This window comes from Pseudomonas sp. A39 (genome assembly GCF_058145955.1).
In genome coordinates this window covers 1-115,343 of record NZ_JBYVMD010000007.1, presented here as the reverse complement: position 1 = coordinate 115,343, position 115,343 = coordinate 1, and the positions used below count along the sequence as shown (strand labels likewise).

General features: G+C 61.0%; 98 protein-coding genes and 1 other RNA gene (1 of these 99 running past the window's edge). 53 read left to right on the top strand and 46 right to left on the bottom strand.

Annotated elements, in window-relative coordinates:
• The 3 genes from AC3ZU9_RS07640 to hrpA all read right to left on the bottom strand — a co-directional run.
• A protein-coding gene (locus tag AC3ZU9_RS07640; RefSeq protein ID WP_015885284.1) for an RNA polymerase sigma factor crosses the window boundary here: on the bottom strand, positions 1-334 show its 5' portion. Its footprint begins 281 nt before the window's first position; only the first 334 of its 615 coding nucleotides appear in the window; its start codon is at positions 332-334; the stop codon falls past the left edge of the window.
• Between the two features lie 144 nt (positions 335-478).
• Complete coding sequence (locus AC3ZU9_RS07635; RefSeq protein WP_064052685.1) at positions 479-1,600, bottom strand: beta-ketoacyl-ACP synthase III; 1,122 nt, start codon at positions 1,598-1,600, stop codon at positions 479-481.
• A gap of 308 nt (positions 1,601-1,908) precedes the next feature.
• Entirely contained in the window at positions 1,909-5,820 is a 3,912-nt protein-coding gene (hrpA, locus tag AC3ZU9_RS07630) for an ATP-dependent RNA helicase HrpA (RefSeq protein ID WP_490090512.1), read from the bottom strand.
• Positions 5,821-6,214: 394 nt separating this feature from the next.
• Between hrpA and AC3ZU9_RS07625 the strand changes: the two genes are divergently transcribed.
• The 3 genes from AC3ZU9_RS07625 to AC3ZU9_RS07615 all read left to right on the top strand — a co-directional run bounded on the left by AC3ZU9_RS07625 (position 6,215) and on the right by AC3ZU9_RS07615 (position 9,178).
• On the top strand, positions 6,215-6,841 hold the full coding sequence (locus tag AC3ZU9_RS07625; RefSeq protein ID WP_490090511.1) for a hypothetical protein: 627 nt from the start codon (positions 6,215-6,217) through the stop codon (positions 6,839-6,841).
• 23 nt (positions 6,842-6,864) lie between these two features.
• A complete protein-coding gene (locus AC3ZU9_RS07620; protein ID WP_490090510.1) occupies positions 6,865-8,103 on the top strand; it encodes a hypothetical protein in 1,239 nt (412 codons plus the stop codon).
• Between the two features lie 499 nt (positions 8,104-8,602).
• Entirely contained in the window at positions 8,603-9,178 is a 576-nt protein-coding gene (locus AC3ZU9_RS07615) for a hypothetical protein (protein ID WP_102062023.1), read from the top strand.
• An 87-nt stretch (positions 9,179-9,265) separates the two neighbouring features.
• Here the strand turns inward: AC3ZU9_RS07615 and aceK are convergent, their stop codons facing one another.
• Positions 9,266-10,996 (bottom strand): bifunctional isocitrate dehydrogenase kinase/phosphatase, encoded by a 1,731-nt coding sequence (aceK, locus tag AC3ZU9_RS07610; RefSeq protein WP_046036083.1) that lies wholly within the window; start codon positions 10,994-10,996, stop codon positions 9,266-9,268.
• A gap of 389 nt (positions 10,997-11,385) precedes the next feature.
• On the opposite strand from aceK, the gene AC3ZU9_RS07605 reads away from it, so the two are divergent.
• From AC3ZU9_RS07605 to AC3ZU9_RS07590, 4 genes are all read left to right on the top strand, one after another.
• On the top strand, positions 11,386-13,011 hold the full coding sequence (locus AC3ZU9_RS07605) for a methyl-accepting chemotaxis protein (protein WP_490090509.1): 1,626 nt from the start codon (positions 11,386-11,388) through the stop codon (positions 13,009-13,011).
• 52 nt (positions 13,012-13,063) lie between these two features.
• Positions 13,064-13,963: a DMT family transporter gene (locus AC3ZU9_RS07600; RefSeq protein ID WP_046035985.1), complete on the top strand. Its 900-nt coding sequence runs from the start codon at positions 13,064-13,066 to the stop codon at positions 13,961-13,963.
• A gap of 78 nt (positions 13,964-14,041) precedes the next feature.
• Positions 14,042-14,833: a CPBP family intramembrane glutamic endopeptidase gene (locus AC3ZU9_RS07595; protein ID WP_064052678.1), complete on the top strand. Its 792-nt coding sequence runs from the start codon at positions 14,042-14,044 to the stop codon at positions 14,831-14,833.
• A gap of 73 nt (positions 14,834-14,906) precedes the next feature.
• Complete coding sequence (locus AC3ZU9_RS07590) at positions 14,907-16,472, top strand: methyl-accepting chemotaxis protein (RefSeq protein WP_046035983.1); 1,566 nt, start codon at positions 14,907-14,909, stop codon at positions 16,470-16,472.
• A 40-nt stretch (positions 16,473-16,512) separates the two neighbouring features.
• Here the strand turns inward: AC3ZU9_RS07590 and AC3ZU9_RS07585 are convergent, their stop codons facing one another.
• The gene (locus AC3ZU9_RS07585) at positions 16,513-17,208 is read right to left on the bottom strand and encodes an alpha/beta family hydrolase (RefSeq protein ID WP_015885296.1); all 696 of its coding nucleotides are present in this window, start codon (positions 17,206-17,208) and stop codon (positions 16,513-16,515) included.
• A 79-nt stretch (positions 17,209-17,287) separates the two neighbouring features.
• Here AC3ZU9_RS07585 and ccoN (AC3ZU9_RS07580) point away from each other — a divergent pair, with 79 nt between their 5' ends.
• The 16 genes from ccoN (AC3ZU9_RS07580) (at position 17,288) to hemN (ending at position 32,153) form a co-directional block, all read left to right on the top strand.
• Positions 17,288-18,712: a cytochrome-c oxidase, cbb3-type subunit I gene (gene ccoN / locus AC3ZU9_RS07580; protein WP_015885297.1), complete on the top strand. Its 1,425-nt coding sequence runs from the start codon at positions 17,288-17,290 to the stop codon at positions 18,710-18,712.
• A 10-nt stretch (positions 18,713-18,722) separates the two neighbouring features.
• Positions 18,723-19,331: a cytochrome-c oxidase, cbb3-type subunit II gene (gene ccoO, locus AC3ZU9_RS07575; protein ID WP_017735321.1), complete on the top strand. Its 609-nt coding sequence runs from the start codon at positions 18,723-18,725 to the stop codon at positions 19,329-19,331.
• Between the two features lie 3 nt (positions 19,332-19,334).
• On the top strand, positions 19,335-19,535 hold the full coding sequence (locus AC3ZU9_RS07570) for a cbb3-type cytochrome oxidase subunit 3 (protein WP_010208563.1): 201 nt from the start codon (positions 19,335-19,337) through the stop codon (positions 19,533-19,535).
• On the top strand, positions 19,532-20,479 hold the full coding sequence (ccoP, locus tag AC3ZU9_RS07565) for a cytochrome-c oxidase, cbb3-type subunit III (protein ID WP_046035981.1): 948 nt from the start codon (positions 19,532-19,534) through the stop codon (positions 20,477-20,479). The genes AC3ZU9_RS07570 and ccoP (AC3ZU9_RS07565) overlap by 4 nt, the downstream gene beginning before the upstream one ends.
• Positions 20,480-20,947: 468 nt before the next feature.
• Positions 20,948-22,390, top strand: coding sequence for a cytochrome-c oxidase, cbb3-type subunit I (gene ccoN / locus AC3ZU9_RS07560; RefSeq protein ID WP_015885300.1), 1,443 nt, complete (start codon positions 20,948-20,950; stop codon positions 22,388-22,390).
• Positions 22,390-22,998, top strand: a complete 609-nt coding sequence (ccoO, locus tag AC3ZU9_RS07555; protein ID WP_003193167.1) for a cytochrome-c oxidase, cbb3-type subunit II — start codon at positions 22,390-22,392, stop codon at positions 22,996-22,998. Before ccoN (AC3ZU9_RS07560) ends, ccoO (AC3ZU9_RS07555) begins: the two co-directional genes overlap by 1 nt.
• A 6-nt stretch (positions 22,999-23,004) precedes the next feature.
• Complete coding sequence (locus AC3ZU9_RS07550; protein ID WP_003175465.1) at positions 23,005-23,190, top strand: CcoQ/FixQ family Cbb3-type cytochrome c oxidase assembly chaperone; 186 nt, start codon at positions 23,005-23,007, stop codon at positions 23,188-23,190.
• Positions 23,187-24,164, top strand: coding sequence for a cytochrome-c oxidase, cbb3-type subunit III (ccoP, locus tag AC3ZU9_RS07545; RefSeq protein WP_015885301.1), 978 nt, complete (start codon positions 23,187-23,189; stop codon positions 24,162-24,164). The genes AC3ZU9_RS07550 and ccoP (AC3ZU9_RS07545) overlap by 4 nt, the downstream gene beginning before the upstream one ends.
• Positions 24,165-24,335: 171 nt before the next feature.
• Positions 24,336-24,590 (top strand): type II toxin-antitoxin system Phd/YefM family antitoxin, encoded by a 255-nt coding sequence (locus tag AC3ZU9_RS07540; protein WP_010208555.1) that lies wholly within the window; start codon positions 24,336-24,338, stop codon positions 24,588-24,590.
• Positions 24,590-25,000, top strand: a complete 411-nt coding sequence (locus AC3ZU9_RS07535; RefSeq protein WP_490090508.1) for a type II toxin-antitoxin system VapC family toxin — start codon at positions 24,590-24,592, stop codon at positions 24,998-25,000. The genes AC3ZU9_RS07540 and AC3ZU9_RS07535 overlap by 1 nt, the downstream gene beginning before the upstream one ends.
• 207 nt (positions 25,001-25,207) lie before the next feature.
• Positions 25,208-26,635, top strand: coding sequence for a cytochrome c oxidase accessory protein CcoG (ccoG, locus tag AC3ZU9_RS07530; protein ID WP_102062025.1), 1,428 nt, complete (start codon positions 25,208-25,210; stop codon positions 26,633-26,635).
• 21 nt (positions 26,636-26,656) lie between these two features.
• Positions 26,657-27,196, top strand: a complete 540-nt coding sequence (locus AC3ZU9_RS07525; RefSeq protein ID WP_015885303.1) for a FixH family protein — start codon at positions 26,657-26,659, stop codon at positions 27,194-27,196.
• Positions 27,197-27,307: 111 nt separating this feature from the next.
• Complete coding sequence (locus AC3ZU9_RS07520) at positions 27,308-29,752, top strand: heavy metal translocating P-type ATPase (RefSeq protein WP_490090507.1); 2,445 nt, start codon at positions 27,308-27,310, stop codon at positions 29,750-29,752.
• 22 nt (positions 29,753-29,774) lie between these two features.
• Positions 29,775-29,993 (top strand): cbb3-type cytochrome oxidase assembly protein CcoS, encoded by a 219-nt coding sequence (gene ccoS / locus AC3ZU9_RS07515; RefSeq protein WP_046035979.1) that lies wholly within the window; start codon positions 29,775-29,777, stop codon positions 29,991-29,993.
• Positions 29,986-30,669, top strand: coding sequence for a sulfite exporter TauE/SafE family protein (locus AC3ZU9_RS07510; protein ID WP_122810137.1), 684 nt, complete (start codon positions 29,986-29,988; stop codon positions 30,667-30,669). Before ccoS ends, AC3ZU9_RS07510 begins: the two co-directional genes overlap by 8 nt.
• A 101-nt stretch (positions 30,670-30,770) precedes the next feature.
• On the top strand, positions 30,771-32,153 hold the full coding sequence (gene hemN / locus AC3ZU9_RS07505; protein ID WP_046035977.1) for an oxygen-independent coproporphyrinogen III oxidase: 1,383 nt from the start codon (positions 30,771-30,773) through the stop codon (positions 32,151-32,153).
• Here the strand turns inward: hemN and AC3ZU9_RS07500 are convergent, their stop codons facing one another.
• On the bottom strand, positions 32,154-32,648 hold the full coding sequence (locus tag AC3ZU9_RS07500) for a hypothetical protein (RefSeq protein ID WP_490090506.1): 495 nt from the start codon (positions 32,646-32,648) through the stop codon (positions 32,154-32,156).
• 156 nt (positions 32,649-32,804) lie between these two features.
• On the opposite strand from AC3ZU9_RS07500, the gene fnr reads away from it, so the two are divergent.
• A complete protein-coding gene (gene fnr / locus AC3ZU9_RS07495) occupies positions 32,805-33,539 on the top strand; it encodes a fumarate/nitrate reduction transcriptional regulator Fnr (RefSeq protein ID WP_015885309.1) in 735 nt (244 codons plus the stop codon).
• 106 nt (positions 33,540-33,645) lie between these two features.
• Entirely contained in the window at positions 33,646-34,194 is a 549-nt protein-coding gene (locus AC3ZU9_RS07490) for an adenine phosphoribosyltransferase (protein ID WP_015885310.1), read from the top strand.
• Positions 34,195-34,327: 133 nt separating this feature from the next.
• On the opposite strand, the gene AC3ZU9_RS07485 is transcribed toward AC3ZU9_RS07490, so the two are convergent.
• The 5 genes from AC3ZU9_RS07485 to dnaX form a co-directional block, all read right to left on the bottom strand.
• The gene (locus AC3ZU9_RS07485) at positions 34,328-35,476 is read right to left on the bottom strand and encodes an acyl-CoA dehydrogenase family protein (protein WP_490090505.1); all 1,149 of its coding nucleotides are present in this window, start codon (positions 35,474-35,476) and stop codon (positions 34,328-34,330) included.
• Positions 35,477-35,698: 222 nt separating this feature from the next.
• A complete protein-coding gene (gene recR, locus AC3ZU9_RS07480; protein ID WP_015885312.1) occupies positions 35,699-36,301 on the bottom strand; it encodes a recombination mediator RecR in 603 nt (200 codons plus the stop codon).
• Between the two features lie 65 nt (positions 36,302-36,366).
• Positions 36,367-37,401 (bottom strand): NADP-dependent oxidoreductase, encoded by a 1,035-nt coding sequence (locus tag AC3ZU9_RS07475; protein WP_046036433.1) that lies wholly within the window; start codon positions 37,399-37,401, stop codon positions 36,367-36,369.
• A 133-nt stretch (positions 37,402-37,534) separates the two neighbouring features.
• Complete coding sequence (locus tag AC3ZU9_RS07470; RefSeq protein WP_003175481.1) at positions 37,535-37,873, bottom strand: YbaB/EbfC family nucleoid-associated protein; 339 nt, start codon at positions 37,871-37,873, stop codon at positions 37,535-37,537.
• A gap of 42 nt (positions 37,874-37,915) precedes the next feature.
• On the bottom strand, positions 37,916-39,976 hold the full coding sequence (gene dnaX, locus AC3ZU9_RS07465; RefSeq protein ID WP_102062032.1) for a DNA polymerase III subunit gamma/tau: 2,061 nt from the start codon (positions 39,974-39,976) through the stop codon (positions 37,916-37,918).
• Positions 39,977-40,109: 133 nt separating this feature from the next.
• Between dnaX and AC3ZU9_RS07460 the strand changes: the two genes are divergently transcribed.
• Positions 40,110-40,859, top strand: a complete 750-nt coding sequence (locus AC3ZU9_RS07460) for a substrate-binding periplasmic protein (protein WP_102062033.1) — start codon at positions 40,110-40,112, stop codon at positions 40,857-40,859.
• Positions 40,860-40,912: 53 nt separating this feature from the next.
• Positions 40,913-41,284 carry a VOC family protein gene (locus AC3ZU9_RS07455; protein WP_093543461.1) on the top strand — a complete coding sequence of 124 codons (372 nt, stop codon included), beginning with the start codon at positions 40,913-40,915 and terminating at the stop codon, positions 41,282-41,284.
• Here AC3ZU9_RS07455 and AC3ZU9_RS07450 read toward each other — a convergent pair.
• Positions 41,198-42,157: a DMT family transporter gene (locus tag AC3ZU9_RS07450; RefSeq protein ID WP_490090504.1), complete on the bottom strand. Its 960-nt coding sequence runs from the start codon at positions 42,155-42,157 to the stop codon at positions 41,198-41,200. The genes AC3ZU9_RS07455 and AC3ZU9_RS07450 overlap by 87 nt on opposite strands.
• Positions 42,158-42,260: 103 nt before the next feature.
• Between AC3ZU9_RS07450 and AC3ZU9_RS07445 the strand changes: the two genes are divergently transcribed.
• Complete coding sequence (locus AC3ZU9_RS07445; protein WP_490090503.1) at positions 42,261-43,127, top strand: LysR family transcriptional regulator; 867 nt, start codon at positions 42,261-42,263, stop codon at positions 43,125-43,127.
• A gap of 214 nt (positions 43,128-43,341) precedes the next feature.
• Here the strand turns inward: AC3ZU9_RS07445 and AC3ZU9_RS07440 are convergent, their stop codons facing one another.
• The 10 genes from AC3ZU9_RS07440 to AC3ZU9_RS07395 form a co-directional block, all read right to left on the bottom strand.
• The gene (locus AC3ZU9_RS07440; RefSeq protein ID WP_046036427.1) at positions 43,342-43,932 is read right to left on the bottom strand and encodes a hypothetical protein; all 591 of its coding nucleotides are present in this window, start codon (positions 43,930-43,932) and stop codon (positions 43,342-43,344) included.
• 1 nt (position 43,933) lies between these two features.
• Complete coding sequence (locus tag AC3ZU9_RS07435) at positions 43,934-44,980, bottom strand: N-acetylmuramidase family protein (protein ID WP_015885320.1); 1,047 nt, start codon at positions 44,978-44,980, stop codon at positions 43,934-43,936.
• 157 nt (positions 44,981-45,137) lie between these two features.
• The gene (locus AC3ZU9_RS07430) at positions 45,138-47,099 is read right to left on the bottom strand and encodes a hypothetical protein (protein WP_490090502.1); all 1,962 of its coding nucleotides are present in this window, start codon (positions 47,097-47,099) and stop codon (positions 45,138-45,140) included.
• A 20-nt stretch (positions 47,100-47,119) separates the two neighbouring features.
• On the bottom strand, positions 47,120-47,551 hold the full coding sequence (locus tag AC3ZU9_RS07425; RefSeq protein ID WP_490090501.1) for a hypothetical protein: 432 nt from the start codon (positions 47,549-47,551) through the stop codon (positions 47,120-47,122).
• 125 nt (positions 47,552-47,676) lie between these two features.
• Positions 47,677-47,773: signal recognition particle sRNA small type (gene ffs, locus AC3ZU9_RS07420), an RNA gene on the bottom strand.
• 175 nt (positions 47,774-47,948) lie between these two features.
• A complete protein-coding gene (locus AC3ZU9_RS07415; RefSeq protein ID WP_093545598.1) occupies positions 47,949-49,115 on the bottom strand; it encodes a zinc-binding metallopeptidase family protein in 1,167 nt (388 codons plus the stop codon).
• A 243-nt stretch (positions 49,116-49,358) separates the two neighbouring features.
• Positions 49,359-51,716, bottom strand: a complete 2,358-nt coding sequence (gene ligA, locus AC3ZU9_RS07410; protein ID WP_093545595.1) for an NAD-dependent DNA ligase LigA — start codon at positions 51,714-51,716, stop codon at positions 49,359-49,361.
• A gap of 87 nt (positions 51,717-51,803) precedes the next feature.
• Positions 51,804-52,667, bottom strand: coding sequence for a cell division protein ZipA (gene zipA, locus AC3ZU9_RS07405; RefSeq protein ID WP_015885325.1), 864 nt, complete (start codon positions 52,665-52,667; stop codon positions 51,804-51,806).
• Between the two features lie 259 nt (positions 52,668-52,926).
• Positions 52,927-56,415 carry a chromosome segregation protein SMC gene (gene smc / locus AC3ZU9_RS07400; protein WP_064052658.1) on the bottom strand — a complete coding sequence of 1,163 codons (3,489 nt, stop codon included), beginning with the start codon at positions 56,413-56,415 and terminating at the stop codon, positions 52,927-52,929.
• Between the two features lie 2 nt (positions 56,416-56,417).
• The gene (locus AC3ZU9_RS07395; RefSeq protein WP_015885327.1) at positions 56,418-57,077 is read right to left on the bottom strand and encodes a GntR family transcriptional regulator; all 660 of its coding nucleotides are present in this window, start codon (positions 57,075-57,077) and stop codon (positions 56,418-56,420) included.
• A gap of 280 nt (positions 57,078-57,357) precedes the next feature.
• On the opposite strand from AC3ZU9_RS07395, the gene xdhA reads away from it, so the two are divergent.
• The 4 genes from xdhA (at position 57,358) to guaD (ending at position 63,485) form a co-directional block, all read left to right on the top strand.
• Positions 57,358-58,806, top strand: a complete 1,449-nt coding sequence (xdhA, locus tag AC3ZU9_RS07390; RefSeq protein ID WP_320399704.1) for a xanthine dehydrogenase small subunit — start codon at positions 57,358-57,360, stop codon at positions 58,804-58,806.
• On the top strand, positions 58,799-61,198 hold the full coding sequence (gene xdhB / locus AC3ZU9_RS07385) for a xanthine dehydrogenase molybdopterin binding subunit (RefSeq protein ID WP_490090500.1): 2,400 nt from the start codon (positions 58,799-58,801) through the stop codon (positions 61,196-61,198). The genes xdhA and xdhB overlap by 8 nt, the downstream gene beginning before the upstream one ends.
• A gap of 117 nt (positions 61,199-61,315) precedes the next feature.
• The gene (gene xdhC / locus AC3ZU9_RS07380; RefSeq protein ID WP_490090499.1) at positions 61,316-62,173 is read left to right on the top strand and encodes a xanthine dehydrogenase accessory protein XdhC; all 858 of its coding nucleotides are present in this window, start codon (positions 61,316-61,318) and stop codon (positions 62,171-62,173) included.
• A gap of 7 nt (positions 62,174-62,180) precedes the next feature.
• Positions 62,181-63,485 carry a guanine deaminase gene (gene guaD, locus AC3ZU9_RS07375; protein WP_490090498.1) on the top strand — a complete coding sequence of 435 codons (1,305 nt, stop codon included), beginning with the start codon at positions 62,181-62,183 and terminating at the stop codon, positions 63,483-63,485.
• 126 nt (positions 63,486-63,611) lie between these two features.
• Here the strand turns inward: guaD and AC3ZU9_RS07370 are convergent, their stop codons facing one another.
• Complete coding sequence (locus AC3ZU9_RS07370; RefSeq protein WP_015885332.1) at positions 63,612-64,376, bottom strand: GntR family transcriptional regulator; 765 nt, start codon at positions 64,374-64,376, stop codon at positions 63,612-63,614.
• A gap of 226 nt (positions 64,377-64,602) precedes the next feature.
• On the opposite strand from AC3ZU9_RS07370, the gene AC3ZU9_RS07365 reads away from it, so the two are divergent.
• A complete protein-coding gene (locus AC3ZU9_RS07365; protein ID WP_490090497.1) occupies positions 64,603-65,793 on the top strand; it encodes a benzoate/H(+) symporter BenE family transporter in 1,191 nt (396 codons plus the stop codon).
• Positions 65,794-65,829: 36 nt separating this feature from the next.
• On the opposite strand, the gene AC3ZU9_RS07360 is transcribed toward AC3ZU9_RS07365, so the two are convergent.
• Positions 65,830-66,174, bottom strand: a complete 345-nt coding sequence (locus AC3ZU9_RS07360; protein WP_015885334.1) for a YggL family protein — start codon at positions 66,172-66,174, stop codon at positions 65,830-65,832.
• Positions 66,175-66,411: 237 nt separating this feature from the next.
• Between AC3ZU9_RS07360 and dacB the strand changes: the two genes are divergently transcribed.
• Complete coding sequence (gene dacB, locus AC3ZU9_RS07355; RefSeq protein ID WP_015885335.1) at positions 66,412-67,872, top strand: D-alanyl-D-alanine carboxypeptidase/D-alanyl-D-alanine endopeptidase; 1,461 nt, start codon at positions 66,412-66,414, stop codon at positions 67,870-67,872.
• Positions 67,873-67,976: 104 nt separating this feature from the next.
• On the opposite strand, the gene AC3ZU9_RS07350 is transcribed toward dacB, so the two are convergent.
• The gene (locus tag AC3ZU9_RS07350; protein WP_046036417.1) at positions 67,977-70,373 is read right to left on the bottom strand and encodes a sensor domain-containing diguanylate cyclase; all 2,397 of its coding nucleotides are present in this window, start codon (positions 70,371-70,373) and stop codon (positions 67,977-67,979) included.
• Positions 70,374-70,513: 140 nt separating this feature from the next.
• Entirely contained in the window at positions 70,514-72,778 is a 2,265-nt protein-coding gene (gene rlmKL, locus AC3ZU9_RS07345) for a bifunctional 23S rRNA (guanine(2069)-N(7))-methyltransferase RlmK/23S rRNA (guanine(2445)-N(2))-methyltransferase RlmL (protein ID WP_046036416.1), read from the bottom strand.
• 532 nt (positions 72,779-73,310) lie between these two features.
• On the opposite strand from rlmKL, the gene rmf reads away from it, so the two are divergent.
• Entirely contained in the window at positions 73,311-73,526 is a 216-nt protein-coding gene (rmf, locus tag AC3ZU9_RS07340) for a ribosome modulation factor (protein ID WP_002553055.1), read from the top strand.
• 132 nt (positions 73,527-73,658) lie between these two features.
• Here rmf and AC3ZU9_RS07335 read toward each other — a convergent pair whose 3' ends face one another.
• The 4 genes from AC3ZU9_RS07335 to sctC form a co-directional block, all read right to left on the bottom strand.
• A complete protein-coding gene (locus AC3ZU9_RS07335; protein ID WP_046036415.1) occupies positions 73,659-74,684 on the bottom strand; it encodes a quinone-dependent dihydroorotate dehydrogenase in 1,026 nt (341 codons plus the stop codon).
• Positions 74,685-74,770: 86 nt separating this feature from the next.
• Entirely contained in the window at positions 74,771-75,193 is a 423-nt protein-coding gene (locus tag AC3ZU9_RS07330) for a transglycosylase SLT domain-containing protein (RefSeq protein WP_490090549.1), read from the bottom strand.
• Positions 75,194-75,224: 31 nt separating this feature from the next.
• Positions 75,225-75,644 carry a winged helix-turn-helix domain-containing protein gene (locus tag AC3ZU9_RS07325; protein WP_490090496.1) on the bottom strand — a complete coding sequence of 140 codons (420 nt, stop codon included), beginning with the start codon at positions 75,642-75,644 and terminating at the stop codon, positions 75,225-75,227.
• 156 nt (positions 75,645-75,800) lie between these two features.
• Complete coding sequence (gene sctC, locus AC3ZU9_RS07320; RefSeq protein WP_490090548.1) at positions 75,801-77,246, bottom strand: type III secretion system outer membrane ring subunit SctC; 1,446 nt, start codon at positions 77,244-77,246, stop codon at positions 75,801-75,803.
• A 275-nt stretch (positions 77,247-77,521) separates the two neighbouring features.
• Here sctC and AC3ZU9_RS07315 point away from each other — a divergent pair, with 275 nt between their 5' ends.
• The 5 genes from AC3ZU9_RS07315 to cobA all read left to right on the top strand — a co-directional run bounded on the left by AC3ZU9_RS07315 (position 77,522) and on the right by cobA (position 83,198).
• Positions 77,522-78,748 carry a CmpA/NrtA family ABC transporter substrate-binding protein gene (locus tag AC3ZU9_RS07315; RefSeq protein WP_490090495.1) on the top strand — a complete coding sequence of 409 codons (1,227 nt, stop codon included), beginning with the start codon at positions 77,522-77,524 and terminating at the stop codon, positions 78,746-78,748.
• Positions 78,749-78,761: 13 nt separating this feature from the next.
• The gene (locus AC3ZU9_RS07310; protein WP_015885342.1) at positions 78,762-79,337 is read left to right on the top strand and encodes an ANTAR domain-containing response regulator; all 576 of its coding nucleotides are present in this window, start codon (positions 78,762-78,764) and stop codon (positions 79,335-79,337) included.
• A gap of 209 nt (positions 79,338-79,546) precedes the next feature.
• Positions 79,547-80,758, top strand: a complete 1,212-nt coding sequence (locus tag AC3ZU9_RS07305; protein ID WP_043205751.1) for a nitrate/nitrite transporter — start codon at positions 79,547-79,549, stop codon at positions 80,756-80,758.
• Positions 80,758-82,428, top strand: coding sequence for a bifunctional protein-serine/threonine kinase/phosphatase (locus tag AC3ZU9_RS07300; RefSeq protein ID WP_015885344.1), 1,671 nt, complete (start codon positions 80,758-80,760; stop codon positions 82,426-82,428). Before AC3ZU9_RS07305 ends, AC3ZU9_RS07300 begins: the two co-directional genes overlap by 1 nt.
• Positions 82,429-82,454: 26 nt before the next feature.
• Complete coding sequence (cobA, locus tag AC3ZU9_RS07295) at positions 82,455-83,198, top strand: uroporphyrinogen-III C-methyltransferase (protein ID WP_015885345.1); 744 nt, start codon at positions 82,455-82,457, stop codon at positions 83,196-83,198.
• 60 nt (positions 83,199-83,258) lie between these two features.
• Here cobA and AC3ZU9_RS07290 read toward each other — a convergent pair whose 3' ends face one another.
• From AC3ZU9_RS07290 to ppsA, 8 genes are all read right to left on the bottom strand, one after another.
• Complete coding sequence (locus AC3ZU9_RS07290; protein WP_015885346.1) at positions 83,259-84,239, bottom strand: OmpA family protein; 981 nt, start codon at positions 84,237-84,239, stop codon at positions 83,259-83,261.
• 107 nt (positions 84,240-84,346) lie between these two features.
• The gene (gene sigX / locus AC3ZU9_RS07285; protein ID WP_003175518.1) at positions 84,347-84,937 is read right to left on the bottom strand and encodes an RNA polymerase sigma factor SigX; all 591 of its coding nucleotides are present in this window, start codon (positions 84,935-84,937) and stop codon (positions 84,347-84,349) included.
• An 87-nt stretch (positions 84,938-85,024) separates the two neighbouring features.
• Positions 85,025-85,849 carry a mechanosensitive ion channel family protein gene (locus AC3ZU9_RS07280; protein WP_003175519.1) on the bottom strand — a complete coding sequence of 275 codons (825 nt, stop codon included), beginning with the start codon at positions 85,847-85,849 and terminating at the stop codon, positions 85,025-85,027.
• Between the two features lie 2 nt (positions 85,850-85,851).
• Positions 85,852-86,097 (bottom strand): hypothetical protein, encoded by a 246-nt coding sequence (locus AC3ZU9_RS07275; RefSeq protein WP_015885347.1) that lies wholly within the window; start codon positions 86,095-86,097, stop codon positions 85,852-85,854.
• A gap of 86 nt (positions 86,098-86,183) precedes the next feature.
• On the bottom strand, positions 86,184-87,179 hold the full coding sequence (locus tag AC3ZU9_RS07270) for a zinc transporter ZntB (protein WP_015885348.1): 996 nt from the start codon (positions 87,177-87,179) through the stop codon (positions 86,184-86,186).
• A 24-nt stretch (positions 87,180-87,203) separates the two neighbouring features.
• The gene (gene rraA / locus AC3ZU9_RS07265) at positions 87,204-87,695 is read right to left on the bottom strand and encodes a ribonuclease E activity regulator RraA (RefSeq protein ID WP_064052646.1); all 492 of its coding nucleotides are present in this window, start codon (positions 87,693-87,695) and stop codon (positions 87,204-87,206) included.
• A gap of 188 nt (positions 87,696-87,883) precedes the next feature.
• A complete protein-coding gene (locus AC3ZU9_RS07260; RefSeq protein WP_490090494.1) occupies positions 87,884-88,873 on the bottom strand; it encodes an alpha/beta fold hydrolase in 990 nt (329 codons plus the stop codon).
• Between the two features lie 106 nt (positions 88,874-88,979).
• Positions 88,980-91,355, bottom strand: a complete 2,376-nt coding sequence (gene ppsA / locus AC3ZU9_RS07255; RefSeq protein WP_490090493.1) for a phosphoenolpyruvate synthase — start codon at positions 91,353-91,355, stop codon at positions 88,980-88,982.
• A gap of 178 nt (positions 91,356-91,533) precedes the next feature.
• Between ppsA and ppsR the strand changes: the two genes are divergently transcribed.
• Positions 91,534-92,352: a posphoenolpyruvate synthetase regulatory kinase/phosphorylase PpsR gene (gene ppsR, locus AC3ZU9_RS07250; RefSeq protein ID WP_003193298.1), complete on the top strand. Its 819-nt coding sequence runs from the start codon at positions 91,534-91,536 to the stop codon at positions 92,350-92,352.
• Positions 92,353-92,435: 83 nt separating this feature from the next.
• On the opposite strand, the gene AC3ZU9_RS07245 is transcribed toward ppsR, so the two are convergent.
• Positions 92,436-93,860 carry an aminotransferase-like domain-containing protein gene (locus AC3ZU9_RS07245; RefSeq protein WP_046036409.1) on the bottom strand — a complete coding sequence of 475 codons (1,425 nt, stop codon included), beginning with the start codon at positions 93,858-93,860 and terminating at the stop codon, positions 92,436-92,438.
• A 160-nt stretch (positions 93,861-94,020) separates the two neighbouring features.
• On the opposite strand from AC3ZU9_RS07245, the gene AC3ZU9_RS07240 reads away from it, so the two are divergent.
• Genes AC3ZU9_RS07240 through AC3ZU9_RS07220 form a run of 5 tightly spaced genes read left to right on the top strand, consistent with a single transcriptional unit; the run spans position 94,021 to position 99,509 of the window.
• The gene (locus tag AC3ZU9_RS07240) at positions 94,021-94,914 is read left to right on the top strand and encodes a DMT family transporter (RefSeq protein ID WP_162471081.1); all 894 of its coding nucleotides are present in this window, start codon (positions 94,021-94,023) and stop codon (positions 94,912-94,914) included.
• A 41-nt stretch (positions 94,915-94,955) separates the two neighbouring features.
• On the top strand, positions 94,956-96,818 hold the full coding sequence (gene moeB, locus AC3ZU9_RS07235) for a molybdopterin-synthase adenylyltransferase MoeB (protein WP_490090492.1): 1,863 nt from the start codon (positions 94,956-94,958) through the stop codon (positions 96,816-96,818).
• Positions 96,819-96,833: 15 nt separating this feature from the next.
• Complete coding sequence (locus tag AC3ZU9_RS07230; RefSeq protein WP_043206318.1) at positions 96,834-97,748, top strand: PLP-dependent cysteine synthase family protein; 915 nt, start codon at positions 96,834-96,836, stop codon at positions 97,746-97,748.
• Positions 97,749-97,785: 37 nt separating this feature from the next.
• Entirely contained in the window at positions 97,786-98,778 is a 993-nt protein-coding gene (locus AC3ZU9_RS07225) for a serine O-acetyltransferase (protein ID WP_015885356.1), read from the top strand.
• Positions 98,779-98,780: 2 nt separating this feature from the next.
• Complete coding sequence (locus AC3ZU9_RS07220; RefSeq protein ID WP_490090491.1) at positions 98,781-99,509, top strand: alanyl-tRNA editing protein; 729 nt, start codon at positions 98,781-98,783, stop codon at positions 99,507-99,509.
• 75 nt (positions 99,510-99,584) lie between these two features.
• Here the strand turns inward: AC3ZU9_RS07220 and prpD are convergent, their stop codons facing one another.
• The 6 genes from prpD to AC3ZU9_RS07190 form a co-directional block, all read right to left on the bottom strand.
• Positions 99,585-101,069 (bottom strand): 2-methylcitrate dehydratase, encoded by a 1,485-nt coding sequence (prpD, locus tag AC3ZU9_RS07215; RefSeq protein ID WP_490090490.1) that lies wholly within the window; start codon positions 101,067-101,069, stop codon positions 99,585-99,587.
• Positions 101,070-101,211: 142 nt separating this feature from the next.
• The gene (gene prpF / locus AC3ZU9_RS07210; RefSeq protein WP_490090489.1) at positions 101,212-102,402 is read right to left on the bottom strand and encodes a 2-methylaconitate cis-trans isomerase PrpF; all 1,191 of its coding nucleotides are present in this window, start codon (positions 102,400-102,402) and stop codon (positions 101,212-101,214) included.
• Positions 102,403-102,411: 9 nt separating this feature from the next.
• A complete protein-coding gene (gene acnD, locus AC3ZU9_RS07205; RefSeq protein WP_490090488.1) occupies positions 102,412-105,006 on the bottom strand; it encodes a Fe/S-dependent 2-methylisocitrate dehydratase AcnD in 2,595 nt (864 codons plus the stop codon).
• A 188-nt stretch (positions 105,007-105,194) separates the two neighbouring features.
• On the bottom strand, positions 105,195-106,322 hold the full coding sequence (prpC, locus tag AC3ZU9_RS07200; RefSeq protein WP_046036403.1) for a bifunctional 2-methylcitrate synthase/citrate synthase: 1,128 nt from the start codon (positions 106,320-106,322) through the stop codon (positions 105,195-105,197).
• Positions 106,323-106,364: 42 nt separating this feature from the next.
• Positions 106,365-107,258, bottom strand: a complete 894-nt coding sequence (gene prpB / locus AC3ZU9_RS07195; RefSeq protein WP_015885362.1) for a methylisocitrate lyase — start codon at positions 107,256-107,258, stop codon at positions 106,365-106,367.
• A complete protein-coding gene (locus tag AC3ZU9_RS07190) occupies positions 107,255-107,968 on the bottom strand; it encodes a GntR family transcriptional regulator (RefSeq protein ID WP_015885363.1) in 714 nt (237 codons plus the stop codon). The genes prpB and AC3ZU9_RS07190 overlap by 4 nt, the downstream gene beginning before the upstream one ends.
• 272 nt (positions 107,969-108,240) lie before the next feature.
• Here AC3ZU9_RS07190 and rloA point away from each other — a divergent pair, with 272 nt between their 5' ends.
• The 6 genes from rloA to AC3ZU9_RS07160 all read left to right on the top strand — a co-directional run bounded on the left by rloA (position 108,241) and on the right by AC3ZU9_RS07160 (position 113,613).
• Positions 108,241-108,774, top strand: a complete 534-nt coding sequence (gene rloA, locus AC3ZU9_RS07185; RefSeq protein WP_046036401.1) for a retropepsin-like aspartic peptidase RloA — start codon at positions 108,241-108,243, stop codon at positions 108,772-108,774.
• A gap of 5 nt (positions 108,775-108,779) precedes the next feature.
• Positions 108,780-110,312: an osmotic stress tolerance membrane protein RloB gene (gene rloB / locus AC3ZU9_RS07180; protein ID WP_015885365.1), complete on the top strand. Its 1,533-nt coding sequence runs from the start codon at positions 108,780-108,782 to the stop codon at positions 110,310-110,312.
• Positions 110,312-111,298: an alpha-L-glutamate ligase-like protein gene (locus tag AC3ZU9_RS07175; protein WP_046036400.1), complete on the top strand. Its 987-nt coding sequence runs from the start codon at positions 110,312-110,314 to the stop codon at positions 111,296-111,298. The genes rloB and AC3ZU9_RS07175 overlap by 1 nt, the downstream gene beginning before the upstream one ends.
• 84 nt (positions 111,299-111,382) lie before the next feature.
• Positions 111,383-112,729, top strand: coding sequence for an aminodeoxychorismate synthase component I (pabB, locus tag AC3ZU9_RS07170; RefSeq protein ID WP_490090487.1), 1,347 nt, complete (start codon positions 111,383-111,385; stop codon positions 112,727-112,729).
• Between the two features lie 225 nt (positions 112,730-112,954).
• The gene (locus AC3ZU9_RS07165; protein ID WP_064052635.1) at positions 112,955-113,257 is read left to right on the top strand and encodes a type II toxin-antitoxin system HigB family toxin; all 303 of its coding nucleotides are present in this window, start codon (positions 112,955-112,957) and stop codon (positions 113,255-113,257) included.
• Positions 113,257-113,613: a helix-turn-helix domain-containing protein gene (locus tag AC3ZU9_RS07160; protein ID WP_043205753.1), complete on the top strand. Its 357-nt coding sequence runs from the start codon at positions 113,257-113,259 to the stop codon at positions 113,611-113,613. The genes AC3ZU9_RS07165 and AC3ZU9_RS07160 overlap by 1 nt, the downstream gene beginning before the upstream one ends.
• A 132-nt stretch (positions 113,614-113,745) precedes the next feature.
• Here AC3ZU9_RS07160 and thrH read toward each other — a convergent pair whose 3' ends face one another.
• Positions 113,746-114,363, bottom strand: coding sequence for a bifunctional phosphoserine phosphatase/homoserine phosphotransferase ThrH (gene thrH / locus AC3ZU9_RS07155; protein ID WP_015885369.1), 618 nt, complete (start codon positions 114,361-114,363; stop codon positions 113,746-113,748).
• A 151-nt stretch (positions 114,364-114,514) separates the two neighbouring features.
• On the opposite strand from thrH, the gene AC3ZU9_RS07150 reads away from it, so the two are divergent.
• Positions 114,515-115,249 (top strand): phosphoadenylyl-sulfate reductase, encoded by a 735-nt coding sequence (locus AC3ZU9_RS07150; RefSeq protein WP_490090486.1) that lies wholly within the window; start codon positions 114,515-114,517, stop codon positions 115,247-115,249.
• Positions 115,250-115,343 lie beyond the last annotated feature (94 nt).

Here is a 115,343-nt window from a genome sequence, read left to right as displayed (position 1 = left end):
CCGGGGAAAAGCGCTCGTCACCGATGGTGCCATGGGGCGAAGGCAAATCGTCGAGCAACACCTCACGACGGTTCTGCTTGTAGCGGCCCTTGGCGGCGTTGGCGGTGATGGTCAGCAGCCACGTCTTGAGGCTGGAGCGCCCTTCGAACTTGGCCAGGTTGCGTACCACCGACAGCCAGGCGTCCTGCACGACTTCGTCGGCGTGGCGCTGGCCGACAATGGCATAGGCCACCGCCCGCATGGCGCTCTGGTAGGTGGTGACCAATTCCTTGTAGGCCCGCTGCTCACCCTTGAGCAGGCGTTCAAGCAGGTGCGCGTCGTCCGCTGCTGCCATGTCTACCTCGATTCCACCGTGGAAACCCGATTCCTGTGGGAGCTGGCTTGCCTGCGATGCGGACACCTTGGTGTATCAGTCACACCGCAGTGATGCTATCGCAGGCAAGCCTGCTCCCACATTTGACCGAGTCCGACCGACCAATCAGCGCTTGCGCAGGATCACGCTGCCGATCGAATAGCCCGCACCAAACGAACTGAGCACTGCCACGGAGCCCTTGGGCAAATCATCCTGGTAGGTGTGAAACGCAATCACCGAACCCGCCGAGCTGGTATTGGCGTAGGTATCGAGGATCACCGGCGCTTCTTCCACCGAGGCTTCGCGGCCCAGCAGTTTTTTCACGATCAGGTGGTTCATGCTCAGGTTGGCCTGGTGCAGCCAGAAGCGCTTCACATCGGCCACGTTCAACTGGTTCTCTTCCAAGTGCACGCCGATCAATTCCGCCACCATCGGGCATACGTCACGGAACACCTTGCGGCCTTCCTGCACGAACAGCTTGTCCGGCGCGCCGACGCCCTCTTCCGCGGCGCGGTTGAGAAAGCCGAAGTTGTTGCGGATGTTATTGGAGAACTTGGTCAGCAACTTGGTGCTCACCACGTCGAACTGATGCTCGGAGGTCGCCAGGTCGGCGCGCTCCAGCACCACGGCAGTGGCCGCATCACCAAAGATGAAGTGGCTGTCACGGTCGCGGAAGTTCAGATGCCCGGTGCAGACTTCCGGGTTGACCATCAGGATCGCCCGCGCCTGGCCCAATTGGATGCTATTGGCGGCGTTCTGGATGCCGAAGGTGGCCGAAGAACAGGCCACGTTCATGTCAAAGCCAAACCCTTCGATGCCCAAGGCTTCCTGGACTTCAATGGCGATGGCAGGGTAAGCGCGTTGCAGGTTGGAGCAGGCGACGATTACACCGTCGATGTCGGCGGCAGTCTTACCGGCGCGTTGCAGGGCTTGCTCGGCGGCGCCGACGGCCATCTGGCAGAGCACCGACCATTCGTCGTTGCTGCGCTCGGGCAGGCGCGGGGCCATGCGCTGCGGGTCGAGAATGCCGTCTTTGTCCATCACGAAGCGACTCTTGATGCCCGAGGCTTTCTCGATGAAGGCCGCGCTGGATTCGGTCAGCGGCTGCACGTCACCGCGCTCGATAGCGGCGGCGTTATCGCTGTTGAACTGATGCACGTAAGCATTGAAAGACTGCACCAGCTCTTCGTTGGAGATGCTGTTGGCCGGGGTGTACAGGCCAGTGCCGCTGATGACGACGTTATGCACGGTCGTTCCTCTAAATCTGTCAGGCAGAAGATATTGGTACCGTCGTACCAAACTGTAAGTAGTCCAATGCCGCGCAGCGGACATCAAACTGGCGTCGCTTTATTCCATCGCGCCGCAGCCCTTCACGACGATCCCGGCATTTATAACCGCGAAGTTTGCCACAAACGTCGAAATTTGGCGCTATCTGTGGGAGGGGGCTTGCCCCCGATAGCGGTGGGCCAGTCAACACATCCTTTACTGACAGACCGCAATCGGGGGCAAGCCCCCTCCCACACTGGACCTGTATTGCCCTGGAAACCGTGTAAATATCAGGCCTCTACCAGGCTCCATTGCTTGCTTAGACGCTTATCGGAAATCGGCACCTTGGTGCCCAACTGCTGGCCAAACAACGAGACCCGGTATTCCTCCAACCACCAGCGGTAAAGCTCAAGCTGGGGATCGCGCTTGCCTTCCTGGGCGTGTTTTTTCAGGCGGTTTTCATACTGCGTCCACAGCCCGCCCAGCTCGCTGCTCCATACCCGGTCTTTCTGCACCTGGCTCGGCAGTTTCTCCAGGCGCAATTCGATGGCCTTGAGGTAACGCGGCAACTCCTTGAACCACTGCGCCGGGGTTTCCCGCACAAAACCGGGATACACCAGGTTGCTCAGTTGCTGCTTGATATCGTTCAGGGCCACGGCCTGGGCCAGGTCGATCTTGCCTTTGAAGCGTTTTTGCAGGCCGTGCCAGAGTTTCAGCACCTCCAGGGTCAGGCGCGCCAAACGCTCGGCGTGCTCGGTCCAGCTGCCGCGCTTACGCTCGGCCAAGGCCGCCAAACCGGCGCCATCACGCGGCAGGCTGGCTTCGCCTTCGAGTACGCAGGTGTCGAGGCTGGCCAACAGGATGTCTTCCACCAGCGCATCGATGCGCCCCAGTTCGCGGTACATCAGCCCCAATTCGGTCAGACCCGGTAATTTGCCACGCAGGAACTTCGCCGGTTCCGCCAGTTGCTGCATCAGTAAGCGTTGTAAGGCGCGGCGATGCTGGAATTCAGCCTCGGCGGCGGTGGAGAAGCGCCCTTCCTTGACCGTGCCGTTGTCTTCCACCAGTGCTGGGTACACCGTCATCGACAGCCCGGCGATCTTCTGCTGAGTCTTTTCCGCCACCGCCGCAAACACTTTGGCCTCGACCGGCTGCTGGCTTTTCGCGGTTTGCGGCACGGCCAACGCGGCCTGGCTGGCCTCGGCGAAGCGCGCCGTCAGTTCAGCCAGGTCGCGGCCTTCGCCGAGGAACTTGCCCTCGCCGTCGACCACTTCCAGGTTCATCTTCAAGTGGCTTTCGACCTGCTGCGCGGCTTCGGCCCAGGCTTCATCGCTGACCCGCGCCCCCGTCATGCGCAGCAATTCACGGCCCAGCGCCTGGGGCAACGAGCCCTGGCCGAACTCGATCCGTTGCAGGGCGGCCTTGACGAAGTCCGGCACCGGCACGAAATTCTTGCGCAGCGCCTTGGGCAGGTTGCGCACCAGGGCGATGCATTTGGCTTCGATCACCCCCGGCACCAGCCACTCCAGGCGCTCCGGCGGCAGGGCCGGCAGCAACGGAGCCGGTACGCGCAGGGTCACGCCGTCACGCGGGTGGTTGGGTTCGAAGTGGTAACTCAAGGCCAGTTCCAGGTCGCCCAGGTGCAGGGTGTCCGGGTAATGCGCGGCGGTGACTTCACTGGCTTCGCGCGCCAGCACATCTTCCTCGCGCATGATCAGCAGTTGCGGGTCTTTCTGGCTGTTGACCTTGTACCAACTGTCGAAGGTCGCGGTCTGGTGAATCTCTGCCGGCAAGCGCGCATCGTAGAAGGCGAACAGGGTTTCTTCATCCGCCAGGATGTCGCGACGACGCGCCTTGGCTTCGAGTTCGTCGAGCTGTTCCAGCAACTGCTGGTTGGCCGTGAGGCATTTGGCTCGCGACTGGATCTCGCCACGCACCAGGCCTTCGCGGATAAACAGCTCGCGCGACACCACCGGGTCAATCGGCCCGTAATGCACCGGCCGGCGGCCGACCACAATCAGGCCGAACAGGGTGATCTGCTCAAAGGCCACGACTTGGCCGCGCTTCTTCTCCCAGTGGGGTTCGAAGTGGTTTTTCTTGATCAGGTGCCCGGCCAGCGGCTCGATCCAGTCCGCGTCGATCTTGGCGACCATGCGCGCATACAGCTTGGTGGTTTCCACCAGTTCGGCAGTCATCAACCATTGCGGGCGCTTTTTGCCGATGCCCGAGGACGGGTGAATCCAGAAACGCCGCTGACGTGCGCCGAGGTAATCGCCGTCTTCGGTCTTCTGGCCGATCTGGCTGAGCAGGCCGGACAGCACCGCCTTGTGCAGTTTCGGGAAGTCGGCCGGCTCTTTGTTGACGGTCAGCTGCATGTCGCGGCAAATCAGGCTCAACTGGCGATGGGAGTCGCGCCACTCGCGCAGGCGCAGGTAGTTGAGGAAATTCTTGCGACACCAGTTACGCAACGGGCTGGCGGTCAGTTCCTGGCGTTGCTCTTCAAAGCCGCGCCACAGATTGACCAGACCGGCGAAGTCCGAATCCGGGTCTTTCCACTGTGCGTGGGCCTGGTCGGCGGCCTGTTGACGCTCCGGCGGCCGCTCGCGCGGGTCCTGGATCGACATGGCGCTGGCGACGATCAGCACTTCCTGCAAACTGCCGAGCTTGGCGGCTTCGAGCAACATGCGGCCCATGCGCGGGTCGACCGGCAGGCGCGCCAGCTGGCGGCCCAACGGGGTGAGCTGGCTGTTACGGTCCACTGCCGAAAGCTCTTGCAGCAGGTTGAAACCGTCACTGATGGCCTTGCCGTCCGGCGGTTCGATAAACGGGAAATCGGTGATTTCGCCGAGGCGCAGGTGCAGCATCTGCAGGATCACGGCGGCGAGGTTGGTGCGCAGGATCTCAGGGTCGGTAAATTCCGGACGGCCGATAAAGTCTTCTTCGCTGTACAAGCGAATGCAGATGCCGGGCTCGACCCGACCGCAACGGCCTTTACGCTGGTTGGCGCTGGCCTGGGAAATCGCTTCGATCGGCAGGCGCTGCACCTTGGCGCGGTAACTGTAGCGGCTGATGCGTGCGGTACCGCTGTCGATCACATAACGAATGCCCGGCACGGTCAGCGAGGTTTCCGCGACGTTGGTCGCCAGCACCACGCGCCGGCCCGGATGAGACTGGAAGATGCGCTGCTGTTCGGCCGGCGACAGGCGCGCGTACAACGGCAGGATTTCGGTGTGCTTGAGCTGGGCCTTGCGCAACATGTCGGCAGCGTCGCGAATCTCGCGCTCCCCCGGCAGGAACACCAGCACATCGCCGGGGCTGCGCCGCTCGCTGCGCTCATAAGCGGCGATTTCGTCGAGGGTCGCGAGGATCGCCTGATCGACCGTCAAGTCGTCTTCGACACGGTTGCCCTCCTCGTCCTGTTCCAGGGTCAGCGGGCGATACCAGGTGTCCACCGGGAAGGTGCGGCCCGACACCTCGACAATCGGCGCATCGTCGAAGTGCTTGGAAAAACGCTCCAGGTCGATGGTCGCCGAGGTGATGATGACCTTCAGGTCCGGGCGGCGCGGCAGCAGGGTCTTCAGGTAACCCAGCAGGAAGTCGATGTTCAGGCTGCGTTCGTGGGCTTCGTCGACGATGATCGTGTCGTAGCGTTCGAGGTAACGGTCGTTCTGGGTTTCCGCCAGCAGGATGCCGTCGGTCATCAGCTTGATCAGGGTATTGGAATCACTTTGGTCTTCAAACCGGACTTGATAGCCGACCAGCGCGCCAAGCGGCGTGGCGAGTTCTTCAGCGACGCGGCTGGCGACACTGCGCGCGGCGATCCGGCGCGGCTGGGTGTGGCCGATCAAACCGAACTGGCCACGACCGATCTCCAGGCAGATCTTCGGCAGCTGGGTGGTTTTACCCGAACCGGTTTCACCGGCAATGATCAGCACCTGATGCTTGAGCAGCGCGTCCTTGATTTCATCGCGCTTGGCCGCAATCGGCAGGCTGTCGTCATAGCGGATCACCGGCAGGCTGGCGCGCCGCGCCGTGACCTGCGCGCAGGACGCCTGCATGCGCGCCACCCACTGCGCCAGCTTTTCCTCGTCGGGTTTCTTGCGCAGCTCAAGCAACTGCCGGCGCAAGCGGTGGCGGTCGGCGAGCATGGCGTGGTCGAGGGTTTTGAGCAGTTGGTCGATAGTGGGTGCTTGGTCAGTCATCAGGTACGCAAAGGTCTTCTAGTGAGGCAGGTGAGCCTGCGGTGACGTGATCGTGGGTGGCAATTGTCGCAGATTTCAGTCGCTGTGAACGAGGCAAGCCATTTCAAAGCCGCAAAACCACCGCTTCATACAAGGGTGGCAGGCTGTTTGAGCCTGACGGGAACGTCCCAACCCACACCCTTACATGACTTTTCGCACGCAACCATCAGGGTTTTCTATATGGCTTGCCCATGATTCGGCGCGCTCTACTGCGGCACGCAAAAAACGCCTCCTTCATGCCCAACGCTGCCCGCACCGGAAAAACGTCATGCCAAGCCCAACAGACAATTTGCCCCCCCTCTCAACGACGTGGACCTCGCACGCGGCCCCCACTTACACGGAGCAGGATCCTGCCTTGGAACCGCGCGCACGTGCTGCCCAGACCTACGTCGATACGTTGGGCATGTACGCCGAAGATACGCATCCGGATTCGGTCAGGCAGCTCGAATCACGACGGCCATCGTCTCTTGCGCCGACTTACTGGCAAGCCATGGGCAGGGACAGCCCCCTGCCTGAACAGGTGGGAAACACAACCTCCATCGACGAGGATCCAGTGAGTTTTTCACCCAGCCTATCAGGCAGGGCGCTGGCGCAGGCGGTGAAGCATGTGGACCGCCTCAACCCTGTGCTCGAACAGGCCGAGCAATTAGGCACGCTATTGCTGGAGCGTGATCAGCAGGGCGGAACGTCCATCGACTTACAAACCGTGGTGACGCTTTGTCGCAAGTTGGATCAGCTCAGGTCTGCCTGGGCCGCTGGCGCATTTGCGGGGTCATCACGGATAGGCACGCAATTGGCCAGTCATTGCGCTCCCGTCCCGCGAACACTGCAGGAGGACGCTTTGAAAGCATTGATAAACAACCTGTGGGATGTTGCGAAAACGGAGTACCGGGATAAGTACCTGACCGACCCACTGAACGCAGACCACATCCTGGTAGACGTCTACAGGTTGGTTGAAGGCCTGAAAAATTCTCGAATCTGAAGCCATCACCCGGAGAAGCCCCTGTGATCAGACCCACACCGTTTTCACCCCCCGAGTCCGGCGCCACCCTGGGCCGACTGGTACAACAAACCCACTTTATCCAGGGCGCCGTGGTTAAAAGCCTGGTCGACCAAGGGCACAGTCACCTGCTCGGGAACACCCGCAACCTCGAACACGCATTGCTTCGCCCCATCAGTCGAATGCCGGAAAGTGCGCCACAGGAAAAAGGGCATCAACTTCAAGCCTGGATGCACGTTTCAAGGCTCGACGCGGCGCTTGAGGCCTTCGACCAGGAAAGCCGCAAACGCTTTGCCCTGCAACCGGATGCAAACACACGCCTGCAAGCACTTATGCAACGCAATGAGCAACTGGCAACCCGCATGGAAGCACGCAACGCCCTGCTGGATCGACGCGCCGCATGGGCGGCCGCCACCCCTCCAGCGTCCAGTGAGTTGGACCCGATCACCCTCCACGTCCTGCTACCTGCACCGCTGAACAGCAGGTTGACCGCGCAAGACCTTAAACAGGCCGTCAAACACGTCAACGCCCTGGATAAGGAGACGGGCCTGCTGGATGCTCACATCAAGCAACAACCGCACCCGTTGTCTCAAGTCGAGGAAGAGATCTTTATCAAGCAACGTAACGCCCTGACCGAATACCGCAACGCCTGGGCAACGGGACGCCTGAAAGGCAGCAGTCAATTCACCACCACCGTTGGCCTCACCCCGGAGCGTAAACGCTTGGAGCAGAATCTTGAGCGCAACCATCAATCGGCACCGGTGGAACTGACACTCCACCGACTGGAGCGCACGCTCGAAACCGCCCACCGCAACGGCGTGGGAGAAAAACTGTCGCCACAAGCGGTGAACGCGGCGCGCAATGCCCTGGCGAATTTACGCGATGCCTGGCGTAACGGCAGGCTTGATGGCAGTTCGGAGGCAGGCATGGACCCCATGCTGATTTTAACCTCGCCGAATAATCAGCGAATCAAACTGGAGCTGGCGGTTATCGAACATGCCTTTGTGCAACTGAACACCGTTCCCCGCACGGAGCAAGCCGGCAGCGCCAAGGATCGCCAGGCGTTCAAAGCGTTGATTCAGTCGGCCAACAACCCCCATGTCAAACATGCCGCCATCCGTCAGCTTAAAGACGACAACAAACAGCGGGCGCTGATTGCTGAACTGAATACCGATTTGCACACCCTCTACACCGACCTCAGAAGCCACCTGGCCATTCACCACATAACCACGTCCCTTCCCTAACGTTGCCGGGATGAACCCAGGTAGGCAAAAGACTTATGGGGCTACTCCACAGAGATTCTGACTACAAAAAATGACCAGTTCATCCGACGGTTGAAAAGCAAAAGTCCGATTTTCCGTAAGCGCTGGCAGGCGCCCAATAAGTCATCCAGAGAGGTCTGGACAACCAGGATATTCCAACCTGATACGGAGGCTTTATGCCCATCGACGCCCCAGTTTCCTCCCCCAACCTGCCGAGCTATTCAGCTGCCATGCAGGCTCAACCGCGCTCGCACGAGTCGCAGCCCCCTCCCAGATACGAGTTCCCTCCGGCCTATACACAGCAGCCATCGTCTTCGCCCGACAACCGGGAGTCGTCGGAACCTGCAACCAACCTGACGGCGACCAGGATCGCGAACTTCCACGCGATAAGCCGCGCCATTCGGGGAACGAACTTCATGGACAGCCCTTAATACAGCGGTTAAGCCCCATTCAACACGTTACTGTGACTTAAGGATTTCGTATGCCATTACCCATCGACCGCTATGCCAACAGCAGCGCCAACAATTACTCAGACCGATACGCCACCAAGCATCAGGACGTTGCGCCTCAAACCCATTCGACACAAAGCTCTTGGATGCAAGGTTCAAGCAACACTGGCGCATCGGCGCCGCTGCTGGATAAACAGCCCTACTCCGCCATGAGCCCCTCCAGGCAAAAAGAACTCGATCAACTGAAAAAGACCAAGGACGCACTGGAAAAACTCCCCGTCGACTTCCCGACACCCGCGCTTCCAAAAACGTCCTACCAACCCCCTATCAATCTGTTGGAACAACGGATCAAAAAGCTTGAGGTCAGCCCCGGAAGCAAAAACCCGATCAACCAATTCAACGATTACCGGGAGAACAAAAAAACCGATAAGGCATTCAATAAAGAGATGGGGTCCCTCTACAAGCAAGCCCGGGACGTACAGACCCGTGGCTCCAACCCTACTGACAGAAACCGCGCCTCCAACGTAACAGACACATTGACTACGCTGGGTAAGGGCCAACCCTGGCTCAAAGACATCCGCAAAGAAAATCGCAAAGAAGGCGCCTAGCGTTCATCGCCATTGGCGATCATTGACCGTCAACCCTGGCTGACGGCAGCACACCCGGAGTCAGCCAGTGGGCAATGCCCTCCACGATCACGTCGACAGCCCCCCTTCATCCTGCGGGTCCTTGCGCCGATACGGAAACACATCAATGACCTTCCCCGCCCGAATCGCGGCCTGCAGGCCCTTCCAGTAATCGGCGTTGTACAACTCGCCATGCAGCTCATCGAACAGCTTGCGTTGGCCCGCGTCGGCGAACAGGAACGGCGGGAATTCCTCGGGGAACACATCCAGCGGGCCGATGGAGTACCAGGGCTCGGAGGCCATTTCATCCTCGGGGGTGCGCGGTGCGGGGATGTGACGGAAGTTGGCTTCGGTGAGAAAGCAGATTTCATCGTAGTCGTAGAACACCACGCGGCCGTGACGGGTGACGCCGAAGTTCTTCAGCAGCATGTCACCGGGGAAAATATTCGCCGCCGCCAGTTGCTTGATCGCCAAGCCGTAGTCTTCCAGGGCTTCGCGCACTTGGGCGGGGTTGGCGTTGTCGAGGTAGAGGTTGAGCGGGGTCATGCGCCGCTCGGTCCAGCAGTGACGGATAAGCACGGTATCGTCTTCCACTTCGACGGTGCCGGCGGCCACTTCCAACAGCTCGGCCAGGCACTGCGGTTCAAACTTGCTCAGGGGAAAACGGAAGTCGGCGAACTCCTGGGTATCGGCCATGCGCCCAACGCGGTCGACGCTTTTGACCAGGCGGTATTTCTCGATCACCGTGGCGCGGTTGACGTTTTTCGACGGCGAAAAGCGGTCCTTGATGATCTTGAACACCGTGTTGAAGCCCGGCAGGGTGAATACGCTCATGACCATGCCGCGCACACCGGGGGCCATGATGAACTGATCGTCGGTGGTCGCCAGGTGGTTGATCAGCGCGCGGTAGAACTCCGACTTGCCGTGCTTGTAGAAACCAATGGAGGTGTACAGCTCGGCAATATGCTTGCCCGGCAAAATGCGCTTGAGAAAGCCAATGAACTCCGCCGGTACCGGCACGTCGACCATGAAGTAGGAACGGGTGAACGAGAAAATGATCGACACTTCGGCTTCGTCGGTGATCAGCGCATCGATCTGGATGCCCTGGCCTTCGCGGTGCAGCAGCGGGATGACCAGCGGCCATTGTTCGTCGCGGGTGTAGATGCGTCCTACAAGGTAGGCGCCTTTATTGCGGTAGAGCACCGAGGAAAACAGCTCGACCTTGAGGTCCGGGTCCTTGCACACCCAGTCCGGCAGGTTTTCCCGCAGCTGGACTTCGAGGCGGCGCAGGTCGGCTGCCAGGTCCGCGTAGGGTTCGCTGAAGCGGTAGTCGGCAAACACCTGCGCGAGCATCTGCGGGATGTTCCCGGCGGGCGTGTAGGTGCGCGTCTGCGCGGCCCGAGCCCGGCGCAGGCTGGGCCGCGTGGTGTGGATAAACATGCAACCGTCGCTGATCAGGTCGTGGCTGAACAGGCCGCAGAAGATCGAGTTGTACCAGGTTTCGGACAGCTCATCGTCGAAGCGCAGGTCGATCAGGCCGATGTAGGCGCTTTTCACCACGGGCCACGCATCAATGTCGAGCAATGTGGCGTCATCGAAGTGCTCATGCAGACGCGCGGTCACTTCATTGACCTTCTCTTCATAGAGGTTGATCCGCGCCGCTGAAGCGGCCTGGGCTAGTTGCCACTGGGCTTTTTCAAAACGCTCGCGGGCGCCATCGGTGATCTGGCGGAAGTGTTCACGGTAATCGTCGAAGCCATCGAGGATCATCTGGGCGATAGCGCGGGCGGAAGGCGACATGCGGGAAACCTCGACGAGCATCTGGAGCCCCTGAGCTTAGCCAGTGTACGGGAACAGGAGAAGGGTCATTTTTTACGCCAGCTTGTACAAGTTCGTTCATTTCGTACATTTATTTGCAATTTTTAAATTCGACCATCCGGTCAATAAATACACCTGTGAGTTATCGCGAGTTTTACCTGCACGCCTGCAACCCTGGGGCTTGGAAGGTTGAGGCAGGCAAAGGGCCCGCCGCGCTGGTCTTGATGAACCTCTTAGAGCGTTGGATCCAACTAAGGGAAACCCTGATTACTACCTTGATGGCACTTTGATATACAGCGCGCCCTCTCCCACCCTAACAAGGTCAGAAGACCGATCCGGGAACAGGTTCTAATCGCCTAAGGAGCATTGAGATGTCATTGAGGAACATGAAGATCGGTCTGCGTGCCAGTCTGAGTTTTGCGGTTTTGGCCAGCTTGCTGGTAATTGTCGGGATGTTCGGCCTGGGCCAGATGGCCAAGCTGCGGCAAAGTGCGCTGGTCATCGAACAGTCATGGATGCCGAGCATCGAGAACATCCACGACAGCGCGGCCTATGTGGCCAGCATTCGCCTGGAGGCGTTGCGCCTGGCAACCACCGACGAATCACGGGTGCGCGATACCAGCAAAGCCCTCCTCACCCGCCATCGCGGCGAACTGCAAGGGCTGCTGGACCGTCAGGAAACAATGCTGAGCAGTGATGGCGAGCGCGAGCTGCTGAATAAGTTGAAAGCCAATGTGGCCACCTACCTCAGCATCGTGACCCAGATGGTCGCCCTGGTGGACAAGGATCAACAGCAAGACGCCATCGACCTGCTCACCAGCCGCCTCGCCCCCCAGGGCACAGTGCTCAACCAGAGCCTGGAAGACCTGATCGTGTTCAACCAGAACGGCGTCGAGGCCGCGGCGGATGCAGCGGCGCAGATGTACGCCAGTGCGCAGTGGATTGTCGGCCTGATCATCGTCGTCGCACTGATCGCCACCTTGCTGCTGGCGTGGCTGCTGACCCGCAGCATCATCGCCCCGCTCGGCCAGGCGCTGACCGTGGCACGCACCATTGCCGGCGGCGACCTGAGCCAGCCGATCGCCGTCAGCGGCAAGGACGAACCCGCCCAGTTGCTCACCGCCCTGGCCACCATGCAGTCGCAGCTGCAAGGCACCATCCGCGGCATCAGCGAGTCGGCGCAACAACTGGCGTCGGCTGCCGAAGAGATGAGTTCGGTGATGGAACAAAGCACCCGTGGCCTGCAGGCGCAGAACGATGAGATCGAACAGGCGGCCACGGCCGTCACCGAAATGAGCGCGGCGGTGGACGAAGTCGCCGGCAATGCGGTGTCCAGCGCCGAGGCGTCCCAGGCTTCCGACGAGGACAGCAAGCACGGTCACTACCAGATCAGCGAAACCATCAGCTCGATCCAGAACCTGGTGGACGAAGTGCTCGGTGCGTCGAACAAGGCCGAAGGCCTGGCGGTGCAGGCCCAGGACATCAGCAAGGTGCTGGAAGTGATCCGCGGCATCGCCGGGCAAACCAACCTGCTGGCGCTCAACGCGGCGATTGAAGCCGCCCGCGCGGGTGAGGCCGGGCGTGGTTTTGCGGTAGTGGCGGATGAGGTGCGCTCCCTGGCGCAACGCACCCAGGACTCCACCGAAGAAATCGAGCAGATGATCGTCGGTATCCAGCGCGGCACCCAAGACACCGTCGAAGCGCTCAACAGCAGCGCCGATCACGCCGGCCAGACTCTGCAACGCGCCAACAGCGCCGGCAGCGCGCTGGAAAAAATCACCGCCGCCATCTCGCAGATCAGCCAGCGCAACCTGGTGATCGCCAGCGCCGCCGAGCAGCAGGCGCTGGTGGCGCGCGACGTCGACCGCAGCCTGGTCAACATCCGCGACCTGTCTACCCAGACCGCCGCCGGCGCCACCCAGACTTCGGCAGCCAGTCAGGAGTTGTCGCGCTTGGCGGTGGATTTGAATGGGCTGGTGACGCGGTTTGTCCTGTAATCAATGAAAGCGGCGTGCAACACTCGCCGCCTTATTGATAGGAGAGTTTTCCGTGAGACCTGTGGACACCTTGTACTTGCTGGGGCTCGCCGCCATTTGGGGGGCGAGCTTCCTGTTCATGCGCATCATCGCGCCGGAGATCGGCACGCTACCGACGGCGTTTTTCCGCGTGTCGATTGCCGCCGCCGGGTTGCTGGTGATCCTGGCGGCCATGCGGGTGAAATGGGACTTCCAGGGCAAGTTCAAGACGGTGTTGCTCTTGGGGGTGATCAACTCCGGAATCCCGGCGACGATGTATTCGGTGGCCGCCCAAGTGCTGCCGGCGGGTTACTCAGCGATTTTCAACGCCACCACGCCGTTGATGGGCGTATTGATCGGCGGGCTGTTTTTCAGCGAGCGCCTGACCCCGTCGAAAGTCGCCGGCGTCTGCCTGGGCCTGTTGGGCGTGGGCGTGCTGACCCGCGCGGGGCCCGTGGCGTTTGACCTGGAATTGCTGATGGGCGCGCTCGCGTGTTTGCTGGCGACCACCTGTTACGGCTTTGCCGGGTTCCTCGCACGGCGCTGGTTGGATCAGCGCGGAGGGTTGGACAGCCGCCTCTCTGCCCTGGGCAGCATGCTCGGCGCCACCTTGTTCCTGTTACCGCTCTTCGCTTACAGCGCCGTCAGCCAGCCGCCCGCCAGTTGGGGTGGGTGGCAGGTGTGGTTGTCGCTGCTGGGGTTGGGCCTGGTGTGCACGGCGTTTGCCTACATCCTGTACTTCCGCCTGCTGACCTCCATCGGGCCGGTGAAGTCGATGACCGTGACCTTCATGATCCCGCCGTTCGGCGTGCTGTGGGGCGCGTTGCTGTTGGATGAGCCGTTGTCGATGGCGCACCTGTATGGCGGGGTATTGATCGCGGGAGCGTTGTGGTTGGTGTTACGCCCGAAGAGACTGTCAGCGCGCTTGGGGTGAGCGGGCTTGCCGGAGTTTTCATGTGGCCCCCAGGGACGGCTCGCTATAATGCCGCCCAGATTTTTCCAAGGACTCCCCATGATCGCATTGCCCTGGCTGTACCTGGCGCTTCTTTCCATCGGCTATCTGCTGGCCTTGATCTACGGGCAACTGGGGATGCTGGCGGGCGTGTCCATCGCGCTGCTGCTGATCGCCGGCTACGCGGTCCGCCAGCAACGTACGCCCTGGGCGCGCTACCTCGGCCACGGACTGTTTATCGTACTGGCCCTTAGCCTGGCGATGCATTGGCTGCCGGGTTTCTACAATGGGCGTGGCATTGCCCCGCAGCGTTTCACCGACGATGCCGTGCCCTTCTCGATGTACTTGAACCAGGACAAGCCGCTGATTGGCTTCTGGCTATTGCTGGCCTGCCCGTGGATCGTGGCGCGGCGCTCGCTGCGCCTGTCGATCTGCGTGGCCGCCCTGGCCCTGACCCTCACCGCCATCGCCGCGCTGGGCGGCGCCACCTTGCTGGGTGTGATCAGTTGGGCGCCGAAATGGCCGGAACAGGCGTGGCTGTGGGTCCTCAATAACCTGCTATTGGTGACCCTGGTGGAAGAGGCCTTGTTCCGGGGCTATGTACAGGGCGGCTTGAGCCGACGCTTCAAACACCTGCCTTACGGCGAGAACCTCGCCTTGTTGCTGGCATCGCTCGTGTTCGGCCTGGTGCACATCGGGGCGGGCTGGCACTGGGTGCTGCTGGCGAGCATCGCCGGCGTGGGGTATGGCCTGGCTTATCGCTTTGGTGGCCTGGGCGCGGCGGTTGCCACGCACTTTGGTTTGAATCTGCTTCACTTCGGGTTGTTTACCTACCCGATGCTGGCCGGGTGATTGTTGCAAAATTAAGTTAAATAAAAGCGTTTTCCGGCCGACAACCCTTGAAAGCCTTGCGGATTGAACAATCATGCGTAATAACCAACCCGTTACCCAGCGCGAACGTACCTTCCCCGCTCAGCAACGGTTGATCTCCACCACCGATGCCAAAGGCGTGATCACCTACTGCAACGACGCCTTTGTCGAGATCAGTGGGTTCTCCCGCGACGAACTGGTGCGTGCCCCGCACAACCTGGTGCGTCACCCGGATGTGCCGGGCGCGGTCTTCGCGCATATGTGGTCGACGCTCAAACAAGGCTTGCCATGGATGGGCATTGTCAAGAATCGCTGCAAGACCGGTGATCACTATTGGGTTAACGCCTACGTGACGCCGGTTTTCGAAGGCAACCAGGTGGTCGGCTACGAATCGGTGCGCATCAAGCCCACCGCCGAGCAGATCCGCCGCGCCGAAGCGCTCTACCAACGCATCAATCAAGGCAAGTCGGCGATTCCCCAACGCGATAAGTGGCTGCCGGTGTTGCAGGACTGGCTGCCGTTTATCCTGGTGAGCCAGTTGAGCTTCATGATCGGTGCGTCACTCAACTCCCACTGGGGCTTTGCCCTGGCGGCAGGGTTGTCGGTGCCGCTGGGCCTGCTCGGCCTGAGCTGGCAACAGCGCGGTCTCAAGCGTTTGCTGCGCCTGGCCGAGCAGACCACCTCCGACCCGTTGATCGCGCAGATGTACACCGACAGCCGTGGCGCCCAGGCGCGCCTGGAGATGTCGATCCTCAGCCAAGAGGCGCGTCTTAAGACCTGTCTCACGCGCTTGCAGGACACAGCCGAACACCTCAACGACCAGGCCGCGCAGTCCAACACCCTGGCGCATAACAGCTCCAGCGGCCTGGAACGCCAGCGCGTGGAAACCGAACAGGTGGCCACGGCGGTCAACCAGATGGCGGCCACCACCCAGGAAGTCGCCAGCCACGTGCAGCGCACGGCCGACGCCACTCAGGAAGCCAACCGCCTGACCGGCCGTGGCCGCGACATCGCCGGGGAAACCCGCGAGGCGATCCAGCGCCTGTCTGTCGCGGTGGGCGAAACCGGCGTGACCGTCACGCAACTGGCCAAGGACAGCGATGAAATCGGCGGCGTGGTCGATGTGATCAAAGGCATTGCCGACCAGACCAACCTGCTGGCGCTCAACGCCGCCATTGAAGCGGCGCGTGCCGGCGAGATGGGCCGCGGGTTTGCGGTCGTTGCCGACGAAGTCCGTCAACTGGCACAGCGCACCGCGGAATCGACCGGGCAGATCCACGCCCTGATCGCCAAGCTGCAGCAAACCGCCGCCGCCGCCGTGCAAACCATGGACGCCGGGCATCGCCAGGCCGAAGAAGGCGTGGCGCGGGTAATGGAAGCGGATCAGGCGTTGGTGGGGATCAGTGAGGCGGTAGCGCATATCACCGACATGACCACGCAGATCGCCGCTGCCACCGAAGAGCAAAGCTCGGTGGCCGAAGAGATCAGTCGTAACATCAGCACCATTGCGCTGTTGGCCGACCAGACTTCGGAACAGGCGATGAACTCGGCGCAGTTGAGTGAGGAATTGACGCATACCGCCAATACCCAGTACTCGCTGGTCGAGCGTTTTAACCGGTAAATACACTGTGGCGAGGGAGCTTGCTCCCTCGCCACAGGTTTCACTCAAGCGCTCTAAGAAAGCTAGAAACCCGCACCGCCGCAGCCTCCAGATGCTGCTCATGACTGAACCCCGACGCCTTCAACGGCTTCAAGTCATGATCCCCTGCCACCAGCCACATCATCTCGATGCTCGGCGATAATTCATACCCCTCCACCGCCGCCCGATTGCCCAGCGCATCCCGCTCGCCCTGCACGATCAACGTCGGCGTCTTCAACCCGGCCAAATGCTCGACCCGTGGCTTTTCCGGCTTACCCACCGCATAGAACGGATACCCCAGGCACACCAGTGCATCGGCGCCTAATTCATCGGCCAATAAACTGGCCATGCGCCCGCCCATCGACTTGCCACCAACGGCCAGTTTCCCAGCGACATGACGTCGCACCTCGGCATACACCTCACGCCAGGCTTCCAGCAGTTTGGGCGCCGGGTTCGGCGGACGTTTGCCACCGTCCACACGGCGCTGGGCCATGTAGGGAAACTCGAAGCGCAACACGTTCACGCCATGCCCGGCAAGGCGCGCAGCCATGTCGTTCATGAAGGCTGAGTCCATCGGTGCGCCGGCACCGTGGGCCAGGATCAGCGTCACTGGCGTGCCCTTCGCGGCAGTCGACGCGGCATCCCACAACCCGCCGCGTTCGCGCACACACTGCGCCCATTGATCCCCGTCAATACTGGCCTTGTGCTCTTTGCCCATGCTTGCCTCGCTTTTTAGTCTGCCTATAACTCCAGCCCAAGTGCCGCATCTGCTTGGGTTGAACCGTGGATGGGGAACCATGAACACTACTTTAAGTACCGCCTATAACTACAAGGTGGTCCGCCAATTCGCCATTATGACGGTGGTGTGGGGCATCGTCGGCATGGGGCTCGGGGTTTTTCTCGCGGCCCAATTGGTCTGGCCTGCACTCAACTTCGATTTGCCGTGGACCAGCTTCGGACGCCTGCGCCCGCTGCACACCAACGCGGTGATCTTCGCCTTCGGTGGCTGCGCCTTGTTCGCCAGCTCCTTCTACTCGGTACAACGCACCTGCCAAACCCAGCTGTTCGCGCCGAAGATCGCCGCGTTCTGCTTCTGGGGCTGGCAGTTGGTCATTCTCTTGGCCGCCATCTCCTTGCCGCTGGGCTACACCAGCTCCAAGGAATACGCTGAGCTGGAATGGCCGATCGACATCCTGATCACCATCGTGTGGGTGGCTTACGCCATTGTGTTCTTTGGCACCGTGGCCAAGCGCAACACCAAGCACATCTACGTCGGCAACTGGTTCTTCGGTGCGTTCATCATCACCGTGGCCATCCTGCATATCGTTAACAACCTGGAAATCCCGGTCAGCCTGACCAAGTCCTACTCCCTCTATGGCGGTGCGACGGATGCCATGGTGCAGTGGTGGTACGGGCATAACGCAGTAGGCTTTTTCCTCACAGCCGGCTTCCTGGGGATGATGTACTACTTCGTGCCCAAGCAGGCCGAGCGTCCGGTGTATTCGTATCGCTTGTCCATCGTGCACTTCTGGGCGCTGATTACCCTGTACATCTGGGCCGGCCCGCACCACTTGCACTACACCGCACTGCCGGACTGGGCACAGTCGCTGGGCATGGTGATGTCGCTGGTGCTGCTGGCACCGAGCTGGGGCGGCATGATCAACGGCATGATGACCCTGTCGGGCGCCTGGCATAAATTGCGCAGCGACCCGATCCTGCGCTTCCTGGTGGTGTCGCTGGCGTTCTACGGCATGTCGACCTTCGAAGGCCCGATGATGGCGATCAAGACCGTCAACGCCCTTTCCCACTACACCGACTGGACCATCGGCCACGTCCACGCCGGCGCCCTTGGCTGGGTGGCAATGATCTCCATCGGCGCGCTGTACCACATGATCCCGAAAATCTTCGGTCGCGAGCAGATGTACAGCCTCGGCCTGATCAACGCGCACTTCTGGCTGGCCACCATCGGCACCGTGCTCTACATCGCCTCGATGTGGGTCAACGGCATCGCCCAGGGCCTGATGTGGCGTGCGGTCAACGAAGACGGCACGCTGACCTACTCCTTCGTCGAAACCCTGGTGGCCAGCCACCCAGGCTTCATCGTGCGGCTGGTGGGCGGCGCCATCTTCCTGAGCGGCATGTTCCTGATGGCTTACAACACTTGGCGCACCGTGCGTTCCGCGCAGCCCGTCGAAGCCGCCACTACTGCGCAGTTGGCCTGAGGAGTCGATGATGAAACACGAAACGATTGAAAAGAACGTCGGCCTGCTGATGCTGCTCATGGTGCTCGCCGTGAGCATCGGCGGCCTGACCCAGATCGTCCCGCTGTTCTTCCAGGACGTGACCAACAAGCCGGTCGAAGGCATGAAGCCCTACACCGCGCTGCAACTGGAAGGCCGTGACATCTACATCCGCGAAGGCTGCGTACAGTGCCACTCGCAGATGATCCGCCCGTTCCGCGCCGAGACCGAACGCTACGGCCACTACTCGGTCGCCGGCGAGAGCGTCTGGGACCACCCGTTCCTGTGGGGCTCCAAGCGCACCGGTCCGGACCTGGCGCGCGTCGGCGCTCGCTACTCGGACGACTGGCACCGCGCGCACTTGTACAACCCGCGCAACGTCGTGCCCGAGTCGAAAATGCCGGCCTACCCATGGCTGGTCACCGCCGCCGTCGACAGCAGCCACACCGAGACCAAGTTGAAAGTGATGCGCACCCTCGGCGTGCCGTACACGGACGACGACATCAGTGGCGCCGTCGCCAGCCTCAAGGGCAAGACCGAGATGGACGCGCTGGTTTCGTACCTGCAAGTGCTCGGTACTGCCATCAAGAGCAAGAGGTGAGCCATGGGATTTGAATTCGATGCGGGCACCATCCGCGGCCTCGGCACGCTGGTGGTCGCCATCGCCTTTATCGGCCTGTCGCTGTGGGTGTTCAACAACCGGCGCAATGCGGAATTCGAGCAGGCGCGCCTGCTGCCCTTCGCCGATGAACCTTCTCCATCCGACGCTCAAGAAGAGCCTGCAATAAGGAGCACACGGCCATGACCCTATTCTGGAGTACATGGATCTGCGTACTGACCCTCGGCAGCCTGATCGGCCTGACTTGGCTCTTGATCGGCACCCGCAAGGGCGAGACCAAGGGCAGCGTCGACCAGACCATGGGCCACGCCTTCGACGGTATCGAGGAATACGACAACCCGCTGCCCCAGTGGTGGTTCATGCTGTTCGCCGGCACCTTGGTGTTCGCGGTCGGCTACCTGATCCTCTACCCGGGCCTGGGTAACTGGAAAGGCGTGTTGCCGGGCTATGAAGACGGCTGGACCCAGACCAAGGAATGGGACAAGGAAATGGCCAAGGCCGACGCCAAGTTCGGGCCGATCTTCGCCAAATTCTCGGCCATGCCCGTGGAAGAAGTCGCCAAAGACCCGCAAGCGTTGAAGATGGGCGGTCGCCTGTTTGCCTCCAACTGTGCGGTGTGCCATGGCTCGGACGCCAAGGGTGCGTTTGGCTTCCCGAATCTGGCGGATAACATCTGGCGCTGGGGCGGTTCGGCCGAGGCGATCAAGACCACCATTCTCAACGGCCGTCATGCAGCAATGCCGGCCTGGGGTGACATGCTCGGCGATGAAGGGGTGAAAAACGTCGCCGCCTATGTACGTCACGACGTGGCCAAACTGCCGTTGCCGGCTGACAGCAGCGCTGACTTGGCAGCAGGCCAGACTGCGTTCAACACCACCTGTGTCGCTTGCCACGGTCCGCAAGGCCACGGCATGGAAGCCATGGGCGCGCCCGACCTGACCAAACCGGCCGGTTACATCTACGGCACCAGCCTTGCGCAGTTGCAGCAAACCATCCGCCACGGCCGCCAGGGCCAGATGCCGGCGCAGGAAGTGCTACAGGGTAATGACAAGGTGCACTTGCTGGCCGCCTACGTGTATAGCTTGTCCCATAACGCTGATGGCGCAACGCCAGAAAGCCAGCCCCAGTAACCTCTGAATGCCGCCCCACCTTGGGGCGGCATCTCTACCTGTGGCGAGGGAGCTTGCTCCCGTTGGGCTGCGAAGCGGCCCCAAAATCTTGGCAGCGCTTCGCGCTGGAGCGCCAGCCCGGTCCAACGACAGCAAGCTCCCTCGCCACAGCAGTACCTTCTTGTGCGACCCAGTGTCACACCCTTCCAAAGCACACCTTTCCCCTCCTGCCATTCGGGTCTACGCTTCCCTGCACAGCGGACCGATTCTGGCGTACGTAACGACAACCGTTGCGACCCCATAAATATCCTGTCCACTTGATCAGCTTTCTATTTCGGATTTTATCCTTACACGAAACATGGAAAGGGCGCAGAATCTGGCGTGGAACGCATTGATACAGGTCAGCCATTGCGTTGCAATGGCCCCTCGCTTTCTCCATACTTGCGGCCGATTTTACCTATAAAAAAACCTAAACCGTGGAACCTTAGAATGAGCACAGCAATCAGTCCGACTGCTTATAACTATAAGGTAGTCCGCCAGTTCGCCATCATGACGGTGGTCTGGGGGATCCTTGGCATGGGGCTCGGGGTGTTCATCGCCTCGCAACTGGTTTGGCCGGAATTGAATTTCGGTTTGCCATGGACGACCTTTGGCCGCCTGCGCCCGCTGCACACCAACCTGGTGATTTTCGCCTTCGGTGGATGTGCACTGTTTGCCACCTCCTACTATGTCGTGCAGCGAACCTGCCAGACGCGACTGATCTCCGACAGCCTCGCGGCCTTCACCTTCTGGGGTTGGCAAGCGGTCATCCTGGGCGCCATCGTCACCCTGCCGCTGGGTTACACCACCACCAAGGAATACGCCGAGCTGGAATGGCCGATCGCCATTTTGCTCGCCATCGTGTGGGTGACCTATGCCGTGGTGTTCTTCGGTACCATCGTCAAGCGCAAGACCAAGCACATCTACGTGGGCAACTGGTTCTACGGCGCCTTTATCCTGGTGACGGCGATGCTGCACATCGTCAACCACGCTTCGTTGCCGGTGAGCCTGTTCAAGTCCTACTCGGCCTACGCCGGGGCCACGGACGCCATGATCCAGTGGTGGTACGGCCACAACGCCGTGGGTTTCTTCCTGACCACCGGTTTCCTGGGGATGATGTATTACTTCGTGCCGAAACAGGCCGAACGTCCTATTTACTCGTACCGCCTGTCCATCGTGCACTTCTGGGCGCTGATCACCCTGTACATCTGGGCCGGTCCTCACCACTTGCACTACACCGCGCTGCCGGATTGGGCACAGTCCCTGGGCATGGCGATGTCGATCATCCTGCTGGCCCCGAGCTGGGGCGGCATGATCAACGGCATGATGACCCTGTCGGGCGCCTGGCATAAATTGCGCACCGACCCGATCCTGCGCTTCCTCGTGGTATCCCTGGCGTTCTACGGCATGTCGACCTTCGAAGGGCCGATGATGGCGATCAAGACCGTCAACTCGCTGTCCCACTACACCGACTGGACCATCGGCCACGTTCACGCCGGCGCGCTCGGTTGGGTCGCGATGATCTCCATCGGCGCGATCTACCACATGATCCCCAGACTGTTCGGCCGCGTGCAGATGCACAGCGTCGGGCTGATCAACACGCACTTCTGGCTGGCGACCATCGGTACCGTGCTCTACATCGCGTCGATGTGGGTCAACGGCATCACCCAGGGCCTGATGTGGCGTGCAATCAACGATGACGGCACCCTCACCTACTCCTTCGTCGAAGCGCTGCAAGCCAGCCACCCGGGCTATATCGTCCGCGCCCTGGGCGGTGCGTTCTTTGCCACCGGCATGCTGTTCATGGCCTACAACGTCTGGCGCACCGTGCGTGCCTCGGACCCTGCAGAAGCCGAAGCCGCCGCCAAGATCGCCGTTGTGGGAGCCCACTGATGAAGCATGAAGTAGTCGAGAAGAATATCGGCCTGCTGGCCTTCTTCATGGTCATCGCCGTGAGTATCGGCGGCTTGACCCAGATCGTTCCGCTGTTTTTCCAGGACGTCACCAACAAACCGGTCGAAGGCATGAAGCCGCGCACCGCGCTTGAACTGGAAGGCCGCGACGTCTACATCGCCAACGGTTGTGTCGGCTGCCACTCGCAGATGATCCGCCCGTTCCGTGCCGAAACCGAACGCTACGGCCACTACTCGGTCGCCGGTGAAAGCGTGTGGGACCACCCGTTCCTGTGGGGTTCCAAGCGCACCGGCCCGGACCTGGCCCGTGTGGGCGGGCGTTACTCCGATGACTGGCAACGTGCGCACCTGTACAACCCGCGCAACGTGGTGCCTGAGTCGAAAATGCCGGCGTACCCGTTCCTCGTGGAAAACAAGCTCGACGGCAAGGACACCGCGAAGAAGATGGAAGTCTTGCGCACCCTGGGCGTGCCCTACACCGACGAAGACATCGCCGGTGCAGCCGCAGCCGTGAAGGGCAAGACCGAAATGGACGCATTGGTGGCCTACCTGCAAGGCCTTGGCACCATCATCAAAAGCAAACGGTGATTCTTCATGGATATCGGGATGATTCGTGGCTTGGGCACCGTTGTGGTGATGGTGGCCTTTATCGGCCTGGCGTTGTGGGTGTTCAGCCCCAAGCGCAAGTCGGAGTTTGAAGACGCGACCTTGCTGCCTTTTGCGGATGATCCCGAAGCCATCAAGCACGTCGAGCAAGCTTCTAGGAGTAACAAAGAATGACTACGTTCTGGAGTCTGTACGTCACAGTCCTCAGCCTGGGTACCATCTTCGCCCTGACCTGGCTGCTGCTGTCGACCCGAAAGGGCCAGCGCGCCGAGCAAACCGACGAGACCGTCGGCCACTCGTTCGACGGCATCGAGGAGTACGACAACCCGCTGCCCAAATGGTGGTTCATGCTGTTCGTCGGCACCATCATCTTCGCCCTCGGCTACCTCGCGCTGTACCCCGGCCTGGGCAACTGGAAGGGCCTGTTGCCGGGCTACAACTACCTCGACAACGACAAGCAAACCCCCTTCGCCAACGGCCAGACCGGCTGGACCGGCGTGCACGAATGGGAAAAGGAAATGGCCAGGTCGGACGCTAAGTTCGGCCCGATCTTCGCCAAATTCGCGTCGATGCCCATTGAAGAAGTGGCCAAGGACCCGCAAGCCTTGAAGATGGGTGGCCGCCTGTTCGCCTCCAACTGCTCGGTGTGCCACGGTTCCGACGCCAAGGGCGCCTACGGCTTTCCCAACCTGACCGATGCCGACTGGCGTTGGGGCGGCGACCCGGCCACCATCAAGGAAACCATCATGAAGGGCCGCCATGCGGTGATGCCCGCCTGGCTGGATATCCTCAAGGAACAAGGCGTCAGCGATGTGGCCGCGTTCGTCGTCACCAACCTCGACGGGCGCAAACTGCCGGAAGGGGTGAAAGCCGACGTGGCCAACGGCGAAAAACTCTTCGCCGCCAACTGCGTGGCCTGCCACGGCCCGGCCGGTAAAGGCACGCCCGCCATGGGTGCACCCGACCTGACCCACCCTGGCGCGTTCATCTACGGCTCAAGCTTCGCCCAACTGCAACAGACCATCCGTTGGGGCCGCCAGGGCCAGATGCCTGCGCAGGAGCAACTGCAGGGGAACGACAAGGTGCACTTGCTGGCAGCCTATGTTTACAGCTTGTCCCATGGGGATAAGAAGGCTGAAGAGCAGTAAGACCTCGAAACATCAAAGCCCCGTGCAGCGAAAGCTGGCGGGGCTTTGTTCATTCTGGCTTTCGAAGACTCTGTAAGCAGGTACCCGCTACCACTCGTAGCCTCACACTTGCGGCCTGCAACAACCAAGTAGCAACGTAACTACATCCAGCCATATAAAGGGGGCTCCCCCATGACCATCACCACCATTTCCAGCCGCGAATTCAACCAAGACACAAGTGGTGCCAAAAAAGCAGCCCGCCAAGGGCCGGTTTTTATCACCGATCGCGGCAAGCCGGCCCATGTACTGCTAAGCATTGAGGACTATCAGAAACTGACAGGGCTCAATGCCGACATCGTTGATCTGCTAGTGATGCCAGAAGCGGCCGATATCGACTTCGAAACCGAACGCGCCGTGATCACTCATCGACCTGTGGACCTCTCTTGATGTATCTACTCGACACCCATGTTATTTCTGAACTTCGCAAACCCCACGCCGACGCAAAGGTGGTCGCATGGGCAAAGAGTGTCATCGCTCCACGCATGTTTATCTCTGCGATAACGCTTAAGGAACTGGAGACCGGCGTCTTGCGCATAGAGCGGCGAGACCCGGCGCAGGGGAAGGTATTGCGTACCTGGCTCAAACGCCATGTGATGCCCGCTTTCGATACCCGAATCCTGCCTGTTGACGCTGCGGTCGCACTGCGTTGCGCACATTTGCATGTTCCAGAGCGGGCCAATGAAAGTGATGCGTTGATCGCCGCTACCGCCTTGGTTCATGGCCTCACCGTTGTGACGCGCAACGTCAGTGACTTCACATCCAGTGGCGTTTCACTGATTAATCCATGGGACGAATAACCGGCTTGGCCGCAAAAACCGTCCATACTTCCCAAGTCAATTGATCCAGATCACGTACACCATCAATTGATTTCACCCAACGCGACCAAAGGTCGCACCCTTGACGTACTATCGGGGGCGTATCATTAAGCCACTGCAACACCCTTCATTTGACCCCGGTTGGCACGTACTGGCCGAGGCAAATCTCCACCGCCGTGGGATGCAATGATGAGCAACCAGATACCGGTACATGACGTTACCCCGCCTGCCAAACACACAAACGGTTCCGACAGTAAAACCGTCGACCTCTACGCCTCGCGAGAGAAAATCTACACCCGCGCCTTCACCGGCCTGTTCCGTAATTTGCGCATGCTCGGCGGTGCCGGCCTGTTCCTGCTCTACTTCGGCACCGTGTGGCTGAACTGGGGCGGCCACCAGGCCGTGTGGTGGAATCTGCCCGAACGTAAGTTCTTTATTTTTGGCGCGACCTTCTGGCCCCAGGACTTCATCCTGCTCTCAGGTATTTTGATTGTTGCGGCGTTTGGCCTGTTCTTTATCACCGTGTATGCCGGTCGCGTGTGGTGCGGTTATACCTGCCCGCAAAGCGTATGGACATGGATCTTCATGTGGTGCGAAAAGGTCACCGAAGGCGACCGCAACCAGCGCATCAAGCTGGATAAAGCGCCGATGGGCGCCAACAAATTCCTGCGCAAATTCAGCAAGCACACCCTGTGGTTGCTGATCGGTTTTGTCACCGGCATGACTTTCGTCGGCTACTTCTCCCCCATCCGCGAACTGGTGTTCGAGTTCTTCACCGGCCAGGCCGATGGCTGGTCGTATTTCTGGGTCGGCTTCTTCACCCTCGCCACCTATGGCAACGCCGGTTGGCTGCGCGAACAAGTGTGCATCTACATGTGTCCGTACGCGCGCTTCCAGAGTGTGATGTTCGACAAGGACACCCTGATCGTTTCCTACGACCCACGCCGTGGCGAGGTGCGTGGCCCGCGCAAAAAAGGCATCGACTACAAGGCTCAGGGCCTGGGGGATTGCATCGATTGCACGATGTGCGTGCAGGTGTGCCCGACCGGTATCGACATCCGCGACGGCCTGCAGATCGAGTGCATCGGCTGCGCCGCCTGTATCGACGCCTGCGACAACATCATGGACAAAATGGACTACCCGCGCGGCCTGATCAGCTACACCACCGAGCACAACCTGTCGGGGCAGAAGACCCACAAGCTGCGCCCGCGCCTGATCGGTTACGCCCTGGTATTGCTGGCGATGATGGGCCTGCTGGCGGCGGCATTCTTCATGCGCTCGCTGGTGGGTTTCGACGTGAGCAAGGACCGTGTGCTGTACCGCGAGAACGCCGAAGGCCGTATCGAAAACGTCTACAGCCTGAAGATCATGAACAAGGACCAGCGCGACCACACCTACGTGCTCGATGCCGCGGGCTTGCCGGACCTCAAGCTGCAAGGCCGTCGCGAAATCAAGGTGGCTGCCGGCGATATCGTCAGCATGCCGGTTGAGCTGTCGAGTGCGCCGGAACAGTTGCCGTCGAGCACCAACGAGGTGACATTCATCCTCACCGATGCCGATAACGCCAGTGTCCACATTGAAGCCAAGAGCCGATTCATCGGCCCCCAAGTCCGCTAATCGCTAACAGAGAACCGAACAATGTCCGTAGCAACTGCCGCAAGCCCTTGGTACAAGCACCTCTGGCCCTGGATCATCATTGGGATCCTGGCCTGCTCGGTGACCTTGACCTTGTCCATGGTGACCATCGCGGTGAATAACCCGGACAACCTGGTCAACGACAACTACTACGAGGCCGGCAAAGGCATCAACCGTTCCCTGGACCGCGAGCTGCTGGCCCAGACCCTGCAACTGCGCGCCAAGGTGCACCTGGATGAGCTGACCGGTGAAGTCGAGGTGAACCTCACCGGCAACAGCAACCCGACCACCCTGGAATTGAACCTGATTTCCCCGACCCAGCCAGAGAAGGATCGCAAGATCAACCTGGCCCGCAGCGACAGCGAACCCGGCCGCTACATCGGCCAAGTCACCGATAAGGTCGAAGGCCGGCGCTTCGTCGAGTTGCTCGGTGTGGAAGGCGATCGCACCTGGCGCATGTTCGAGGAAGAACAGGTCAGCCACGACAAGGACTTGCTGCTGGGTGATGAACCGTTGCAGGGTGCCGAAGACCTGAAAAAATAAACACCTGCGCTTCGTGCATCGCGGGCAAGCCCGCTCCCCCTGGATCGCGGTCCCCTGTGGGAGTGGGCTTGCCCACGATGAGGCCCTCCCAGCCCCTATAGATTCCAGATCATGACCACCCCCTGCTACCACTGCGCCCTCCCCGTCCCCTCCGGCAGCCGGTTTACCAGCGTGATCCTCGGCGCGCGCCGCGAGCTGTGCTGCCCCGGCTGCCAGGCCGTGGCCGAAGCGATTGTGGCCGGGGGCCTGGAAAGTTATTACCAGCACCGCAGTGAAGCCTCGGCCAACCCCGAAACGCTGCCGGTGCAGTTGCTGGACGAGCTGGCGCTGTATGACCGCGCCGACGTGCAAAAACCTTTTGTGCGCCACGAAGGCGACCTCGCCGAAGCCACCCTGCTGATGGAAGGCATCAGCTGCGCCGCCTGCGGCTGGCTGATCGAAAAACACCTGCGCAGCCTGCCCGCCGTGGCCGAGGCGCGGCTGAACCTGTCCAACCACCGCTTGCAGGTGCGCTGGGCGGATGGGCAACTGCCGCTGAGCCAGCTGCTCAGTGAGCTGCGCCATATCGGCTACGCCGCCCACCCCTATCAAGCCGACCGCGCCGCCGAGCAACTGGCCGGCGAAAACCGCCTGGCCCTGCGCCAACTGGGTGTGGCCGGGCTGTTGTGGTTCCAGGCGATGATGGCAACCATGGCCACCTGGCCGGAATTCAATATCGACCTGAGCCCGGAGCTGCATGTAATCCTGCGCTGGGTGGCGATGTTTCTCACCACGCCCATCGTGTTCTACAGCTGCGCACCGTTTTTCAAGGGGGCGATGCGCGACCTGCGCACGCGCCACCTGACCATGGATGTCTCCGTGTCATTGGCCATCGGCGGTGCGTACCTGGCGGGGATCTGGACCGCGATCACCGGCGTGGGTGAGTTGTACTTCGATGCGGTGGGCATGTTTGCGCTGTTCCTGCTGGCCGGTCGCTACCTGGAGCGCCGCGCCAGGGAGCGTACGGCCGCGGCGACGGCGCAGTTGGTCAACCTGCTGCCCGCCTCCTGCCTGCGACTCAAGGTCGATGGCCAGAGTGAACGCATCCTGCTCCCCGAACTGGCGCTGGGCGACCGTGTACTGGTGCATCCTGGCGCGGTGCTGCCGGCAGACGGCGTGATCCTCGACGGCCACTCGAGCATTGATGAATCCCTGCTCACCGGTGAGTACCTGCCGCAACCGCGCCAGACCGGGGATGCGGTCACGGCGGGCACCCTTAACGTCGAAGGTGCCTTGACCGTCGAAGTGCGTGCATTGGGTCATGACACGCGCCTGTCCGCCATCGTGCGCCTGCTGGAACGGGCCCAGGCCGAGAAACCGCGCCTGGCGCAGATCGCCGACCGCGCCGCGCAGTGGTTCCTGTTGTGCTCGCTGATCGCGGCCGCGCTGATCGGTCTGCTGTGGTGGGAGCTGGACGCTTCACGGGCGTTCTGGATTGTGCTGGCGATGCTGGTAGCGACCTGCCCTTGTGCGTTGTCCCTGGCCACGCCCACTGCCCTCACCGCCGCCACCGGCACCTTGCACAAACTGGGGCTGCTGCTGACCCGTGGCCATGTGCTGGAAGGGCTGAACCAGATCGATACAGTGATTTTCGACAAGACCGGCACCCTTACCGAAGGGCGCCTGGCATTGAGAGCGATCCGGCCCTTGGGCAGCTTGAGCACCGACCTGTGCCTGAGCCTCGCCGCCGCCCTCGAAAACCGCTCCGAACACCCGATTGCGCGTGCCTTTGGGCGTGCACCGCTGGCCGCCGACGAGGTGCTCAGTTCGCCAGGACTGGGCCTTGAAGGCCGCGTGGGCGAGCGCCTACTGCGCATTGGTCAACCGGGCTTTGTCTGCGAACTCAGTGGCTGCCCGATTCCCGCTGCGCCGGAGCTTTCCGGCCAATGGCTGCTGCTTGGCGACCGCGAAGGCGCCCTGGCCTGGTTTGTGCTCGATGACCGCCTGCGCAGCGACGCCCCTGCGTTGCTGGCCGCGTGCAAGGCGCGCGGTTGGCGCACGCTGCTGCTGTCCGGGGACAGTTCGCCGATGGTCGCCAGCGTCGCCGCCGAGCTGGGTATCGATGAAGCCCACGGCGGCCTGCGCCCGGATGACAAGCTGCGCGTGCTGCAACACCTGCACAAGGAAGGCCGCAAGGTGCTGATGCTCGGCGATGGGGTCAACGATGTGCCGGTACTCGCCGCCGCCGACATCAGCGTGGCCATGGGCACGGCCACGGACCTGGCCAAGACCAGCGCCGATGCCGTGCTGCTGTCCAATCGACTGGACGCGCTGGTACACGCCTTTACCCTGGCACGACGCACCCGCCGGGTGATCATTGAAAACCTGCTCTGGGCCGGGCTGTACAATGGCCTTATGCTGCCGTTTGCCGCCCTGGGCTGGATCACCCCCATCTGGGCCGCGATCGGCATGTCCCTCAGTTCATTGACCGTGGTGCTCAACGCCCTGCGCTTGACTCGCCTGCCGAGCGCGCCGGCGGCCCGAGCCCCCTCAGTAACCCGCCCGCTGCCGGTGTGAACCGCGCGAGCATGGAGTGCAGATGCCAGCTTTATACGTGATGATTCCGGCGGCGCTGCTATTAGTGGGTGTGGCCATCTACATCTTCTTCTGGGCCGTGGACAGCGGGCAGTACGACGACCTCGACGGCCCGGCCCATAGCGTGTTGTTCGACGACCAGGACCCGAACCACCTGGCTGCCATCGACGAAGCCAACGACGCCGAACACCCGTCCAAGCCCAAAGACCCGCCCCATGTTTGAGCTGGCGCCGCTGTTGGTCTCCGCGCTGATCCTCGGCCTGCTGGGGGGCGGCCATTGCCTGGGCATGTGCGGCGGGCTGATGGGCGCGCTGACCCTGGCGATTCCCAAGGAACAGCGTGGCCGCAGGTTTCAACTGCTGCTGGCGTACAACCTGGGCCGAGTGCTCAGCTACGCCGCGGCCGGGGTGTTGATCGGCCTGGCCGGCTGGGCGGTGGCGAACAGCCCGGCGGCGATGTTCATGCGCGTACTGGCCGGGCTGTTGTTGATCAGCATGGGCCTGTACCTGGCCGGCTGGTGGAGCGGCCTCACCCGCATCGAAAGCCTCGGGCGCGGCCTGTGGCGGCATATCCAGCCCATGGCCAGCCGTTTGTTGCCGGTCTCCAGCCTGCCGCGCGCATTGCTGCTGGGCGCGTTGTGGGGCTGGTTGCCGTGCGGGTTGGTCTACAGCACGTTGCTGTGGGCAGCCAGCCAGGGCAATGCGCTGGACAGCGGCCTGTTGATGCTGGCGTTCGGGCTGGGGACCTGGCCGGTGCTGTTGGCGACCGGCCTGGCGGCTGAGCGCGTCACGGCGCTATTGCGCAAACGCAGCGTGCGCATGGCCGGAGGGCTGCTGGTGATGCTGTTCGGCATATGGACATTGCCCGGTCCGCATCAGCACTGGTTGATGGGCCACTAACGCGCTGTGGCATAGCGCCGCTCCCTGTTGATGCAAATCAAGGTGCGCCCCCCGGCCAGCCCCTAGACTCGGCCCACTAGCCTATCCGGGGGAACGCCCGCATGCTCGACGCCATTCGTTGGGACACCAATCTGATTCACCGTTACGACCTGGCGGGACCGCGCTACACGTCCTACCCCACCGCCGTACAATTCGACAGCCAGGTCGGCACCTTTGACCTGCTCCACGCCCTGCGTGAGAGCCGCAAGGCCGCGCGGCCGCTGTCGCTGTATGTGCATGTGCCGTTCTGCGCCAACATTTGCTATTACTGTGCCTGCAACAAGGTGATCACCAAGGACCGCGGCCGCGCCCTGCCCTACCTGCAACGGCTGGAGCAGGAAATCCAGCTGGTGGCCTGCCACCTCGACCCGAAACAACCGGTGGAACAGCTGCACTTCGGCGGCGGCACGCCGACCTTTCTCAGCCACGACGAATTGCGCCAGGTCATGAACTGCCTGCGCCAGCACTTCAACCTGCTGGATGATGACTCCGGCGACTACGGCATCGAGATCGACCCGCGTGAAGCCGACTGGGCCACCATGGGCCTGCTGCGTGAGCTGGGTTTCAACCGCGTAAGCATCGGCCTGCAAGACCTCGACCCCGAGGTGCAACGGGCCGTCAATCGCCTGCAAAGCCTGGAGGAAACCCGCGCGGTGATCGATGCGGCACGTACGCTGCAATTTCGCTCGATCAATATCGACCTGATTTACGGCCTGCCCAAGCAAACGCCCATCAACTTCGCGCGCACGGTAGAGGAAGTGATCAAGTTGCAACCGGACCGCCTGTCGGTGTTCAACTACGCCCACCTGCCGGAACGCTTCATGCCCCAGCGGCGCATCAACACCGACGACCTGCCCTCCCCGGCGGAAAAGCTGCTGATGCTGCAAACCACCATCGAGCAACTGACCCAGGCCGGTTACCGCTACATCGGCATGGACCACTTCGCCCTGCCGGACGACGAACTGGCCATCGCCCAGGAAGAAGGCACCCTGCAACGCAACTTTCAGGGCTACACCACCCACGGCCATTGCGACTTGATCGGGCTCGGGGTGTCGGCGATCAGCCAGATCGGTGATCTTTACTGCCAGAACAGCAGTGACCTCACCGGCTACCAGAACACCTTGGCGGGCGCGCAACTGGCCACCAGCCGCGGGCTGGTCTGCACCACGGACGATCGCTTGCGACGGGAAGTGATTCAGCAGTTGATCTGCAATTTCAGCCTGGCATTCGAGAACATCGAGCAGGCATTCAACATTGATTTTCGTGGGTATTTCGAGGAGATCTGGCCGCAACTCCAGGCAATGGCCGAAGATGGCCTGATCGAACTCGACGCCCAGGGCATTCGTGTATTGCCCGCCGGGCGACTGCTGGTGCGGTCGGTGTGCATGGTGTTCGATGCCTACCTGGAGCACCAGAACAGGCAACGATTTTCACGGGTGATCTAGTTATACCGATAACGAAGCGGCCTTGAGCGCATCTTGGCTGCTAAGACCTTTCATCGTCTTGGCCAGGGAGGTCTGCGCGGTCACAAGGCTGGCTTGCAAGCTGCTGAGCGCGCCTTGCAGGTTACTGATCTTGATCCGCGCTTCTTCCGGGGTGAGGCGCTTGTCCGCCATCACCGCCTGCAGCTCGGCCTGCTTTTCGGCGATCTGCGCCTTGATCTGGCGAATCATCTTGAGGACCTGTTGGACGTTGTCCGGCAGACCACTCTCTTCGATATCGTTGTTGGATTGCTTAACATCGCTGAGGGTTTTTAACGCCGCACCGGAAATGGTCACCTTCACGCCCTCCTCCTCTTTGGGCGCGCGCAGCGGAGCGGTAGTGCTGTCCTTGAGATCTTTGGCGGCCTTGGCAGCCTTGGCTTCCGCCACCAGATCTTTAGGCTCCGAAAAGGACTGAACACCAGTACTGGCCGGATTGGTTGCACCAATGGAAATCATGATTCGAGCCTCCCAGGCTCACGAGGTAGTAACCGTGTATCGGCATCGATACAAAAAGCTTTATACGGCTGTCGTTTTTTTGTACAGGCTGGCCTCACTGCCACCCAGTGCGTTACCCTTACGTCTTATGTGTGTTTTCCCACAAGGATTTAAGAAATGTCCGAGCCAGTTAAACTGCGCGCTCACAGCCAGGCCCATTGCAAGGATTGCAGCCTGGCCCCCCTCTGCTTGCCACTTTCGCTGAATTTGGAAGACATGGATGCGCTGGACGAGATCGTTAAACGCGGTCGCCCGCTGAAAAAAGGCGAGTTTCTGTTTCGCCAGGGTGACAAGTTCGATTCCGTTTATGCAGTACGTTCGGGTGCGTTGAAGACCTTCAGCCTGAGCGATGGCGGCGAAGAGCAGATCACTGGTTTCCACCTGCCCAGCGAACTGGTGGGGTTGTCGGGCATGGACACCGAGATTCACCCGGTGTCGGCCCAGGCCCTGGAGACCACATCGGTGTGCGAAATCCCCTTCGAACGCCTGGACGAACTGGCCCTGCAATTGCCGCAACTGCGCCGCCAGCTGATGCGAGTGATGAGCCGCGAGATTCGCGACGACCAGCAAATGATGCTGCTGTTGTCGAAGAAAACCGCCGACGAGCGCATCGCCACGTTCCTGGTCAACCTGTCCGCACGGTTCCGTGCCCGTGGTTTCTCGGCCAACCAGTTCCGCCTGAGCATGTCGCGCAATGAAATCGGCAACTACCTGGGCCTCGCGGTGGAAACCGTGTCCCGCGTATTCACCCGCTTCCAGCAGAACGCACTGCTTGCCGCCGAAGGCAAGGAAGTGCATATCCTCGACCCGATCCAGCTGTGTGCACTGGCCGGTGGTTCGCTCGAAGGTTAAGGCACTCGAAGGTTAAGAGAAGGGTTGATCCAGACACCTGCGGCGCGCCAATCGGCGAGGTCGCAGGTATACTTCGAGTCCGTTTCCAGCCCAGGACTCTTCGACGATGACCTTCGATTCGTTCGACATCAAATCCCTGATCCGCCCCGTCATCGACTTCCCCAAGCCTGGGGTGATCTTTCGTGACATCACTCCCCTGTTCCAATCGCCCCGCGCCCTGCGCCTGGTAGCGGACAGCTTTGCCCAGCGTTATGTCGAAGCCGACTTCACCCATATCGGCGCGATGGATGCACGGGGCTTCCTGATCGGCTCGATCATCGCCTACCAACTGAACAAGCCGCTGATCCTGTTCCGTAAGCAGGGCAAGCTGCCCGCCGACGTGCTGGCCGAGGGTTATCAGACCGAGTACGGCGAGGCCTTCCTGGAAGTGCACGCGGACAGCCTGTGCGAGGGCGACTCGGTGTTGATGTTCGATGATTTGATCGCCACCGGCGGCACCCTGATCGCCGCGGCGAACCTGGTGCGGCGCATGGGGGCGAAGATCTTCGAAGCAGCGGCGATTATTGATCTGCCGGAGCTGGGTGGCTCGCAGCGGTTGGAAGAGATGGGGATTCCGACGTTTTGCTTGACGCAGTTTGCGTTGACTGAACGTTAAGGTTTACCTGGGCCGGCCTCTTCGCGAGCAAGCCCGCTCCCACATTTGATCGTATTCACAGATATGAATGTGTGAACCCAATCAAATGTGGGAGGGGGCTTGCCCCCGATGAGGCCATCCGCAGCACAGCACATCACAACCCCATCTGCTTGCTGATGATCTCATTCATCACTTCACGCGTACCGCCACCGATGGACAGGATGCGGTTGTCACGGTACAGCCGCTCCACCAGGCTGCCGCGCATATACCCCTGGCCACCGAGGATCTGCACCGCGTCGTAGGTGACGCGGTCGGCGGTGTCGGTGGCCAGGTTCTTGGCCATCGAAATCTCCTTGATCACGCTGATACCTGCGGCCATTTTTGCCGCCTGGCGGTAGGTGAATTCGCGGGAGACTTCCACGGCAGTGGCCATCTCTGCCAGGCGATGCTTGAGCACTTGGAATTTACCGATAGGCCTGCCGAACGCTTCGCGCTGGGCCGCCCATTTGAGGCTTTCCTCCAAGGCCATCTGCGCGGTCATGTTGGCCATCAGTGCCAGGGCCAGGCGTTCGCTCTGGAAGTTGCCCATGATGCAGGCAAAGCCCATGTTCTCGGCGCCGATCAGGTTGCCTACGGGCACGCGGCAATCGTCGAAGAATAATTCAGCCGTGTCCGACGCCCACCAGCCCATTTTCTTCAGCGGCTGGCCGACGCTGAAACCGGGGGTGTCTTTTTCGATCAGCAGCAGGCTGATACCGGCAAAGCCAGGCCCGCCGGTGCGCACGGCCACGGTGTAGAAATCGGCGCGGATGCCGCTGGTGATGAAGGTCTTGCTGCCGCTGACGCGGTAATCGTCACCGTCGCGAATGGCGCGGGTCTGCAGGCTGGCCACATCGGAACCGCCGCCCGGTTCGGTGACCGCCAGGGCGATGATCTTTTCACCCGACAGCACCTGCGGCGCCACCCGTTCGCGCACCTCGGGCCGGGCCCATTTGACGACGGGCGGCAGGCCGATATCCAACGACCCCAGCCCCGCCACGACACCGCCAGAGCCGCAGCGCATCAACTCCTCGCTGGCGGCCACCTTGGCGAACAGATCGCCTTCATGGCTACCCCCCAGGGCTTCGGGATAACCGATGCCGAGAATCCCCGCCGCGCCGGCCTTGAGGTACAGCTCGCGGGGAAAGCTTTCCGCCTCCTCCCACTGCTCGATGCCGGGCAACAGCTCACGCTCGACAAAGCGACGCACGCTGTCGCGGACCAATTGGTGGTTGGGGTCGAAGTAGTCCAGGTAGGCAGACATCGGCAAACTCCACGGGGGGATGGAGGGAAATTACCAAGCGCTTGCTTGGTTATCAAGCCGTACTCAGCTATTGCTAATGGCACAAACCCAATATGGAAAGGGGCTTGCTGTGGTGAAGGAGCCAGTCTCCCAGCAAATCTAATGGGGCTGCTTCGCCGCCCAGCGCAGGGCAAGCCCGCTCACCACAGCAAGCCAGCTCCCACATTTGTATTGAGGTGGTCTTTAGAGGGCGATCGGTTTACGCCCGGCGAAGGAATGCGCCAGCGTCCCACCATCCACCAACTCCAACTCGCCACCCAGCGGCACGCCGTGGGCGATGCGCGAGGTGATCAGGCCTTTGTTGGTCAGCAATTGGGCGATGTAATGCGCGGTCGCCTCACCTTCCACCGTCGGGTTGGTGGCCAGGATCACTTCGGTAAAGGTGCCCTGCTCTTCGATGCGCGCCACCAGTTGCGGAATGCCGATGGCTTCCGGGCCAAGGCCGTCCAGCGGCGACAGGTGGCCCTTGAGCACAAAGTAGCGCCCACGATAGCCGGTCTGCTCTACCGCGTAGACATCCATCGGCCCTTCCACGACGCACAGCAGTGTGTCGTCGCGGCGCGGGTCGGCGCATTGCGGGCAGAGCTCTTCCTCGGTGAGGGTGCGGCACTGGCGGCAGTGGCCCACGCCGGTCATGGCCTGGCTCAGGGCCTGGGCCAACCGGGTGCCGCCGCTGCGATCACGCTCGAGCAATTGCAGCGCCATACGCTGGGCGGTTTTCTGGCCGACACCCGGCAATGTGCGCAGGGCGTCGATCAGTTGGCGAATCAGGGGGCTGAAGCTCATGGGCAATGGTCCGACAAAACAACGAGACGCGGTTTATACCCGCGCCCCGGATTAGCGTCAAATCCTCAATCCTGCGCGACGCGTACCACCAACTTGCCGAAGTTGCGCCCTTCCAGCAAACCGATAAAGGCCTCGGGTGCCTGCTCCAGGCCGTCGACCACGTCCTCGCGGAATTTAATCTTGCCATCGCGCACCCAAGGCGCCATGGCGCTGAGGAATTCCGGCTGGCGATCACCGTAGTCATCGAACACGATAAAGCCCTGGATGCGCACACGCTTGGTCAGCAACGTACGCTGCAGTGCCGGCAACCGGTCAGGACCGCTGGGCGCCTCGTGGGCGTTGTAGCCGGCGATCAGGCCGCACAACGGAATGCGCGCCTTGGGGTTAAGCAGCGGCATCACGGCATCAAAGACCTTGCCGCCGACGTTTTCAAAATAGATGTCCACACCGTTGAAACACGCTTGGGCCAAGTCATCAGCAAAATTCGCACTCTTGTGGTCGACGCAGGCATCAAAGCCCAATTCGTCCACCACGTAGCGGCATTTGTCGGCGCCCCCTGCGATGCCCACGACACGCAAGCCTTTGAGCTTGGCCACCTGCCCCACCACCGAGCCCACCGCGCCGGACGCTGCGGCGACCACCAGGGTTTCGCCCGCCTTGGGCTGCCCGATGTCCATCAGGCCCATGTAGGCGGTCATACCCGGCATGCCCAGCACACCCAAGGCCATGGACGGGCTCGCCAGGCCGCTAGGCACCGGGATCAGGTTGCGACCATCGGAAATGCTATGGCTCTGCCAGCCGGTAGCGCCGACGACCAGGTCGCCCACTTCGAATTTCGGGTTACGCGACTGTTCGATACGGCTGACAGCCCCACCGGTCATCACTTCGTCGATTTCCACCGGAGCGGCGTAGGACGGTGCATCGCTCATACGTCCGCGCATGTAGGGGTCGAGGGACAGGTACAGGGTTTTCAGCAGGACTTGGCCGTCAGCCAAGTCAGGCAGATTCACACGCTCCAGGCGGAAATTTTCCGGGGTCGGTGCGCCTTGAGGGCGTGAGACCAGGACAATGCGCTGGTTCAGGATCGGTTCTTGAGGCATGAAGGGGCTCCTTTATCGAATGTATCGGTATAGGGTGCAGACCCTGCGTGGCGTACCAGGGTTCGATCCAATTGGCACACAAAAAAATGCCAGGCACGTGGCCTGGCAGTGGAGTGTAGCTAAAACACATCGATCAGAACGGCAGCTTCATGCCCGGTGGCAGTTGCATGCCGGCGGTCACGCCGCCCATTTTTTCCTGGCTGTTGGCTTCGATCTTGCGCACGGCGTCGTTAACGGCCGCGGCGAACAGCGCCTCGAGCATTTCCAGGTCATCTTCGCCAACGCCCGGCAGGACGCTTGGGTCGATGCTCACGCGCTTGATGTCGTGACGACCGGTCATCACCACACTGACCATATCGCCACCGGCTTTACCGGTGACTTCGGCGTTGGCCAGTTCTTCCTGCATCTTGGCCATCTTTTCCTGCATCTGCTGCGCCTGCTTCATCAGGCCGGCCATGCCACCTTTCATCATGGGAATCACCTCAAAGTACGTGGATCAATTAGTAGCCCGGTGTTATGACGCCTGAGGCACCGGGGCTTCGACGGGTTCAATAGTATCGTGACGGACGACCGCACCGAACTGTTGCATCATTTGCTGGATGAGTGGATCACCCTGGATCGAATCCTCGGCCTCGCGCTGGCGGTTGATACGCCGGCGGGTCGCGGCCTGGGCCGGGGTTTCCTGCTCGGGCTTGATCAGCTCGATGGTGATGGTCAGCGGGCGCTCATGATACTGGTTCAGTGCATCGTTGAGGCGGCGTTGCTGGGTCGCGTTGAACAGGGCGCTGTGGGCCGGGTCCAGGTGCAACAGCCAGTGGTCGCCCTCAATGGAGATCAGTGTGCAGTTGGCGGCAATGCTGCCGGTCATACCGGAAATCGGCAGTTTCGGGAACAGCTCCAGCCATTGCAGGGCCAGGCCGGTGGCCGGGGCCGCAGCGGGTTCCGCCTCGGGCTCGGGGGCCGGCTCGGCGGTGTGTTCGCTGGCCAGGTCGTCCAGGTAGCTGTAGGCCGAATCCATGTCCGGCTCGATGTAGTCCTCGTCCAGCGGCGGTTCGTCGTCGAGGTCGATGCCCGGCGTGGCAGCTTCCACCTGGGCCACGGTAGGCTCGGGGACCGGCGCGGACACCCACTCGGGGGCATCCGGCACCACGCTGTCCGGGGTCGGCGTGGGCATCGGCGTCAGCTCGGGCTGCTCGCCGATGGTTTCCAGCACGGGCTCTACGGCAGGCACCCGCTCGACGTCGGCGTCAGCCTCCACCGGGTCATTCCAAGGCAGGTCGACGACCGGCTCAGGCGCGCTGACCGGTTCCGGCTCAACCGCCGGCGCAGCAGACACTGGTTCAGGTTCAGGTTCAGGCACCGAAGCAACCGGCGCGGGTGCAACAACCACTGGCGCAACCACCGCCGCGCCAGCCACTGGTTTGGCGGAATCAACTGTGGCCTGGCTGATCCCCACTGGCTTTAGCGGCTGTCTCGGCGCGTCTGCCGAGTCGGCGGGCCGGAAGGCCAGCATCCGCAGCAGCACCATTTCAAAGCCGCCCCTCGGATCGGGGGCCAGGGGCAGGTCGCGGCGACCGATCAGGCCCATCTGGTAGTAGAACTGCACGTCTTCGGCCGGCAACGCCTGGGCCAGGGCCAACACGCGGTCGCGGTCGCCATGGCCGTTGTCGACACCCTCAGGCAGCGCCTGGGCGATGGCAACGCGGTGCAGCACATTAAGGATTTCCGAGAGCACGCCATTCCAGTCGGGGCCTTGCTCCGACAAGTGGCGCACGGCCTCGAGCAAGGCCTTGGCGTCGCCTTCGATCAGCGCGTGCAGCACGTCGAATACCTGGCCGTGGTCCAGGGTACCGAGCATGGCGCGCACGTCGGCGGCCATGACCTTGCCCTCACCAAAGGCAATGGCCTGGTCGGTGAGGCTCATGGCGTCACGCATCGAACCATCGGCGGCGCGGCCGAGCAGCCACAGGGCATCGTCTTCGAACGGTACGTTCTCGACGCCCAGCACGTGGGTCAAATGCTCGACCACCCGCTCAGGGGTCATGTTTTTCAGGGAGAACTGCAGGCACCGCGACAGAATCGTTGCAGGAAGTTTCTGCGGGTCGGTGGTGGCCAGGATGAATTTGACGTAGGGCGGCGGCTCTTCCAGGGTTTTCAACAAGGCGTTGAAGGAGTGGCTGGAGAGCATGTGCACTTCGTCGATCAGGTAGACCTTGAAGCGGCCGCGGCTTGGCGCGTACTGCACGTTGTCGAGCAGTTCGCGGGTGTCTTCGACCTTGGTGCGGCTCGCGGCGTCGATCTCGATCAGGTCGACGAAACGCCCTTCGTCGATTTCCTTGCACACCGAGCACGTGCCGCAGGGCGTCGAAGTGATACCGGTTTCACAGTTCAGGCATTTGGCGATGATGCGCGCAATGGTGGTCTTGCCCACCCCCCGAGTACCGGTGAACAGGTAGGCGTGGTGCAGCCGTTGGCTGTCCAAGGCATTGATCAGAGCCTTGAGCACATGGGTCTGGCCGACCATTTCGCGGAACGAGCGCGGACGCCATTTACGTGCAAGAACCTGATAACTCATCGAAAACCGTCGCAACTGGGAAGCGGAAGCCGGTAATGCTAGCGGAGCAAGGGGGAAATTGCATCCGGCACGCTCGCCTAATCTGACTAAGCTTGCCTGATTGGCCCCAAAAAGGCCTGAACCCGGAGAGTGTATGCGCGGAGTCCTGGGCGCTTTATGGATGATCACCTCGGCTTGCCTTGCAGCCCCCGCCCCCTTGCGCTTCTCGGTCTCCGACAGCTGGGCCATGCCCGTGGTGCAGTTGGAGGACGGCCGGCCGACCCAGGGTATTTTGTATGACCTGATGTTGAGCCTGGCCACCCAAGTTGGCCGACCGGCCGAATTCCACGTGCTGGCGCGGGCGCGCATCTCCGGCGCCATGGAGCATGGCGACATTGATGTGCGCTGTTATGTCACCCAGGCCTGGGTCGACAACCTGTCCGGCGACTACAGCTGGAGCGTCCCGCTGATGGTGCAGCGCAACCTGCTGGTCAGCACCCACATCCCCGCGCAGCCGGTACACGTCAGCACACTCGCGCCGCAAGCCATCGGCACGGTGCTCAATTACCGCTACGCCACCCTCGACCCGCTGTTTGCCAGTGGCCAGCTCAGCCGCGACGATGCGCGCAGCGAGGAGCAAGTGCTGCACAAACTGGTGGCCGGGCGCTTCAAGTTCGCCGTGGCCAATGAATGGATACTCGACCGTTTCAACCAGCGGATGCCGGTCGGCAAACGGCTGCACAAGGTGGCGGTGATGGATGAACAGCACCTGGGCTGCGCCGTACGCAACGACCCGGATGTGCCGGTGCAGCAGATCCTGCGCACCTTATTGCGGATGAAGCTGTCGGGCGAGATCGATCAACTCATCCAGCTCTACACCGGTGAGACTCCTGACAGGAACTGACAGCACCGCCTTATAGACTCGGCTCCCCAAACACGCATGTCCAAGGAGCCCGCATGAACACCATCGCCCACTATTTCCTGCTGTACGTCGACAGCCCGGCCACCAGCGCCAACTTCTATAGCCGTCTGCTGGACAAGCCACCGGTGGAGCTCAACCCGACCTTCGCCCTGTTCATTCTCGACAATGGGGTAAAACTGGGGCTGTGGTCGCGCCATACCGTACAGCCGGCGGCCCAGCTCACGGGCGGTGGCGGTGAAGTGGGCGTGTCCCTGGCCGACAAGGCCGCCGTGGATGCCTTGCACGCCCTGTGGGTCGAGCGCGGTGCGACGATCATCCAGTCACCGACCGCCCTGGACTTCGGCTACACCTTCGTCGCCCAGGACCTCGATGGTCACCGGCTGCGCGCGTTCTGCCTGCACGATTGACCGCCAACGCCCTTCCAGGCTGATGGCGGCCACGCTGGCCAACACGATCACGCCGCCCAGCACCACTTGCAGGGCAATGTGCTCGCCCAGCAGCGTTGCCGCCATCGTCATCGCCACCGGCGGGATCAGGTACATCGCCACTGAGGCGCGGCTGACCTCGACATGTTTCAACACATACCCCCAGGCCAGGTACGCCAAGGCGCTGGGAAAAATCCCGAGGACCAGTACCGCGAGGTTTTCCGGCAACGGCGCCTTCATCACCGCCGAGGGCAGACCTGGCAGATTCACGCAGAGCATCAAGGTGCCCGCCCACACCATGTAGCACGCCATCGTCAGCGGGCTGTAGCGGTGCGCATAGTGTTTCTGGATGGCGAAGTACAAGCTCCACGACACGGCCGCGAGCAGGATCAGCAAGCCGCGCGGGTCGATATCGCCCACACCGTGATCGCCCCAGATCACCACCAGCACGCCGAGCAAGCCCAGCAACACGCAGCTCCAGCGCCAGAGGCTGACCCGTTCCTTCAAGCAGAAAAACGCGAGCAATACACTGAACAGCGGCGCCGATTGCGCCAGCACGCTCGACGCCGCAGCGGTCACGAATTGCTGCCCGTAATTGAGGCTGGTGTGGTGCAGGAACACGCCGAAAAAACTCAACACCAGCAGCCACGGCAGATCCCGCACGCGGGGTCGACCGATGCCCAGCACCAGCGCTACGCCCGCCATGAACACTGACGCAATCAAGAACCGCAGCAGCGCGAGCCGGCCAGGGCTGTAGCTGTGCAGGCCCATATGCACGCCAATCGGTGAATAGGCCCAACAGAGGATGACGCTGGCGATGACTAGCGTAAGCTTCAGGGGTGACGGGGTATTCATTGACGGCCATCCGAAAACTGAGAAGGAATGCCGTCAGTCTTGGCCCAGGCAAGGCGTAGGACAATTAACCGTTTCTGACTTCTGAAATCACGGGAACTGAGCAATGGAACTGGCCCAACTGAACATGGTGCGAGCCGTGGCGCGAACCGGCAGCGTGGCCCAGGCCGCCGTGCAATTGCATTGCGTGCCGTCCAACATCACCACGCGCATCAAGCAGTTGGAAAGCGAGTTGGGCACGCCACTGTTTATTCGCGCCGGGCGTGGGCTGGTGATCAGTGCTGCCGGTGAGATCTTCCTGGAGTATTGCGAACGCATCCTGGCCTTGGTGGACGAGTCCAAACGCGCCGTGGACGCCAACGCCATTCCCCGTGGCACCCTGCGTATCGGCGCCGTGGAGTCCAGCGCCAGCGGGCGTCTGCCGCCCCTGCTGGCCGAGTATCACCGGCGCTACCCGGACGTCAGCCTGGAACTGGTGACCGGTGCCTGGGGCGAGCTGCTCGACGACCTGCAACACCACCGCCTGGACGTGGCGCTGGTGGCCGCCGGCAACAAACGCGCGAAGCTCGAACACAGCGTGGTCTACAGCGAACGCCTGGTGCTGATCGCCAGCGCCTCCAGCGACCCGATCCACAGCGCCGAAGACCTGGCTGGCCGCACCTTGCTGGTGTGGCCACCGGGCTGCCCTTATCGGGCGGCGCTGGAGAACTGGGTCAAGCCCCACGCCTTCAAACCGGCGATTGCCAGCTATGCCAGCTGGGGCACGATCATCGGTTGCGTGAGTGCCGGGATTGGCGTGGCGCTGGCGCCGGAAGGCATCCTGGCCCGCTATGAGCAGGCCAATCAGCTGGCGTCGTACCGCTTTGAGGAACTGCAGGCAGTGGACAACCTGCTGTTCTGGCACAAGGACACCCAGCGGCACGTGGCGCGGGATGCGTTTGCCGACTTGTTGCGTGAAACCTTTGGCGGATGAAAATCCAAAATGAGGCTGTGGGCTTGTTGGGGTAAATGGGGCTCTTTGTGATGTACGGTTTTTTGTAGTGAGCGGGCTTGCCCCGCGCCGGGCTGCGAAGCAGCCCCATCAGATCGACAGTGAACCCGCAGGGGGTCAAGCCCCGCTCACCCCAAAAAGCCCCATCCCCCACAACACGCCCGCGTCCAGATTTAGACGCTTATCGTTGTCGAGATCAGCCTTTGGGGGCCGCCAACCGCGCGTACTGATCCTGGCTGATCCACCCCGTAAACGAGCGATCATCCGCATTGATGAATTCGACCTGGGCCCAGCCATCCTTGAAAGCCAGCACACCGACCACGTCATTCTTGACGATGTACGGCCGTTTCGCCGCCTTGGCACTTGGGTTTTTCAGCAGGTAAGCCTTGTCGGCGGACACCTTCACCAAGCCGATCCATTTTTTGCTGGCGGTCTGGGTCAGGTCCAGGCCAGTGGCAATCTCCGGCATCAGCACATTGAGGCAACCCGGATGCTGGCGGCCTTCTGCCACGGTGAGGGTCACGCCGTCAGACGACGCTGCCACGCTGCCGGGGTAAGACTCGTCGAGCCAAGTGGTCAGCGCGGCGGGCTGGCCTTGCAAGTAAAACGTGCAGCCGCGCGTCACGCCTTCGCCCATCTGTTCCGAGTAGTAGCCTTCGACCTGGTGCTCAGGCGTCACCGCGAGCATCAGCCCTTCGTATTTGCCTGAATGCAACGCGGGCGAACCGGCAAAGGCAGGGGCTACGGCGCACAACGACAACACACCCAGTGCTAGAAAACGGATCATCTTATTTTTTCCCTTCAAGTTTCTCGTAGGCTTTTTGCATCAGGACGTCGTAGTTGCCGTAGTCCTCGCCGTTATAGTTACGCGCCATGCCGGTAAAATCTTTAGTCTTCATGGCCTTCATCAACGCCGGGCTCTTACTGCAAAACCCGAGAAACGCCTTTAGTTGGTTGCCCGCATTCACTTTTAATGCCGCAGAAAACTCAAACACGGTCTTGTAACCACAGGATGCAAAGTTGAACCCCATGATCTGAAACATGCCCCACGACGCCGACATCAAGGCCGCTTCCTGATCCAGGGCAAAGGCGGTGGCCATGGTTTCCCAGGCCTTGGTCTGGTCCTTGTTGTTAATCTGCCACTGGGGCCCGGCCTTTTTCTTATACGTGTAGGACAGCAGCGGGTGCGCCTGGTCGTAGATGTGCTTGGTGTACCGCTGAAACAGGTGCCCTTCAAACGCGATCACCGGCAACTTGGCCGGCCCGAACCCCGAACGCCCGCCGGACTCCACCGTGGCGAAAGCCTTGATGATATTCACCGAAATGCCGCTGCCCAACTGCGTGGCGGCGTTCTGAAAGTCGCTCTCGCTCAGCGTCATGCCCCCGTCGCACGTGGCCTGGAGCATCAATTGGCGGTTACGCCGCTCGGCCTCGATCACCGCGCGCATGCGGTCCAGGTACACATTGACCGTGGCTTGCACCGCATCCCCCTGGTTATTGCCGAACGTATTCAGAAAGCTCGGAATACGCAGGGTCGGGAAGGCCTTCACCGGCACCTTGACCGCCTCTTCGATCAAACTGTTAAAGGTTTTACCGGTAGGGTCGATCACGCCATCGGGGTGGGCATATTTGAGGTGGCGAAACTGGTACTGGCTGATGCACTGCACCAACTGGCCGTCGCACTTGCCGTTTTCGGCCAGCGGAAACCCCAGCTTGGGAATGATCAAATTGAATAGATACTGGATGCACTGCACATCGGCGGGCAAGTTACGGGCTTTACCGGGGGCGCCCACCGAAGCACTGATAAGACGGGGCAACCCTTGCAGGCTTTTCATCACAGACATCCTTGTTAGTTAAAGAAGTAGTGGCACTTCAATATCAACTCCACCACCTTGTCATACTCTGAAACAAGTGGCTGGCGGAAACTAACAAGGAGGTTTGGGGTTGTCCAGAGCGACCGGTAAAAGTTGTGAAACAGCCGAATATATTTGATCAGTAACCGTGAAACTCTCGGGTTTTCTGATACGTGTGGAAATCAATCCACTCGACCACGTCGTAAGGCAGGTACAGCTGCGCGCGAGCCCTGGAAATGGCGATGTACACCGCGCACAGTCGCTGATCGAACGCGTAGGCATCCTTGAACTTAACGTTGGTGAGCAGCTCAGGCGTGAGCAATACGCGGTCGAACTCCATGCCGCCCGCCTCTTCCGCGAGCATCAGCAGGCAGCGCTTGCCGGGGACGCCGCTCAACCGGTTCAAACGGGTAATGTCGGCGACGTTGAAGCCTTTTTCCAATTCACTCTCGACCCACAGGAACGATTCATCGAACTGGCCGGCATCGCGCACCTGCTGCCAGTCGTCCATGTCGCTGAAATACGCATGCGGGCCGTTGTCGTTGTGCTCGTTGCTGTAGAACTCCGGCTTGAACAAGGCGACGGCGCTGATCATGAAGCGCTCAAGGTCCTGCTGCGCGGCGTTGTCGAGGAGACCAAAGGGGCAGTTGGCCTGCTGCAACTGAATCGCCCATTTCATGGTGTCCCAATGGGAGGCGGTCAGCACCACGCAGCCTTCCGGCGGCACAAAGCCTTGGGGGTAATGCTCGATGCCGACATCGGCATCCCGGGCGCCTTCAAAGGGCGTCTTGCCCTTCTGCGAGTGCACGCTGATCAACGGATTGACCAGACGCTCGACGTTGCGGCCTGAGCGGACGGAGTAACTGATGTCAGTGTGCCGGACCTCACGCTTTCTCCGGACCATCACACCGCTGGCCAATTGGTATTCATCGCCGAGGGTGATCAGCACCTGGCGGCCGCGCTCGATAATTTGCAGCAACGACGGCGGGATGTCTTGGCTTTCGTCGATCAGTACATGGGTGTACCGGGGCGGCACCACGCACCCTTCGAGGCTCGCACGCTTGATCAGCCACAGCGCCGCGAAGCCGGTCTGGTTGGCCCATTGCGGGTTGGCTTCCAGGTAGGTCCACACGCGGCTGGCATACTCCAGCAACGCTTGGGCGTCGACGCTGGACAGCGGTTGCTTGAAATGCGGCAAGTGCCTCGCCGACAGGCTGTGATGGTTGGAGTGGCAGTAGCTTTCGAGCACCTTCAGACAGATATCGAGTGTCGCCGCACCATCGTGCCCCCGCCAGCCATGGATATTGAGGGCCTGGGACACATCGTGCTTGCCGGGCAACCTCACCGGCGAAATCTGCGCGGAGGGCCGTGGCCCCTGCAACAGGGCCTTGGCGAAGGCGGCAAACGTCGAGCCGGCCTTGCTGTCACGCGCCAACCCCATACGCTCGCGAAGCGTCGCCAACTTTGCCCCCGTGCGCGCCAGTACGAGGGTCTGAGCGGGCCGCAGGCACTCCATCAACGCGCCGAGCAAGTGGCTCTTGCCGATGCCCGCATAGCCTTGCACATGCAGGTCTTCGTTCAGGTTGGCGCGAAAGGTGCGCACCAGCTTGTCCTGGGCCGGGCTGAGCCAGCGTTCGCGGTGCCGGGGCGTGATCATCTGCTGGCTGAACGGGTCATTGCTGCGCAGGTGGCGGACCTTGTAGCCGATATCCCATTTGCCTGAAGGCAGCAGGTAATCCCGTGCCGCGACTTCCTCAGCCGACAGCAGCCGCAGGTTGACCGTTTTGAGCGCATTGAAGCCAAAGTACAGTTTGCGCGGATCGAACAGCCGCTGGGCTTCGGACAGTAATCTCGCGGTGCCTTCTGCCTGCGTGTCCACCGCCCAGTCGATCAGCTTGGTCAGGATGCGCTCGGCGCCCGTGCAGGTCAGGTCTTTTTCTGCGGTCTGGGCCAGGTTCTGGATGACCAGCACGGCGGCCAACTCCGGGTCCGTCAGGCCGGCAAGGGCCGTGGCACCGTCCGTGCCCAGCAGCGCCGTGCAGGTCTCATCCGTCACGGGCAGGAAGACGGGGCTGGATAAATCAAAGTGTTCCGGTTGCATAGTTCCTCGCAGCTAGGCAATCAGGCATTGCCCTGACCGCCCAGCTCAAACCGATATTCTCCAAGAGACCCCGACATGCCGCCGCTATGAGGATGCACGTGCGGCGTAGAGGCCATCGCATTGATCTGCTGTTGGAGTTCGAACACCGCCATATCCAGCAGCCTGCGCAAGTCCTCGGCACTCTGTGCGGCCACATTCAACTGCAGCGTGCAGGCACCCGCGAGTGGCGGCGACGCGGACTCGGCGGGCGGCGCGGGTTCATCGGCCACCTGCGCAACCTGGATCATTTGCGCCTGGCTGAGGATCTCCGCGTGCTCGTCATCCATCAGGTCCAGCACCCTCGCTAATTCCAGGGTCTGTTCAGGGTGCGATTGAATACGGTCCTTGATCTCCAGGCGCCGCATCTGCCACTCCCGCAGTTTTTCGCGAGTGAGGTCGTCGACTTTTTCCACGTGTGTTGTCTCCGGATGCCAGGCACTGGAGTATGCCGCCATGGACCGCCCGATGGCAGATGGCGTGAAAGCATTTTTGAAGTGAAATTTAAGAGGTGATGCAAGGAAGAGCGTTATGGAGGCAACCCCACCAGCCACACCCCGGCACACAATGTTCCCGCTGTGGCTGCTGCCTTCCGGCTCTGACCAGGTTCACGGGTAATCGTTGCGGGGGGACCGATGGGGTCACCATAACGACGCTGGCCTCTCGGCAAGCGGGGCCATTGTACCGATCTCATCGGAAGTTACAACCGTTGGGGCCGGATTAAAAAATGAGGGGGTTCAAGTACTTGTCATAGCTCTGGAGATTGGCGTGTTCTCCTGTGGGAGGGAGCAAGCCCCCTCCCACCTTGGCTCATCACTGTGCGTGCACGACCTCATCTGCCCTTCCGCCCTCTTCCTGGATCACCAGATGAATAAAGTGCAGCTTGGCGATCACCGCCGGTGGCAGCACGAAGGGATAGAAATCTGGCTGGCCCATGCTGCGCGACAGTTCGTTGAGCATACCGGCCAGTTCGATCCAGGCGTTGACGAACGATAGGAACGCCGCGCCGCCAGGGTGCTCGGGGTCGTAGAGCGTGCTGAGGGGGAATGGCTGGTAATCCAGGTCCATCTCGCGACCGCTCATGCCAAAGCCGAGGGCGGTGTCGACGGCGTCCATCATGTGCAGGTAGTGGGCCCAGGTTTCGGCCCAGTCTTCCCAAGGGTGCATGGTGGCGTAGGCACTGACGCAGGTTTGCTGCCAGTCGGGGCGCGGGCCGTTCTGGTAGTGCTGGTCGAGCGCCTCGGCGTAACTGGCGCGTTCATCGCCGAACAGGGCGCGAAAGGCTTCAAGCCAGTGGGTATCGGCGATCAGGCGGTCCCAGTAGTAATGGCCGACCTCATGGCGAAAATGGCCGAGCAGGGTGCGATAGGGTTCGCGCATTTGTACGCGGACTTTTTCACGGTGGGCGTCGTCGGCTTCCTTGATGTCGAGGGTGATCAAGCCATTCGCATGACCCGTCATCGGCGCATTGCCTTCCAAGTCGATACCGACGAAGTCGAAAGCCAGGCCGTTGTCTTCGTCGGCGGTTTTGGGCACGACTTGCAGGCCGAGGCTGATCAATTGCGCGACCAGGCGGCGCTTGGCGGTTTCTACTTTGCGCCAGCGCTCATGGTTTTCCGGAATCGACAGGTCGGGGATGGTGCGGTTGAGGCTGCACGCCACGCACAGCGGCGCGGTGCTGTGGGCCGGGATCAGCCAGTTGCAGGCAGCCGGCGTGTCGAGGTTGGCGCAGCGGCGGAAGGCGCCGGCATCGAGATTGTCATCTTGCAGCCACGTGCCTTCCACGGGGCCGGGCTGCAGGGACGCGAGTCGACTTTGTTGCGGTTGATAACCCAGCAGTGCCTGACAAGCCAGGCACTGGCTGTTGCGAAAGAACAGGGATTGGCCGCAGCGGCACTGCCATACCTTGCTGTCGCGAGACGGGCCGGCCGCGAAGGGCGCAGCAATACGCGAACTGAGTTGCTCGAAGTAGCGGAACATGGCGATCTCTCCCAGGGTGACTGAGACTAGATCATTTCGCCGCCGAAATCGTTCCACATTATTGTAGTGAGGGGGCTTGCCCCGCGCTGGGTGGTGAAGCTGCCCCAGATACAAGCACTTCGGTCTATCTGAAACACCTCGGTGTCTGTGTTGGGGCTGCTTCGCAGCCCGGCGCGGGGCAAGCCCGCTCACTACGACAAGCCCGATCACCACAGCAATCGGGCTCACCACAAAGGTCCCGAATCAGACGGGGATGTTGTGTTTGGCGAGGAAGGCGACGAAAGCTTCTTCATCCAACACCTTCAGGCCCAATTCACTGGCCTTGGCCAACTTGGAACCGGCACCCGGCCCGGCCACCACGCAGTGGGTTTTCGCCGAGACCGAACCCGCCACCTTGGCGCCCAGGCTTTCAAGTTTGTCCTTGGCCACGTCACGGCTCATCAGCTCCAGGGAGCCGGTGAGCACCCAGGTATGCCCGGCCTCGGGCAAGCCTTCGACCACCTTCTTCTCGCTGTCCCAATGCATGCCAAAATCCTTGAGCTGCTGCTCGATGGCCAGGGCGTGGTTGGCGTTGTCTGCGTTATCGAAGAATTCGCGCACAGCCTTGGCCTGCTTCTCGGGCAGTGCCTGACGCATATCCAGCCAGTCGGCCTTGATCACGCCTTCCAGGGTAACGAACTTGTCCGCCAGCTTCTGCGCAGCGCCAGGGCCGACGCTGGGCACGTGGAGCTTGTCGAGCAAACCACCCAAGGTGGTGCTGGCGGCGAATTCGGCGCTCAGTTCGCCCTGATCTTGCAATTGCAGGCCGCATGCCTGCGGCGACAGCAGCGCGCCGATCACGTCCTGGTTGTGGCTGTCTTCGAAGAAGCTGTGAATCTCGTGCGCCACTTCCAGGCCCACGTCCGGCAGGTACGTCAGCACTTCCGGCAAGGCTTTTTGCACGCGCTCCAGAGACGCCAGGGAGCGCGCCAGCACCTTGGCGGTTTCCTCGCCTACGTCGGGAATGCCCAAGGCGTAGATAAACCGCGCCAGGGTCGGGGTCTTGCTGTTTTCGATGGCGGTGATCAGCTTTTTGCTGGAAATATCGGCAAAGCCTTCCAGGTCGATGATCTGCTCGTACTTGAGCGTGTAGAGGTCGGCCGGCGAGCCGATGAGCTTTTCATCCACCAGTTGCTCGATGGTCTTGTCGCCCAGGCCGTCGATGTCCATGGCGCGGCGCGAAACGAAATGGATAATCGCCTGCTTAAGCTGGGCGCCACAGGCCAGACGGCCGACGCAACGGTACACCGCGCCTTCGCTGACGGTTTCCTTGCCCTTGCTGCGCTTGACCAGTTGCGTGCGCTCCACATGGGAGCCACACACCGGGCAGCTTTCGGGGATCTGCACCGCGCGGGCATTTTCCGGGCGGCGCTCGGGGACGACCGACACGACCTGCGGAATCACATCACCGGCGCGGCGGATGATCACGGTGTCGCCGATCATCAGCCCCAGGCGCGCAACTTCATCCATATTGTGCAACGTGGCGTTGGACACGGTCACACCCGCGACCTTGACCGGTTTAAGTCGCGCGACCGGCGTGACGGCACCGGTACGGCCGACCTGGAATTCCACGTCGAGCAGTTCGGTCAGTTCTTCCATGGCCGGGAACTTATGCGCGATGGCCCAGCGCGGTTCGCGGGCGCGGAACCCCAACTCGCGCTGGGAGGCGATGCTGTTGACCTTGAATACGACACCGTCGATTTCATACGGCAGGCTGTTACGCCGCTCGCCGATGTCGCGGTAGTAATCCAGACAATCCTGGATACCCTTGGCCAGTTTCAGCTCGTGGCTGATCGGCATGCCCCACTTCTTCAGTTGTTGCAGGTTGCCGATATGGGTATCACTGATGTCGGTGGTCACACCGTAGCAGCAGAACTCCAACGGGCGGCTGGCAGTGATCTTCGAGTCCAGCTGGCGCAGGCTACCGGCAGCGGCGTTACGCGGGTTGGCGAAGGTCTTGCCGCCGACGTCCAGTTGCGAGGCATTGAGCCGTTCGAAACCGGCCTTGGACATGAACACTTCACCCCGCACTTCCAGGGTCGCCGGCCAGCCGCTGCCGTGCAGCTTCAACGGAATATTGCGCACGGTGCGTATGTTGACGCTGATGTCTTCGCCGGTGGTGCCGTCGCCACGGGTGGCACCGCGCACCAGCTCGCCGTCCTGATACAGCAGGCTGACCGCCAGGCCATCGAGCTTCGGTTCGCAGCTGTACTCCACCGCTGCCCCGCCGCCAAACAGATCGCCCACCGGCAGGTCGAGCCCTTCGGTCACCCGGCGATCAAATTCGAGCATAGTGGTTTCATCGAAGGCATTGCCGAGGCTGAGCATCGGAATGTCGTGCTTGACCTGGGTGAACGCCGACAACGCCGCACTGCCGACCCGCTGCGTCGGTGAATCACGCGTGACCAGGTCCGGGTGCTCGGCCTCCAGGGCCTTGAGCTCGTGGAACAGCCGGTCGTACTCGGCGTCCGGAATGCTCGGCTCGTCAAGGACGTGGTAACGGTAGTTGTGCTGATCCAGTTCAGCGCGCAGTTCGAGGATGCGGGTGTGGGCGGCGGTCATGGGTGTTCTCTCATAAAGCAAAAGAGCAGCCGAAGCTGCTCAATATGTTAGTGCACGGATTCTACAGACAACGCTTAAGATCGAACCTCAACGTTTCTGTGTCAGGGCGCGACGCTCGAACTCGACGATGCGCTGACGGTAGTGTTCGATGGTTTGCGCGGTCAAGACGCTGCGCTGGTCATCCTTGAGCTCGCCGTTCAGTTCCTGGGACAGCTTGCGGGCTGCCGCCACCATCACGTCGAACGCCTGTTTCGGGTGACGCGGGCCTGGCAGGCCGAGGAAGAAGCTCACGGCCGGGGTGCTGAACAGGTCGATATCGTCCAGGTCGAACGTACCCGGCTTGACCGCATTGGCCATGGAGAACAGCACTTCGCCGTTACCCGCCATGCTTTCGTGACGGTGGAAGATATCCATCTCGCCAAACCGCAGGCCGCTTTCCAGGATGTTCTGCAACAGGGCCGGGCCTTTGAAACCGGCGGCGTCGCGGCAGATCACGCTGATCACCAGCACTTCTTCGGCGGGCGGCTGATCGTTCACGGACTGGCGCGGCGCGTTCTTGCCCGCGTTTTCATCCGGGAAATCATCATCGCGGCTGCTGAAGCTCGGGCCTTCATCGACGTCGAGGTTCAGGTCACCCTGATGCGGCTCGGCCACGCCGGCGTTGGCGCGTTTGCCACGCTTGGAAGATGGCTCGCGGGCTTCACGCACTGGCGCGCTCATCGACGGCAAGTCGTGCTCGTCCAGTTGGGGTTCTTTATGGGTATCCAGCACGCGGGGCGGCCCCAGCAGCTCGGCGCTGCCGTCGTCGTCGGGCAAGTTGGACAGGTTGCGGTCCAGACGGAATTTGAGCTTGCCCTTGCCACCGCGCATTCGGCGCCAGCCATCAAAAAGAATACCGGCAATGACAATAATGCCGATGACGATCAGCCACTCGCGCAGACCGATTTCCATGTAATCCCGTGCCTCTAATAAAAAATGCTGAAAAATAAGGGGTTTAGCACCGTGCAAACCGCTTTAAAACGTGGCGCCAACTCTATGTTCTGACTGACGTTTTGCCCACGCATACGAAAAATTGACATTAAACTAGCACGACCAAAGATAACTTTACACCGTCTGTCAAAATGCCTTGAACAAATATGTCCATTTGCCACTTTCGCCAGACCGGTAAACCGTCTTACGGTGCGCTAAAAAAATTCTCTCGCGACAGGGTTCAAGACTCCACCATCGCCATCGCCTCTTCCACATCCACGGCCACCAAACGCGAACAGCCCGGCTCATGCATCGTTACCCCCATCAACTGATCAGCCATTTCCATGGCGATCTTGTTGTGGGTGATATAGATGAACTGCACGGTCTGGGACATCTCTTTGACCAACCGCGCGTACCGTCCAACGTTAGCGTCATCCAGCGGAGCGTCAACTTCATCGAGCATGCAGAACGGCGCCGGGTTCAACTTGAAGATGGCAAATACCAGGGCCAATGCGGTCAGGGCTTTCTCGCCGCCGGACAACAAATGGATGGTGCTGTTCTTTTTGCCCGGAGGCCGCGCCATGATCGTTACCCCTGTATCGAGTAGATCTTCGCCCGTCAGTTCCAAGTAAGCGCTGCCACCGCCGAAAACTTTTGGGAATAAGGCCTGTAAACCGCCATTAATCTGATCAAAGGTATCTTTGAAGCGGTTACGGGTTTCCTTGTCGATCTTGCGGATCACGTTTTCCAAGGTGTCCAGGGCTTCCACCAGGTCGGCGTCCTGGGCGTCCAGATAACGTTTACGCTCGGATTGCTGCTGGTATTCGTCGATGGCGGCGAGGTTGATCGCGCCGAGTCGTTGGATACGTGCAGCAATGCGCTCAAGTTCTTCTTCGGCGTCTTTCTCGTTGGCCTGGGCGGTCAGGGTGTTAAGCACGCCGTGCAGGTCATAGCCGTCTTCCAGCAATTGGTCCTGGAGGGTCTTGCGGCGCACGGTCAGGGCTTGCCATTCCATGCGCTGTTGTTCGAGCTGGCCGCGGATCAGCTGGGATTGCTGCTCGGCCTGGGTCCGGCGTTTTTCGGCGTCGCGCAGTTCGCGGTCGGCGTCTTCCAGGGCGATCTGTGCGGTCTTGAGTTCTTCGTCGACGGTCATGCGTTTGTCGAGCAACTCTTCGAGCTTGAGGCGCAACTCTTCCAGCGGCGCCTCGCCTTCTTCCAGGTTGAGGCTCAGTTGCTCGCGCTTTTCGGTCAGGCGCTCGGACTGCATCTCCAGGCGCTCAAGGGCCTGGGCCGTGGACGCGTGCTGGGCCTTGAGCGACCCTAAGCGTACCGCCAACTGGTGAGCGTGGTCCTTGTGCTGCCGCGCTTCCTGGCGCACGCGGTCAAGGCGCTCGCGCAGGCTGTCGCGCTGGGCCAGCAGCAATTCGCGCTGCTCGGTGTCCAGCGCCATGCTGTCGAGGGCTTCCTGCAACTGCAGGCGGGCTTCGCCGATCTGTTCGTGTTCGAGGGCGCGTTGCTCGCCCATCTCGGCAACTTCTTCGTCCAGACGGGTGCGGCGCAGGGTCAGTTGCTCGACCTTGGCTTTGCTCGCGGAGAGCTGGGCTTTCAATTCGCCTTGCTGGCGCGCTTCGTCCTGCAACAGGCGGCGCAGGTGTTCACGACCGGTCTCTTGCTGGCGCTGGGTGGCCCGCAGGGTTTGCAGTTCGGTTTCCAGGCTCTCCAACGTGGCTTCGCGCTCTTCACGCTCGGCGATCAGGTTGACGATTTCCTGGCCACGGGCCAGAACACCGCTTTCCGCTTCACTGGCGCGCCGTACACGCAGGAAATGGCGCCCCACCCAATAGCCGTCGCGGCTGATCAGGCTTTCGCCGGCCGCCAGCTGGCCGCGCTGGGCCAGGGCCTGCTCAAGAGATTCGACCGGCTTGACTTGGCCGAGCCACGGCGACAGATCAATCGCCGCCTCAACTTTATCCAGCAAACTGCCCGGCACCCGCGCGCCGTCAGCGGCCGGGCTGAGCAAACGCAAATCGCCCTGGGCAAAACCGGCCAGGTCAAAACCGCCAAAATCGTCCACCAGTACGGCTTGCAGGTCGGCGCCTAAAACGGTCTCTACCGCCAGCTCCCAACCGGCTTCAACTTTTAATCCTTCAGCCAGGCGCGGGCGTTCGGCCAGGTGCTGGTCGCGCAGCCATTCGGCGGTACCGGTGCCTGGGTCCAAAGCGGCTTGCTGCAACGCCTCAAGGGATGCCAGGCGGCCATTGAGCCGCTGCAAATCCCCCTGGGCCTGTTGCTGAGCCTGGGTCGCCTGTTGCAGTTGCTGACGCAATTGCTCCAGGCGCTCCACTTGTTGTTCTTCGCTGGCTTCCAGTTCCTCCAGCGTCATTTCGCTTTCGGCCAGTTGTTCGCTCAGCTCCATGATCGCCGCGTCTTCCGGGTCGGCGGCGAGCAACACGCGCTCTTCCTGCAGACGCCGCTGGCGCTCGGCCAGGCGCTCCATGCTGGTTTCCAGCTGTTGGATGCGTGACTGCTGCACCTCGGCCTGGCGGCGTGGCTCGGCGGACTTCAGGTTGAAGGTGTCCCACTGTTCCTGCCAGCCGTGCATGGTGGTTTCGGCTTCTTCCAGGGCGGCGGCGGCTTCTTCGGCGGCGGCGCTGGTGAGTTCCTGCTCGGGCGTGAGCATGTCCAGCTCTTCGCCGAGGGTCAGCAGCAACGTGCGATCGTGTCCCAGGTGCGATTCGGTTTCCAGGCGCGCGCGCTCGGCTTCCTTCAGGTCATCCTGCAATTGGCGCAGGCGCTGCTGACCGTGCTGGATGCTCTGCTCCACGCGAGCAATGTCGCCACCCACCGAATAGAAACGGCCTTGCACCAGATTGAAGCGCTCGGACAGGTCATGGTGGCCGTCACGCAGGCGCTCGATGCTGGCGTCAGCATTGCGCTGCTCGGCCACCAAGGCTTCGAAGCTGATTTCCTGGGTGCCGATGATCGCTTCGCGCTGCCCCACCTGGTCATTCAGCGCCTGCCAGCGCAGGGCCGAGAGTTGCGCCTTGAGCTGGCGCTCCTCGCCTTTGTATTCCTGGTACTTCTCGGCGGCCTGGGCCTGGCGGTGCAGGCGCTCCAATTGGCGCTCCAGCTCTTCACGCAGGTCGGTCAGGCGGGCGAGGTTCTCGTGGGTGCGGCGGATACGGTTTTCGGTCTCGCGGCGGCGCTCCTTGTACTTGGAGATACCGGCCGCTTCCTCGATAAAGTTACGCAGGTCTTCGGGCTTGGCTTCGATCAGCTTGGAGATCATGCCCTGCTCGATGATCGAGTAGCTGCGCGGGCCCAGGCCTGTGCCGAGGAAGATATCGGTGATGTCCCGACGGCGACACTTGGTGCCGTTGAGGAAGTAGCTGTTCTGGCTGTCGCGGGTCACTTTGCGGCGGATCGAAATTTCCGCGTAGGCCGCGTACTCGCCGATCAACGTGCCGTCGGAGTTATCGAACACCAGTTCGATGCTCGCCTGGCTCACCGGCTTGCGGCTGGTTGAGCCGTTGAAGATGACGTCGGTCATCGACTCGCCACGCAGGTTTTTAGCCGAGCTCTCGCCCATCACCCAGCGTACGGCGTCGATGATGTTCGACTTGCCGCAACCATTGGGCCCGACCACCGCCGCCATGTTACTGGGGAAGTTGACCGTGGTCGGGTCGACGAAGGATTTAAACCCCGCCAGTTTGATGCACTTGAGCCGCACGCTTAGGCGTCCGCCAACGCAGCGATGACCAGCGAGGAACTGCGCTGGCAGTAAGCCGACAGCACGAGGCGAATCTGCGGCAGGTCACGGGCGAGTACGGCGGCGAGCAATTGCTCGAACAGCGCCAGGTACTCGCTCATGGACGCCTTGCGTTGATCCAGGGCCAGGTAATAAGCACGGTTCATCGCCGGCTGCAGGTTCTCGACCGTCTCCTGCAGATACGGGTTGTTGGCGAAGGGGTACGCGGCGCGCATCACATTGAAGCACTCTTCGACGAAGGCGCGGATGTCCTGGCGCTCGAAATTGGTCACCAGGCGCTGTTGGATCTGCACAAAGGGCGCCATGTCCACCTGGGTCTGCCAGCCTTGGGCAACCGCATTGCCCAGGAGGATGTACAACTCGCTCATCAAGGTGCACAGGCTCTGCACTTTGTGCGCGGTGAGTTCGGTAACGTGGGCGCCACGGCGCGGCAGGATCGCGATCAGGTGACGGCGCTCGAGGATCAGCAAGGCTTCGCGCACGGAACCACGGCTGACATTGAGTGCCAGCGTGACCTTTTGCTCCTGGATCCGCTCCCCAGGCTTGAGATCGCCGCGAATGATGCGTTCGGCGAGGTGGTGAGCAATTTGCTCGGCGAGACTGTCCGGCGCCTTGAACGTCATGTTTTCCCTTCAAAATCTTCTATCGATACAAGCGCGGCAGTGTAGCGCATTGGCCCGCTGATGGCGCTACGCCCACGGCGGCGAATTTGGCATGAAATAAGCAACGTTGAACACCCAAAAGCCTTTAAAAACACCGGTTCCAGAAGACTGAACCATAATTGAAAGTGTTGTGACTGCATTTTCTTGACCCTTAAGTCAGAAAACCATTGACCGAAAAGTCAGACATGACTAGATTCGGCGCAAAGCGGTTAACAACAATAATGAGTCTGCGAGGCCTTCCGTGATCCAGTTTTTACTTAACCAGGAACTCCGTAGCGAGCACGCCCTGGACCCCAACCTGACCGTGCTCAACTATTTGCGTGAGCACCTGGGCAAATCCGGTACCAAGGAAGGCTGCGCGAGCGGCGATTGCGGTGCGTGCACTGTGGTGGTCGGCGAACTGCACACGGATGACCAAGGCACCGAGCAGATTCGTTATCGCAGCCTCAATTCCTGCCTGACCTTTGTGTCATCGCTGCACGGCAAACAACTGATCAGCGTCGAAGACCTCAAGCACCAGGGCCAACTGCACAGCGTGCAACAGGCCATGGTCGAGTGCCACGGGTCGCAATGTGGCTTTTGCACCCCCGGTTTTGTGATGTCGTTGTTTGCCCTGCAAAAGAACAGTGACGCCCCCGACAGCCAGAAAGCCCATGAAGCCCTGGCCGGCAACCTGTGCCGCTGCACCGGTTATCGCCCAATTCTCGCCGCCGCCGAGCAGGCCTGCTGCAACAAGCCCCAGGACCAGTTCGACAGCCGGCAAGCTGAGACCATCGCCCGCCTTAAAGCCATCGCACCGACGCAAACCGGTGAACTCAACAGCGGCGACAAACGCTGCCTGGTGCCGCTCACCGTCGCTGACCTGGCCGACCTCTACGACGCCTACCCGCAAGCCCGCCTGCTGGCCGGTGGCACCGACCTGGCGCTGGAAGTCACCCAGTTCCACCGCACGCTGCCGGTGATGATCTACGTCGGCAACATTGAGGAAATGAAGCGCATCGAACACTTCGACGACCGCCTGGAAATCGGCGCCGCCGCCGCCCTCTCCGACTGCTACAACGCGCTGCACCACGCCTACCCGGACTTCGGCGAACTGCTGCACCGCTTCGCCTCCCTGCAGATCCGTAACCAGGGCACCCTCGGTGGCAACATCGGCAACGCTTCGCCGATTGGTGATTCGCCGCCGCTGCTGATCGCTCTCGGCGCGCAGATTGTGCTGTGCAAGGGCGAGACACGCCGCACCCTGGCGCTCGAAGACTACTTCATCGACTACCGCGTCACCGCCCGCCAGGACAGCGAGTTCATCGAGAAGATCATCGTGCCGAAGGGCCACGCGTTGTTCCGTGCCTACAAGGTGTCCAAGCGCCTGGACGATGATATTTCCGCCGTCTGCGCCGCGTTCAACCTGAAGATCGACAACGGCGTGATCCGCGAGGCCCGCGTTGCGTTCGGCGGCATGGCCGCCACGCCCAAACGCGCCAAAAGCTGCGAAGCCGCGTTGGTCGGCGCCACGTGGAACAGCGCCACCGTGGAGAAAGCCTGCGCCGCCCTGGCCGAGGATTTCACCCCGCTGTCGGACTTCCGCGCCAGCAAGGAATACCGCCTGCTCAGCGCGCAGAACCTGCTGCGCAAATACTTCATCGAACTGCAAACGCCGCACATCGAGACTCGGGTGACCGCTTATGTCTAACCATCACGCCGTCGTTAAAACCCAGGCCGAGCTTACCGAGCTGTTCGCCCAGGACCTTACCTCCGGGGTCGGCCGCAGCGTCAAGCATGACAGCGCTGCCAAACACGTGTCCGGTGAAGCGCAGTACATTGATGACCGCCTGGAATTCCCCAATCAGTTGCACCTGTATGCACGCATGTCCGACCGCGCCCACGCGAAAATCATCAGCATCGACACCGCGCCCTGCTACGCCTTCGATGGCGTGCGCATTGTCATCACCCATGAAGATGTGCCGGGCCTGAAAGACATTGGCCCGTTGATGCCCGGCGATCCGTTGCTGGCCATCGACACCGTGCAGTTTGTTGGCCAAGTGGTGCTGGCGGTGGCCGCCCGCGACCTGGAAACCGCACGCAAGGCAGCGATGGCCGCGGTGATCGAATACGAAGACCTGGAACCGGTGCTGGACGTGGTCGAGGCCTTTCGCAACAAACATTTCGTGCTGGACAGCCACACCCATCAGCGCGGAGATTCGGCCGGCGCACTGGCGACCGCGAAACATCGTATCCAGGGCACTCTGCACATCGGCGGCCAGGAACACTTCTACCTGGAAACCCAGATTTCTTCGGTGATGCCCACCGAAGACGGCGGCATGATCGTTTACTGCTCCACGCAGAACCCCACCGAAGTGCAGAAGCTGGTGGCCGAAGTGCTGGACGTGTCGATGAACAAGATCGTGGTCGACATGCGCCGCATGGGCGGCGGTTTCGGCGGCAAGGAAACCCAGGCCGCCAGCCCGGCATGCCTGTGCGCGGTGGTGGCGCGCCTGACCGGCCAGCCGACCAAGATGCGCCTGCCGCGCGTCGAAGACATGTTGATGACCGGCAAGCGCCACCCCTTCTACATCGAATACGACGTGGGCTTCGACGATAGCGGCCGCCTGCACGGAATCAACCTGGAACTGGCGGGTAACTGCGGCTGTTCACCGGACTTGTCCAACTCGATTGTCGACCGCGCGATGTTCCACGCCGACAACTCGTATTACCTGGGTGATGCCACCGTCAACGGTCATCGCTGCAAGACCAACACCGCCTCCAACACCGCCTATCGCGGCTTCGGGGGCCCGCAAGGCATGGTTGCCATCGAGGAAGTGATGGACGCCATCGCCCGTCACCTGGCACTCGACCCGCTGGCGGTGCGCAAGGCCAACTATTACGGCAAGACCGAGCGCAACGTCACCCACTACTACCAGACCGTCGAGCACAACATGCTCGAAGAGATGACCGCCGAGCTGGAAGCCAGCAGCCAATACGCCGAGCGCCGCGAAGCCATCCGCCGGTACAACGCCCACAGCCCGATCCTGAAAAAAGGCCTGGCGTTGACCCCGGTGAAATTCGGTATTTCGTTTACCGCCAGCTTCCTCAACCAGGCCGGCGCGTTGATCCATATCTACACCGACGGCAGCATCCACTTGAACCACGGCGGCACCGAGATGGGCCAGGGCTTGAACACCAAGGTCGCGCAGGTGGTGGCCGAGGTGTTCCAGGTCGAAATCGACCGCGTGCAGATCACCGCCACCAACACCGACAAGGTGCCCAACACCTCGCCGACCGCGGCGTCCAGCGGTGCCGACTTGAACGGCAAGGCCGCGCAGAACGCCGCCGAAACCATCAAGCAACGCCTGGTGGAGTTCGCCGCCCGCAAATACGACGTGAGCGAAGCCGATGTGGAGTTCCGCAACGGTCATGTGCGAGTGCGTGAGCAGATCCTGTCCTTCGAGGCGCTGATCCAGCAGGCGTATTTCGCCCAGGTCTCGCTGTCGAGCACCGGGTTCTACAAGACCCCGAAAATCTTCTACGACCGCAGCCAGTCACGGGGTCGGCCGTTCTATTACTACGCGCTCGGCGCGGCGTGCTGCGAAGTGATCGTCGACACCCTCACCGGCGAATACAAGATGCTGCGCACCGACATCCTCCACGACGTGGGCGCCTCGCTGAACCCGGCCATCGACATCGGCCAGGTCGAAGGCGGTTTTATCCAGGGCATGGGCTGGCTGACCATGGAAGAGCTGGTGTGGAACAACAAGGGCAAGCTGATGACCAACGGCCCGGCCAGCTACAAGATCCCGGCAGTGGCAGACATGCCGCTGGACCTGCGGGTGAAGCTGGTGGAAAACCGCAAGAACCCCGAAGACACGGTGTTCCATTCCAAGGCCGTGGGCGAGCCGCCGTTCATGCTCGGGATTGCATCGTGGTGCGCGATCAAGGATGCGGTGGCGAGCCTGGGTGAGTATCGCCATCAGCCCAAGATTGATGCGCCGGCGACGCCGGAGCGGGTGTTGTGGGGTTGCGAACAAATGCGCCAATTGACTGTGGCGAAGGTGGTTGAGGCTGATACCGAGATGGCTTCGCTTTAGATCGAGGCGCCGCCATCGGGAGCAAGCCCCCTCCCACCTTTAGAACTGCGAATACATTCCAGTGTGGGAGGGGGCTTGCCTCCGATAGCGGTCTGACAGACACCACAAGAGGTGACTATGAACAATTGGATCAGCGCCCTCGCCGACCTGCAAAACAGCGGCGAACCCTGCGTCCTGGTGACCATCATCGAAGAGCTCGGCTCCACACCGCGCAATGCCGGTTCCAAGATGGTGATCAGCGCCACCCAGACCTTCGACACCATCGGCGGCGGGCACCTGGAATACAAGGCGATGCAGATCGCCCGCGACATGCTCGTGCGTGGCCAGCAGAACACCCACCTGGAGCGCTTCAGCCTGGGCGCGAGCCTGGGCCAGTGCTGCGGTGGCGTGACCGTGTTGCTGTTCGAACCCATGGGCCAAGTGCAAGCGCAGATTGCCGTGTTTGGCGCCGGCCACGTGGGGCGTGCGCTGGTGCCGTTGCTGGCAAGCCTGCCGTGCCGGGTGCGCTGGATCGATTCGCGTGACCAGGAATTTCCGGAACATATCCCGCAAGGCGTGCGTAAAATCGTCAGCGAAGAACCGGTCGACGAAATTGCCGACTTGCCGGTGGGCAGTTACTGCATCGTCATGACCCACAATCACGCGCTGGACCTCGAACTGACCGCCGCCCTGCTCAAGCGCAATGACTTTGCCTACTTCGGCCTGATCGGTTCGAAGACCAAACGCGTCAAGTTCGAACACCGCCTGCGCGACCGTGGTTTCGACGCCGCGCAATTGCAACGCATGCGCTGCCCCATGGGCCTCACCGAGGTGAAGGGCAAGTTGCCGGTGGAGATCGCCATCTCCATCGCCGGCGAAATCATCGCCACTTATAACGCGAATTTCGGCCAGCACACTGCCGGCGACGAACCCATTGCCAAACTGCTTGTGGCTTCGCGCCGCAGCCAAGCTTTGACTTCTTTTGCCAAGAATTGAGACGACCATGCCTTTGACCCGCAAAGCCTACCGTGCCGCCCTTCTGCACAGCCTCGCCGACCCCGCTGAAGTGGGCATCGAAGCCTCCTACGAGTATTTCGAAGACGGCCTGCTGGTCATCGAAAACGGCCAGATCAGCGCCGTCGGCCACGCCAGCGACTTGCTGCCGACCCTGCCCGCCGATATCGATATCACCCATTACCAGGACGCGCTGATCACCCCCGGCCTGATCGACACCCATATCCACCTGCCGCAAACCGGCATGGTCGGCGCGTATGGCGAGCAGTTGCTGGATTGGCTCAACACCTACACCTTCCCGTGCGAAAGCCAGTTCGCCAACAAGGCGCACGCCGAAGAAGTCGCGGATATTTTCATCAAGGAACTGCTGCGCAACGGCACCACCACCGCGTTAGTGTTCGGCAGCGTGCATCCGCAATCGGTGAATGCGTTTTTCGAAGCGGCCGAAAAGCTCGACCTGCGCATGATCGCCGGCAAGGTGATGATGGACCGCAACGCGCCGGACTATCTCACCGACACCGCCGAATCCGGCTATCAGGAAAGCAAAGCACTGATCGAGCGCTGGCACGGCAAGGGCCGCCTGCACTATGCGGTGACGCCACGCTTTGCGCCGACCAGCACGCCGGAGCAACTGGCGCTGGCCGGGCAACTGCTGGGCGAATACCCGGATCTGTACATGCAGACGCACATCAGTGAGAACAAGCAGGAAGTGGAATGGGTGAAGGAACTGTTCCCGGAGCGCACGGGCTACCTGGATGTGTACGACCACTACAAACTGCTGGGCGAGCGCTCGGTGTTTGCCCATGGCGTGCACCTGTGTGATGACGAATGCGCACGGCTGGCGGAAACAGGTTCGGCGATCGCGTTCTGCCCAACCTCGAACTTCTTCCTCGGCAGCGGTTTGTTCAACCTGCCGATGGCTGAGAAACACAAACTGAATGTGGGCCTGGGCACTGACGTGGGCGGCGGTACCAGTTTTTCGCTGCTGCAAACCCTGAACGAAGCGTACAAAGTCATGCAGTTGCAGGGTGCACGGTTGAGCCCGTTCAAATCGCTGTACCTGGCCACCCTGGGTGGCGCGCGGGCGCTGCGATTGGAAGACAAGATCGGTACGTTGCAACCGGGCACGGATGCGGACTTTCTGGTGCTGGACTACAACGCCACGCCGCTGCTGAGCTACCGCCTGAAGCAGGCGAAGAACATTGCCGAGACGTTGTTTGTGTTGATGACGCTGGGGGATGATCGGACGGTGTTGCAGACGTATGCAGCCGGGCAATTGGTGCACCAGCGCTAATTCCACAAACACCCCAAAACAAATGTGGGAGGGGGCTTGCCCCCGATAGCAGAGTGTCAGTCTCTGGATTAATTGACTGATGCACCGCTATCGGGGGCAAGCCCCCTCCCACATTGTTGGTCGTATTTACAGCTTGATGGAAGAGCGACCTGGCTTTTTCGTCTGCAACAAATGCGAGAACACCGCATGCAAATCATCCGACGCACTTTCCTCATCGAGGTTGAGCTTGCTGTCGATATGGTCCATGTGGTGCATCATCAGGTTCACCGCCAGCGCCGCATCCCGTGCTTCGATCGCATCGATCAATTGGGTGTGTTCATCGTACGAACAGTGCGAGCGGTTGCCGCTTTCGTACTGGGCGATGATCAATGAGGTCTGGGACACCAGGCTGCGCTGGAAGCTGATCAACGGCGCGTTCTTCGCCGCTTCGGCCAGCTTGAGGTGGAATTCGCCGGAGAGGCGGATACCGGCACCGCGATCGCCACGGGAGAAGCTGTCGCGCTCGTCATTGACCATCTGACGCAGCTCGGCCAGTTGTTCGGCCGTTGCGTGCTGCACCGCCAATTCAGTGATCGCCCGCTCCACCAGACGCCGCGCGAGGAACACTTGGCGCGCTTCCTCGACGCTCGGGCTGGCCACCACCGCACCGCGATTGGGCCGCAGCAACACCACGCCTTCATGGGCCAGGCGCGACAGGGCGCGGCGAATGATGGTGCGACTGACGCCGAAAATTTCGCCCAGAGCCTCTTCACTCAACTTGGTACCGGGTGCCAGGCGTTGTTCGAGGATCGCCTCGAAGATATGCGCGTAGACGATATCGTCCTGGGTTCCGCTGCGACCGGCCTTGCCGGCTCGCGGTTGTTTCTTGAGAGGTTGCAACTGTTCGTTCATGGGCACTCGGGTTTGGAGAACGGCGGCGAATTAACGGTAATACGGCAACGGCGTGTCGCTGGCAAGTATCACCTAAAAACAGGGCACATTGTACACAACCGGATGCGCCAACACACTGTACGGCTGTTTGCGGCGCCGGCTGTATTGCAATGACTTGTCAGGTTTGAGTTTAGGCTTGAATCCGTGCCGCCACCGGCAAACTTCCAGGTAAAAGGAACACCGCTCCATGACCGACGCCACCCAAGCGCCTTTGCGCCCGCTGGCCGACACTTCTGCGTCGGCCGTCGTCGCCGGCTTCATCGCCATGATGACCGGCTACACCAGCTCCCTGGTCCTGATGTTTCAGGCCGGACAAGCCGCCGGTTTGACCACGGCGCAGATTTCTTCCTGGATCTGGGCGATTTCCATCGGCATGGCGGTGTGCAGCATCGGCCTCTCGCTGCGCTATCGCACGCCCATCACCATCGCCTGGTCGACGCCGGGCGCGGCGCTGCTGATCACCAGCCTGGGCGGTGTGAGTTATGGCGAGGCCATTGGTGCCTACATTACGTGCGCCGTGCTGGTGACGATTTGCGGGTTGACCGGCAGCTTTGAAAAACTGGTCAAGCGCATCCCGGCATCGCTGGCAGCCGCCTTGCTGGCGGGGATTCTGTTCAAGATCGGCAGCGAGATCTTCGTCGCCGCGCAGCATCGCACCGGGCTGGTGCTGGGGATGTTCTTCACCTACCTGGTGATCAAGCGCCTGTCGCCGCGTTATGCGGTGCTGGCCGCGCTGCTGATCGGCACCGCCTTGTCGGGGTTGATGGGGCTGTTGGACTTCAGCGCTTTTCACCTGGAAGTGGCGACGCCGGTATGGACCACGCCACACTTCTCGTTGGCGGCGACCATCAGCATCGGCATCCCGTTGTTTGTGGTGGCGATGACGTCGCAGAACATGCCCGGCGTCGCGGTGCTCAGGGCCGACGGCTATAACGTGCCCGCCTCACCCTTGATCACCGCCACGGGCCTGGCCTCCCTGGTGCTGGCGCCCTTCGGCTCCCACGGTATCAACCTCGCGGCGATCAGCGCGGCGATCTGCACCGGGCCGCATGCCCATGAGGACCGCAACAAGCGCTATACCGCGGCGGTGTGGTGCGGGGTGTTCTACGGGATTGCAGGGGTGTTCGGCGCGACCTTGGCGGCCTTGTTCGCGGCCTTGCCCAAGGAACTGGTGCTGTCGATTGCAGCGTTGGCGTTGTTTGGCTCGATCATCAATGGCTGGAGTATCGCCATGAATGAGCCGAAGGAACGGGAAGCGGCGCTGATCACCTTTATGGTCACGGCGTCTGGCTTGACGCTGTTTTCCATCGGCTCGGCGTTCTGGGGGATTGTGGCGGGGGTGTTGACGCTGCTGATTCTGAATGGGCGCAAGGCATAAAAAAACGGCGACCCTGAGGTCGCCGTTTTTTTAGTATCACTTAGCCGCGTTGATCGGCTTTTCCGGATACCAAACGTCCAGCAGCGGGCTGACTTCAGCGCTTTTCAGTTCGCTGCGGCCTTTGAGCCAGCTTTCAACAGCTGCGCGCTGTTCTTCGTTGACCGAGCCACGCTTCTGCAGGCAAACCAGACCGAAGTCATCGCCGCCGACATAGCCCAGACCATTGGCTTCCATGGCTTCTTTGATGAATGCTTCGAGGAAAGCATCGGTAGCTTCTTCACTCAGGCCTTCGTTGAAGTCCAGGTTCAGTTCGAAACCCAGCTCTTGAAATTCATCAACGCACAGTTTTTTGCGCAGACGCTGGGAACGGTTAGTCGCCATTGGAACAATCCTCATAAGTAATAACGGGCGGCACTTTAGCAGTTTAAGGCGGCGATTGCCCGACTCTCTGGGACAGGCGGCCATTTAGCGGTAAAAAAAACGTCCATAACCCGCTATCGTTCAGCTACAAGTGGCTACGCCTTGGGGCATAATGCCGACACTTTCATGACCATTGAGGGATTTTCTTATATACCCCTCGCCTTTTTCACCCTCCTCAGCAGTAGGGTTTTACTTCTTATGATCAAATCTTTGCGCTCCGTACTACTCGCCGGTTTCCTCCTTCCACTGGCTTTTTCCACCTCCGCTGCCCCCGTCAATAACACCCTGCCACCGAATGTTCAGCAGGCGCTTGCGAAAGCCAAGCTGCAAAACACCGCGCTGTCCCTGGTGATGATCCCCCTGAACGGCCCCGGCACGCCGACCGTGTTCAATGCCGACGTGTCGGTGAACCCGGCCTCGACCATGAAGCTGGTTACCACCTATGCGGCCCTGGAAATGCTCGGCCCCAACCACCAGTGGAAAACCGAGTTCTACACCGACGGCACCCTCAGCGGTGGCGTGCTGCACGGCAACCTGTACCTCAAGGGCGGCGGCGACCCCAAGCTGAACATGGAAAAACTCTGGCTGCTGATGCGCGACCTGCGCGCCAACGGCGTGCAGCAGGTCACCGGTGACCTGGTGCTGGACCGCAGCTTCTTCAACCAACCGCTGTTGCCCGAATTCAATGACGATGGCAACGACGAGAACAAACCGTTCCTGGTCAAGCCGGACGCGCTGTTGGTCAACCTCAAGGCCCTGCGCTTTGTGACCCGCAATGATTCCGGCCGGGTGCTGGTGTCGGTCGAGCCGCCGATTGCGAGCATTCGCATCGACAACCAGGTCAAGGTCTCCAACGCCAAGCAGTGCACCGGCGACGTACGTTACAACCCGGTCACCGCCGCCGATGGCAGCGTGACGGTGACGGTCAGCGGCCAGTTGGCCGATGGCTGCAGTTCGCAGACCTATCTGTCGTTGCTGGATCACGCCACCTACACGGCCGGTGCCGTCCGGGCGATCTGGAAGGAACTGGGCGGTACCATCCAGGGCCGTGATATCCAGGCGCCGGTGCCCAAGGATGCCAAAGTGCTGGCTCGGGCGTTTTCGCCGGACCTCGCGGAAATCATCCGCGACATCAACAAATACAGTAACAACACCATGGCCCAACAGCTGTTCCTGAGCCTGGGTGCGCAGTTTCGCAACGATGCCGACGGCGACGATGCCAAGGCCGCTCAACGCGTAGTGCGCCAGTGGCTGGCGAAAAAAGGCATCACCGCACCGCACCTGGTGATGGAGAACGGCTCCGGCCTGTCCCGTGCCGAACGGGTCAGCGCCCGCGAGATGGCCGCCATGCTGCAAGCGGCGTGGAAAAGCCCTTACGCGGCGGAGTACATCAGCTCGATGCCGATTGCCGGCACTGACGGCACCATGCGCAAACGCCTGAAAACCACCGCCATGCGCGGCGAAGCCCACGTCAAGACCGGCACCTTGAACACCGTGCGCGCCATCGCCGGGTTCAGCCGTGACAACAACGGCAATACCTGGGCCGTGGTGGCGATCCTCAACGATCCGAAGCCATGGGGCGCTTCGTCGGTGCTGGATCAAGTGCTGCTGGATTTATATCGCCAGCCAAAGGCAGTGGCGGCCGCTCCGGTCCTCTGAAACCGAGTGAGCAACTGTGGTGAGCCCGCTCACCACCACAATCCAGTGCATCACACACAATCCCGAGCACCACAACAATCCCGCGCATCACACAACAGGCCCGGTCAGCAAACCGGGGGCGCTTCGACCCGGTCGCGGCCGCCCTGCTTGGCCACGTACACCGCCGAGTCGGCGCGCAGCAACAGCCCGTCGATACCTTCATCCACCCGCCAACTGGCCACGCCAAAGCTGGCGGTGACAATGCCGACCGGCTCCATCGGCGCACTGCGCAGCGACGCCCACAACTCCGTCGCCAGGCTGTAGGCCTGCTCGCCGTCCGTGTGAGGGCACAGCACCATGAATTCCTCACCGCCCAGGCGGCAGAACACATCGGTGCGGCGCAGGCGCTGGCTGATGCGTTTGCACAGCTCCTGCAACACCCCATCGCCAACAGCATGCCCGTGCTGATCGTTGATACGCTTGAAGTGATCGATATCAAGCATGATCACCGACAATGCCCCCGAGGTGCGGTTGAGCCTCACCATCTCGGCCTTGAGGCGATCCTGGAAATAGCGGCGGTTGTGGATGCCGGTCAATGAGTCGGTGATGGACAGCGCGCGCAGCTCTTCCTCCACCCGTTTGAGATCGGAAATATCCGACACGTAGCCATGCCACAACGTGCCGCCTGCGGGTAACTCTTCCGGCGTCGCCTCGCCACGAATCCAGCGCAGGCCGCGTTGCGGCAACTGCACCCGGTACTCCTCGCGCCAATGACTCAACTGCAATGCCGACAAGCGAATCGAGGCGCGCACCCGTTCCGCGTCCAGCGGGTGGATACGCTCGAAGACCTTCTTCGCATCCTGCTGCAACACACCGGGCTCGATTTCATAGATGTCGCGCATGCCATCGCTGGCGTAGATGAATTTCCAGTTGTCCTGGGGCTCCAGGGTGAACTGGAAGATTCCGCCGGGGACATGGGCGCTGAGTTTTTTGAGCAGGCGATCCCTGGCAGCCAAGGCCTCGTAAGCGCGCTTTTGTTCGGTGATGTCCAGGTAAATCGCCAGGTGACCGATCCACAACCCATGGTCGTCCAGCAACACCGTGGCCAACATGTTCACCGTCAACGGGCTGCCGTCTTGGCGGATCAGGGTCCATTCACGGGCTTCGTGCAGGTTGTCAGGGCTTTCCACCAGCATGGCCTGGCTCGCCGGAATACGCTTGCCCAAGGCCACACTCAAGCTGGCCGCACGCACTTCCAACTCCGTCGCCAGGTGCAGGCTTTCCAGGGTATATGTCCCCACCACGTGCTCGGCCTGGAACCCCAGCATCTGTTCCGCACCGGCATTGAAGGTGTTGATGATGCCGCGCAGGTCGGTGGCAATAATCGCCACCTGCGTGGCCGCGTTGAGCACGCTGCGCAACTGACCATGGGCACCGCGCAACTCCTGCTCGCGCAGACGCAGTTGTACGGTACGTTGCTCAACCAATTTCAACGCGCGCTGGCGTTGGCTCACCAGCATATAGAGCAAGGCGCTGAGCAGCAGGCTGAGCAGGCCGCCCATGGTCAAGACAGTGGACAGCGAAGAGTGGTTCGCTTGGTCGAACACCTGGCTCGGACGCAGGCTCAAGGCGTACACGTGATCGCCCAAGGTGAGACGACGCGCGCCGACCAGGTCACTGTCGGACACAACCGTGCCGGACTCGAAGAGCACGCGCTTTTGCAGGTCGGAGGTATCGACTATCTGCATCGTCAGGTTGTCCCGGTCGGGCTTGGGCAAACCGTCGGCCACCAGCTGGCGCATGCTGATCACCGCCATCACGTAGCCATAGGGCTCATTCTGGGACTGTTCGGATGTGGGCAGGCGGCTCACCGGCGCGACCAGTAAAACCCCGGTGGAATAAGCCGGCTCGACCCCCACTAATTGCATCGGCTGAGAGACCGCCAGCTTGCCGGTCTTCTGCGCACGCTCAAGGGCCGAGCGCCGCACCGGCTGGGCCAGCAGATCAAGGCCCAGCGGCGCGCCCAGCAAGCTTTGAGTCTGGCTGTACAGCACCGGCACGTATTCATCGCGCTCGGGCGCAGGCGCCAGTTCACCGGCCGAATTCAATTCACGGATAACAAAGGGTGTGCCGCGCTGGTCGGACACCGTCTGCTCAAATTGCTCGCGCTGCTCGCGATACACGCGGGGCGCCCAGGAGTAAGCACGGGCGCGCAACAACAATGGCAGGGCAAATCCATCAAACTCTTCGCGGGACACCTCGTCGGAATTGACGAAGAAACGCCGCAGGCTGTTGAGGCGTTGCTCCTGGTCTTCGAAGCGTTCCTGCAAGCGGGTATAACGTTCGTTGACCAGCAACTGAAAGCGCTGGCGCACCTGTTGCTGATAAAGGTCGGACGCGGCCCAGGCGACGATTGCCGTCAGGGTGAACCCTGCCAGCAACACCACCAATGCCACCAGCCAAGCCGACGCCTGCTCACTGATAAAGCCTAGGATTTTCGGGCGGACGGCTTGCAACGGCATAGGCAACACTCACAACGCCAGCGTGCGGGGGGTGTCACTTTGGCTAGGCCTTAAGTTATAGCTACCGACCCAGCGTTTGACCAGCGTAAAAAAGCCGCAAGGCCGGAATAATCCAGGCTTGCGGCTTTGGGTGACGGCGATCAGCGCGCGGTGATTTTCCACGCCCGGTGGATCTTCGCGTTACGCGCGAAATCCGGGTCGAGGGTCTTGTCGCTGATTTCCTCGACCGCATAGCGCTCGCTGAGGTTGTCCTCGAGCACAAACTTGCGGAAGTTGTTCGAGAAGTACAGCACGCCACCCGGCGCCAGGCGGGCCATGGCCAAGTCGAGCAACTGCACGTGGTCGCGCTGTACGTCGAAGATGCCTTCCATGCGCTTGGAGTTGGAGAAGGTCGGCGGGTCGATGAAGATCAGGTCGAACTCATCACGGCTGGCCTCCAGCCACGCCATCACGTCACCCTGCTCCAGACGGTTCTTGTCGGAGAAACCGTTGAGGGAGAAGTTGCGACGCGCCCAGTCCAGGTAAGTCTTGGACAAATCGACGCTGGTAGTGCTGCGCGCGCCGCCCTTGGCCGCGTGCACGCTGGCGGTGGCGGTGTAGCAATACAGGTTGAGGAAGCGCTTGCCGGCCGCTTCCTTCTGGATGCGCATGCGCATCGGGCGGTGGTCGAGGAACAGGCCGGTGTCCAGGTAGTCGGTGAGGTTGACCAGCAGCTTCACGCCGCCTTCGCTGACTTCAGTGAACTTGCCCTGGGCGCTCTGGCGCTCGTACTGCTTGGTGCCGCTCTGACGCTCGCGACGCTTGACCACCACACGGCTCTTGTCGATGTTCAGCGCCTGGGGAATCGCCGCCAAGGCATCGAACATACGCGCGGAGGCTTTTTCCGGGTCAATGGACTTCGGTGCGGCGTATTCCTGTACGTGGACCCAATCGTGGTACAGGTCGATGGCCATGGAATATTCCGGCATGTCGGCGTCGTACACACGGTAGCAATCCACGCCTTCACGCTTGGCCCACTTGCCCAGCAGCTTGAGGTTCTTCTGCAGGCGGTTGGCAAACATCTGCCCGCCTTCGCTCAGGCGCGCCTGCTCGACCACCGGTGCCGGGGCGGGTTTGATCGGGTTGCCGTTCTTGTTGTACTGACGCTCTTGCGGCTCGACCGGGGCTTGATCGTAAGCGGCTTGCTCACGCTCGGCCTGGCGCTGCTCCGGGGTGCGACGCTCGCCGGTGACAAACTGGTCAGGGTTGACCTTGATCAGCAGCAATTTGCACGGCAACGCGCCGTTCCAGAACGAATACTGTTTGTGACTGCGAATGCCCATGCGCTTGCCCAGATCCGGCGCGCCGGTGAACACCGCCGCCTCCCAGCCCATGCACGCCTGGCGCAAACGCTCGCCGAGGTTCTGGTAGAGGTACAACAGGCTGGCTTCATCACCCAGGCGCTCGCCGTACGGCGGGTTGCAGATGACCAGGCCTTTCTGGTTCTGGTCCGGGCGCGGCTCGAAGGTACCGACTTCGCCCTGGTACACCTTGATCCAGTGGCTCAGGCCGGCGCGCTCAATGTTGTTGCGCGCGGGTTGGATCAGCCGAGGATCAGCTTCATAGCCACGCACCCACAGTGGCGGCTTGTTCATGCCGATGGCCGCGCGCTCAGTCGCCTCAGTGTGCAGCTTCTTCCACAGCGCCGGGACGTGACCGAGCCAAGTGGTGAAGCCCCACAGTTCGCGATTCAGGTTGGGCGCCATGTCGGCAGCGATCATCGCGCCTTCGACCAGGAAGGTACCGACGCCGCACATCGGGTCGGTCAGCGCGCCGCCCTCGGCAGCAATGCGCGGCCAGCCCGAACGAATCAGGATCGCGGCGGCCAGGTTTTCCTTCAACGGTGCCGCGCCCTGCTGCAGGCGGTAGCCACGCTGATGCAGGCTGTGGCCGGACAGGTCGAGGGACAGGATGGCTTCGCCACGGTCCAGGCGCAGGTGGATGCGCAGGTCCGGGTTGATCTTGTCGATGGACGGGCGCTCGCCGGTCGGGGTGCGCAGCTTGTCGACGATCGCATCCTTGACCTTCAGCGCGCCGAAGTGGGTGTTGTCGATGCCAGAACCGTGGCCGCTGAACTCAACCGCCAGGGTGCCATCCGGCACCATGTGGTCGGCCCACTCGATATCCAGTACGCCGTGGTAGAGGTCTTCGGCGTCCTTCATCGGGAAGCGCTTAAGCACCAGCAGCACACGGTTGGCCAGTCGCGACCAGAGGCACAGGCGGTAGGCGGTTTCCATGTCGGCCATGCCGCGCACGGCCGAGGTGTGCTCGCGGGCTTCCTCAAGGCCAAGCCCGACGGCTTCCTCGATCAGCAGGCCTTCGAGGCCCTTGGGGCAAGTGAGGAAGAGTTCAAAACGGTCCGACATGGGGCAATCCAGGCTTTTCAGCAATAAATGAACGGGCGACGCATCGCCGGCTCGGTTTTCAATCAAGCACTTTTCTTGAAGAGTGCTCGCGTGGCACGAATGTGCCGTCCCACCCCGTCTAACGAGCCCTTGGGCCTTTATCGACGGGGCAGAGAGAGAATTTGCAGCAACAAAAAGAAATATTCCGACCCTTCGTCGAATAATAACCGACCGCAACGGGCGGACATTCTCACTAAAGGATTAAACCCATCCTCTTTGCAGGGTGCATCATAGCTGGCTTTGCCCAATAAAAGGGGCGAAAAGCCATCCCAGCTTATGGCTATAGCATCGTTATCGTTACGTGCTTATGACAAAACGATCATTGAATCCATGTGACCTATTGGTTAGAACTCAACACAGGTTGGCGCCGTAACGACGCCGACACCTAGGCTCGCCACGCCGGCAGCGAGCCCACCAACGGCAGAAAAACTCTGCCCGGCCTCAGACGAGGCCGAAGGATATCAAGACAGTCAACAAGTGAGGGAAACACCCTATGAGAAGACTTAAGCGTGATCCGTTGGAAAGAGCATTTTTACGCGGATATCAATATGGCGTTCATGGCAAATCCCGTGAGCTTTGCCCATTTACTCTACCGTCAGTACGCCAAGCCTGGATCAACGGCTGGCGAGAAGGACGCGGCGACAACTGGGACGGTATGACTGGCACTGCGGGCATCCACAGACTCAACGAACTTCACGCCGTCGGCTAATCAAGGGCAATAAATTCCGACACCACCACGAATATGTAACGACTTAACCACGCACGCCCTATCCAGGCGGCGGGCTTCGGCCCAGGGGCTCCTTTTGAGGAGCCCTTTTTAATGGGCGCTGTTTAGGGTTTCTCAGGCTTTGGGCAGGGCTGCAATCGCATCCACCGACTGGCGAATCAGTGCCGGCCCCTTGTAGATAAAGCCGGAGTACAACTGCACCAGGCTCGCGCCGGCAGCGATTTTCTCCGCCGCGTGTTTGCCTTCGGTAATACCGCCGACCGCGATGATCGGCAAGCGCCCGGCCAGCTCGGCAGCCAGTACCTTGACGATATGCGTGCTCTTGTCACGCACTGGCGCACCCGACAGGCCGCCCGCTTCGTCGCCATGGGCCAGGCCTTCGACACCGACGCGGCTGAGGGTGGTGTTGGTGGCGATGACTGCATCCATGCCGGAATCGACCAGGGCCTGGGCCACCAGTACGGTTTCTTCGTCGCTCATGTCCGGAGCAATCTTGATTGCCAACGGCACGCGCTTGCCATGGCGCACGGCCAGGTCTTCCTGGCGCTGGCGCAGAGCTTCGAGCAATTGCTTGAGCGAGTCGCCGAACTGCAGGCTGCGCAGGCCCGGGGTATTGGGTGAGCTGACGTTAACGGTGACATAGCTGGCGTGGGCGTAAACCTTGTCCAGGCAAATCAGGTAATCATCCACTGCACGCTCAACCGGGGTATCGAAATTCTTGCCGATATTGATGCCCAGGATGCCCTTGTACTTTGCCGCTTGAACCCGCGACAACAGATGATCAACGCCCAGGTTGTTGAACCCCATGCGGTTGATGATCGCCTCGGCTTCCGGCAGGCGGAAGATACGCGGCTTGGGGTTGCCCGGTTGTGGTCGCGGGGTCACGGTGCCGATCTCGACAAAGCCGAAACCCAACTGTGCAAAACCATCGATGGCCGCACCGTTTTTATCCAAGCCAGCCGCGAGCCCGACCGGGTTGGGGAAATCGAGCCCCATCACCGATACCGGCACCTTTGCCGGTGCCTTGCAAACCAGGCCATTGAGCCCCAGGCGACCACCGGCACCGATCAGGTCCAGGGACAGATCGTGGGAGGTTTCCGGGGAGAGTTTGAACAACAGCTGGCGGGCCAGGGTATACATGGGCGGGCTAGACTCGGATGGCGGCGAAAGGTGGCGGCGATTATAGCCGGGGTGATAGGGAGCGTGCGAGGCGTGAACCTCAATCGTCAGTAGCGATGCGCAACCAGTTGCTCATAATACGCCCAGATTTTCTGTGCATACTGCATGCGCAACGCCTCACGCTCGGGCCCGGCCCCCGTCCCTGCGTTATATGACCCTACCGCTGTCCAGTTGTAGCCAAAGCGCTGGATGAACTCGGCGAGAATCGAAGCCCCCACCTCCACCGACAGGCAGGGCTCATTGAGCAACCGATCCTCGGTAATGCCCTGCTTGAGCAGGCGAGGCAAGTGGATACTGTTGATCTGCATCAGGCCGATGTCTCGGGTGCCATTACGGTTGGCATGATTCATCGCTTGCGCCCGATAACCCGACTCTACGGCGGCGATCGCTTGCAGTAACTCCGGCTCGATATTGTAGTGACTGGCCGCCTCCTCCCAGCAATAGGCCAGCGCCTGGTTGCTGGTAATCATCACACTCAACACCCAGCCCTTGCTCCAGAACCTAGCCACGGGTTACCGAACCACGCTTTAACCCGCCATGGCTGACTTGGCCGCATACCGAGCACACATGCGCCCTATGACCCGGTGCATGCCCTTCGACGCTCACCGGGCAGGTAAAACGGTAGCCACGACCGTATATCGTCTTGATAAACCCCTTGTCGGCGCCAAGGTACTTGCGCAGCGAGTATATGCAGCGTGTCAGTGACTCCTCGGCGACCTCCCCCTGGGGCCAGGCCAGCTCCAACAACCGATCCTTGGTCATCAAAACGCCCTCGGACTCCAGCAGCAACCGCAACACCTGCAGCTCCTTGGGCGGTAACTGGTCGTCCGACCCCTCGCCGACCAGGCGACCATCGTCATACAAGGCCCAATGCGAAAAAAACAGGGTAATGGCCGTCCCTCCATTATCCATGACGGCCATTACCACCTCGACCTCCGACGAATGACATTGAAGTCCCCATTTCCATTTCTGGCTCAAGTACCGATGTCACGACTATATAGAGCCTGCCTCGCCGCTCACGTTAGGAAAAGGCTCATACGCGCAGCGCTTTTCAAAGTCATGTTGTAAGACGTTTCGCTATTCACCTGATGCAGGTGCGAGATCACGCTCCGGCCGTACAAATGCACGTTGAACACGGTCGTATTGCGCAGCCGTCAAGGGGGGTGGGCCTGCGCGCTCGACCGCGTCCTTCAACTCGCCGCCCACGGCTCTGGCCTGGACCACAAATAGCCGCACTTGGGCCGGACGCCCTCGCCCTTCTGACTTGCGGTTAAACGCGCCCAGCCATAGGCGCCTGCCTGGAGGTAAACGCACCACACTGTTGACACCCACTCGCCCCACCGCCGTGTTTTTTTCACGCCCCGGCGCCTCACTCATCTGGCGTCCGTCCTGAACCTCAAGGCGCATCTCGATCTGGTTAGCCTCGGCAAAACGCGGCAGTACGCTGACCTGGGTGCCATAACGCACAGGTTTCCAGTCAGTTCGGTCACTTCCGGGAGGTGGCATATAGAACGTGTGGTTATCTTGAAACACCGCGGGTACGTTCTCCTGGGTGAGAATCACCGGCAATGTCGCCACCGTCGCCCGCCGCCGACGCTCCAATGCGCCGATGCTGGCCATCAAGTGACTGTCGTCCACGGGCGCCAGGACACGCGTGGTCGAAGTGTTGGTGTCGTCGCCCCAGTCCATGCCCAGCTTCTTCAGTTCGTCGCGCTCCAGATCCACCAGCCACAGCGAGACTTCAATCGATCGCTTGGGTATGTCGAGTTCCGTCACCAGTTTCTGGATGAAACTCACCTGCGCAGGTTTGCCCTTGATCAGTAGGCTGTTGCTATCCGGGTAGGCAATCACGACAAGGCTCTTGTCGGCCAGCATCCCCTGGTGCTCAGTGGCCAGCAGGGTTTCGATCATCGACGCCATCCCCGGTAGGGTGACCGGGCTGTCGCTCGTGCCGTACTGTCGGTCGGCCACATCGGTATTGAGCACCTGCACCACGCCAAAAGCCTGCTTGCCCACCCGCAGATCGGCCCTTTGCCGGTCCATCAATTGGGTCAGGCGCAGCACTTGGTCGACATAGTTTGGTGGGCCGGACACATAAAATGTGCGCACTCCACTTTCACGCAAGGGATAGCGTGACTCATCGAGACCCGATCGGCGCATGAGGCTACGCAGCCTGTCGACGGAAATATGCCGCAAGGTCACCGCAGAGCTTTTTGCCTCGTCAGCGTCATAGACATAGAGCGCTTGACCGTCGCTGTACCAGATCAACCCTTGTTGCAGTGCAAGCGCCTCCAGGGCCGGCTGCGGCGTCTCGAAATCAAGCGCTGCGCTGACGCGTTTGCGCGCCACCGCGGCGCTGACAACGATGGGCAACCCCAGCGGCTCCGACAGGGCGGTGAACACGGTATGCAGGCTTTCGTCCTGCGCCTGGTAAAGCTCGCCCCAGACGAGCGCACTTTCCGACACCAGCACGGCAAGCAGCACGGTAAACAACAACCGACGGCACAGCCAGAGACGGGGCATCGTTGCAATGAAGTCGGCGTACACCGGGGGGGATTCCTGGGCAGTCTGGCATTGAGAGTGCCGCCATATTGAAAGGCCGCCCGGTTTCAATCTTGATGGAAAGTTGATGGCTGCCCGAGGCGCACCGCCCGTGGCATGTGCCTTGCTATGAACTCGGTATCAGAGCACGCACCAACGGCGGCGCGAGCTGACAGACAAAGGCGTCGTTACCCGCAGTGGCTTGCATCGCCATCTGAGGGAACGACGCTTTTTTTTGAATGAAAAGGTAGGTGTAGATGAACGATTCGGTTGGCAACAGCCCGATGAACGACCCGCTGGCCTGGGTCAACGGCAGTGATGCCCCGGAAAAGAGCAGCCTCGACCTCGGCTTCATGGCCCTGAGCGACTGCGCCTCGATGGTGGTGGCAGCCACCCAAGGGTTCGCTCAACCTTACGGCCTGACCCTGAACCTCAAGCGTCAATCGTCCTGGGCCAACCTGCGCGACAAACTGGTCAGCGGCGAACTGGATGCCGCCCACAGCCTGTACGGGTTGATCTATGCCGTGCACCTGGGCATCGGCGGCGTCGCGCCCACCGACATGGCCGTACTGATGGGACTCAACCAGAACGGCCAGAGCATCAACCTGTCCCACGGTTTGCAGCAGCAAGGGGTGATCACTCCTGAGGCGCTGGACCGTCACGTGCACCAAAGCCGAACAAAACTGACCTTCGCCCAGACCTTTCCTACGGGCACCCACGCCATGTGGCTCTATTACTGGCTGGCGAGCCAAGGGATTCATCCATTACAGGATGTGGACAGCGTGGTGGTGCCGCCACCGCAAATGCTGGCGCACCTGCAAGCCGGGCGCATCGATGGGTTTTGCGTCGGCGAACCCTGGTGTGCCAGCGCGGTAAAGCAAAACCAAGGATTTACCTTGGCAACCACCCAGACGATCTGGCCGGATCATCCGGAAAAAGTGCTCGGTTGCACCCAGGCGTTTGTCGAACAGTACCCCAACACCGCGCGTGTACTGGTGATGGCGATCCTGGAAGCCAGTCGGTTTATCGAAGCGAGCAGCGAAAACCGCCGCTCCACCGCGCAATTGCTCAGTGGCCGCGAGTACCTCGACGCCCCGCTCGATTGCATCGAACCGCGCCTGCTGGGCGCCTATGACGACGGCCTGGGCAACCAGTGGCAGGATCCGCACGCCCTGAGGTTTTTCGCCGGTGGTGACGTCAACCTGCCCTACCTCTCCGACGGCATGTGGTTCATGACCCAATTCCGACGCTGGGGCCTCTTGCGCGAAGACCCCGATTATCTCGGTGTCGCACGCCAAGTGCAGCAACTTGGGCTCTATCGCCAGGCCGCCGAGGCGCTGGGTATCACCACGAAAGACCAGGACATGCGCAGCAGCCAACTGATCGACGGCAAAATCTGGGACGGTTCCGACCCCGCCGGCTATGCCCGCAGCTTCCGCCTGCATGCCCTGGCCGATCACACCCACCGCCAAGCCTTGCGCTGACAGGAGGACGTCCATGCTGCGAATCCTGTTAATCAACGACACCCCGCGCAAGGTCGGCCGTCTCAGGGCAGCGCTGATCGAAGCCGGTTTTGAGGTGATCGATGAGTCCGGCCTGACCATCGACCTGCCCGCGCGCGTCGAAACGGTGCGCCCGGATGTCATCCTGATCGATACCGAGTCACCGGGCCGCGATGTGATGGAGCAAGTGGTGCTGGTCAGCCGCGATCAACCTCGGCCCATCGTGATGTTTACCGACGAACACGACCCGAACGTGATGCGCCAGGCGATCAAGTCCGGCGTCAGCGCCTACATCGTCGAAGGTATCCAGGCCCAGCGCCTGCAGCCGATCCTCGACGTGGCCATGGCCCGCTTCGAAAGCGACCAGGCCTTGCGCGCCCAGCTCCAGGCGCGGGACCAACAGCTCGCCGAGCGCAAGCGCATCGAGCTGGCCAAGGGCATGCTGATGAAAATGAAGGACTGCAACGAGGAAGAGGCGTACACGCTGATGCGCCGCCAGGCCATGAGCCGCCAGCAGAAGCTGATCCAGGTAGCGGAGCAGATTATCGCCATGAGTGAGTTGCTTGGCTGATTTGGCGCAGCTCTTGCTAAGTAAACATCACAGGTAGCCAACGGCGGTTGCCCCTCCACGACAAAGACGTCGCACACCCGGTTTGCCCTCGCGAACCCGGTGGCGGCGTTTTTTTGTTTTGGCCCCGGAAACGGGGCCGGTGGGGCGGCCTTAGCCGGCTGTTCCATCACCAGGCCTTCTTACAAGACTCCCAACCGTTGAGGTGCGTGATGAAATCAAGCTTCTGGAAATCCGGGCACACCCCGACCCTGTTTGCCGCCTTCCTGTATTTCGACCTGAGTTTCATGGTCTGGTACCTGCTTGGCCCACTGGCAATCCAAATTGCCGCCGACCTGCACCTCACCACCCAGCAGCGCGGCCTGATGGTGGCGACGCCGATTCTCGCCGGCGCGGTGCTGCGCTTCTTGATGGGCATGCTCGCGGACAAACTGTCGCCCAAGACCGCCGGCATGATTGGACAGGTGATAGTCATCTGCGCCTTGTTCGGCGCCTGGAAACTGGGCATCCACAGTTACGAGCAAGCCTTGTTGCTGGGCGTGTTCCTGGGCATGGCCGGCGCGTCGTTTGCGGTTGCACTGCCGCTGGCGTCCCAGTGGTACCCGGCCGAGCATCAGGGCAAAGCCATGGGCATCGCCGGTGCAGGTAACTCCGGCACGGTGTTCGCCGCATTGCTGGCGCCGGTATTGGCCGCCGCATTTGGCTGGAGCAACGTCTTCGGCTTTGCCTTGATCCCACTGGTGCTGACCCTGATCGTCTTTGCCTGGCTCGCCCGCAACGCCCCTGAACGGCCCAAAGCCAAGTCCATGGCCGACTACTTCAAGGCGCTGGGCGACCGTGACAGCTGGTGGTTCATGTTTTTCTACAGCGTGACCTTCGGCGGCTTTATCGGCCTGGCGAGCGCTCTGCCCGGCTATTTCAACGACCAGTACGGCCTGAGCCCGGTGACCGCCGGCTACTACACCGCCGCGTGCGTGTTCGGCGGCAGCCTGATGCGCCCACTGGGCGGCGCCCTGGCGGACCGTTTCGGCGGGATCCGGACCCTGTTGGGCATGTACAGCGTAGCGGCGATCTGCATCGCGGCGGTGGGCTTCAACCTGCCGAGTTCCTACGCGGCGCTGGCCCTGTTCGTCTGCACCATGCTCGGCCTGGGGGCAGGTAATGGCGCGGTGTTCCAACTGGTGCCACAGCGTTTTCGGCGTGAGATCGGCGTGATGACCGGCCTGATCGGCATGGCCGGCGGCATCGGCGGCTTCGCCCTGGCGGCGGGCATGGGTGCGATCAAACAAAGCACCGGCAGCTATCAAATGGCGCTGTGGCTGTTTGCCAGCCTGGGCGTGTTGGCCTGGTTTGGCCTGCATGGTGTGAAACGTCGCTGGAGAACCACCTGGGGCTCGGCCGCTGTGACGGCTGCCCGCGTCTGATGAGCCTGCAGCTGAGCGTCGCCCAGGCCAGTGCCATCGGCCCACGCACGGAAAACCAGGACGCGCTGCGGGTGGTGACGCCCGTGGCCGAACTGGCGGCCAGCAAAGGCTACCTGTGCGCCATCGCCGACGGCGTAAGCCAGTGTGCCGATGGTGGCTTGGCCGCACGCTCGACCTTGCAGGCGCTGGCCCTGGATTACTACGCCACGCCGCAAACCTGGGGCGTGGCCCAGGCCCTGGAACGTTTGCTACTGGCACAGAATCGCTGGTTGCAAGCCAATGGGGGTGGCCAGCCCTTGCTGACCACCCTCAGCGCCCTGGTGTTTCGCGGCCAGCGCTTTACCCTGGCGCATGTCGGGGATTGCCGGGCGTATCGCTGGCTGGACGGTGAGTTGCAGCGCATCAGCGAGGATCACGTCTGGGAACAGCCGGGCATGCAACACGTGCTGAAGCGCGCATTGGGCCTGGACCAGCACCTGGTGCTGGACTTCCTGGATGGCCAATTGCGCGAAGGCGAGTGCTTCCTGCTGCTCAGTGACGGCGTGTGGGCAACCCTGGGCGATCACAGCATCAGCGCCATCCTGCGCGAACAAACGGACTTGGATCTGGCGGTCAACACGCTAGTGAACGCCGCGCACCTGGCGGGCAGCCAGGACAACGCCAGCGCCCTGCTGGTGCGCGTGGACACCCTCGGCGCGGCCACGTTGGGCGATGCGCTGGTGCAATTACAGCAATGGCCACTGCCGCCAGCCTTGAGGGCCGGACAACGTTTTGAAGGCTGGCAGGTAGAAACCGTGCTGGCGCAAAGCCGACAGTCGTTGCTGTACCGGGTGCGGGATGCCCAACAGCAACCCTGGCTGCTGAAAACCCTGCCGTTGAGCCGCGACGATGACAGCGACGCCGGCCAAGCGTTGTTGTCGGAGGAGTGGTTTTTACGACGCGTCGCCGGGCGGTCCTTTCCTGAAGTCCATCCCGCCAGCGGGCGTCAGCATTTGTACTACGTCATGCGTGAATACCCAGGGCAAACCCTGGCTGAAGTGTTCAAGCAACAGGGTACGTTGCCCCTGGCGCAGTGGCAGTCCATTGCCGAGCGCTTGCTGCGGGCGGTGGGCATGCTGCATCGACGGCAAATCCTGCACCGCGACATTAAGCCGGAAAACCTGCTGCAAGGGGACGACGGTGAACTGCGGGTGCTGGATTTCGGCCTGGCCTACTGCCCCGGCCTTTCGGAGGACCGCGCTCACGTACTGCCTGGTACGCCGAGCTTTATCGCACCCGAGGCATTCAATGGTGACCCTCCTACCGCTCAACAGGATTTATATAGCGTCGGCGTCACCCTCTATTACCTGCTGACCGGGCATTACCCCTACGGTGAGATCGAGGCCTTCCAACGCCCCAAGTTTACCCAGCCGGTCAGCGCCAGCCGTTATCGCCCCGACTTGCCGGATTGGCTGCCGCTCAGCCTGGAGCGAGCCGTGGCCGCCCAGCCTGAGCATCGATATGAAACCGCCGAGGAATGGTTGCGGGTGCTGGAACAGGCAGACCGCCAGGAACTGAGCATCCGGCCCAGGCCTTTGCTGGAGCGCGAGCCATTGAAAGTCTGGCGGACCCTGGCGCTGGCTTCGCTGCTGATCAATCTGGTGCTGCTGTATTCACTCTTTCACCGCTGACGTCATCTCTACACGAGGGAAAACACATGAACGCAAAAGTCTGGCTGGTAGGCGCAGGTCCCGGTGACCCAGAACTGTTGACCCTCAAGGCCGTACGGGCCATGCACGAAGCCGATGTGGTGCTGATCGATGATCTGGTCAACCCGGCCGTACTGGAGCATTGCGCCGGGGCACGAGTGATCACCGTCGGCAAACGCGGCGGCTGCCGCTCAACGCCGCAAGACTTTATTCACCGCCTGATGCTGCGCTATGCCCGTCAAGGCAAGTGCGTGGTGCGCCTGAAGGGCGGCGACCCATGCATTTTCGGGCGCGGTGGCGAAGAAGCTGTTTGGCTGCGTGAACGAGGTGTCGAAGTGGAGTTGGTCAACGGGATTACGGCGGGGCTGGCGGGCGCGACGAATTGCGCGGTTCCGTTGACGTTGCGCGGCGTGAGTCGCGGCGTGACCCTGGTCACAGCGCACACCCAGGACGACAGCAGCCTGAATTGGCGCGCACTGGCAGAGGGCGGGACCACCTTGGTGGTGTACATGGGCGTAGCGAAGCTGGAGGAGATCCGTCAGCAATTGCTCGACGGCGGGATGGCGGCCGATATGCCGGTGGCGATGATCGAAAACGCATCGCTGCCCCAACAAAGGGAATGCCGCAGCGAGCTGTCCCGGATGTATGAAGATGCACAGGCATTTGCCCTGAAGAGCCCCGCGATCCTGGTGATCGGCCGTGTTGCCGCCGCCGAACAGGCCGCCTACCTCGCAGAAGCCGTACGCGCCTGAGGCAAATCGCAGGCAAAAAAAAGCCCGGCCTAAGCCGGGCTTTTTTCTACCACTCAGTAATTACTGAGCTTGAGCTTCAACCGACGCTTCTACGCGACGGTTAACAGCACGACCAGCTTCAGTTGCGTTGTCAGCAACTGGGCGGGATTCGCCGTAACCTACTGCGGTGATGCGGCTTGGAGCAACGCCATCTTTAACCAGGACTTGCTTAACAGCGTCAGCACGACGCTGGGACAGCTTCTGGTTGTAAGCGTCTGGACCTACGGAGTCAGTGTGACCAGCAACTTCTACGTTGGTAGCTGGGTACTGAGCCATGAAGTCGGCCAGGTTTTTCACGTCGCCGTAGCTGTTAGGCTTAACAACCGACTTGTCGAAGTCGAACTTAACGTCCAGCTCAACACGAACAACCTGAGCAACTGGAGCTTCTGGCTCTGGAGTTGGCTCTGGAGCTGGTGCTGGGGTAGGAGCTGGAGCAGCTGCGCCAGCGTTACCGCCGAAGTTCACGCCCAGGCCGACCAGTGCGGAGTAGTCCCACTTGCCGTTGTCCAGACCGTAGTCAGCTTCAACACCGGCACGAGCGTACAGGTTGTTGGTGAAGTAGTACTTCACGCCAGTACCAACGGTAGCGAAGGTAGTCTGGTCGCGACCGCTGTGGCCGTCAGCCTGAACGTTGGTACGGCTCTGGTGGCCGAAACCGCCTTCTACGTATGGACGCAGGCTGTCTACGCCAGCTTGACCGAAGTGATACTGGGCAACCAGGCTGCCGGTATCGCCTTTGATCTTCTGGTTACCAGTACCGTCGTTCGAACGGGTGTGGTTGGTTTTGTCGTAGGACAGGTTCAAGGACAGGTCGTCGGTCAGGAAGTAACCGATGCGAGCGCCAGGATTGAAGCCGTCTTCGATGTGCTTGACGCTATCGTTGTACTGCTTCTTGTAGAACAGCTCGCCTTCAACTGCGCCTTGGCCTTGTGCCAGAACGCCGAAAGAAGTAGCGGCAATAAGAGAACCAATGGCCAAGCCCAAGGTGTTTTTCAGTTTCATCCGTTAAATCCCCATCTGGTGATTGTAAAGCAGTCCCACAAACCGGGGGACAACTCGGCGACAAGTCTAACAGAACTTGCCTACACGTAAGAGATATTTGCCACGCACTAAGTTTCAGTCTCGCCCGCAAATTTCTCACGTAATTTATCAAGAGCACGTTTGTAACGCATTTTTGTAGCACTCAAACCCATGTGCATGATGTCGGCGATTTCCTGAAATTCCAGCTCTGCGACAAATCGTAGCACCAGAATTTCCCGGTCAATCGGATTCACATACACCAGCCAGCGATCGAGTCCGCCCTTCTCCTCGGGTGCCGGCGCCTTTTCTTCAGACGCCTCCTCAAGGGGGTCCAGACTCAAAGCGTCCATCAAGCGACGCTTTCGCCGTTCCTTCCGATACTGCGTGATGCACTCGTTGTACGTGATGCTGTACAGCCAGGTCTTGAACTTCGATTTGCCCTCGAAGTTCTTCAGGCCGTACAACACCTTGAGCATCACTTCCTGACAGACATCATCCGCATCTCTATCGTTCCCTAAATACCTTGAACAAACGTTGAACAAAGTGCGTTGATATCTGCGCATCAATTCTTCGTACGCGCGAGTTACGTGAAACAGCTCCGTGTGCGCACGCGCGACCAACTCCTCATCAGAGAGCTCACGGGGGTCATAGCGCGTGGACAGCGTTTGGGCTTTATTCAAAACAAGTCGTGCCGACAGTCAGGTCAATGTCCGCCACAGCCCGATCAGCCGGGTTCGCGGCGGCGTACATTAGCAGGGTTTGCCGGGTTAGCGGCTACTGACCTGCTGCTCCAGGAGAATCCGATTGGACAGCGACACCAGGTCGCCGTCATCGGTCAGCACCGTTGTCTTGACTGTGCCGATCTCCTCGATTTGCCCTTCGACCTCGCCCACACGCACCTGTTGCCCAACCTGATACAGCTCACGCACATAGATTCCCGCAAGAATCTGACCGGCAATTTCCCGGCTTCCCAAGCCCATGGCCAGCGCAACTGCCAGACCAACGGTAATCAAAACGATCACAATCACATGGTTGAGCAGGTCAGTCTTGACCTCCAACTGGCTGATCGCGACCGAAATACTGATGATGATCACCAGCCCTTGAGCGATTCGCCCCAGGCCGGCGGCGTAATCCAGTCCCACACCTTCAGCGGCGCCACGCACCAGCCCATTGGCCAATTGCGCCAGCAAAACGCCTACCAGCAGTACCAGCGCGCCGCCAAAAACCTTCGGCAAATACAGCGCCAGCATGTCGAGCGTAGCTGAAACTCGCTCAAGTCCAAGGGATTGAGCCGCAGAAACCAGAAAAATCAGCAAAACAAACCAATAAACGATCTTGCCGATCAATGTTGAAATCGGTACTTGCAGCCCGGCACGGCCCAACAGCTTGGTCAGGCCGGTGCCTGCCATCAGCCGGTCCAGGCCCAGTTTTGCCAGCAATTTGGACAGCAGGGTGTCGAGCAGCTTGGCTACGACAAAACCCAACAGCACCAGCACCAGCGCACCAAACAGGTTGGGAATGAAATTCGCCACCTTGGTCCACAATGCGGTCATCGCGGTGACCAGGCTCTGCGTCCAGAGATCAAGTTCCATATTCAATCAGCCTTATCAGCAGTGCGAGCAAGAGGTTTACGACGGGAAACAGGCGATACGTGGGCCGAACCGTTGTTCAGCGCCATCATCAGCGCCGGCATCCAGCGGCCGAGCAGACCGAACAGGTCACCCGCACCCACCTGACGGTTGGCGGTTTTCAACACGCGGCCCAGGCAGGCATCGTCGTCCCGGTTGGACGGCGAGGCATTGAGCATGTCACGCAAAGACTGTTCGAACGGATCGTGCATAAAGACCTCTCGCAAGTGATTTAAAAGACGAGGGTAAAATTCTTGAGGTCACATAGGACCCTTCATACGTTCAGGTCATATTCAGCTCAAACCCAGCGCAACCGTCGAAAAAGCCACCATTGTCCAAGCGCGACCGAGACCATCAACAGGCACGCAATCATGAATCCATAGGGGCTGGCAGAGAACGGAATCCCGCCCACATTTATACCCAGCAGCCCCGTGAGAAAACTCATCGGCAGGAAGATCCCGGTGATGATCCCGAACCGGTACATGGTGCGGTTCATGCGTACGCTCAAGCGCCGGTCTTCGGCCTCAAGCACAAGCCCCACGCGCTCCCGGGTCAATTCGAGCTCTTCCAGGTAGCGGGTCAGACTGTTGTTCAATTCGTTCCAATAGTCGGCATCGTCGTCACAGAACCACGGCAATTTGATCCGCGTGAGCTGGGCAAAAATATCCCGCTGCGGTGCGAGGAATCGCTTCAGCCCAGCGGCGCGTCGACGGATCTGCAAAACGCTGCCATGTTCCGGCGTATACCGTTCGTCGGTATCGAGTTTTTCTTCCTCTGCATCGACGACTTCAGACAAGTCCGTGACCAGATCCTGCACTTTATTGGTCAGGTACTGCGCCATATAAAGGATAAGTTCCGAGGCCGTTTTCGGGCCCTTGCCGTCCGCCAACTGCACCAGCAGCTCGTCAGTAGCACGCAACGGGCGCAAACGCAGGGAAATCACACGACTGGCTGCGGCGAAGATACGCACCGAAACCATGTCTTCCGGTTCAGCCCCTGGGTTGAGGTTGACCCCACGCAGAAACAACAGCAGTTCCGCGTCCGGCAACGGCAACAGACGTGGACGGGTGTTCTCCTCCAGCAACAGGTCACAGGCGAACTCGCTCAACCCACTGGATTTACGCAGCCAGGTCTGGGTCTGCGGATGGCTGCGATCCCAATGCAACCACAGGCTTTCCTGAGGTTGCAGTTGCAAGTCGTCGAGCTCTGTCCGGGCAATCGAACGCGCACCGCCTTTACCGTCCAGCACCAGGGCATGCACCAGCCCCCATTGCGCGTTTTCTTCCTCGAACATCCTCACCCCGTCGGTTATTGCGGTTTATTCAGGCATTTTCAGCGGGCTGGGCGACACGATCACGCCGTTGTTGTCGGCGTAGATGTACTCACCCGGACGGAACGTCACCCCCGCAAACGTGACCACCACGTTCAAGTCACCGATGCCGCGTTTGTCGGTCTTCATCGGGTGACTCGCCAAGGCCTGCACTCCCAGGTCGGTCTGGGCGATCACATCGACGTCACGGATGCAGCCGTAGATCACCAGGCCTTCCCAGCCATTTTTTGCGGCTTTCTCGGCGATCATGTCGCCCAGCAGCGCGCGGCGCAGGGAACCACCCCCATCGACCACCAGCACCTTGCCGGCGCCAGGCTGGTCGGCCTGTTCCTTGACCAAGGAGTTATCTTCGAAGCATTTGAGGGTGACAATTTCACCACCAAAGGAATCTCGGCCGCCGAAATTGCTGAACATCGGCTCAAGCACCTGCACCAGTTCCGGGTAGGCGTCGCACAGGTCAGGGGTCACGTAATGGTTCATTGAAAAATTCCTTTCTGTCAAAGAGGTGTCTTTCGAAAGAAGCGCCAGCCCAAGCAGGGGCGAAACATCCCATCCGCATCGCCGCAACGCAATAGCCACTGCGCGACTGAATATGACCAGAAGCGTTTAACGCGTCATATCTTAGCCGCAACCACACACGAGTGAAACGCCCTTGGCAGAGCGTTGCCTCAAACCGTGGCCAGCACCTCGGCCTGCGCACCGAACAAGGGTGTGAGCGGATCTTTCAACCACTGCTCCACCAATGGCCACACTTGAACCTGTGCGGCTTTGCTGACCAGCATTTCCACGTGCCCGAAATCCTCGGTAAACCCTTGCTGGCGGCACAGACACAGGTATTGACGGTGCTCGGATCCGACTTGCTCGAACAGTTTGCGACACGCCCAGTCAGGGTCCTGATGGTCGCCGGCGGCGCTGACCGCCAACAACGGCACATCGACACTTGCCAAGCCTTTCCACCAGTCGTTTTTACCCTCGCCAAAGCGGCCGAACAGACCATTCCACCGCATGGCTTCGATCAACACGCCCGCGGGCTCGTCCTCCGGGCCACGCTTGAACCGTGAGCCGGACAGTTCGCCGAAGCGCTTCAACAGCAAGCGCCCAGTCCACTCCACCGGTGGCAATTTCAACGGCCAGTGGGTGCGGCTGACCTGGCAACCAAACAAGGCCACCGAAGCCACTGCCAGCGCGCCAAGGTGTTGCCCACCCAGCGCTGCAGCCAGGCTTGTGCCGCCCAGGGAATGGCCGATCCAGTGGGGAATCTGCGCACTTTGCTCACGCACAAACGCGCCAATCGCCGGCAAGTCATAGCGCGCATAGTCAGCGACGCGATTGCGGGCGTAGTCATGATTGCGCTTGGACAAACCATGGCCGCGCATTTCCGGGATCCACACATCAAACCCCTGGCGTGCGAGGTAAGCCCCCAGGCCAATGCCCTTGGGTGAGTACCAGAAGCGCCGGTTGGAAAAACTGCCATGCAACAAAATAACCGGGATGCCCCGGTTTTCCGGGACATCGGCCAAGCCCAAACGAGTAACGGCCAGCTCGACGGTACCGTCGGGGCTGTTACCGGGTTTGAGGCGGTACACATCTTCACTCAGGTCGCCACGACGTTCAGCGCTGATCAGGGCGACGGGAAACAGGTTGCTGCTGCTTTGCATAATGCTCTTGCACAAAAAAGGGCGGCGTCCGGAAGGAATCCCGCCCTGCACAGATAAGAATGCCGGTCACCCTCGAGAGGTGACCGGCACTTTTGACGTAACGACCTTAGACGGACGCTTGGCCTTCCGCAAGGAAGAACCAGGTTTCCAGCACGGAATCGGGGTTCAGCGAGACGCTTTCGATGCCCTGTTCCATCAGCCATTTGGCCAGGTCAGGGTGGTCGGAAGGGCCTTGGCCACAGATACCGATGTACTTGCCGGCCTTGTTACACGCCTGGATGGCATTGGCCAGCAGCTTCTTGACCGCAGGGTTACGCTCATCGAACAGGTGCGCGATGATCCCGGAGTCGCGGTCCAGGCCCAGGGTCAGTTGGGTCAGGTCGTTGGAGCCGATGGAGAAACCGTCGAAGAACTCCAGGAACTCTTCGGCCAGGATGGCGTTGGACGGCAGTTCGCACATCATGATCACGCGCAGACCGTTTTCGCCACGCGACAGACCGTTTTCAGCCAACAGGTCGACCACCTGGCTCGCCTCGCCCAGGGTGCGCACGAACGGCACCATGATCTCGACGTTGGTCAGGCCCATCACGTTGCGCACGCGCTTGAGGGCGCGGCATTCGAGTTCGAAGCAATCACGGAACGCTTCGCTGATGTAACGCGAGGCACCACGGAAGCCCAGCATCGGGTTTTCTTCTTCCGGCTCGTAGAGCTTGCCGCCGATCAGGTTCGCGTATTCGTTGGACTTGAAGTCCGACAGGCGCACGATGACTTTTTTCGGGTAGAACGCGGCCGCCAAGGTGCTGATGCCTTCCACCAGCTTCTCGACATAGAAGCCGACCGGGTCGTTGTAGCCGGCGATGCGCTTGTCGACGCTTTCCTTGATGTCCAGCGGTAGGCCGTCGTAGTTCAACAGGGCCTTGGGGTGCACGCCGATCATGCGGTTGATGATGAACTCCAGGCGGGCCAGGCCCACACCGGCGTTCGGCAACTGCGCGAAGTCAAAGGCGCGGTCCGGGTTACCGACGTTCATCATGATCTTGAACGGCAGGTCCGGCATGGCGTCGATGGAGTTTTGCTTGATGTCGAAGCCCAACTCGCCTTCGAAGATGAAGCCGGTGTCGCCTTCGGCGCAGGACACGGTCACGCCCTGGCCGTCCTTGAGCAGTTGGGTGGCGTTGCCGCAACCCACTACGGCCGGAATCCCCAGCTCACGGGCGATGATCGCCGCGTGGCAGGTACGCCCGCCACGGTTGGTGACGATGGCGCTGGCGCGTTTCATCACTGGTTCCCAATCCGGGTCGGTCATGTCGGAGACCAGAACGTCGCCTGGCTGGACTTTGTCCATTTCGGACACGTCCTTGATGATCCGCACCTTGCCCGCGCCGATGCGCTGGCCGATGGCACGACCTTCCACCAGCACGGTGCCGGTCTCTTTCAACAGGTAGCGTTCCATGACGTTGGCCGAAGTACGGCTCTTCACGGTTTCCGGACGGGCCTGCACGATGTACAGCTTGCCGTCGTCACCGTCCTTGGCCCATTCGATGTCCATCGGGCACTTGTAGTGCTTTTCGATGATCATCGCTTGCTTGGCCAACTCGCTGACTTCCGCGTCGCTCAGGCAGAAACGGGCGCGTTCGGCCTTGTCCACCTCAACGGTTTTAACCGAGCGACCGGCTTTGGCCTCGTCACCGTAGATCATCTTGATGGCCTTGCTGCCCAGGTTGCGGCGCAAGATGGCCGGGCGACCGGCCTCAAGGGTATGTTTGTGTACGTAGAATTCGTCCGGGTTGACCGCGCCTTGTACGACGGTTTCGCCCAGGCCGTAGGCGCCGGTGATAAACACCACGTCACGGAAGCCCGATTCGGTATCGAGGGTGAACATGACGCCGGCAGTGCCGGTTTCCGAACGCACCATGCGCTGTACACCGGCAGACAAAGCCACCAGCTTATGGTCGAAACCCTGGTGCACACGGTAGGAAATCGCGCGATCGTTAAACAGCGAGGCGAAGACTTCCTTGGCTGCGCGAATCACGTTTTCGACGCCGCGGATGTTCAGGAAGGTCTCTTGCTGGCCGGCGAAGGAGGCGTCCGGCAAGTCTTCGGCGGTGGCCGAGGAGCGCACGGCAACAGCCATGTCCGGGTTGCCGGCCGACAGGGTGGCGAAGGCGGTGCGGATTTCTTCGTTGAGCTTCTCGGGGAACTCGGCGTCCATGATCCATTGGCGGATCTGGGCACCGGTCTTGGCGAGGGCATTGACGTCATCGACGTCCAGAGCGTCCAGCGCGGCGTGGATCTGAGCATTGAGGCCGCTCAGTTCGAGGAAATCGCGGTAAGCCTGGGCCGTGGTGGCGAAACCACCGGGCACCGACACACCTGCGCCTGCAAGATTACTGATCATCTCGCCGAGGGATGCGTTCTTGCCCCCCACGTGCTCTACATCATGGACGCCGAGCTTATCGAGGGAAACTACGTACTCTACCAAGGTGATCTCTCCACTTTCTGTGTTGGAAAAGCTCAGGACGCCGGCTGCTCAGTAGGAGCGTTCGCCAGCGCTTGTGGCCTGGACCTGGAAAATAAGTGAGAATGCGGCCCACCGCGGGACGGCAAAATCGCGCCTATCATATCCAAGATTCGCCATCAGCTTAAGGCCCAGGGCTCAAATGAAACGATCTGCTTTCTTTATCTCCGACGGCACCGGCATCACAGCCGAAACATTGGGCCAGAGCCTGCTCGCGCAGTTCGAAAACATTACCTTCGCCAAATTCACGCGCCCGTACATCGACAGCGTGGATAAAGCGCGGGCCATGGTACAACAAATCAATCTGGCGGCTGAAAAAGACGGTTTCCGGCCGATCATTTTCGACACCATCGTCAATCAAGACATCCGTGAGATTCTCGCAACGTCGAATGGTTTCATGATCGACATTTTCTCGACCTTCCTGGCGCCGCTGGAGCAGGAGTTGAGTGAACACTCCTCCTATTCGGTCGGAAAGTCCCATTCCATTGGGCATAACTCCAATTATATGGAGCGTATCGAGGCGGTGAACTTTGCCCTCGACAACGACGACGGCGCCCGCACCCATTACTACGACAAGGCCGACCTGATCCTGGTCGGCGTGTCGCGCTGCGGCAAAACGCCCACCTGTCTATACATGGCCATGCAATTTGGTATTCGCGCAGCCAATTACCCGCTGACCGAGGACGACATGGAGCACCTGACGCTGCCGGCCGCCCTGCGCGCGCACTCGCACAAGCTGTTCGGCCTGACCATCGACCCGGACCGTCTCACGGCGATCCGCAATGAGCGCAAGCCCAACAGTCGCTATTCCAGCTATGCGCAGTGTGAGTTCGAAGTGCGCGAAGTAGAAAATCTGTTCCGTCGCGAGAATATTGCGCACATCAATTCCACGCATTTTTCGGTGGAGGAGATTTCGGCGAAGATTCTGGTGGAGAAAGGCGTGGAGCGACGCTTCAAATAGTCATTACCGCCTGCCGCTTTTGTAGTGAGCGAGCTTGCCCCGCGCTGGGCAAGCCCGCTCACCACAATAATGCGAGCCCGCCGTTACAGGTGGAAGCGCCCGCCTCCCTGCCCCAATGCTGTAGCCAGCGCATCAAACCCCGCCCGTAACAACTGATCATCCCCCGACGTATTACAGATACTCGCCCGAATGAACTGCGGCACCGCCGTCTGCCCCACCGCAAAGGCTTCAGCGGTAGCGATCAGGTAATTATTCTGCTTGAGCTCCGCCTCGATTTCCGACGCACGCCACGGCTCCGGCACCTCAATCCAGAAATGCGGGCTGTTGAGATGGGTGCGGTATTCCAGCCCGGTCAGCAGGTCGCGGACCAGGGCTTTACGTCGGCTGATTTCGTTGATCTGCTGGCGCAGCAGGTATTCCGCCGTGCCGTTTTCGATCCACTGGGTGGCCAGCTCAAGGGTCACGGGCGTGGCCATCCAGCAGGTCGAACGCAGGGCTGCCGAAATACGGCTGACCAATGCCGGCGGCGCATGCACATAGCCCACGCGCAGCCCGGCGGACACCGCTTTGCTCAGGCTGCTGATCAGAATCGTACGCTCAGGGGCGAAATAGCTGAGTGGCGGCGGCCGGTCTTCGACCAACACACCGTGGGCTTCATCCTCAAGAATCAGCAGGTTGTGTTCCCGACACACTTTGACCAGCGCTTCGCGACGCGCGACCGAGAGCACCGCCGTGGTCGGGTTCTGGATCGTCGGCGTGCAGTACAGCGCTGAAATCCGGTGATTACGACAGACTTCGTCCAGCGCGCTCGGCAGCACGCCCTCCTCGTCCATGTCCAGGCCGATCAGGCGGATACCCAGCATGCGCGCGGCCGTAATGAGGCCGGGATACGTCAGCTGTTCGGTGACCACCGTATCGCCCGCCCGCAACAGCGCCATCATTGAGCACAGCAGGCCGTGCTGGCCGCCGTTGACGCAGATGACTTGCTCGGGAATCGGATGAAAATCACGCTGCACCAGCCATTGCGCGCCCGCTTCACGGTAGCGCGGCAGGCCGGCGTCCGGGGTGTAGGCACTGATGTCTTGGAGGAACTTGGCGTTGGTCGACAGGGTTTGGAAGCTCTGGGCCAGGAACACCGTCTCCTGCCCGGGGATGTGCATGTTGCGGCTCATGTCGAAGTACTGGCGCGGCTCTTCGCTGAAGTTGCGAAAACCTTCATCGCGCTGGCGCTCCATCCCACGCTTGCGCACGAACGTGCCGTCGCCGACTCGCGCCACAACCAACCCCAGGCGTTCCAGTTCGCCGTAGGCCCGGCTGATGGTGCCTATCGTCACACCCAGGTTGTCGGAAAGCACCCGATGGGGCGGCAGTTTTCTTCCCGGTTCAATCAAGCCTTCAAGGATGCCCCGTTCCATGACATCGGACAGGCGCTTGTACTTCACGCCCTGCCCGTTGGACAACCCCTCACGCATAATTGACACCATGTCAATATTTGTTTTGACAGCCATCTTTCGCCCTAATAGTGTGCTTTTACGGGTTCAATCGCCGATTTTTACAACTCATTACAAGCTCAATATAGAGTTCAATTCCGGCTCAGGGAAGCAATAAACGATGCCAATGTCCGCCGTTCTCGAAAACACCGCCAAGACCAAAACCCAAAAACAGTGGCTGGCCGGGCTGATCACCAGCGTGATGTTCCTGATCGTTTGCCTGAGTTGGGGCACGACGTGGCTGGGGATCAAGATTGCCGTGGAGAGCGTGCCGCCACTGACGTCCGCCGGCCTGCGCTTCCTGATCGCTTTCCCGCTGTTCCTGTGTTTTGCCATGGTGCGCCGCGAGCCGATCCTGTTTCCCCGTGAAAGCCGCTGGTTCTTCGTGTTCGTAACCCTGTCCTACTTCAGTGTGCCCTACTACCTGCTCAACTATGGCGAAATGCATGTCTCGTCCGGCCTTACCGCGCTGCTGTTCAGTTGCATGCCGGTGTTCATCCTGATCTTCTCCGCGCTGTTCCTGCGCGAGCGCATCTACTTTTCCCAGGTGGTCGGTATCGGTATCGGTTTCGGCAGCCTCTACATGATCATCAAGAGCCAGGGCCTGCACCTGGACCACGCCGAGTTCTTCGGGGTACTGGCGATTCTGACCGCCGCGATCATGCATGCCTTGTGCTACGTCATTACCAAGCAGAAAGGCAGCGCCATCAGCGTGATCACCTACAACACCCTGCCCATCGGCATTGCCGGGCTGATGCTGTTCGTCGCCGGGCTGTGGTTTGAAGCGCCGACCTTCGACGCCATCACCCTGCGCTCGTGGGGCGCCCTGTTCTACCTGGGCCTGGTGGCCTCGGTGGGCGGGTTCATCGTGTACTTCATGCTGCTCAAGCGCTTGAGCCCGATCATCCTGTCATTCGTGTTCATCATTTTCCCAGTGTTCGCGGTGATCATTGGCGCCTGGTACGAAGGCGTGTCGATTTCCCGTGACCTGATGCTGTACTCGGCCATCCTGCTGGCCGGCTTTGCGATCACCAAGTTGCCGGTTGAAAAACTCCTGGCCAAGAAAAAATGACCCCTTCCCTGCCCCATCAACATCAGCAACGCGAGAGCCACATGGACGTCCTCCGCCCCACCGCCCTGGAACAGATCTACGCCCACGCCAGCCGCAGTTACCCCGAAGAATGCTGCGGTTTCATCTTCGCCGACGGCAGCGTGTACCTGGGCAGCAATATCCAGAATGAACTGCACCACAAGAATCCCGAGATGTACCCGCGCAGCGCAGCCAACGGCTACACGTTCTCGGTGGCCGACACCCTGCTGATGAACAAAGCGTTTCGCAGCGACAACCCAGTGGTGGTGATCTACCACTCCCACCCGGACGTCGGTGCCTATTTCAGTGACGAAGACCAGGACAAGGCGCTGTTCCTGGGCGAGCCGATCTACCCCGTGAGCTACCTGGTGGTCGACGTTCGCCAGGGCCAGGCCCTGGGCTCCAAGCTGTTTGCCTGGGATGGCAAGCATTTCGCCCTTCAACCTTTCAACGACCTGCACACGGAGTTGTCCATGAACGCTGTCTCTTTCCCCGACATTCTGGTTCGCGTGGCCAAGCTGCCGGAATCGACCCTCGAGGGCACCGGATCGACATTGCGCGAAGTCATTGAAAACCTCTGCAGCAGCCACCCACAGTTGCGTTCGCACCTGTTCCACGAGAAGAACAACCAGCTCAAGGAACACTTCCTGTTTACGGCCGAGGAAGCGCTGATCGATGCCGACGAGCCCTTGCCGCAAAAGGCCAAAATCGAAGTACTGCTCGCGACCTCTGGCGGCATGGATGTCGACGCACTGAGCAATGAAGAAGTACAGCGCTACGTGCGCCATATCACCCTGCCCGGCGTCGGTCGCGAAGGCCAGTTGAACCTCAAGAAAGCCAAGGTGCTGATCATCGGCACCGGCGGCCTCGGCTCACCAATCAGCCTGTACCTGGCCGCCGCCGGCATCGGCACCCTGGGGCTGGTGGACTTTGATGTGGTGGAAAGCAGCAACCTGCAACGCCAGATCGTCCACGGCAACAGCACACTCGGCATGCCCAAGGTCGAGTCCGCCAAGCAACGCCTGCAAGACCTCAACGGCCATATCCAGATCAATGCCCACGACACCGCATTGAACGCTGACAACGCCCTGGAATTGGTAGGCGCCTACGACCTGGTGATCGACGGCACCGACAATTTCGACACCCGCTACCTCGTCAACGATGCCTGCGTGCAACTGGGCAAACCCTTGGTGTACGGCGCCATCTACCGCTTCGACGGGCAGATCAGCGTGCTCAACTATCAAGGCGGGCCTTGCTATCGCTGCCTGTTCCCCAGCCCGCCGCCCGCCGAACTGGCACCCAATTGCAGCGCCGGTGGCGTGATCGGGGTATTACCCGGCGTGGTCGGGATGATCCAGGCCACCGAGGCCATCAAACTGCTGATCGGTATTGGTGAACCCTTGTCGGGCCGCTTGATGCGCTTTGACGCGCTGGCGATGAAGTTCAGCGAGATCCGCTTCAAGCGCCGCGCCGATTGCCCCTGCTGTTCCGAGGCGCGCCACAGTGAAACCCTGGCGCCCGCTGTCTGCGCGGATGCCGTGCCCAATCAACCGTCCCTGGCCGAAGAGCGCTACATCAAGCCCCGGGTACTCAAGCAAGTGCTTGAACACCCCAGCAGCGCCGACGTGCTGCTGGACGTGCGCGACGCCAGCGAATTGGAAGTGTGCAAGTTGCCGGGGGTGGTGCACATCCCCCTCGCCGAACTGGACGGCCACCTCGACAGCCTCAGCCGTGACAACACCCACTACCTGATCTGCTACGCCGGCAGCCGTGCCGAGCAAGCCGCCAGCACCTTGCTGGCCGCCGGTTTCGCCAACACCAAAGTCCTGCAGGGCGGCATGAAACATTGGGTTCGCGACGTCGAACCCGACATGCCTTTGTATTGAACCGAGGGTTGAATGATGTTGCATAACTCCATTCTTGAGGTGATCGGCCAAACGCCGATTGTGCGTTTGGCGCAGTTCTCCGAAGACCTCGGTATCGAGGTCTACGCCAAGCTCGAATCCCTCAACCCCGGCGGCAGCCACAAGGCGCGCATCGCCTTGGGCATGATCCTCGACGCCGAGCGCCGGGGCGTGCTGATCCGTGACTCCGGGCAAACCATCATCGAGCCCAGCGGGGGCAACACCGGTATCGGCCTGGTGATGGCCGGCAATGTGCTGGGCTACAAAGTGGTGCTGGTAATCCCCGACAACTACAGCCCCGAGAAACAGAAGCTGCTGCGTTTATATGGGGCCAAGGTGGTGCTGTCGGACAGTCGTCTGGGTAACAATTCCCACGGCGAAAAGTGCATGGAACTGCAGCTGGAAAACCCCAGCTACGTGATGCTCAACCAGCAGCGCAATGGCGCCAACCCGCAGACCCACCGCGACACCACCGCACCGGAAATCCTCCGCGCCTTCGGCGAGCGACGCGCAGACTACTTTGTCAGCGGCATCGGCACCGGCGGGCATATCACCGGCATCGGCGAAACCCTGAAAGCCGCCTGGCCTGGCCTGCGCGTCATGGGCGTGGAACCGGAAGAATGCGACCTGCTGAAAAACCAGCACGCGCCGCATCATATCCAGGGCCTGTCGATCGGCCTGATCCCGAGCATCCTCAACCTGGACGTGATCGACGGCATGCTCAAGGTCTCGCGCCAGGACTGCATCGATATGATGAAACGCATCATGCGCACCGACGCCATCAGCCTGGGTCTGTCGTCCGCCGCCAACATGGTGGCTATCGCCAAGCTCGCTCCCGAACTACCGCCCGACACGGTGGTGTTGACCATGGTCTACGACAATGCCGACAGCTACCTGCCCAGTTTTGAATAACGGGTTTTCCAACCACACAGAATGCGGGGGTGCCTCGATGGGCGGCTTTATCGACATGCAACAATTGCACGATGAGTTGCTGACTCACCTCATCAAGACCCTCACACCCGTACAGATGAAACAGCTGGAACCGCACCTCGCGCCGCTGATCCAGAATGCCGCCCAGGCGGTGGCCGAAGACCTGATCGCCTATGCCTACCGTGACCCGGCGTCGCGTGGGCGCGGCGAGTTGATCCTGGAGTCCTACGCCTCGTTCAAGGCGGTGCTGTATTACCGCCTGGCACACGTGGTATGGAATTTCCCCGACCAGCACAATGGCGTGTTCTCGCGCATCGCGCTCAAGCTGAGCAACCAGGGCAAGATCCTGTCCGGCGCCGAAATTCACCCGGCGGCGCGCATCGGGCGACGCTTCGTGCTCGACCACGGCTACGGCACTGTGATCGGCGAAACCTGCGAGATCGGTAACGATTGTTACATCCTCTGCGGCGTGACCCTGGGCGCCCGCGGCATCGCCAACAACCCCGACGGCAAGCGCCATCCACGCCTGGGCAATAACGTTGAGGTCGGCGCCGGCGCACGCGTGCTGGGTTATGTATTGATCGGCGACAACGTATTTATCAGCCCATCCTGCGTGATCACCCAAGACGTGCCCGCCGGCACCAAGGTCAAGGTGGTCAACCAGATTCAGCTGCAAAAAAACGATGAATCGGACAACAGCAACTACCTCGGTGCATTCGCCCTGGACGAGCGGTTGCATGTGGTCGGCGAGATCAACGCCAGCCACAAGGTCACCGTGCTGGACGCCGACTTTCATCCGTTGCAAGGGCTGATGCTGGAGCCCACGGTGAAGGAGCGTCATCACCTGCAATTTCGCCTGCACCGCGTCGAGTCGGGCAACCACTTGCCGCGCCTGCCGCTGAACCTGAAGGTCTGCGGCCCCGAATTTGAAATCACCCTGCTCTCCCCCCCTGGCTTGAGTGCAATGGTGCGCCACCTGCTGCAAGCCAGCCCATTGATCGTCGGAGGTTGAACATGTCCGTGCACACCATGGAAACCCTGGCGCTGTTCGACAGCGCGCCTTATCAGAACGCGTTCAGCGCCCGGGTGATTGCCGTCAGCGAACACGGCATTGCCCTGGAACACACACTGTTCTATCCCACCGGCGGCGGGCAGCCGGGAGACACCGGCCACCTGACATTGGCGGACGGTACGCGCGTCGAGGTGACCGGCACAGTGCGCGACCCGGTGCTGCGCTCGATTATCTGGCACCAGGTGGAGCACTGGCCCGAGCAGTTGACCGCAGGGGTGCAGGTGAACGCCGGCCTCGATTGGGAACGTCGTTACCAGCACATGAAAATGCACACCTGCCTGCACCTGCTGTGCTCAATCATTGATGCCCCGGTGACCGGTTGCAGCATCAGTGCCGACAAGGGCCGCCTGGATTTCGACCTGCCGGAAATGACCCTCGACAAAGACAGCATCACCCGCGACCTCAACGCCCTGATCGAACAGGCCCACGCGGTGAAAACCCTGTCGATGCCGGCCTCGGAATATTCCACCCTGCTGCAGATCACCCGCACCCAGGCGGTGGCGCCGCCGGTAATCCAGGGCTCGGTGAGGGTCATTGAAATTGCCGGGATCGATATCCAGCCATGCGGGGGCACCCATGTGCTCAATACCGAGGAAATCGGCCGGGTGTTCTGCGAGAAGATCGAGAAGAAGAGCAAACACAATCGCCGGGTGATTCTGCGATTCGAGTGAACACGGTCAACTGTGGGAGGGGGCAAGCCCCCTCCCACATTTATTGGGTTTACACAGATGAATACGGGGTGTCTGCTAGATCACGAACAAGTCCACAAACCGATTGACCGCTGTGGCTTCAAGCGTCGCCTGGTCCTTGCACAACGCAAAAATCTCGGCGCTGCGCTGCGCGGTAAACCGTGTGGCCAGGTTGGCCTTGAACTTGTCTTCCAGCAACGGAATGCCATCGACTCGACGGCGGCGATGGCCGATCGGGTACTCCACCGCCACTTGCTCGGTGCAGCTGCCGTCGTTGAAAAACACCTGCACCGCGTTGGCAATGGAGCGCTTGTCGGCCTCCAGGTATTCCCGGCTGTAGCGTGGGTCTTCGACGATGACCATCTTGTCGCGGAGCGCATCGATGATCGGGTGGGCAGCATGGAATTCATCTTCGTACTGCTCCGCCACCAAATTGCCGAACGCCAACGGCACGGCGGTCATGTATTGCAGGCAATGGTCGCGGTCGGCGGCGTTGGCCAGTTGACCGACCTTGGAGATGATGCGAATTGCCGACTCATGGGTCGTGATCACGATACGCTCGATTTCGTGCAGGCGATCTTTCACCAACGGGTGCAAGGTCACCGCCGCTTCGCAGGCGGTTTGCGCGTGGAACTCGGCGGGGAAGCTGATCTTGAACAGCACGTTTTCCATCACATACGTGCCGTAGGGCTGGGAAAGGCTGAACGCGCGCTTGTCCTGCGGCTTGAGTGCCAGGTCCTTGTTGGTGTGGCTGAACAGCACGTCGTAGAACCCCCACTGCGGCGCGCTCAATACCCCGGGAATGCCCATCTCGCCGCGCAACGCGATATCCGCCAAACGCACGCCCCGGCTCGACGCATCCCCCGCCGCCCAGGATTTGCGCGAACCGGCATTCGGTGCATGCCGATACGTACGCAACGCCTGCCCATCGACAAACGCATGGGACAACGCCGCAAGCAACTGCTCACGGTTGGCGCCCATCAGCTTCGCGCTCACCGCCGTAGAGGCGACTTTTACCAGCAGCACATGGTCGAGGCCGACACGGTTAAAAGAGTTTTCCAGGGCAATCACCCCCTGGATTTCATGGGCCATGATCATTGCTTCCAGTACCGCGCGTACTGTCAGCGGTGCGTCGCCGTTGGCCACGCGCTTTTGCGACAAGTGATCAGCCACGGCGAGGATGCCGCCGAGGTTATCCGAGGGATGACCCCATTCGGCGGCGAGCCAGGTGTCGTTGTAGTCGAGCCAACGCACGATGCAGCCGATGTCCCACGCGGCCTTGACCGGGTCCAACCGGAACGACGTGCCCGGCACCCGCGCGCCAAACGGCACCACCGTGCCCTCGACGATCGGCCCCAAGTGCTTGGTGCATTCGGGGAAACGCAAGGCCAGTAGGCCGCAGCCCAACGTATCCATCAGGCAGTTGCGGGCGGTGTCCAAGGCGTCCTGCGAGTCGATCCGGTAGTTGAGGACATAATCGGCGATGTCCTGCAGGACCTGGTCATAGTCGGGACGGTTGTTCTGGTCGGCGTTGGCGCTCATGGCAGTTACTCCTAAAAGGTTGGGTTAGTCCTCAGGATCACGGTTGATCGCTCCATCGCAGATCTGGCCGTCTGCTTGGGGGTATGGAGATCCAATGTGGGAGGGGGCAAGCCTCCTCCCACACTGGAGACAGTGTGGGTTGCTAGAAAGCGTCGCCCGGGACGCGGACGAAGCCTTCCATCAGCACTCGGGCGCTGCGGCTCATGATGGCTTTCTTCACCACCCATTCGCCGTTCACCTGAGTGGCTTCAGCACCGACACGCAAGGTGCCGGACGGATGCCCGAAGCGCACCGCATTGCGTTCAATACCGCCCGCCGCCAAGTTGACCAACGTCCCGGAAATCGCCGCGGCCGTGCCAATCGCCACGGCCGCCGTGCCCATCATCGCGTGGTGCAATTTGCCCATGGACAGCGCGCGCACCAGCAGGTCCACATCACCGGCCTTGATCGCCTTGCCACTGGACGCCACGTAATCCGCCGGTTTGGCCACAAACGCCACCTTCGGCGTGTGCTGGCGCTGGGCAGCTTCGTCCAGGTGCTTGATCAGGCCCATGCGCAAAGCGCCGTAGGCCCGCACGGTTTCGAACATCGCCAGGGCCTTGGGGTCGCTGTTGATTGCGCCTTGCAGCTCGGTGCCGGTGTAGCCGAGGTCTTCGGCGTTGATGAAAATCGTCGGGATACCGGCGTTGATCAACGTGGCCTTGAAGGTGCCGACACCGGGCACTTCCAGGTCGTCGACCAAGTTGCCGGTGGGGAACATCGAGCCGCCGCCGCCCTCTTCTTCCGCCGCTGGGTCCATGAACTCCAACTGCACCTCGGCGGCCGGGAAGGTCACGCCGTCAAGCTCGAAGTCGCCAGTTTCCTGCACCGCGCCGTCGGTGATCGGCACGTGGGCGATGATGGTTTTACCGATATTGGCCTGCCAAACCCGTACCACGGCTACGCCGTTGTGGGGCACGCGGGCGGGGTCGAGCAGCCCGGCGCTGATGGCGAAGGCGCCGACCGCCGCCGACAGGTTGCCGCAGTTGCCGCTCCAATCAATAAACGGCTTGTCGATGGAGACCTGGCCAAACAGGTAGTCAACGTCGTGATCGGCGCGGCTGCTTTTCGCCAGGATCACGGTTTTGCTGGTGCTCGATGTGGCGCCGCCCATGCCGTCGATCTGTTTGTCGTAAGGGTCTGGACTGCCGATTACCCGCAACAGCAAGGCGTCACGCGCCGCCCCCGGCACCTGCGCCGACTCGGGCAAGTCCTTGAGGTTGAAAAATACGCCCTTGCTGGTACCGCCACGCATGTAGGTGGCGGGGATCTTGATTTGCGCTACGTGTGCCATGGTTACCCCTCAGGCCGTCGCCGCCGATTCCAGGAAGTCCTGGGCAAAACGTTGCAACACGCCGCCCGCTTCGTAGATCGACACTTCTTCGGCGGTGTCCAGGCGGCAGGTCACCGGCACTTCGACACGCTCGCCATTCTTGCGGTTGATCACCAGGGTCAACCGCGCACGCGGGGTGCGCTCGCCAACCACATCGTAGGTCTCACTGCCGTCGATCTTCAGCGTGTGGCGGTCGGTGCCGGGCAGGAATTCCAGCGGCAATACGCCCATGCCCACCAGGTTGGTGCGGTGAATGCGCTCGAAACCTTCGGCAGCAATTGCCTCCACACCGGCCAGGCGCACGCCCTTGGCTGCCCAGTCGCGGGACGAGCCCTGGCCGTAGTCGGCGCCGGCGATGATGATCAGGGGCTGCTTGCGTTCCATGTAGGTTTCGATGGCTTCCCACATCCGCGTGACCTGGCCTTCGGGCTCGATACGCGCCAGGGAACCCTGCTTGACCTTGCCGTTTTCCACCACCATTTCGTTGAACAATTTTGGGTTGGCGAAGGTCGCGCGCTGCGCGGTCAAATGGTCGCCGCGATGCGTTGCGTAAGAGTTGAAGTCCACTTCAGGCAGGCCCATTTTCGCCAGGTATTCGCCGGCGGCGCTGTCGAGCATGATCGCGTTGGACGGCGACAAGTGGTCGGTGGTGATGTTGTCCGGCAGCACCGCCAGCGGGCGCATGCCCTTGAGCGGGCGTGCCCCGGCCAGCGCGCCTTCCCAGTAGGGTGGGCGGCGGATGTAGGTGCTTTGTGGGCGCCATTCGTACAGCGGCGCGACTTTCGGGCCGGTGTCTTCGTGAATCGCGAACATCGGAATGTACACCGCGCGGAATTGCTCAGGCTTCACCGAAGCCTTGACCACTGCGTCGATCTCTTCGTCGCTCGGCCAGATGTCTTGCAGGCGGATTTCCTTACCGTTGGCGTCGAGGCCGAGCACGTCTTTCTCGATATCGAAACGGATGGTGCCGGCAATCGCATACGCCACCACCAGCGGCGGCGACGCGAGGAAAGCTTGCTTGGCGTACGGATGAATCCGTCCGTCGAAGTTGCGGTTGCCGGACAACACGGCCGTGGCGTACAGGTCGCGGTCGATGATTTCCTGCTGGATCACCGGGTCCAGTGCACCGGACATGCCGTTGCAGGTGGTGCAGGCGAAGGCCACCACGCCGAAACCGAGCTTCTCCAGCTCAAGGCCCAGCCCCGCCTCTTCCAGGTACATGGCCACGGTTTTCGAGCCGGGTGCCAGGGACGACTTGACCCACGGTTTGCGCGTCAGCCCCAGTTTGTTGGCATTGCGCGCCAGCAGGCCTGCCGCGATCACGTTGCGCGGGTTGCTGGTGTTGGTGCAGCTGGTGATGGCCGCGATGATCACCGCACCGTCGGGCATTTGCCCTGGCACGTCATCCCACTGGCCGGAAATGCCTTTGGATGCCAGGTCGCTGGTCGCCACGCGGGCGTGCGGGTTGCTCGGGCCAGCCATGTTGCGCACGACGCTGGACAGGTCGAAGGTGAGGCCACGCTCGTATTGCGCGCCCTTGAGGTCATCGGCCCACAAGCCGGTGTGGCGAGCATATTGCTCCACCAGGGTGACTTGTTCGTCCTCGCGACCGGTGAGTTTCAGGTAGGCGATGGTCTGCTGGTCGATGTAGAACATCGCCGCAGTGGCGCCGTATTCCGGGGCCATGTTGGAGATGGTCGCGCGGTCGCCGAGGGTGAGGTTTGAGGCCCCTTCACCGAAGAACTCCAGCCAGGCACCCACCACTTTCTGCTGACGCAAAAACTCGGTCAGCGCCAGCACCATGTCGGTGGCGGTGATGCCCGGCAACAATTTACCGGTGAGCTCTACGCCGACGCTTTCCGGCAGGCGCATCCACGAGGCGCGGCCAAGCATCACGCTTTCGGCTTCGAGGCCACCGACGCCGATGGCGATCACGCCCAAGGCGTCTACATGCGGGGTGTGGCTGTCGGTGCCGACGCAGGTATCCGGGAAGGCCACGCCGTCGCGCACCTGGATCACCGGGGACATTTTCTCCAGGTTGATCTGGTGCATGATGCCGTTGCCGGGCGGGATGACGTCGACGTTCTTGAAGGCTTTTTTAGTCCACTCGATAAAGTGAAAACGGTCTTCGTTGCGACGGTCTTCGATGGCGCGGTTCTTCTCGAACGCATCCGGGTCAAAACCACCGGCTTCGACGGCCAGGGAGTGGTCGACGATCAGTTGAGTCGGCACCACCGGGTTGACCTGCGCCGGGTCGCCGCCTTGCAGGGCGATGGCATCGCGCAGGCCCGCGAGGTCCACCAGCGCGGTCTGTCCGAGAATGTCGTGGCAGACCACGCGTGCCGGGAACCACGGGAAGTCGAGGTCGCGTTTGCGGTCGATCAGTTGGCTCAGGGAGGCATTGAGGGTGGCCGGGTCGCAGCGGCGTACGAGGTTTTCGGCGAGCACGCGGGAGGTGTAGGGCAACGTGGCATAGGCGCCGGGGGTGATTGCCTCGACAGCCGCGCGGGCGTCGAAGTAATCCAGGCGGCTGCCGGGAAGCGGTTTGCGAAATTCAGTGTTCATCGTCAGGACTCGGTCACGGTGGTTGCAAAAGGAGCCGATTGATCCAGCGTTGAAATGCAGTTCAAGTGTGGGAGGGGCTTGCCCCCGATGGCAGTGTGTCAATCAACCCATCTGTTACTGATACACCGCTATCGGGGGCAAGCCCCCTCCCACATTTGACCCCATTCCAATTCCGGAAGAGCCAGCCTTCAGCGACGTTCGATTGGCACGAACTTGCGCTGCTCAACGCCGGTGTACTCGGCGCTTGGACGGATGATGCGGTTGTTGGCGCGCTGCTCGAACACATGCGCCGCCCAGCCCGTCAGGCGCGAGCACACGAAGATCGGCGTGAACAACTTGGTCGGGATGCCCATGAAGTGATACGCCGAGGCATGGTAGAAGTCGGCGTTGGGAAACAGCTTCTTCTGCTCCCACATGGTTTTGTCGATGGCTTCGGACACCGGGAACAACACCGTGTCGCCCACTTCATCGGCGAGTTTTTTCGACCAACCCTTGATCACTTCATTACGTGGGTCGTTGTCTTTGTAGATCGCGTGACCGAAGCCCATGATCTTGTCCTTGCGCGCCAGCATGCCGAGGGTGCCTTCGACGGCTTCTTCAGCCGACGAGAAACGCTCGATCATTTCCATCGCTGCTTCGTTGGCGCCGCCGTGCAGCGGGCCGCGCAGGGAACCGATGGCGGCAGTGACGCAGGAATACAGGTCGGACAGGGTCGACGCACACACCCGGGCGGTGAAGGTCGAGGCGTTGAATTCGTGCTCCGCGTAGAGGATCAGCGACACGTTCATCACCTTGACGTGCAGTTCGCTCGGCGGCTTGCCATGCAGCAGGTGCAGGAAGTGGCCGCCGATGGTCGGCTCGTCGGTCACGCAGTCGATGCGCTTGCCGTCGTGGCTGAAGCGGTACCAGTAGCACATGATCGCCGGGAAGGCGGCGAGCAGGCGGTCAGTGACGTCGCGCTGCACGCTGAAGTCTTTTTCCGGCTCGATATTGCCCAGGAACGAGCAACCGGTGCGCATCACGTCCATTGGGTGGGCGTCGGCGGGGATGCGCTCCAGCACTTCTTTCAACGCCTGCGGCAGGTCGCGCAGCTTGCTCAGCTTGGCGCTGTAGGCCGCCAGTTCGGCCTGGGTCGGCAGTTCGCCGTACAGCAGCAGGTAAGCGACTTCTTCAAATTGCGCATCGGCGGCCAGTTCGCGCACGTCGTAGCCGCGGTAGGTCAGGCCGGCACCGGCCTGGCCCACGGTGGACAGTGCGGTCTGCCCGGCGACCTGGCCACGCAGGCCGGCGCCACTCAGTACTTTTGCTTCAGCCATGGTTTTTCTCCAATTTTGTCTTTATTCAGGGAGGCGTGTTCGTCACTTTTTCGCGGCAAACAACGCGTCAAGCTTCTGCTCGAAGGTGTGGTAGTCGATGCGATCGTAAAGCTCCATACGGGTTTGCATGGTGTCGATCACGTTCTGCTGGGTGCCGTCGCGACGGATCGCGGTGTAGACGTTTTCGGCGGCCTTGTTCATGGCGCGGAAGGCCGAAAGCGGGTACAGCACGATGGAAACATCGGCAGATTTCAACTGTTCGGTGGTGTACAGCGGCGTGGCGCCGAACTCGGTGATGTTGGCCAGGATCGGCGCTTTCACACGGGCGGCGAACAGCTTGTACATCTCCAGTTCAGTGATGGCCTCCGGGAACACCATGTCGGCGCCGGCTTCGATGCAGGCGGCGGCGCGTTCCAGGGCCGACTCCAACCCCTCGACGGCCAGGGCATCGGTACGGGCCATGATCACAAAGCTGTCATCGGTGCGCGCATCCACAGCGGCCTTGATGCGGTCGACCATTTCCTGCTGGGACACGATTTCTTTGTTCGGACGATGACCGCAGCGCTTGGCGCCGACCTGGTCTTCGATGTGGATCGCGGCGGCGCCAAACTTGATCATCGACTTGACCGTACGCGCCACGTTGAAGGCCGAGGAGCCGAAACCGGTGTCCACGTCTACCAGCAGCGGCAGGTCGCATACGTCGGTGATGCGGCGTACGTCAGTGAGTACGTCGTCCAGGCCGGTGATGCCCAGGTCCGGTACACCGAGGGAGCCGGCCGCCACCCCGCCACCCGACAGGTAGATCGCCTTGAACCCGGCGCGCTTGGCCAGCAGGGCGTGGTTGGCATTGATCGCGCCAACGACTTGCAACGGCTGTTCACTGGCAACGGCGTCACGGAAACGCTGGCCTGGAGTGCTCTTATTGTTGGAACTCATGACTCACCTCGTGATTGGGCAGCACCGTCCGGGAAGTGACGGGCAATGTTGCGTTTGGAAGCGCCGATATGCCGGCGCATCAACAGTTCGGCCAGTTCACCGTCGCGATCGGCAATCGCGTCAAGAATGCGGTGGTGCTCGGCAAAGGCCTGGCGTGGACGATTGGGGGTAGCGGAAAACTGGATGCGGTACATGCGCACCAATTGGTACAGCTCGCCGCAGAGCATTTGCGTGAGGGTGCGGTTGCCGGCGCCTTGAATGATCCGGTAATGAAAATCGAAGTCGCCTTCCTGCTGGTAGTAGCCGACACCGGCCTGGAACGCGGCATCGCGTTCATGGGTGTGCAGCACTTGGCGTAGCTCTTCAATCTCCGTGTCGGTCATGCGCTCGGCCGCCAGGCGGCAGGCCATGCCTTCGAGGGATTCGCGGATTTCATAGAGTTCGATCAGTTCAGCGTGGCTCAGCGACACCACCCGCGCGCCGACGTGAGGCACGCGCACCAGCAGGCGCTGGCCTTCCAGGCGGTGGATCGCCTCGCGCAGCGGGCCACGGCTGATGCCGTAGGTGCGCGCCAGCTCCGGCTCGGAAATTTTGCTGCCGGGGGCGATCTCGCCTTTGACGATGGCGGCCTGGATACGCCGGAAGACGTTCTCGGACATGGTCTGGGAATCGTCTTGCACCACCACTGGGGTTTCCAGCTGATCCAGCATATTGTCGACACCTTTAAAAGCAATGTGGCAAAAACTAGCCAATCAGCCCCCATTAGTCAAAGAATAAATCAACATTGTCGACAATCGTCTAATAACCCTGAGTGCACGCTCCTGGGGCATGGCCGCCTGCCAGCGCTGGCGCCAAAAAAGCATCATGTTAGAATGCCCGCCGCATTTGCCTGACATCACTAGATGAAACGGCGCACGAGGGAGCTTGCGCAGTAATGCCAGTCGCCTTGAATCAAACATCGCACTGCACCGCCTCAGGATTTATGAGACTCAAGCCCTTCCCCCTGTTTTGCCTAATGTTCATTCCAGGCCTTGGCGCTGCCGCCGAGAAAACTGTGTATGGACTCAACGAATACGCCCAATTGGCCGGCATCGACCTGGAAGTCGCCGCCAAACTGGACACCGGCGCCAAGACCGCTTCCCTCAGTGCCCGTGATATCAAGCGCTTCAAGCGCAACGGCGAGTCCTGGGTGCGCTTCTACCTGGCCATCGACACCGCCCATTCCCATCCCATCGAGCGCCCCCTGGCCCGCGTCAGCAAGATCAAGCGCCGCGCCGGTGACTACGACCCCGATGAGGACAAGAACTACACCGCCCGTCCGGTGATCGCTCTGGATATCTGCATGGGCACCGCTTTACGCAGCATCGAAGTGAACTTGACTGACCGCAGCGCCTTCCAATATCCGCTGCTGATCGGCTCCGAAGCGTTGAAACGCTTTGATGCGCTGGTCGACCCCAGTCTTAAATATGCAGCAGGCAAGCCCGCCTGTGCCGCCGACGCTCATACCGCCGAGTAAACCGAATGCGCTCTCTGACCCTGCACCTGAAAATCCTGATCGCCATCCTGGTGGTGCTGGGTATTTCGGTCACCGCCTATCAGATCTTCGTGTTGGGGATCCCCGTCACCGAGGACGCCACCGACGACTTGTGGAACATCGACGCCAAGGTCGAGTTCGTCGCCAACCCGAAAGACCCGGTGAAAATCCAGATGTTCGTGCCGCCCTTGAGCCGCGACTTCGTCAGCCTCAACGAAAGTTTTATCTCGAACAACTACGGGGTGAGCGTCAACCGCACCGACGGCAACCGCAAGGTCACCTGGTCGGCACGCCGCGCCAAGGGCAACCAGACCCTGTATTACCGGCTGGTGCTGACCAAGCGTTACAGCGGCGAAAAGGTCAAGGTCAAGGGCCCCACGTTCCGCGATAGCATCGCCGTGGAAGGTCCGGAGAAAATCGCCGCCGAAGCCTTGCTGGCGCCGATCCGCCAGCACTCGGCCGACGTCGAGACCTTTATTACCGAAGCCATCAAGCGCACCAATAACCTCAACGACGACAATGTGAAGCTGCTGCTGGCGGGCGATCCGTCTATCCCGCACAAGGCCAAGATTGTCGAGTTGCTGCTCTCTATTGCCCACGTGCCGGTGGAAAAGGTGCATACCATCCGCTTGGTGGCCGACCAGCCGCAAACCCCGGAACTGTGGCTGCGCAGCTTCAACGGCAATGACTGGTTGTACTTCAACCCTGAAACCGGCGAACAAGGCCTGCCCGCCGACCGCCTGCTGTGGTGGACCGGTGATGAAAACCTGATCACCGTCGACGGCGGCAAGAAGGCCATGGTGACCTTCAGCCTGAACAACAGCGAGATGAACGCGATTCGCCTGGCCAAGCTGACCGACGAGAACACTGACGCCAACTTCCTCGAATACTCGCTCTACGGCCTGCCGCTGCAGACCCAGCAGACGTTCATGATCATGGTGATGATCCCGATTGGCGTGCTGGTGATCCTGATCCTGCGCAACCTGATCGGCCTGCAGACCCTGGGCACTTTCACCCCGGTGCTGATCGCCCTGGCGTTCCGCGAGACGCAGTTGGGCTTCGGGATTGTGCTGTTCACGATTATCACGGCACTGGGGCTGTCGCTCAGGTCGTACCTGGAACACTTGAAATTGCAGATGCTGCCGCGGTTGTCCGTGGTGTTGACCTTCGTGGTGGTACTGATCGCAGCCATCAGCCTGTTCAGCCATAAATTGGGGCTGGAACGCGGGTTGTCGGTGGCGCTGTTCCCGATGGTGATCCTGACCATGACCATCGAACGCCTGTCGATCACCTGGGAAGAGCGCGGCGCGAACCATGCGCTGAAAGTGGCGATTGGTACGCTGTTCGCCGCCTCCCTGGCGCACCTGATCATGAGCGTGCCGGAGCTGATCTACTTTGTGTTCACCTTCCCGGCGATCCTGCTGATCCTGGTGGGTTTCATGCTGGCCATGGGTCGTTATCGCGGCTACCGCCTGACCGAGTTGGTGCGGTTCAAGGCTTTTCTCAAGGCTGACCAGTAATGTTCGGGTTCTGGAAGACCTGGAAGGCCCTCGAGGCGCGGGGGATCATGGGCATCAATCGGCGTAACGCCGACTACGTGCTCAAGTACAACAAGCGCAGCCTGTACCCGATTGTGGATGACAAGATCATCACCAAGGAGCGCGCGCTCGCGGCGGGCATCCACGTGCCGGAAATGTACGGCGTGATCTCCACTGAGAAGGAAATCGACAAGCTCGACGAGATTATCGGCGGGCGCAGCGACTTTGTGATCAAACCGGCCCAAGGTGCCGGCGGTGACGGCATCCTGGTGGTGGCGGACCGCTTTGAAGGGCGCTATCGCACAGTGTCCGGCAAGATCATCAGCCATGAAGAGATCGAGCATCAGATCTCCAGCATCCTCACCGGCCTCTATTCACTGGGCGGCCACCGTGATCGTGCGCTGATCGAATACCGCGTGGTGCCTGACCAGATCTTCAAGAGCATCAGCTATGAAGGCGTGCCGGACATCCGCATCATCGTGCTGATGGGCTACCCGGTGATGGCCATGCTGCGCTTGCCGACCCGCCAGTCGGGCGGCAAGGCCAACCTGCACCAAGGGGCGATAGGCGTGGGTGTCGACCTCGCCACCGGCCTGACCCTGCGCGGAACCTGGCTGAACAACATCATCACCAAACACCCAGACACCACCAACGCGGTGGATGGCGTGCAACTGCCCAACTGGGACGGTTTCATGAAGCTCGCGGCCGGTTGCTATGAACTGTGCGGGCTGGGTTATATCGGTGTGGACATGGTGCTGGACCAGGAGAAAGGCCCCCTGATCCTGGAGCTGAATGCACGGCCAGGATTGAATATCCAGATTGCCAATGACTGTGGTTTGACCCTGCGCACCCATGCGGTGGAAGCGCGGTTGGAAGACCTGAAAGCCGCCGGCGTGACGGAAACGCCGGAGGAACGCGTGAAGTTCGTGCAGGAAATGTTTGGGCATATTCCGCCTGTGGAAGGCTGAAGACCGCATCGCCGGCAAGCCGGCGCCTACAGTGGAATGCGGTACAATCCCCGCCCCTCTATGCTCATAGCTGATTCGCCTCGCATGTCGACCTGCTCCGTACACTCACTCCCCTACCGGGCCAACCCCGCCGAGTTTTTTGCGGCGATTCGCCATGCGCCTGGTGCCGTGCTATTGGACAGTGGCCGACCCGCGGCCGAACGCGGGCGGTATGACCTGCTGAGCGCCTGGCCGCAGGCGACGTTGACGGTATCGCCTGACGAAAGCGGTAGTGATTTCCTGCAACGCTTGCGGGAAAACCTCACCCAGTTGGGGAAAGCGGACTTGCCGACCGGTTATACGCTGCCGTTTGCCGGCGGCCTGATCGGTTACCTGAGCTACGATTTCGGCCGCCACCTGGAACAAATGCCGCACCTGGCCGCAGACGATCTGCACCTGCCGGATGCGCGCTTCGGGCTGTATGCCTGGGCATTGATCAGTGATCACCAGGCGCAGACGAGCCAGTTGGTCTTTCATCCCGCGCTGGCCGATAGCGAGCGACACCGCTTGATCGCTTTGTTCAGCCAGGATGTTGTTCACACCTCGGCCACCTTCACACTTCAGGGCAGCATGGCGCCGGACCTCACCGCCGAGGCTTACCGGCAAGCCATCGTGCGTATCCAGGACTACATCCAGGCCGGCGATTGCTATCAGGTCAACTTCGCCCAGCGTTTTCGAGCGCCGTGCAGCGGCGATCCGTGGGTGGCTTATTGCGCCCTGCGCGAAGCCTGCCCGACGCCGTTCTCCGGGTTCCAGAGCCTGCCGGACGACGGCGCGGTGCTGAGCCTGTCGCCCGAGCGTTTCGTGCGCATCACCGAACGCCAAGTCGAAACCCGCCCGATCAAAGGCACTCGACCACGGGGTGAGACGCCCGAAGAAGACGCAGCCAACGCCGCCGAACTGCTGGCCAGCCCCAAGGACCGCGCCGAAAACCTGATGATCGTCGACCTGCTGCGCAACGATCTCGGCCGCACCTGCCGCACCGGCTCCGTGAGCGTGCCGGAGCTGTTCAGCCTGGAGAGCTACCCCAACGTGCACCACTTGGTCAGCAGCGTCATCGGCACACTGGCCGACGACAAAGACGCCCTCGACCTGATCGCCGGCAGCTTTCCCGGCGGCTCCATCACCGGCGCGCCGAAGATTCGCGCGATGCAGATCATCGACGAACTGGAGCCAACCCGGCGCGGCTTGTACTGCGGCTCGCTGCTGTACCTGGACGTGCGCGGCGAAATGGACAGTTCCATCGCCATCCGCAGCTTGCTGGTCAAGGATGGGCAGGTGTGCTGCTGGGGCGGCGGTGGGATTGTGGCGGATTCGCAGTGGGAGTCGGAGTATCAAGAGTCGCTGACGAAGGTACGGGTGTTGTTACACACGTTGGAAAACCTGCCTTAGCCACGCCCCTCCTGGCTCTCGGGTGCAGAGCCGCTCGACTGGAAAGAACCTGAATCAGAACGTCTATGGACGGCGTTTGAGCTGGAAGATAGCGTCCAGCCCGAACGCCCAATGGCCGTCTGTGAGGGATCACATGAAACGACTGCTTACCTGTCAGAAATTATTTCCGAGATTGCATCTCACCCAAACCGCATCTATCATCTCCCAAATTGGGAGGTTGCAGCGATGCGAATAATCGCTCTCTCTACCCTAAGACTGTTTTGGGAAAGCCACTCAGCCTATTCCGACGCCAAAACACCGCTGGTCGAGCTGTACCGCCATATGGAAAAAGCGACTTACCCAACACCACAAGCGCTCAAAGCGGAACTTAGAACGGCAAGCATCCTTAAAAGTGGCAGGGTTGTATTCAACGTCGGCGGCAACAAGTATCGAGTAATCATGGCGATCGACTATCAGCGACAGCTTGGGTTCGTACGTTTCGTAGGGACTCACGCGCAGTACGATCAGATCAACGCGGAGACCGTGTGATGAACATCAAACCTATACATTCCCAGGAAGACCTGACCGCTGCGCTCGCACGGGTGGAGCAGCTCTGGGGAGCGGAAATGGGCTCACCCGAAGGGGACGAGCTGGAAGTTCTTGCAGTGCTCATTGAGAAGTACGAGGCAGAGCATTTTCCGATGCCACCTTCGGATCCAGTGGAGGCCATCAAGTTCAGGATGGAGCAACTGGGTATGACCGCCCGCGATCTGGAGCCCTTTATCGGCACCAGTGGGCGGGTGTCGGAGGTGTTGAACCACAAACGCAAGCTGAGCCTGTCGATGATCAAGCGCCTGCATGAAGGCTTGAGCATTCCTTATGAGCGGTTGCTTGCAGGGGTTTAACGGGGAAATATACGCGGGCTGTACTGGCCCCTTCGCGAGCAAGCCCACATTGTTACGCGTACATCCCTTGGAATGCGGTCGAATGTGGGAGCGTGCTTGCTCGCGAAGAGGCCATCAGCAACGCCGAATAACCTACAAGCTCAACGGCCGGTTCGACGCCTTGATAAATTCTTTCTTCAACGCCTCAAACGTATGCACCGCCGGAAACTGCGGGAATTCACGAATCACGTTCTCCGGTGCATGGAACAGGATCCCCCGATCGGCTTCGCCCAGCATGGTGGTGTCGTTGTAGGAGTCGCCGGCGGCGATCACGCGGTAGTACAGCGTCTTGAAGGCCAGTACCGATTGACGCTTGGGGTCTTTCTGGCGCAACTGGTAGCTCACCACGCGGTCGTTTTCGTCGGTGATGAGACGGTGGCAGAGCAAGGTCGGGAAGCCCAGCTGGCGCATCAGCGGCTGGGAGAATTCGTAGAAGGTGTCTGACAGGATCACCACCTGGAAGCGCTCGCGCAGCCAGTTGACGAACTCGATGGCGCCGTCCAGCGGCTTGAGGGTGGCGATCACTTCCTGGATGTCGGCGAGCTTGAGGCCGTGTTCATCGAGGATGCGCAGGCGTTGCTTCATCAATACGTCGTAGTCGGGAATGTCCCGGGTGGTAGCCCGCAGGGATTCAATACCGGTTTTTTCGGCGAAGGCGATCCAGATTTCCGGAACCAGCACCCCTTCCAGGTCGAGACAGGCAATTTCCACAAGACACTCCATTTTGATGTTGTTGATTGAGCGAGCAAAAGGACTGCCGAACTCTAGCGATTCAAGCTCGTCGCCGCAACGCAGAGCGTATTTTGATACCATCGCTTCCCTATAGAGCGCTCAGCGCCACTGACCTGTAGGAACCGTCCTGATGAACCAAACCTTCGACGTCGCTGAACTCGCCGCGACTTACGCCAACAAATCCGCCCAGGACATTCTCAAACTGGCGTTCAGCCAGTTCGGTGAAGACCTGTGGATTTCCTTCAGCGGCGCCGAGGACGTGGTGCTGGTCGACATGGCCTGGAAGCTGAACAAGAACGTCAAGGTGTTCAGCCTCGACACCGGCCGCCTGCACCCGGAAACCTACCGGTTTATCGAGCAGGTGCGCGACTTCTACAAGATCGACATCGAGCTGATTTCGCCGGACCAGAGCAAGCTGGAACCCTTTGTCAAAGAGAAAGGCCTGTTCAGCTTCTACAAGGACGGCCATGGCGAATGCTGCGGCGTGCGCAAGATCGAGCCGCTGCGCCGTAAACTCGCAGGCGTGAATGCCTGGGCCACCGGCCAGCGTCGCGACCAGAGCCCCGGCACCCGCAGCCAGGTGGCAGCGCTTGAAATCGACACGGCCTTCTCCACGCCGGAACGTACCCTGTACAAATTCAACCCACTGGCGCAGATGACCAGTGAGGAAGTCTGGGGTTACATCCGCATGTTGGAGTTGCCGTACAACAGCCTGCATGAGCGCGGTTTTATCAGCATCGGCTGTGAGCCCTGCACCCGTCCGGTATTGCCGAACCAGCATGAGCGTGAAGGCCGCTGGTGGTGGGAGGAAGCCACGCAGAAGGAATGCGGGCTGCACGCGGGGAATATCATCAGCAAGGCGTAAGCACTGGCGCGGCAAGAAAATGTGGGAGGGGGCTTGCCCCGGTACAAACCGGGGACATCGTTTACATTTCTAACCGGGGACATGGTTTACAGGT

What these genes read in the sequence shown, in the direction of transcription:
- hrpA (WP_490090512.1), bottom strand. Translation starts at nt 5,820, where the DNA reads ATGACTGACCAAGCACCCACTATCGACCAACTGCTCAAAACCCTCGAC.
- AC3ZU9_RS07615 (WP_102062023.1), top strand. Translation starts at nt 8,603, where the DNA reads ATGCCATTACCCATCGACCGCTATGCCAACAGCAGCGCCAACAATTAC.
- aceK (WP_046036083.1), bottom strand. Translation starts at nt 10,996, where the DNA reads ATGTCGCCTTCCGCCCGCGCTATCGCCCAGATGATCCTCGATGGCTTC.
- AC3ZU9_RS07605 (WP_490090509.1), top strand. Translation starts at nt 11,386, where the DNA reads ATGTCATTGAGGAACATGAAGATCGGTCTGCGTGCCAGTCTGAGTTTT.
- AC3ZU9_RS07595 (WP_064052678.1), top strand. Translation starts at nt 14,042, where the DNA reads ATGATCGCATTGCCCTGGCTGTACCTGGCGCTTCTTTCCATCGGCTAT.
- AC3ZU9_RS07590 (WP_046035983.1), top strand. Translation starts at nt 14,907, where the DNA reads ATGCGTAATAACCAACCCGTTACCCAGCGCGAACGTACCTTCCCCGCT.
- AC3ZU9_RS07585 (WP_015885296.1), bottom strand. Translation starts at nt 17,208, where the DNA reads ATGGGCAAAGAGCACAAGGCCAGTATTGACGGGGATCAATGGGCGCAG.
- ccoN (WP_015885297.1), top strand. Translation starts at nt 17,288, where the DNA reads ATGAACACTACTTTAAGTACCGCCTATAACTACAAGGTGGTCCGCCAA.
- ccoO (WP_017735321.1), top strand. Translation starts at nt 18,723, where the DNA reads ATGAAACACGAAACGATTGAAAAGAACGTCGGCCTGCTGATGCTGCTC.
- AC3ZU9_RS07570 (WP_010208563.1), top strand. Translation starts at nt 19,335, where the DNA reads ATGGGATTTGAATTCGATGCGGGCACCATCCGCGGCCTCGGCACGCTG.
- ccoP (WP_046035981.1), top strand. Translation starts at nt 19,532, where the DNA reads ATGACCCTATTCTGGAGTACATGGATCTGCGTACTGACCCTCGGCAGC.
- ccoN (WP_015885300.1), top strand. Translation starts at nt 20,948, where the DNA reads ATGAGCACAGCAATCAGTCCGACTGCTTATAACTATAAGGTAGTCCGC.
- ccoO (WP_003193167.1), top strand. Translation starts at nt 22,390, where the DNA reads ATGAAGCATGAAGTAGTCGAGAAGAATATCGGCCTGCTGGCCTTCTTC.
- AC3ZU9_RS07550 (WP_003175465.1), top strand. Translation starts at nt 23,005, where the DNA reads ATGGATATCGGGATGATTCGTGGCTTGGGCACCGTTGTGGTGATGGTG.
- ccoP (WP_015885301.1), top strand. Translation starts at nt 23,187, where the DNA reads ATGACTACGTTCTGGAGTCTGTACGTCACAGTCCTCAGCCTGGGTACC.
- AC3ZU9_RS07540 (WP_010208555.1), top strand. Translation starts at nt 24,336, where the DNA reads ATGACCATCACCACCATTTCCAGCCGCGAATTCAACCAAGACACAAGT.
- AC3ZU9_RS07535 (WP_490090508.1), top strand. Translation starts at nt 24,590, where the DNA reads ATGTATCTACTCGACACCCATGTTATTTCTGAACTTCGCAAACCCCAC.
- ccoG (WP_102062025.1), top strand. Translation starts at nt 25,208, where the DNA reads ATGAGCAACCAGATACCGGTACATGACGTTACCCCGCCTGCCAAACAC.
- AC3ZU9_RS07525 (WP_015885303.1), top strand. Translation starts at nt 26,657, where the DNA reads ATGTCCGTAGCAACTGCCGCAAGCCCTTGGTACAAGCACCTCTGGCCC.
- AC3ZU9_RS07520 (WP_490090507.1), top strand. Translation starts at nt 27,308, where the DNA reads ATGACCACCCCCTGCTACCACTGCGCCCTCCCCGTCCCCTCCGGCAGC.
- ccoS (WP_046035979.1), top strand. Translation starts at nt 29,775, where the DNA reads ATGCCAGCTTTATACGTGATGATTCCGGCGGCGCTGCTATTAGTGGGT.
- AC3ZU9_RS07510 (WP_122810137.1), top strand. Translation starts at nt 29,986, where the DNA reads ATGTTTGAGCTGGCGCCGCTGTTGGTCTCCGCGCTGATCCTCGGCCTG.
- hemN (WP_046035977.1), top strand. Translation starts at nt 30,771, where the DNA reads ATGCTCGACGCCATTCGTTGGGACACCAATCTGATTCACCGTTACGAC.
- AC3ZU9_RS07500 (WP_490090506.1), bottom strand. Translation starts at nt 32,648, where the DNA reads ATGATTTCCATTGGTGCAACCAATCCGGCCAGTACTGGTGTTCAGTCC.
- fnr (WP_015885309.1), top strand. Translation starts at nt 32,805, where the DNA reads ATGTCCGAGCCAGTTAAACTGCGCGCTCACAGCCAGGCCCATTGCAAG.
- AC3ZU9_RS07490 (WP_015885310.1), top strand. Translation starts at nt 33,646, where the DNA reads ATGACCTTCGATTCGTTCGACATCAAATCCCTGATCCGCCCCGTCATC.
- AC3ZU9_RS07485 (WP_490090505.1), bottom strand. Translation starts at nt 35,476, where the DNA reads ATGTCTGCCTACCTGGACTACTTCGACCCCAACCACCAATTGGTCCGC.
- recR (WP_015885312.1), bottom strand. Translation starts at nt 36,301, where the DNA reads ATGAGCTTCAGCCCCCTGATTCGCCAACTGATCGACGCCCTGCGCACA.
- AC3ZU9_RS07475 (WP_046036433.1), bottom strand. Translation starts at nt 37,401, where the DNA reads ATGCCTCAAGAACCGATCCTGAACCAGCGCATTGTCCTGGTCTCACGC.
- AC3ZU9_RS07470 (WP_003175481.1), bottom strand. Translation starts at nt 37,873, where the DNA reads ATGATGAAAGGTGGCATGGCCGGCCTGATGAAGCAGGCGCAGCAGATG.
- dnaX (WP_102062032.1), bottom strand. Translation starts at nt 39,976, where the DNA reads ATGAGTTATCAGGTTCTTGCACGTAAATGGCGTCCGCGCTCGTTCCGC.
- AC3ZU9_RS07460 (WP_102062033.1), top strand. Translation starts at nt 40,110, where the DNA reads ATGCGCGGAGTCCTGGGCGCTTTATGGATGATCACCTCGGCTTGCCTT.
- AC3ZU9_RS07455 (WP_093543461.1), top strand. Translation starts at nt 40,913, where the DNA reads ATGAACACCATCGCCCACTATTTCCTGCTGTACGTCGACAGCCCGGCC.
- AC3ZU9_RS07450 (WP_490090504.1), bottom strand. Translation starts at nt 42,157, where the DNA reads ATGAATACCCCGTCACCCCTGAAGCTTACGCTAGTCATCGCCAGCGTC.
- AC3ZU9_RS07445 (WP_490090503.1), top strand. Translation starts at nt 42,261, where the DNA reads ATGGAACTGGCCCAACTGAACATGGTGCGAGCCGTGGCGCGAACCGGC.
- AC3ZU9_RS07440 (WP_046036427.1), bottom strand. Translation starts at nt 43,932, where the DNA reads ATGATCCGTTTTCTAGCACTGGGTGTGTTGTCGTTGTGCGCCGTAGCC.
- AC3ZU9_RS07435 (WP_015885320.1), bottom strand. Translation starts at nt 44,980, where the DNA reads ATGAAAAGCCTGCAAGGGTTGCCCCGTCTTATCAGTGCTTCGGTGGGC.
- AC3ZU9_RS07430 (WP_490090502.1), bottom strand. Translation starts at nt 47,099, where the DNA reads ATGCAACCGGAACACTTTGATTTATCCAGCCCCGTCTTCCTGCCCGTG.
- AC3ZU9_RS07415 (WP_093545598.1), bottom strand. Translation starts at nt 49,115, where the DNA reads ATGTTCCGCTACTTCGAGCAACTCAGTTCGCGTATTGCTGCGCCCTTC.
- ligA (WP_093545595.1), bottom strand. Translation starts at nt 51,716, where the DNA reads ATGACCGCCGCCCACACCCGCATCCTCGAACTGCGCGCTGAACTGGAT.
- zipA (WP_015885325.1), bottom strand. Translation starts at nt 52,667, where the DNA reads ATGGAAATCGGTCTGCGCGAGTGGCTGATCGTCATCGGCATTATTGTC.
- AC3ZU9_RS07395 (WP_015885327.1), bottom strand. Translation starts at nt 57,077, where the DNA reads ATGACGTTCAAGGCGCCGGACAGTCTCGCCGAGCAAATTGCTCACCAC.
- xdhB (WP_490090500.1), top strand. Translation starts at nt 58,799, where the DNA reads ATGTCTAACCATCACGCCGTCGTTAAAACCCAGGCCGAGCTTACCGAG.
- xdhC (WP_490090499.1), top strand. Translation starts at nt 61,316, where the DNA reads ATGAACAATTGGATCAGCGCCCTCGCCGACCTGCAAAACAGCGGCGAA.
- guaD (WP_490090498.1), top strand. Translation starts at nt 62,181, where the DNA reads ATGCCTTTGACCCGCAAAGCCTACCGTGCCGCCCTTCTGCACAGCCTC.
- AC3ZU9_RS07370 (WP_015885332.1), bottom strand. Translation starts at nt 64,376, where the DNA reads ATGAACGAACAGTTGCAACCTCTCAAGAAACAACCGCGAGCCGGCAAG.
- AC3ZU9_RS07365 (WP_490090497.1), top strand. Translation starts at nt 64,603, where the DNA reads ATGACCGACGCCACCCAAGCGCCTTTGCGCCCGCTGGCCGACACTTCT.
- AC3ZU9_RS07360 (WP_015885334.1), bottom strand. Translation starts at nt 66,174, where the DNA reads ATGGCGACTAACCGTTCCCAGCGTCTGCGCAAAAAACTGTGCGTTGAT.
- dacB (WP_015885335.1), top strand. Translation starts at nt 66,412, where the DNA reads ATGATCAAATCTTTGCGCTCCGTACTACTCGCCGGTTTCCTCCTTCCA.
- AC3ZU9_RS07350 (WP_046036417.1), bottom strand. Translation starts at nt 70,373, where the DNA reads ATGCCGTTGCAAGCCGTCCGCCCGAAAATCCTAGGCTTTATCAGTGAG.
- rlmKL (WP_046036416.1), bottom strand. Translation starts at nt 72,778, where the DNA reads ATGTCGGACCGTTTTGAACTCTTCCTCACTTGCCCCAAGGGCCTCGAA.
- rmf (WP_002553055.1), top strand. Translation starts at nt 73,311, where the DNA reads ATGAGAAGACTTAAGCGTGATCCGTTGGAAAGAGCATTTTTACGCGGA.
- AC3ZU9_RS07335 (WP_046036415.1), bottom strand. Translation starts at nt 74,684, where the DNA reads ATGTATACCCTGGCCCGCCAGCTGTTGTTCAAACTCTCCCCGGAAACC.
- AC3ZU9_RS07330 (WP_490090549.1), bottom strand. Translation starts at nt 75,193, where the DNA reads ATGATTACCAGCAACCAGGCGCTGGCCTATTGCTGGGAGGAGGCGGCC.
- AC3ZU9_RS07325 (WP_490090496.1), bottom strand. Translation starts at nt 75,644, where the DNA reads ATGGCCGTCATGGATAATGGAGGGACGGCCATTACCCTGTTTTTTTCG.
- sctC (WP_490090548.1), bottom strand. Translation starts at nt 77,246, where the DNA reads ATGCCCCGTCTCTGGCTGTGCCGTCGGTTGTTGTTTACCGTGCTGCTT.
- AC3ZU9_RS07315 (WP_490090495.1), top strand. Translation starts at nt 77,522, where the DNA reads ATGAACGATTCGGTTGGCAACAGCCCGATGAACGACCCGCTGGCCTGG.
- AC3ZU9_RS07310 (WP_015885342.1), top strand. Translation starts at nt 78,762, where the DNA reads ATGCTGCGAATCCTGTTAATCAACGACACCCCGCGCAAGGTCGGCCGT.
- AC3ZU9_RS07305 (WP_043205751.1), top strand. Translation starts at nt 79,547, where the DNA reads ATGAAATCAAGCTTCTGGAAATCCGGGCACACCCCGACCCTGTTTGCC.
- AC3ZU9_RS07300 (WP_015885344.1), top strand. Translation starts at nt 80,758, where the DNA reads ATGAGCCTGCAGCTGAGCGTCGCCCAGGCCAGTGCCATCGGCCCACGC.
- cobA (WP_015885345.1), top strand. Translation starts at nt 82,455, where the DNA reads ATGAACGCAAAAGTCTGGCTGGTAGGCGCAGGTCCCGGTGACCCAGAA.
- AC3ZU9_RS07290 (WP_015885346.1), bottom strand. Translation starts at nt 84,239, where the DNA reads ATGAAACTGAAAAACACCTTGGGCTTGGCCATTGGTTCTCTTATTGCC.
- AC3ZU9_RS07280 (WP_003175519.1), bottom strand. Translation starts at nt 85,849, where the DNA reads ATGGAACTTGATCTCTGGACGCAGAGCCTGGTCACCGCGATGACCGCA.
- AC3ZU9_RS07275 (WP_015885347.1), bottom strand. Translation starts at nt 86,097, where the DNA reads ATGCACGATCCGTTCGAACAGTCTTTGCGTGACATGCTCAATGCCTCG.
- AC3ZU9_RS07270 (WP_015885348.1), bottom strand. Translation starts at nt 87,179, where the DNA reads ATGTTCGAGGAAGAAAACGCGCAATGGGGGCTGGTGCATGCCCTGGTG.
- rraA (WP_064052646.1), bottom strand. Translation starts at nt 87,695, where the DNA reads ATGAACCATTACGTGACCCCTGACCTGTGCGACGCCTACCCGGAACTG.
- AC3ZU9_RS07260 (WP_490090494.1), bottom strand. Translation starts at nt 88,873, where the DNA reads ATGCAAAGCAGCAGCAACCTGTTTCCCGTCGCCCTGATCAGCGCTGAA.
- ppsR (WP_003193298.1), top strand. Translation starts at nt 91,534, where the DNA reads ATGAAACGATCTGCTTTCTTTATCTCCGACGGCACCGGCATCACAGCC.
- AC3ZU9_RS07245 (WP_046036409.1), bottom strand. Translation starts at nt 93,860, where the DNA reads ATGGCTGTCAAAACAAATATTGACATGGTGTCAATTATGCGTGAGGGG.
- moeB (WP_490090492.1), top strand. Translation starts at nt 94,956, where the DNA reads ATGGACGTCCTCCGCCCCACCGCCCTGGAACAGATCTACGCCCACGCC.
- AC3ZU9_RS07230 (WP_043206318.1), top strand. Translation starts at nt 96,834, where the DNA reads ATGTTGCATAACTCCATTCTTGAGGTGATCGGCCAAACGCCGATTGTG.
- AC3ZU9_RS07225 (WP_015885356.1), top strand. Translation starts at nt 97,786, where the DNA reads ATGGGCGGCTTTATCGACATGCAACAATTGCACGATGAGTTGCTGACT.
- AC3ZU9_RS07220 (WP_490090491.1), top strand. Translation starts at nt 98,781, where the DNA reads ATGTCCGTGCACACCATGGAAACCCTGGCGCTGTTCGACAGCGCGCCT.
- prpD (WP_490090490.1), bottom strand. Translation starts at nt 101,069, where the DNA reads ATGAGCGCCAACGCCGACCAGAACAACCGTCCCGACTATGACCAGGTC.
- prpF (WP_490090489.1), bottom strand. Translation starts at nt 102,402, where the DNA reads ATGGCACACGTAGCGCAAATCAAGATCCCCGCCACCTACATGCGTGGC.
- acnD (WP_490090488.1), bottom strand. Translation starts at nt 105,006, where the DNA reads ATGAACACTGAATTTCGCAAACCGCTTCCCGGCAGCCGCCTGGATTAC.
- prpC (WP_046036403.1), bottom strand. Translation starts at nt 106,322, where the DNA reads ATGGCTGAAGCAAAAGTACTGAGTGGCGCCGGCCTGCGTGGCCAGGTC.
- prpB (WP_015885362.1), bottom strand. Translation starts at nt 107,258, where the DNA reads ATGAGTTCCAACAATAAGAGCACTCCAGGCCAGCGTTTCCGTGACGCC.
- AC3ZU9_RS07190 (WP_015885363.1), bottom strand. Translation starts at nt 107,968, where the DNA reads ATGCTGGATCAGCTGGAAACCCCAGTGGTGGTGCAAGACGATTCCCAG.
- rloA (WP_046036401.1), top strand. Translation starts at nt 108,241, where the DNA reads ATGAGACTCAAGCCCTTCCCCCTGTTTTGCCTAATGTTCATTCCAGGC.
- rloB (WP_015885365.1), top strand. Translation starts at nt 108,780, where the DNA reads ATGCGCTCTCTGACCCTGCACCTGAAAATCCTGATCGCCATCCTGGTG.
- AC3ZU9_RS07175 (WP_046036400.1), top strand. Translation starts at nt 110,312, where the DNA reads ATGTTCGGGTTCTGGAAGACCTGGAAGGCCCTCGAGGCGCGGGGGATC.
- pabB (WP_490090487.1), top strand. Translation starts at nt 111,383, where the DNA reads ATGTCGACCTGCTCCGTACACTCACTCCCCTACCGGGCCAACCCCGCC.
- AC3ZU9_RS07165 (WP_064052635.1), top strand. Translation starts at nt 112,955, where the DNA reads ATGCGAATAATCGCTCTCTCTACCCTAAGACTGTTTTGGGAAAGCCAC.
- AC3ZU9_RS07160 (WP_043205753.1), top strand. Translation starts at nt 113,257, where the DNA reads ATGAACATCAAACCTATACATTCCCAGGAAGACCTGACCGCTGCGCTC.
- AC3ZU9_RS07150 (WP_490090486.1), top strand. Translation starts at nt 114,515, where the DNA reads ATGAACCAAACCTTCGACGTCGCTGAACTCGCCGCGACTTACGCCAAC.